Genomic DNA, 113,147 nt, shown 5'->3' with positions numbered 1-113,147 from the left:
ACCGGGCGGCATCGGGTTGGTGGACGCGGAAGATGTTCACCGGGACCAGCCCATCGGCATCGCCGATGCCCTGCGGCGCATACCCGGGGTCACCATCTCCCCGGACAGTCCCTGGGGCGCGGAGGTCAATATCCGCGGGTTGGGGCGGGGCCGGGTGGTATTTCTCATCGACGGCTGCCGGGTCAACACCGCCACCGATCTCAACGCCCAGTTCGGGCTGATCGATCCGGCGGAGATCGAGCGCATCGAGGTGCTCAAAGGGCCGGTCAGCGCGCTATACGGCTCCGGCGCCATCGGCGGCGTGGTCAATGTGATCACCCGCAAGGGGCGCTTCAGCGACACCACCGAGGCGGGCGGCACCGTCACTTCCGTTTACAAGAGCAACCCCGACGGGTTCGGCACCCATGCCGGATTGATGCTCAACAACCCGCGTTTCTGGGTGTACGGATCGGGCAACCTGCGCGATTACGACAGTTACAAGGACGGCACCGGCACGGTGATTCCCAACAGCCGGTTCAAGGATTACGGCGGGGCGCTGAAGGCCGGTTTCAAATGGAACCCCTTGAACCACACGCAGATCCAGTACCAGCACCATGAGGGCGCCGAAATCGGTATTCCCGGCACGGGGGAGGCGTCCCTGCCGGCGGTGGCCGATGTGACCTACCCGCGCACGAGCCGCAAACTGATCGACCTGACCCACAGCTTTACACCCGCGCGGGGGGCCTGGGAGGGTTCGGTCGTGAATCTTTTCCACCAGGAGATCGACCGCAACGTGCGCGTGGACCGACTTCCGGCGGCCGGGCCCATTACCAGCATCCACCCCTCGGCCCATCACCGCACCCGGGGCTTCAAATGGTTCAATTCGATACGCGGCGGCGACCACCGCCTCTCCATCGGCGCGGACATCTGGCAGTGGGCCATCACCTCCGAACGCACCCGGCGCTTCGCCAACGGCACCGTCGGCATCGACCAGCCCGTGGCCGACGCCAAGCAGTTGTCGGCGGGATTGTTTCTGGAAGACCACTGGCGTCTCGGCGACACGCTGGCGCTCAATGCCGGCGGCCGGATCGATCTGATCCGGGCCGAAAGCGAGGCGCATTATGTGTGGCTGCAGCCGCCCCAGGCGGGTGCCCCCAACCCCCTCAAGCGGCCCGCCGACGAATACGAAGACACCAGCTGGGACGCCCACCTGGGCCTCACCTGGCGCTTCCTGCCCGACTGGTCCATGACCTTCCTGGGTGCCTCCAGCTACCGGGCGCCCGATTTGATGGAGCGGTTCAAGTACATCCACCTGGGCAGCTACGAAGTGTACGGCTCGCCGGACCTGGACCCCGAGCGCTCCCTCTTTTTCGAGTACGGGCTCCACTACATCCGGCCGCGCCTGGTAATGGGCCTCGGCGCCTTCTGGAACCGGGTGGACGACCTGATCGTGGAGCTTCCGGTCGCCGCCGATCGGCGTGAAATGGCCAATGTGGCCGAGGCCCGCATTTACGGGGCCGAAGCGTCCGTCCAGTGGCGTTTCATGCCGCTCTGGAGCGCCTATGCCACCGCGGCCTACACCGTGGGCCGCAACCGCACCGAGGACCGGGATCTGGCCGACATTCCGCCCCTCAACGGCGTGGCCGGTATCCGCCGTGATGCCGCCATCGGTCTCAATGGGCACTTGGAAATGGCCTGGGCCTCCCGTCAATCCAAGGTGGGGCCCGCCGAGCACGAAACGCCCGGATGGCAAACCCTCAACGCCGGGCTCGCCTACCGTTTCCAGTGGGCCGGCACGGTGCAGGAGCTGGGTCTGGCGGCCCACAACCTGCTGGACGCCACCTATCGGGAGCACCTTTCCACCGGGCGCAAACCCGCCCTGTTGAACGCGCCGGGCCGCAGTGTCCTGGCAACCTGGAGAATGACCTTCTGATGGCCATGGGCCGCAACTTGCGACGATGGGTGGGGGCGGCCGGGGTGCTGGCGTTCGTCGGCCTGGCGCTCTTCGGCGCCAGGCACCTGCGGGACGAGAGCGACGGGCACACAATGGTGTACGGCCGCGATCCGGCGCTGCCCACCTTGACCTTTTACACCACCGGGTTCGCCACAACGCCCCAGTTGCCCTTCTGGGAGGCGCTGGGCAGCGGCGATATCCTCGAATACTGCAACATCCGTGTCGTTTTGTGGAAAAACCTGGATGACCTGCGGGGGGTGCTGCTGGCCGGCAAGGGCGACCTTTGGCTGGGACACACCGAAGGGTTCGCCCAGGCCCATGCCGCCGGCGCGCCGGTCACCTTGCTTTTGATCAGCGGGTGGCGCAAGTTTCACATCGTCACCCGGGATCCCGCCCTTCAGGACATCGATGATCTGGCCGGCCGGGACCTGCCCTTCGCACCGGCCGATTCTCCGGCGGTGTTCGTCTTGACCGCCCTGGGGGATGCCGGAGCCATGTCCATCCGCTTTCAACCCCACGAGCCCCGGCAACTGGCCTTGCTGCTGCACAGCGGGCGGGTCGATACGGCCCTGGTGCCCGAGCCCCTGGCCAGCACCCTGCTGTCCAGGGACGCAAGCCTGCGGGTGGCCGGCAGCGTTGAACAGTGGTACGGCCGCCGCACCGGCGGTCCCGCACGGATGCCCATCGCCGGCATGGCCGTCCACCGGGAAACCGCCCGACGCCACCCGGAGCTCATCGCCCACCTGGTGGCCGCCATGGCGGCTGCCGCGCAGCGGCTGCAGGCCGATCCGCAGGTGGGCGTCGCCGCGCTGCCGCCGGCTTTTGAAGCCTACATCCCCCGGGAGATCGTTACGCGTTCCCTGGAAAGGGACCCGGTGCTGCTCCAACCGGCCGCGGCCGTGGCCGACGAAATCGACGGCTACTTGCGCATGCTCATGCCGGAACTCATGGCCTCTGCGCGCAGTCCGATGGCGGATCCGGCTTTTTTGTGGAGTCCCCCGTGATCGCTTTCGGCTTCTCCGCCGCCGTGCTGGCAACGATCTGGACCCTGCTGACGCTGCTTTACGGCGCCCACCTGGTGCCTTCACCGTTGGCCACCTTGGGCTGTTTGGTCGGCATGGTCCGGGAGCCCGCCATGTGGGGGCATGTGGCCATCACCCTGTTCCGTGGGCTGTTCGCCGTGGCCTTGACCCTGGTGATGGCGCTGGTCACCGGCCTGGCGGCGGGGCTCTCCCACCGCACCATGTCTCTGATATCGCCGTTGGTGGCCGCCCTGCAGGCCACGCCCCCCATCCTGTGGGTCACCCTTTTGATGGTCTGGGTGGGCACCGGCAGCGCCGTGCCCGTGCTGGTAGTGATCGCTTCCCTTTATCCGCCGCTGTTCTTGAATGTGGCCCAGGGCACTGCCGCCTTGGACCACCGGCTGTTCGCAATGGCGCGGGTTTACCGCGTACCGCCCTTGCGTGTGCTAAAGGATCTTCTGCTGCCCGGCATCCATTCGCATCTGCTGGGCGGGCTTTCCCACGTGCTGGCCAGTTGCTGGAAAGTCACGGCGGTGGCGGAGTTCCTGGCCAGCGGCCAAGGCATTGGTGCGCGCATCTATTGGGCCTACCGCATGCTGGAAATGGAACAATTGTTTGCCTGGGCTGTCGTTCTGGTGAGCATCGGCATGTGCATCGAATTCGGCCTGATCCGCCCATTGCGGCGTGCCGCCGAAGCGGGGAGGGCGACCAGTGCTTGAGCTGCGCCGCGTATCCAAAAGCATCCGGGGCCGACCGGTGCTGCGGGACTTGACCCTGCGGCTGGCCAAGGGGGATATGGTCTGCCTGACCGGTCCTTCGGGCATCGGTAAGACCACGTTGCTGGAGATCGCAGCAGGCATTCGCGCTCCGGACATCGGCACCTGCGTTCGGGGACCGGGCCGCATCGGCTGCGCCTTGCAGGACGCTCCGCTGCTGCCCTGGCGCACCGCCCTGGAAAACATGGACTTCATGCTTGCCGCCGCCGTGCCGTCGGCAACGCGCAGCGAGTTGGCCCGGACCTGGCTGGAGAACCTGGGGCTGGCGGACGCCGCCGCATACAAGCCCCACGCGATGAGCGGCGGCATGCGGCGCCGGCTCGCCATCGCCGCCGCCCTGGCCGTCGGCCCCGACCTGCTGCTGCTGGACGAACCCTTTTCCTTCCTGGATGACCACTGGCAGCGCGTGGTGGCGCAACTGGTGCACCGCCTCAACCAATCCCGCGGCACCACGGTGCTAATGGTCAGCCACCAGTTCGAGCCGCTGCGTCACCTCGGCGCAGCCATGGTCGCCATGGACCCGTCGCCGGATGGCGTCACCCTGTATACGTAAAAGAACTGCCCCTCCTTTGCCCATTCCGTAGAGCAGGTTACCTGTTCGGAACAGCACTTACATTACCCGCTTGCACCAGCATCCATGCGCCGCAAGAATTGCAAGGCGGCGGCAGGCTTTACGGGGTTCTCATCGCCTTGGGAGACTTACGGACCAAGGCGCCGTGACGTATGATTTTTTGCTTGACGGGGGGTATGGTCCTTTGTTATTAATAATCATTATCTAAAAATAATAATAGTTCTATCGTAGCGATTGAATGATTTGAAGATGCCATTGGAAAGGATGATCGCGAGTGAATGTGCATTCCAACTCCCCGCGCGTCGAGGATATCCTGCAAAGATTGAGGCGGGCCGGGCACCGGATAACGCCCCAGCGGCTTGCCATTCTGCGTGCCTTTGCCGACAGTCACAGCCACCCCAGCGTGGATATGGTCTACGCGGCGGTCAAACCCAACTTTCCCACCACCAGCCTGGCCACGGTCTACAAGACCGTGGTATTGCTCAAGGAGCTGGGTGAGGTGATGGAGATCGGATTCGGCGAGGGTGGCAACCGCTACGACGTGCGGGTGCCGACGCCCCATCCCCATTTGGTGTGCACCCGATGCCGGCGCATCCTGGACGCGGAGTTGGACGCCCTCGATCACCTGACTGAAACCTTGGCGCAATCCACCGGCTTTCGCATTCTGAGCCACCGGGTGGACTTCTACGGCATCTGTCCGGAATGCCGCAGAAAGGCCGCCCACTGAAGCGTGTTTTAAGCCGGTGCAGCCCCCGCGGGGGGTTGCGTCGGCCTTGACCATAGGCGCCTGAATAACCGACAGGCGTCGTTGAAGCACCCCAACCAAAACAACACAAAGGAGCAATGCAATGAGTCAGACCGAGAAGTACCTGAAGGAAGCCTTTGCCGGCGAATCCCAAGCCAACCGCAAATACCTGGCCTTTGCCGAAAAAGCCGACCAGGAAGGCTACCGCCAGGTCGCCAAGCTGTTCCGGGCCGCCGCCGCCGCCGAAACCATTCATGCGCATGCCCACCTGCGGGCCCTCGATGGTATTAAATCCACGGCCGAGAACCTCAAGGAAGCCGTGGAAGGCGAAACCTACGAATTCAAGTCCATGTACCCCCCGATGATCGCCGCCGCCGAAGCGGAAGGCAACACCGCCGCGGTCAGGACCTTCACCTACGCCAACGAGGTGGAGAAGGTCCACGCCGCGCTCTACAACAAGGCGATGGAGAAGATGGGGGATCTGGCACAGACCGATATCCACGTCTGCCGCGTCTGCGGCTACACCGTGGAGGGCGAAGCCCCGGATGAATGCCCGGTCTGCAAATCGAAGAAGCAGGCCTTCTTCAAAGTGGACTAACGATTTATTCTGCTCAAAATTCCTGCGACATGCCCGGCGGGGTTCCGAACGCTATTCCCGCCGGGCCTTCTTACCGGATTTCGAAATCGCATCTTTGATCCCCGGCGCCCCCTGCCGGAGACATCGCAATTTTACAGCAGTGCGAAGGCCAGCAAAATTCCGCTGATCAGGCCGGCATTGGCCAGGTGGCTGTTCATCTCGTTGGATTGCGGGACCAATTCGTCGTTGACGATATAGACCATGGCGCCGGCGGCAAAGGCCATGGCGCCGCCCACCATCGCCGGTGCGGCCTGCATCACCAAAAGCCCGATGGCCGTGCCGATAGGGGTCACCAGGCCGGCCAATAGGGTGAAGAGCAGTACCTTGCCCATGGGCATGCCGCCGGCGCGCAGGGGACCGGACATGGCCAGGCCCTCCGGGATGTTGTGCAGGCCGATGGCCACCGCGATCAAAAGGCCCACATCCGGGCTGGCTTCCAGGCCCGCGCCGATGGCCAGCCCCTCGGGCAGGTTGTGCATGGCGATGCCGAACAGCACCAGGTAGCCGGTGCGCAGGATGGGCGATTGCTGCCGGCCCATCTTCTTCGGGTTCTCCACCACCAGGTCGTCACCCGTGGACATGTGAGAATGGGGCAGCACCCGGTCCAGGCCGTACATCATGGCGGCCCCCAGCACAAAGCCAGTGAGCGCCGTGCCAAGCGACCCGAACGCCACCGCTTCGGGTAGCAGTTCGAAAACCGAAATGCCCAGCATGATTCCACCCGCGAATCCGAGCAGTCCTGCCAGGGTCCTCTTGCCCGGTTCTCCTATCAAGAAGAGCAGCAAAGCGCCGACAACGGTGCTGGTTCCTGCCAGAAAACTGTACAACAGTGCTTCCATTCGGCATCCCTCTTCTGTTGAGACCAGTGGAAGGATACGCACCTGCGCCCTGGTGTTTCGTTCTCCGATGGCTTAGCGTCGATTACAGACATAAAAACTATAGTGTGGATGCAAAGGGGTTGGCAACCTGATAATTGAACCAAAACGGATTTATACAGCGTGAAGAGCATATCCGTGGCACCTCGCCACCAGGGTGGTGGTAAATTATAATAAAAATAGAAATGCAGAATAAAGAAAGACAATTCTTGCTAAAATTGAGAATTAAATGTATGTCCATATGCGGGCAGTCCAACCGGCAGAGGGAATCCTTTTACTAAAAAGGTTCGCTATTAATTCCATTATGACCGCATTGTGCGAGGAAAAGGCTGTTGATTTGGAAATGACTTGCCGGATCGCGGACAACCCGCGGCCGGTCAGCCCGCAATCCGGTGCCGATGACCTGGCGCGCCGGATCGACATCCGGCCGGGTCTGACACTGTTTCTGGTCAGCCTGCCGCCGCGCGCCCCCTTTCGGATCGATTTCGAGACCGACCGCGTACCGTTGGAGTTCTCGTACCATGTTTCCGGCCGTGCCCGGTACACGGTGCATCACCCTGCGGGTAAAAGCGTCTTGACCGCGCAACCGCGATTCGGCATGGTTTGCGCCTTTCCGCGTTCCCACGGGACCATGGAATTCTTCGACCGCGATCCCATCCGCATGGTGGCCATTTATATGTCGCCGCAGTTCTGCCACGCGCTGCTTGCGGACCAGCCGGAAATGGAAGATCCGGTACTCCAGGCCTTTGTCCAGGGGGCTGCCTCCCATTGCCTTTGCCGGCCCTCGGAAATGTCTCCCGCGATGCGTCTCGCGGCCGGACAATTGCTGGATTGCCCCTACCAGGGGGCCACCAGGCGCTTGTTTTACGAGAGCAAGACGCTGGAACTGATGGCCCTGCAACTGTCCGGCGCCTTCAAGGGGCCGGCCGCCCCGCGGCCGGTGGCGGACCACCGGGAACGGGAGCGCATCCGCATGGCCCGAACTCTATTGCTGCGCGATCTGAGCAATCCGCCCGGAGGAAGCGTCACCGGGCTTCTCCGGCCATGGCACCGATCCAACCTCCGTATGACTTTCAATGGTCTTCTTCCTTAAGATATTCCCCCTATCATCTTCCGATCCCTCGGCCCGGAGCCGTGCATGAATGCCTGGAAGGCGATTTCGCCGGCAGTCGGAGTTCATTGGAACGGGCGTGCGAAGCATAGTTCGGTAAATGACAGAAAACGTTCGCCAGGTGTTAGACAGCCGGCGGCGCTTCCGTCATGATGCCGGCCAAGGCCAAGGCAGGACGCGGTGGGCATCCTGCCTTTTCGCTGGAAACCGGTTAGCACCCGAAAGGAGCGTGAAATGAAGAGGCCCCCCGACGCCGAGATGAGCTACCGTCCCCTGCACGATATTGCCATGGGGCCGCTCAAGGCGGCCCTGTTGAATTGCGGCATCGATCTCAAGGTTTTCGACCTGCTGACCGCCGACGCCGCCCCCGATGAGGTCGCCGGGCGGCTGGGCACCCATGCGGAGAACACCCGCCGCCTGCTCGACGCCTTGACCACCAGCGATCTGCTGGAAAAGCGCGCCGGTCTGCACCAACGGTTTTTTCGGCCCAACCCGCTGAGCGGCACGCTGAGCAGCTTTGTCTGTTTACCGGGGCCTTTTACCGTTGACGTCATAACGTCCAAACGCTATAGTGTCATCATAACGATTTTGGGAGGTGACATCATGGCAACACAAGCCAAGCGCTCTACGGTATATTTCGACCCCATTATACATAAGGCATTAAAATTAAAATCTATTGAAACATCGAAATCAATATCTGATCTCGTTAACGACGCCGTTAAGGCAGCGCTTGCGGAGGATGCTGAGGATTTAACTGCATTTGAGGAAAGGGCAAATGAGCCGCTAATCAGTTTTTCTGAAATGTTGAAAAGGCTGAAAAAAGATGCCCGGATATGAGATCTTTTTCAAGGAATCGGTTTGGAAGGAGCTCAGGAAGATCCCGAAAAGCGACCTGAAAAAAGTTCTTGCACGGGTTGAGCAACTCGGAAACGATCCACGGCCCATGGGCTGCGAAAAACTCACTGCACTAGAATTATACCGCATCCGTCAAGGGAACTATCGTATCGTATACTCGATACAGGATAATGCGCTTACGATATGGGTGGTCAAAGTCGGCAATCGGAAAGATGTATATCGGTAGCGAACCGACGCCTGTAGGCGGATGCGCGGAAGATCGCCGTACTATCTGAACATCGGCCTGGAGACCCGCCATGTCGATCTGCTGCTGTGGACCCGGAATCTCCTCGACACGCACTACAACGCCGTCGCCTTCGAGTTCCCCGGTTCCGATCCGGTCGGGCAATCGGGGGACCCCATGACCATCGGGGTGACTTGTCGGGTGCGCTTCTAGACCCTGGAAGCCCATCATCCGGGCGGCTTACGGGGGATCTCCGGCATTGATTGCCCTGGGGACCAACGCCGTTGCCACCGCCCACATGATCAAGGCCGGGGCCGACAAGGGCGCCACCGGCGAAAATGCCGTTTGCCATACCGTGGCCCGGGCCGAATGGCTGCTTGGCCCGGTGGCCGTTACTTGGGTCCATGCACTGGAGGGGGAGGTCACGCCGAAAATGGCGGCCGCCATCATCTCCAGCCCGGCCGTCAAGGTGTTGTTGCCCATGGCCCAGGAGCGGATCGGCATTGTCGGTGTGTTGGATGCCGCGCTGCCCGATCTGGTTCGGCTGCTCATCGACGGGGAGCTGAAAGTCCTTCTCGGCGGTGGCGATCCGGAGAACCGTCGGGCGTATACTTTCTACGGGGAGCCGGCCCGCCACCCTGCACGTCGTGATCACTGGACGGGGGCCTCGCAGGTCCTGGTGGAAGCGGCCGACCTGGTGACCGAGATGCGCGTCGTCAAGCATCCCCTGAAAGCGGGGTGCAGCCCTTAATGCGCATTCTTGCATGGGGGCTTTTTATTTACCGGTTAATGCCGTACCCTTGGGATGGCGCGAAGATGAATTTCGAGGCAGGCGTATCCTCTTCGCGCCATCCACCTTCGCCGCTCCGCCTTGGAACCGCTTCAGGCAGATGGGGCCTGCTCCGCCGCCGGCGAGCCTTGCGCGGGTTGCGATCGGCCCTGCGATACGTCGCCGGCCGTCCTGCGACGGCCATTGGTCCGGCGGGGGCGTCCGGCGCGCGCATGCATATTCACTCACCGGCGGCGAGCTGTTCTGCGGGCCGAACGTGGTGACAAAGACCATATTTTATTGTTCCCCTCCTCCCAGCAGGAATAACGCCATCTCCTCCCGGGCTTCCTGCCCTTCGGGCAGATCCGGGATCAGATCAAAACCGTGGAACATGTTTTCCCAGACCAGAAGCTTCACCTGCGCGCCGGCCAGGCGCAATGCCCGGCTGAGCCTGACGCAACCGCTCAAAAACAGGTCCCGGGTTCCGGTCGTGATCAGGGTCGGCGGGAAGCCTGGCCAATAGTCGGCATACACGGGCGAAAGCAGCGGATCCCCGGGATTGTCGTCCCCGGTGTAGGCCAGGGCAAAGTATTCCATCAGCCCGTCCCATTGCAGCACGGGGTCCCGGCCTTGATTGGCGAAAGGGCTGTCTCCGGTTCGGGTCAGGTCGGCGGCCGGAGAGGACAATCCCAGGGCCGCGGGCATGGGAAGACCCGCCGTATTCGCCTTGATAAGCATGGCCAAAGCCAGGTTGCCGCCGGCCGAGCCCCCAAACACGACTACATTGTGCGGGTCGTGCGAGGCTACCAGCTTTGCGTACACGGTCAGGCAGTCGTCCAGGGCCGCGGGGAAGGGATGCTCCGGGGCCAGCCGGTATTGGACGCCATACACTGGAAATTGCAGGAGGGCCGCAAGGCGCATGGCGTAGGCGTCGTCAGGGATACCCAGGGTAAAACCGCCGCCATGTAGATACAAGGCCGCTCGGCCTTTGTTTTCCGCGGCAATGGTCTTGGGCGTCAGCACGGCGACGGGTACGCCGCCTATCGTTTCCCATCGCATGGAAGACATAAGCGTTTTGCGCAAATGCTCGCGTTCCGCCTCACTTGCGGCCCGTTGCCCTTCCCGGATCGGGGACACCGTGGCCGCAGTGAGCGGACTTTCAAAAACAGGAGGCGTGCTCTGCTTCAAAAACCGTTGGGCTTGAGGACTCATGGTTTCGGTCTGATGCAGCCGTGAAGGATCCGAGGCGCAGGAAAATATCGCTGCGCAGAGCAACAGCAGGCAAATAATACGCATGGCACTTTCTTTGTTACTGCTTTTACTGCACTTTATTACTGGGTATTTCTTAAAGTTCATACGCAGATGAGTGGCCGGCCGGCCGTCACGATAATCTATTGTGCGGGAATAGTCAGCTGCAGCACACTGGGAGCCCGGACATCCTCCAGCATGGTGAAGGCCAGCATGATAAAAGAAAAAACCCGCTTGGTTCCCAAATCGCTGTCGTCGACCCAGAACCAGTGGTCGCGATATCGGACCGAGACAAATGCCTGGTCAGGCCGGGTCGAAGACGACTTCACCGCAACGGCGCCCATCCCCGCCGTCTCCGGATGCTGCGACGCTCCGGGGATGGCCCGGCCTTTTACCAGGTCCGGTTCCGGGATTTGGATCCGGGCGGCCACTGCCGCCAGCATCTGCATCAGGGAGAAAGTTTGCAAGGCGATCACATTGTCCTTCCGGACCGGGTGCCCTGCGGTCAAAACATACTCGTTCAGGGCGGGATCCAGGCCGAGTAGATCTTGCAGTTCCCGAACCAGGGCATTGGTTTCGTACGAGGAATGCCATCCGCCCAAGGCAAGGACCAGGATGGGCGGTTCGTCGGACTGCAAGCTTCGGCTGGTCACACGCACCGCGTCCAGCATCTGCAGACGGGAGATGATCTGCACAACCCGCTGGAAAGCGGATTGGACCGGGAGATGGGCGCCAGGGAGATGGGCCTCGTTGCGCAGACCGTTGATGCCGCGGACACTCATCTCGAATAGGAATTCGGCCGAGATTCCCGAATTCAGACCCAGCAAGATGTTGCGCACGGGGATGGGCGAGACCACGCCCTTGCGGAACGCTGTCCCGGTCAGGGGCCTGTAAGTGATGGTCGGCCGGTCGGTATATTTGCCCGAGATTCCCAGCTCCAGCCGGCTGGTGTCGCCGGTGCCGGACAAACCGAACATGGACCCGGAAAAACCGACATTGGCCCCGGTCTCCAGGGAATAGGCGGCCACGATGTCCCCAACATCCACGAAAAACAGCGGCTCCACATAGCGGATCTTGACGATGTTCAGCAGGAGTTGCTGTTTCCAGGACTCGGTGATGGAGGCATTGTATCCGGTGCGGTCAGCGGTCATATTCCCCGGACCAATGGACGCGCATCCTGAAAGCAAAACCAGTACGCTCAACCACAGTCCCCAAATTGCTTTCGGCATGGCCTGCTTCATTTCAATTCCTGCCGGGCAAAGACCTCATCCAGCCAGTCGAAGAGAACTTGGCCGATGAGGCTGCTGTTTTCCATGACGCAATGGTTGCTCGCTCCTTCATCGCTCGGGGTGACAACCATTTTTTTAAGTGGGTTCGGAAAATTGTCTATAGCGATCTTCTGCTGGCGTTGCACTTCCTGGCTCTTGTACTCCCCCTGGCCGACAATAATCAGGGCCGGAACCGTTATCCGTGCCGGGTCGAAGGTATTGCCCTTGTTTGCGTCAATCAGCTTGGCGGGCCGGTCCATGGGCACACCGTAGCGCCAGCAGATGGATCTGACCACGCCGTCATGGAACGAAGACCAGGCTGAGCGCTGCTCCGGCGTTTCCAGGGCCGCGGGCATGGTAGCGAACAGGGCGTGGGCGTCCACCACGGCCGAATTCATGGCAATGGCTTTGATGCCCGAATGGTGCATGGCCGCCTGGGGCACGAAAAGCCCGCCGCCGCTGATGCCGTAAGCTGCCAGTTTTTGGTGATCTACGTCCGGCTTTGCGACAAGGAAGTCAACCACAGCCTTCATGGCGAAATGGGTGTCCGTACGGAATACCATGCCCTCCAGCGGAAGCATGCCCTGACCGGGTAAATCAACAGTCGCGAAGTTGTAGCCCCGGGCGTGGGCCTGGGGAGCGATGTAGAAAAAAAGATCCTCGGCAAAGGTTTCGCCCCCGCCGATCATCAGCAGGGTTTTGGTAGGCTCGGGGCCGGGCGCGGCTTTCCAAAAATACCCGGGGAGAACGGAACCCTCGAAGGGAACTTCGAAATATTCCACCGGCGGATCAAAAAAAGCACCGGCTTTCCGGAACAGCTCCCGCAGCTTGTTTCCCCGATCTATAAAGGCCGGGTTGTCCGGCAGCATGGAAATCAGGGAGAAGCGATAAGAATATGCGGCCCGCAGGAGCTGATCCCTGGCACTTACAGTGTGCCCCGCGGCCAGGGACTTCTCTCCCCGGGCCTGGACCCGCTTGGCCAGCTCGGACCATTCCCGCTGCCAACTCGCGGCGTCGCCGTCTTCAATGTGCGAGGCCGCGTAAAAGGCCTCGCCGATTTCCACGCCGCCGTTTACCGCCGAGCCCAGTACAATATTGCCGAAGTGGAAATCCATGTCCCCGTCCTGGAAAAAGTAGTTGAAGGCCGTGGCATGCATGTCCGAGACGTCAAGCGACTGATCGGAGGCGGCGGCAATTCCGGCCCACGCCTGAAAAACAGTTACCGCCAGAAGACTAATTAGCGCTTTGCCCATACGAAATCCCAAGGTTTTCATGACCGAATCTCCATTTAAAGGGTTGATTTGTATATGCTGATATTTCGTATGGCTGTCACGGCCTTGCCCGTTCATCCAGCCAGTTCAGAATGCGTTCGCTGGAAACCACGGGCGCACCGAGCTGGCAATGAAACTGTCCGCCCTGGGAGGCATCGAATTCCAGGTAGGTCTTTTGTCCCTCGAGGGCCTGGAAAACCTTCTTGGCCTGGGCATTGGACCCCGCCACCTGGTCTTGACTGGAATTGACCACCAGCATTTCGGTCTGGATCTCACCGATGACGTCTTCCAGGGTATAGGCTTGCAGCTTGGTAAATAGCTCGCAGGGGGTTTCCGCCTGGAACGTCCACAGCATCTGGGTGATGAACTGGCGCACATCCGGGCGGTTATCCATTTCCTGAAGCACCATAGCGTCTATTTCTGCCGAACACTTGCCGGATGCCACGGCCTGGCGCACCTCGTCGGGGAACTTGGTCATGGTTCCGTCAAACACGCTGTATACACCGCCGTCCACAATGCCCCAGTGAATCCGCTTTTCAAAGGCCAAAGCCCGCGGCACGAGATATCCGCCCATGGAATAGCCCAGCAGGGCGACGCGCTGGGGATCCACATCCGGCCGGCTCAGGGCATAGTCCACCACCGGCGTGACCACCTGTTCCCAGTCATGGCGGAAGGGCAGCCTCTGCGCGCTGATCATCTCCCCTTGGCCCGGGCCTTCGAAAATGAGGCAGTTGTATCCGCGTTGCACGCTCAAAGCGCCCAGGATGAAATAGAGATCCTCGGCCGTGGCGTCGAGACCGGTCTGGATCAGTAAAAGCGGCCTTCTCTTGGCGCTGTTGTCCGGGCTGAGGAAATACCCGGGCAGGGTTGTCCGTTCATAGGGAATGCGTACGGGTTCGATCAGCCCGCCCGAAAGCTCGGCAGCCTTGAGAAAAGTATCCCGGCCGTTTTGCCAGGCGAGTCGGCCGCGGGGGTCCTTGTCGTACATATAGATGGCCGCGGCGCGGAAATAGTTGGAGGCTCGGAAATAGGCCTGCCTGGCGGCGAGGTCGTGGCCGGTTGCGGCAAATTCATTCCCAGTGGCCCGCACCTTCACGGCCATGGCGTGCCAGGCCTGGTACCAGCTTTCCGGGTCATAATCCGTCACCTGGCCGGTGATGGTCAGCAGTTCGCCCAGATCGGCCCCGCCCGTTGCGATCAGGCCGAATCGCCACAGGCTTTGAAAGACGAAGGCGGTGTCGTTGAACAGGAACTTGCTCATGGCCCGCTGGGATATGTCACGTGGGCTGCTGCCGGTCTTTCCGCGGTAGTTGTCCCAATGTTCCACCTTACCGCTGATGTAGACATGCCCATCGAGGGGGAAATGGGTGTGGATGAAAACCCATTGCTTGTCCACGGCGGTCAGGTTTGCCAGGGCGTCGGCAATGGCCGTCATCATCCCGGCCACATCCTGATCCGTGAAAAATCCCGGAACATACAAATCCACGAAAAGGGGCTTGTCCGTGACCGGTTCGCCCATGCAGTGAATGGCGTCAAAGGTCTGCCAGTAGTAGGTGATGAACCGCTCTTCGATGCCCGTGGCAGCAGTCACCTCCCGGCTGAGCCGGGCCAGGACCTTTGGCACATCCAGGTCTGAACGGGCATAAGTGATCCGGACCATGGGGTCGGCCGGGTCAATGCCGCCGGCGGCCCATACCGTGCCTTGACCCGACAGCGACTGCAAAAACAGACACAGACCAAAAACCAAAAACCAAAACCGCAGTGCAGACGATCTTTCGATAATAAAGCGCATGCAACCTCCCCTGTTGTGAGCACGACCATTTCATGGATTGCCGCCATCATAAGGTCCCGGAGAGGTTGCCGATGTCAAGAAAATACCACGTGAATTCCCGTGATTTTTCCTGCAACACTTCGGAAAAACAAGGAATTCAAATTGGAAAACCGGAGCGGCCAGGGCAAGCGACAGGGACTGGATGGCGCTGAAAAGGGAAAGCTGTAAGGATGTTGATGAAGGGATTTACGGCCCTGCGTGCTCGCAAATTTTGTCCGTTGGACGCTATGCGAGGGTCTTCAACTCGCTAAGACATTGCACCAGTTCGGACCTCGCGGGCAGGTTCGCGTCGTCGCACGCGACCAGGACGAATTCCGCGGTGGCATGAATTTTCAGCCACCGCGGATGACGCGGCAGAGCATCCTCGCTGAGGTATTTATCCAGGGTCTGGGTCCGGCAATAGCCGTCCTTTTCCACATACACGTTCCACAAGCCGGACTGTTTGGCCAGCTCTGCTTTGCCGGTCTGTGTGCATACCATCCAGCAATCCACGGCCAGATTCATGACCCGCACGGCCAGCAGCCGTCTGTCCGGCGGCGGCATGGCCCCTTGGCGGGCAGGATCGAGCGATTCTTGCATTGCATGCATTTGCGAAAGGTGCCGGCTGGCGGTTTCCAGTTCGGCCGAAAGCCGCGCTATCCGCTCGCGGTCCCGTGAATACCGCGAAGACATGAATAACGAGTAGCAACAGATAAAGATAAACACACCCAGCGGGGCCAGATCCGTGGAACCGACCAGATCCAAATCGAACAAAATGTCGTCGAGCTCCGCCGCTCCCAGGGCCAGATAGCCGGGGATGAGTAGAAGCACGCCCCGCTGTCTGTTCACTACATCGAGGATAAAGGCGCCGATCAGATACACGAACACCGTTCTGGTGATGAGGAAATACAAGAAGGGTACGGTGTCGTAGGCATTCGGCGGCGAGGCCAAAATGTATGCCATGAAGGCCGTTCCCAAAGACAAGTACCCGATGTTGACCCATTGTCCATATCGCTTGGGGAACAGCTCGTGGTAGAATAGGGTCATCAGGGGGATGGTCAACCCAAAGGGCAGCAGCGAGAAGGTCACGCCCCAGTTCCAGGGCAACGCAAGAAAATGGGGCAACAAGAAGGCGTAGGACGGGCTGAAAGCGATGGCCCCGGTCCACATCAGGCAAAACAAGCCGAAAAACAAGTTGGCCCGTTCACGGCGGTGCAGAATGAACAATGTCAGGTGGTACACGGCCAGCGCCAGCAGGCACCCACAGATAAGGGCGCCAAGAATCCAGCGCGTGTGGATCAAATGCTTGATCTGCGCCTCCGTGCCCAAAAGGATGCTATTGTTCAGGCCGCCCTGCAGGTTATGATGGTTGGAAACCTGCAAAACGATCTCCACAACCTCCCCGGTGGGCACGAACCATGGTGTGGCCATATGGGCCATGGGCTGCTCCGATTCGGCGTCTTCCCCTGGCCTGCCGGTTTCATCGACCAAAAGGCCGTCCACCCAGATGCGGCAGGCCGACAGGGGGGCGGAAACCAACAGGGACATGCGATCCGGGTCCGAGTCCGGGTCAAGACGGATTCGCAATCGGTAGACCCCGTAGCCATAAGGCGAAAGGAGCACGCCGGCTTGCGTTTCTCCTTGCCACAGCCCGGGCAGGGTCAGGAAATCGCGGGCCGGGAATTGTTCGCCCCACCGGGGCGCTTTGGGATCATAAACCGCCATCCAGGCGAACTCCCACTGTCCGCGCAGGGCAACCGGGCCTTGCTCAACAAAATCCCATTCGGCAAGGTCCAGCCAACCATGGTGCGCATTTGGGGCATTTTGCCGCGAGGAGCAGCCAACGCCAAAAAGGACCATTACCAACACGACCAACAGTACCCACAGAGACGTCCAAGAATTCATCAGTTCCAGACCTCAAATGTACTATGCGCATCCATTATCAGCTAAATCGCCTCTCTTCTATTGCCAGAACATAAGCGACTTGGAAAGTTATAATTGGATGGACGTCTATTATTCTCCAGCGCGACAACGAAAATAATCGTTGACATGCCCTGCGGGTAATGGCAGTAAATGGCCGACGAGTTAGAATATCAAAATAAAAAAAGAATTCTCAAAGCGAAGTTAAAGCAGAACCTATAGAGATTCATCCATCAAGGAACCGCATGATGCGCGCCGATTCCATCGGCGTTGCGCTTCATGGCTTTTTTTCGGTCTTCCCGCCATGATGCAGGCGCCATGCAAATCGATCCGGACAACCGGCGGAGTGAGAGGATTATGGGACATGCGGCCCTTTGCTGCCGGAAAAGGGTGCACTCAAGGGTGCTGCCGCATAACGTTGAGTATCGTTTCGCGGCTTGACCGCTGAAACGGCTGTTGGCGAATAATCACTGTTTTTATTCAAAAAATCAACGACGCCCTTCACCGGCTTCGTGCCCTATCGGCCCACATCCTTTTCCCAACCTCGTTGCATTCTAAGCACCGAAGGATTTTGTCTGAAAAGCTACCCCAATCAATTGCATCTCCCGTCGCTACGGAGCTGAGTCTGGTATAGATTTGGCATGATGCATGCGCCTTTCTTTTTGGATTTGAAATTTTTCTTGACATGCTTGCGTAATTCTTTATGCTGCCAGGCATTGTTCAGGTGCTCGTCACAGAGCCGAAGAGGGAACTCCGTGTGAATCGGAGACGGGCCCGCCGCTGTGATCGGGGACGAAAGCCGCAGAATGCCACTGGCCGCGAGGCCGGGAAGGCGCGGCCGGTAGGACGATCCGAAAGTCAGAAGACCTCCCTGGACACATAGGGTGACGGCCGCGCGGACGGTGGCGTACCACGTTGAGCTTCCGAGGATTAAATCAGGGATATCCCGGATCGAATTTTTTCGATCCGGGTTTTTTTTGCTCTCCACTCCTCCCGCCGCCGGATCCATTTGTGTTGGACAGGGCTTTGCCGCTTATCGAGGAGATCTGCACGTGGGAATCTCAATGGATTGGCAATTGAAGTTCCGTTTGAAATAGGGCCACCGGCAGAATTCGATCGGCCTCGACCGAGCCTTGATGCCGGCTTTCCATCCGATTCTGCCCGTTTCGGATTTCGTTGCAGGAATGGCAACCCACTATGGTACCAGGAGGAGATCTAAATGAAACATCGTGTATTGAGTGCACAGATGGGTGAATGGATGCGGGTAAATGTGGCGGTGCTGGCAGTGTTCGCAGTGCTTTCGGGGGGCGCAGCGGCGGATTGGAACGAACATGGGCGGGTTCATGTGCTGGAGGAGGTCGTGGTCACCACCACCAGCAAAAGCAAGATGATCGACACGCCGGCCAGTATATCGGTGATCACGGCCGATGACCTGGAAAAAATGGGGGCCAAGAACATCATCGAGGCCTTGGAACGCATTCCCGGCGTCTACAATACCAGCGCCGGCAGTACTACTTTGTCCATTCGTGGCACGCGCAGCTCCATGGCCGGGGGGCCGGTAATCCTGGTGGACGGCGTGGCCCAGAAATATGGCAACTACCGTCGCGAGGAGTTGGACATCATTCCCGTGTCGCAGATCGAAAGGGTCGAGGTGCTGCGTTCGGCCGGGGTGGCGTACGGCCCGGGATCCGCGCGCGGTGTGATCAACATCATCACCAAAAAGGGCTTGAACCGCAAGCCGTTGAGCCTCCACCTGTCCGGCAGCTACGGTTCGTGGAACACCGTCAATGTGTCCGGCGGCCTTGGCGGCCGTCTCCAACAGTGGGACTACTACGCGGACATTGCTCACTATGCCACCGACGGCTATGAGGAAGAAAACGAGTCCCGCACGGCGGGGCTGACGAAGCTGGGCTACAACCTTTCCGCCCTGACCCGCATCGGGCTGAGCGGCAACTGGGTCCATCGCGATCAGGACAGAGCCTACGGGCTTGGAAAATATGCTTGGCACTTGCAAGAACACCGCCGCAGGATCCACTTTCCAAGATCCGAGGAGGACGACCGTCTGGTATGGCACAACCGCCAGGAGCAGGATTCGGGGACCTACGCCTTGGAATTCGCTCACAAAGGCCCTAAGCTGTTCGTGGACGGCAATGTGGCCTACACGCAATACAAGGAAATCTACCACGATACGAAAGATATTTATTACTCCACCGCCCGGACCCGGGGCGATGTGGATGATCGCTGGCAGGACACCGTTGCGGCGGCCCTTTCCGCCGGCTACCGGGTTACCACCGGGTCTCTCGGTTACACACCGACTTTCGGGATCAACTTTGACAAGGTCGATTTCAAGCAGCGCCGGTCCTACCCGTACGACACCGCCGGTACGGCCGACATATCGCCCTACGATCTGGATTTGGCGGAAGAGAGCTACGGCGCCTTCTGGGACAACGATTTCTCCTGGGGGGCGCATTGGGGGTTGAAGGTGGGGGGGCGGTTCGACACCGTCTCCCTTTCATTCGAGAACCGTACCCCCTGGCGGTTGGACAACCATGAGACCCGTTGGAGTTGGATCGTGGCGCCCTCCTACCATTTCAATCCCGATGCCAATGTCTATCTGAGCATCAGTCGCAACCACTGGTTCCCCAGTCCACAATATTACCACTGGGCCGCCGATTACGGCAGCGCGCACAACCGCCCGGAAGATTTAAAACCGGAAGAAACCACCACCTATGAATTGGGTTGTAAACACCGCCTGCACCGCTCGCTGAACATGGCCCTGACCGCCTATTTCGCCAAGACCACCGACAAATTCGCCGGCTATTACGAAGGCGACGCATACATGGGGCAGAAGAACACCGGTGACGCCGAAACCTACGGGCTGGAACTGGAGCTCGATGGCCGGTCGCTGCACTGGCTCGGCTACCGCCTGGCGGCGGCTTACATCCAGGCCGAATGGAAATCGGGTGCGGCCCGTATCTATGACCATCCGAGCAACGAACGCGTCGTGGTGGACCTGGACGGCTACCAGGTTTACGGCATCCCTGAATTCAACGGCCGCATCGGCCTCGATTTCTACCCGCTGCACGGGCTCAGGGCGAGCCTGGACGCCAATATCTGGGGTAAGTACTACCTGGATTACACCAACCGGCTGACCTATCCTTCCAAGACCACCGTCGATGCGTCGGTGGTCTATACCTGGCGCCGTTACAAGTTCTGGGTCCTTTGCAAGAACCTCTTCGACGAAAAGATCGAACGGGCCATCAACAGCACCGGTCAGTTGACGGCCGCCGGAGGAACCCCAGCCACGGCCTACTATGTCCAGGACGGCATCTACCTGGAAGCAGCGTTGGCCATCAACTTCTGATGATGGGGAGGGACGATGGGGGGGGACGCCCTTTATATTTTTACATTTCAGCCTTTTGGGCTGAAATGTAAAAATATAAAGGGCGTCCCCCCTATGGTCCGTAAAGGGCGTCCCCCCTATGGTCCGTCCCCCCTATGGTCCCAAAATATAAAGGGCGTCCCCCCTATGGTCCCGATCATTCCGGAACATAGACCATGTTGCCGTCTTCCAATTGATAGGCGGTGCCGAGGCGCCGGCCTCTTCCTTGAACGGTGTCCTTTGTCACCTTCACGGCCTTGATGGTTTTGCCCTGCTTGGTGATGATTTCCATTTCCTGGTTGTGTGCGTTCTGCTTGAGCAGGGTGAAGGAGGAGGTCTCGCTGAACAGGTCCTGAAGGTGATACACGCTGAAAAGGGCCATGATCAGACCCACGATGAAAACCAAACCGATGTCGAAGAGGTTGCCGACGCCGGTCAAGGGGTCGTCATCCCGGAAGGCATGATCCCTTGTATTGTTTCGTGTGCTTCTAATTCGCTGCCGGTTCATGTAGCGCATGCGGCGTCCTTTCCGAAGGGCTTGCGAGCAGTTCGGTGGCCAGCTCCATGTTCTTGATGTCCTCTTCGATCCACCGTCTTTGGATGGTAAAAAAGAAAAAGGCGGCGGTGCCGACGGCGAGTCCCGTGACCGTGGTGGTGAAGGCGATGACCAGATCGGCGGAAAGCCGCGTCATGTCGCCCTGTCCCAGCGCGGCCAAACCCGTACCCATGGGGATGAGGGTTCCGATCAGGCCCAGTGAAGGGCCGACGCGAAATAGAATGCGGAGGCGGTCCATGGATTTCCAGAGCGCCAGGGTGGACTCTTGGAGCAGGTTCTCAACGGCTGTCTCCAAAAATGGCGGTCGGTTTGTGACCTGCTTGAGTCTTTGCAGGTACAGGATCACCCGGTGGGACACGATGCCTTGCGGATCGCCGTGTTGCAGCACCTCGGGCAGGTCCTGGGGGCGGCATTTTTTGAGGCGGGTTCGCTCCAGCCACTCGGCGAAGAAGGTGCCGGCATGGACGATCACGAAAAGGGTGAGGACCACCAGCAGCAACAGCACCGGGTAGAGCAGGGAAGTGGAGATCAGATAGATGAATGCCTTGAGCAAGGCGCCGATGTCCGTCATGCCGACCTCCGGATCACTGCCGCCATCCGAGCGAACCCGTACAAGAAGGCGGCTGCGGTGACGGCGGCCACCGCCATCTGATGCGCGGTCGCTTGGCTTTTGCCCGGCAAGGCGGCGGCCATGCGGTGGATCGCTTCCAGATCGCTGAAGTTGGGCAGGATGGTGACGGACAGCAGGAAATAGACGGCGATGAAGAGCATTGCCCCGCCCAGCAGGGTTTCCGGCGAAGCGACCCGTTGCATCCAATGATTGCCCAACGCGAGTACTGTCGCCAGATTGACCAGCAGAAAGGCGCCGTACAGCATGCCGGTGGTCAGGATCGGCGTCTCCGGCCGGACGGCCAGCAGAAAGGCCAGGGAAAACAGCACCACGGTGGCACACAGCGGGCAGGGCAGGGCCAGCAGAATCCAGGACCGGCTCCGGGTATGCGGGGGTGCACTGTTGCGAAGCAGTCGGATGCCGTAAAGCATGAGCAAACCCGCCATCAGCAGGTGCATGAGCATGCCGGATTGCAGCCAGGTTTGCATCGCTGGCAGGTGTCGCATCAGATCCACGCTGCGCAGCAGCCAGAATGCCGCCGCGAACAAAAGGCCGTAAACAGCGGCGAAACCCGCCCAGGCCATGCGCCGCCGCATCGCGGTGGGCGCATGGGCCAGGCAGTAATGAAGCCCCGCGCCGCTTTTGACGGCGAACACGCCGATGCTGAAGACCATGCCCAGTATCAGACTTTTGATTTCCATAAACGCTCCTTACCTTGTTTTGCGCCGTATGCCCCACCCCACCAGCGCCAGGATCAGCAGCACGAACAGCGATGCTGCCCACTGGATGCCGGATGAAGCGACTTCGGTGGTGTCGTCCTTTTGGTTCATGTCTTCCATTTTGTACCCTTGCACGGCTTCCGCCGCGGGGGTATCCGACACGGCCTCGCCGGGCTCCCGGGCCGCCTTTTCCATCGGAGTATCGGACGGCGCCACCGTGTGCGACCGGGCCGCTGGATCCCGCAGCTTTTCCAGCAACGCCTCGCGCTGTGTCACCTGCTCGGCAAGCGGCATGCGGGCCGCTTGCGCGACGGCCAGCTTGAACTTTTCCACCATCTCCGGCGACAGCACGCCGGGCAGGGAAATGAGGTTCACCACCATCTGATGCAGCAGCGGGTTGTTGCAGGTGTGGTCGCAGCAGGCCACGCCCTTTCCCAGGACGCTCACGGCATATTCCGCGGCAAGCTTTTTCGTCGTCGGTTCGTCGGCGTTCCAATACTGCTTGCGGACCGCTTCCAACATGCGGGCGGTCATGGACTGATAGGCCCAGGGATTTTCGCGATCGAAAAAGGCACGGAGGTCCTGGCCGTACTTGTCTTCCACATACACTTCGTAGCTTTGCCGCCAAAGGCTGTTGTCCACCGCGGCGGGCGTTGTCACCTGCCATCCCCACATGTTTTCCAGGAAATCGGCCATCTCGCGGGCCCCGGCATAATTCTCCCGCTTCATGCCCTCGATCCAGCGGGGGTTGAGATAGCGGGTGCGCATTTCCCGTCCCAAGGTGGCGGCCAGGGGCTCCAGGCGGCCGCCACCGGTGCTGCGCTGCATGGAGACGAACACTTCGGGGTCTTTGCCCGATGCTTTGCGTACCGCCATGCTCAACCCGCCCAGGTATTGAAACATGTCGTCGTTGTCCATGACGCCGTAGAGGTTGGAGGAGATGGTATGCACCGTGGCGTCCACGGATTTGAGGTGTTCCCGGTAGGGTGCTTGCATGGCTTCGCCCCAAATCTCGGCGGAGTAGCCGAAGGACTGCACCTGCACGAAGCCCTGTTCCGCGACAATATCGTCTGTTTCCCACATGCCGCTGCTGCCGGCCATGTCGTCCACCTTGGTGCCGTAGGCGCCGGGCGGCGCACTGAACAGGCGTATCAGGGAAAGCTGCCTGGCCTCGGCCGGGGACGCGCCTTGTGCGATGAGGGTTTTCTCCAGCGCCGCTGAATGTTTGCGGATGAAGTTGTCCAGATCGGTGAGGGTCGCCGCCTCTTTCACGGCCTTGTCCAGCATAAGGGCCAACTGAGGAAAGGTGTCCCGGAACAGGCCGGACATCTGCAGCAGCACGTCGATGCGGGGCCGGTTCAACTGCGCCGCGGCAATGGGGGCGACATCGATCACTTTGTCCCGGTGGTCCCAGATCGGTGTCATGCCCATGAGGTGCAATGCCGTGGCGATATTGATGCCTTCGTCGCGGATGGTTTCCACCGACCAAAGCACCACGCCCACCTGCTCGGGGTAGGCGCCTGCGTGCTTTTCACGGTAGGCGGCGATAATGTCGCGGGACGCGCTGCTGCCGGCATGCCAGGCTTCCTTGGAGGGCACCTTATCCGGGTCGAAGGCATAGAAATTTTTCCCGGTGGGCAGGCTTTCCGGATTGCGCACGGGATCGTTGCCCGATCCCGGTTCAATGTATCCGCCGGAAAGCCCCCGGATCAGGGCATCCATCTCCGACGGCCCGCAGGCCCGGATCCGGTCCGCATAAACCGATTCGGTTTCGCTGCCCCTTTCCGCCATCGCTTGCGCGGTCTCCCTCAGGGTCTCGTCCGACGGTGACACGCCGAAGGTGTGCAGGCCGTAGGGAATCATTTCGGTTTTGAGGGCCAGCAGGTAATGTTCGATCTGCTCCAGCGCATCCTCGGTGACCGATGCAAGCCCAAGGTCTTTGTCCAGGCCCAGTCGCGTCGTCAATTGCGCGATCCGCGCCAGGCGGGCATCGCGGATCGGGTCGGAGGCAGCCGTCTCGAATTCGCCGATCAGTGCGGTGAGGGTTGCGTACTCTTCATACACACCGCCCCTTTTGAATGGCGGCACGGCATGGTCGATGATCACGCCCCGTCCTCGGCGCTTGGCCTGAATGCCTTCGCCCACGTCGTCCACGATGTACGGATAGAGGCTGGGGATGTCGCCGATGAGGACCTCCGGCGGGCATTGGGCGGATAGCCCGGCCTGTTTGCCCGGCAGCCATTCGTGGGTGCCGTGGGTGCCCAGGCTGATCATGGCGTCCGGTTGGATTTCGTGGTGCAACCAGAAGTAGAAGGCGTTGTACTGATGATGCGGGTAGAGCGTCGTGCTGTGGTAGAGTTTGTCCGGGTCGTCGCCCAATCCGCGCATCGGTTGGGGGGCCAGAATCAGATTGCCCAGGCGGATGTGGGGGATCACAAATCGGCCGTCCTTGACCATGATGCGCGCTTGGTCGGGCGCCCCCCATTCCTGGTTCACCGCTTGCTGAAACACCGGCGGCGTTCGGGCAAACCAGCGATGGTAGTCGGTCATGGGAATCAGGGCCGCATTGCCGGCCGCAAGCAGGTTGTCCAGTTCCGCCGGCGCCCACGAACCGATGTTGCGCCCGGCTTTAAGGAGCAGATCCTTGACCGCCGCCTCGCTGATTTCTCCTTCGATACGGTAGCCTTTCGCCTTGAGGCGCCGAATGATTTCATCGATGCTGCGAAACACATTGAGATAGCTGGCCCCGATGTTCTGTTTGCCGGCCCCGTGATTGTAGTAGAGCAGCACAATCTTCTTCTCATGATTCGGCTTGCGTTTGAGGGCATGCCAGCGCGCGGCCCGCCGGGCCAGCAGCTCCACCTGGTCTTGAACCGGGACGAAGCGCAGGGCGTCGCTGTCGCTTGAAACGTCCGGATCACGCTCTTTCACGCCCACCACCGTCGGCTCCACCAGGCCGCTGATTTCCGGGTTGGAGAACTGCAAGGTCAAACCCCGGGGCGGGATGCCGCTCACCGATGCCCGCCATTGCGGGCCGGTGGCGAAAAAAAGATTCTGGGCATTGAACACCGGCACGTTCGCCTTTTGCAGCACCGGCAGCAGATCCACCGTGAATATGGAGCTGAACTTGAACGCAAAACCGGTAATGGACCCCAGTTCGTCGGCAAGCGGCGGGCTGGATACCAGCCGGTCCAGTGTTGTTTCCCAATCCTTGGACGCTCGCATCCATGCTACGGTATTGATGCCCTTGGATTCATAGGCACGCATCAAGGCGTCCACCGGTGCTTTCTTGCCATCCAGGGTGGAGGTTGGAAAGATGACCGTCAGATTCCAAAGGGCCCCCTCCCGGAATCGACCGGAAGAGCGGTACCACTGCGCGTAGGCCGCCATGTCGGGGAAGATAACGGGCGCATCCGGATGATAGAGACCGTTCTCCGGCGGCGTCATCGGCGGGGCGTATGGGGTGTCGACGCTCAGGTCCCGATGGGCCAGAAACCGTATCATGTTGGCGATGTTGACCGCCGATGTGTAGTCGAAATAGGCCCGCACGGTGCGGTCCATTTTAAAACCCGCATCCAGGAAAGCTTCGGTGCGACTGGAGCGCCGCACCGCGTAGATCCGGGCATCCGGTTTCATGATGGCGCGCTGTTCCAGCAGCCATCCCGATGGCTGGGACTGCATGATATCCACCACGGCCACGTCCATGTTGCGCACGAACGCTTCAAAATCGGGGCGGCGGATATCTTCGTCCGTGAAGATCCGGATTTCCGTGTCCGTGATATCCAACTCGGCCAATGCGCGCACACAGGCCAATGTGTCCGAATCACCGACGAACAGCCCGATGGCGCCTGCGCCATGAACCGGTCCGGCGGCCACTGCCGAGATAAGCAAAACCAATAGGATGCCAACGGATAGGGGGGACGCCCTTAACTTATTAACTTTAGGCGATGTACATCTAGTGGCAGCTGCGTCTTTCTTTCCTGAAGTTAATAAGTTAAGGGCGTCCCCCCACGAATGGGGAGATTGCTGGCGGGGTGGGGTGCGGCGTGGCATGTCGTGGTCTTCCTCCTGAAATGACAGCCCGCCGGCCGGTCCACGGCGGCGCTACAGGCGCGCACATGCCGTTTTCCAACAAGGTATACAGCCTCCGGGAACGTCTTCTGGCTTCCCCTGCCGGCAGCCGCCTTCCCATTGTCCATCGACAACAGTGGCATGGTTGACTGACGGGGTCGGTCATGCGCTGCCGGTTTTACTGTCCGGCAAGTGCTGTGCATGGCCGAAGGGGTTACAGCGGCGGGCCCGCCCCTGACTTGAACAGGGTTCCGTGACCCCGGAGTGGTTCAACAGACGCGCAAGGGCGCCGTACGACCCTTGCACAACACTTCTCATAACCGACCTCATGGGTCATGTCAAACCAAAATGGATCGCAGCAGGGAACGTTTTTGACGAACGCGACGAACCGCGTTATCCCCATATCCCCTTCGACTTGCAGTCCTAAAAGAATGAATAGCGCACGCCCAGGGCCAACCCGAATCCGCGCAAGGCCGCTGACGTTTTGTCAATCTCGAGATCCTGGGGGATATGGTTCATATACATGCCGCCCCGGTCGGTTTCTACGCGGCCCAGATCTTCATAGCGGACCGAAATATCGATCATCCACTCCCGGGACAGCGCAACCCCGAGACCGCCGAAAAACGTGAAGGCCGGGTCGAAACGCTCACCAGAAGGTGTGATGCTGATTTTGTGCGTTGTCGCTTCCGGAAATAGATATTCGACTTCCTTCAGCCGGTTGTAGCTGACGCCCACGCCGGTGCCGATATAGGGATGCCATCGATCCGAAGAAATATTCAGGATCGGCCCAAGCTCAATAAACAGATTCGCCATGGCACTAAGGGAGCGGGCCGTGGACGAAACGGGCTGTGGGCCGGATACACCTCGGAAATTTGCTGTTCCCGAATAGTTCATATTCGGCCGATAATTAAACGCCAGATCTATACGAAGCCAGGGCGAAACATATCGGCCAGCCGCGATTTCCATGGCCAAATACTCTCCGAAATCTCCATAGGCACCCAAGGGTCGCCCGTCGTTTCCCGCTCCGCAACCGAATAGCGCGGGCGGAGACGTGCTGCTGCAATCCTTATCAGAGAAATCGGCACCGGTACTCTGCATTGCAGCCACCGCGCCGCGGAAATACACGGCGTTGTGCGAGGTGGCACTCGCAGAGGCGCCGTTTACCAAAATGAATAACACCGACACAAAAACAACCGAGAACCTTTGCATGAACGCCATCCTTACCGTGAAGATTTTCTAAAACATGAACGACGGCAGCCTTCGGATCGCAATAAGCCGGTATCCATCCGACGCAATCCAAACAGTACCCGTCAAGATTCACCTGCAGTGATATCGGCTTTATGAATAGGAAAATTAAGTCGTCCGGAGGCGTTCTTGAAAAGGCGCCTCCATAGGCCCTTTAAGCGGTTCGGTCGTAAACGCCGAGAGGCCGGTAAAAGGCTTGACAAGCGGCGGGCAAAGGTGAGAAATCTATTCATCGCAAAATGACACGGATGGATATGCATACCCGAAAACCAACCCTTCTCTGCTTTACCTTGCTCGCCACGCTCTTGCTGAGCATGGTCGCTCAGGCTTTTTCCGAACCGCCTGCATGCGCACCCATGGCGTGCTGCCGCACAGGGTCGACGGGCATGCAACATGGGGAGTGCCCGCCGGTACCCACACCGCAACCATGTACATCGAAGGCCCCTTGCTGTGATATCGACCCATTGGATTCGCACCAGGCGCCGCTGCCGGCCGCCGCGGCTCAAACCCACTCCCGGGCCATCCATGCCGCACTGCAACCATCCGCCCTTGCATCGGATCCGCTCATCGCCGTTGAAAGGGCACCCGACCATTACCGCTATTCGCCTCCCTGGGGAGGGACCATACCGGTCTATCTGCGGACCCTGACCCTGCTCTGTTAAGGGCCGCCTTCCCCCTCTGCGCAAAAACAACTGAATACCCGTTTCCGGACATCGACAGTGTCGCGGATCTTGGTGGAATGTACCTGATTGCTTCCCCTTCGGGAGCGATCCCGGCAATGCCGGCCGGTATCAAACCGGGCGGCCGTCGGAACTGTGCTCCATCGCGATTCCTTGCCGCCAGGTGGATGCAGTGTGCATTCCCCCATAGATCCCAGGCAATTTGTACGGTTGCCATCAGACCCCGTCGATATTCGGCCATCCATCGATCAAGGAGAATTCTGCAATGAAAACAAAGTTGCGTGCAACTTTTCTGTTTTTGTCGGCCATTACCCTGTCCCTGTCCCTCTATGCCTGCGGCGAAAAGTCCTATGGCAGCGGCTTGGACCCCAAGGCGGAAACCAAAACGGTGTCCGAGATATTCACCCAGGCGGACCTTCAGGGGCGGAAGGTCACGATTGAAGGCCGCATCCACGCCCAGTGCCCTACAAATGGCTGCTGGTTCGTGCTTCAGGACGGCACGGGACAGATCTACGTGGATCTGTCCCGCAACGGCTTCGAACTGCCGCCCATGCAAGGGCGGGCCATAGCGGCGACCGGCGTGGTGTCCACCTTCAGAGGCACCAAGATGATGGTCGCGGAAGGGGTTGTGCTGAAATGAGCGGATTGATGAAACTCGCGGTACAGAATCTGTTCCGGCACCGGACGCGCAGCCTGCTCACCATGCTGGGCATCGGCGCGGCAGTGGCGGTGCTCTTCTCCGTATTGTCCTTTAACCGGGGGTTCGAGGCGGGCCTTGAAAGGGAGTTGAAGGGCACCGGTTTGCATTTCATGGTGGTGCCCTCGGGCTGCGCCCATGAGGTGGCGGCCCTGGTGCTCCACGGCGCGGTGATCCCCAAGTTTCTTGAAGCCGGCGTGATAGATGATGTCAACCGCGCCGAGGGGGTCTCCCTGGCCACACCCATCCTGGTGGCCCAGATGCCCAATCCCCAAGGCGGACGCATTGACCTGATCTATGGCGTCGAAACCGCCATGTTGCCGGATATCAAGCCCGACTGGGAAATCACGGGCGCCTATCCGGCGGCGGCCAACGAGCTGCTGCTGGGCTATAATGTGGCCCTGCACAATGGCATCACACCCGGGGATGGGATCCGTTACCCCGGCGTCGAAGGGGTGTTCACCGTAACCGGCATCGTGGCGCAAACCGGCAGCCAGGACGATGCGTTCATCTACATGGACATCAGAGAAGCCCAGGCGATTTTGCAGCATCCCGGCGGCGCCACCGCCGTGGGCGTCAAATTGACGGACCCTGTTCGCATGCAGGAAGTGATCGAAGGCCTCGAAAGCCGGGTGCCGGGCATTCAGATCGTCACCATGGGGCAGGTCATGAATTCCGTCAGCACCGTAGCGGCTTCGGCGCGCTCCCTAAGCCTTGCCGTGGCCCTGGTGGCCCTGATCATCGGCACCGTGGGCGTGATGAATGCCATCCTCATGGCGGTTTTCGAGCGCACTCAGGAGATCGGCATGATGCGGGCCATTGGCGCCTCCCGCTGGGACATCTTTCGCATCATTCTGAAAGAGACGGCGCTGCTCACCATGGTCGGCGGCATCGCCGGCATTCTGATCGCGGCGGCCGGATCCACCCTCATCGAGGGCTTTGTGCGACGGGTGATGCCCTACATGCCGACGGGGGAGATGCTCCGCTTTGAGCCGCTGCTGGCCATGGGCTGTGTGCTGTTCGCCATGACCATCGGCCTGCTGGCGGGATTCTATCCGGCCTGGAAGGCGTCACGGATCAACCCCATTGAAGCCATCAAAGGATAGTGACCATGATTCGACTGCAAAAAGTGGAAAAAATATACCGCAGAGGCGCCGAAACAGTGCGGGCCCTGAGAGGTGTCGACCTTGAAATCCATTCCGGGGAATTCGCGGCGGTCACCGGCCCATCGGGAGCGGGCAAGACAACCTTGCTGCACATCGTCGGCTGTCTCGATACGCCGGGCAGGGGAGAGGTGTTGTTCGACGGGGTAAGCGTCGATGGCTGGACCGACAAGAAACTCACGCGGCTGCGCCGGGAAAAAATCGGATTCGTTTTTCAGCAGTTCTATCTGATACCCGGCCTGTCGGTGGCGGACAACATCGCGCTGCCCCTGCTTTTCAGAAAGCAGAAGCCGGACAAAGACCGCATCGCAACGCTTGCCAGGATGGTGGGGCTCGAGAACCGCACCCGCCATGTGCCCGCGGCGCTTTCGGGCGGAGAGATGCAGCGCACCGCCATCGCCAGGGCCCTTGTCAACCGGCCGGAGATTATATTGGCCGACGAACCTACCGGCAACCTGGATTCCAAAAACAGCGAAAAGATCTTCGACATTCTCAAAGGCCTCAACCGCAGCGGCCTCACGGTGCTGATGATCACCCACAATGCGAATCTGGCCGCGAGAGCCGATCGGATCATCCGGATCAAGGACGGCATGGTTGAAGCTTGAAGCGCGCGATGCGCCCTTTGATTTCCAAAAGGGCGCATCGCGATGCGTTCCGCCGTATAGCAATCACCGCTTCTTGTGTTTGATGAAGCTCCCCTTCTCATATTCTTCGAAAGCGATCTGCAACTCTTCCTGCGTGTTCATAACGACCGGACCGTACCAGGCGACAGGTTCGCCCCAGCAAGTATTTGTACAATCCCAGTAGCTATAGACATCAGAGATGCTCCCAACAAGAGTGCCATGTACACGGCGGTATGCAGAAAAGAAGCCTTCATCTTATGCCAGTTGTTGAGTCTCGCCTTGATATCATCCGCCCCTACCAACATAGATTGTCCATTCCGGCCAGTTACCGATAAAGATCCCCGTTTGATATGATCTTGAAGAAGTTCATCATTCAAATACAGCTCAACATAATTTCTCGTATCATCTATCGACAATGCCATCGTTTTCGGTGTCCACCACATTTCAGCGTTGCCCCATACTGCCCGATAATAATGAATGACGAATTGTGAACCAAACACAGATACCCCAATTATTCCAAAAATAAGCCAAGCGTTTATTTTCATTATTCCTCCTGTGCCTGCGAACGCTACAAATCAGCAGCGCGGCTTTTTGCGACGGCTGCATTCGCCTTGTTAGCCGATTTTATCTTTCTTTTGCATTCTCAAGCAATTCGTATAGCCGAAAGAAAAATGTATTTCGTATCTTTTCAATATGCAAAGCTTCCTTGAAATGAATTGGGTGCGGCTCTTTTAGAACGACCATAAAAAGCTATAGTAATAGAAAGTTACGCTGTTTTTACACTGAATCGCCAGCTGCATTGGCCGAGATAGCAATTGCGATAAAGCATATGCCTGCCTTTTGTACGGGTACTCGGGAGGTTTTGAAAATCCCGATGAAAAAATTTTCCGGTTGCGATCATTTTTCGCTGGACATGACACCATTGTTGCGCTATGTGATGATAAGGTTTCCAACTTCGATTTTCCCCATACAATGACATCAATTTTCCACGGCTCACGCATGCCTCAGCAGCCGCGGCGATCTATCGGCGGGCTGCCGGAGGCTGATCTTGGCCTTCCTGTATTTTGGAAAAATATTTTACTCTTGGCAAATTCTTAAAATGAGCATCTTGAGTCCAAATATCACATTGATGCTTTTTGGCAGTTGCGAATATTATACTATCTGCCATCGGAAGATTGAATTGCATACTTAGTTTAGCGGCACTTATGGACAGGTTCATGGTGAGATCGATAATATTCCCCTTTTGCATCGCAGCTACACACTGAAATGCTTCGTTTTCACCAGCTTCACGCAACACCACTTTAAACACTTCATATATGGTGATGACAGGCACCATAAGCGAAGAAGCGTCCTTTAAAAGGCAATGAAAAATTCGCTGAATTTGGTCCACCTGCAAAGTATTCCAACCACCCAGACGAGTCGACAATGTTCATAGACGATCATCCTCTCGCTCAAACTCTGTATCAATACCTTTCAGGAATCCTCGAAGCTCTGAGATATCTCTATCTGGGATTAATTCAATCCTTCCTTCGTATTCAATTACCCTTAATTTTTGCCCAGGCCGCAATTTCATTGTTTCTCGAATAAGCTTAGGGATTACCACCTGATATTTTGGAGAAACTGTAACCGTTTCCATAATTGCACCTCAATCGATGTGGTATTTGTAATACGATAACTCGATCGAAAAAATTTTGTCAATCATTAGAGAGGCCAACACGCTCAGCATAACCGGCTGGTAAAAGCTGCAAAGCGAAGCGGTGCAGCTTTTACCAGTCCGAGTTAATGCTGTTGTTGGGCCGCATGCTCAGCCCATGGTTTGATCTTATTAAGTAATGGACCAAGAACTTGCTCTGCGACTTCCGTATCGTAGGCAACTTGAGCACGTAGCCAATAGCCGTTGGATAGACCAAAAAAGCGGCATAATCGTAAATCAGTATCAGCGGTTATTGAACGTTTCCCTGAAACAATCTCACTGATGCGCTGTGCGGGAACGTCAATTTCTTTAGCCAAGCGATATTGGCTAATCCCCATAGGTTTCAGAAACTCCTCAAATAAAATTTCACCCGGAGTGATAGGTTCGAGTTTTTTCATGATGACCCCCTCAATGGTAATCAACGATTTCCACATCCTCTGCACCGGCGTCCGTCCAACGAAAACAGACCCGCCACTGATCGTTGATGCGAATACTGAATTGACCAGACCGATCGCCTTTAAGCGCTTCAAGATGGTTGCCGGGAGGAACCCTTAAATCATCAAGCCGATTAGAGATTTCGAGCTGTCTCAGTTTTCGCCTTGCGATTTTGGCTATATTCACAAATCGCTTGACACGATAGCCATCTGATAGCTTCTCGGTGTATGCACATTTGAACGATCTGATCATGTACCCAATACTAACGCATTGCGTGATTAACGTCAAGCGTGACTATAAGGAAGTGGGCCCAACATGGATTAGACGACCCAATAGCCGTTTTATTTTGCGACCGTTTGCAATACGAAATTTGTTTATACGGCCATTCAGTCGTCTAATATTCGAAAATCCCGATTTAGACAGCTAAACAGTTTGTTGCTGGGCTGTTCAATCGTTTGCCGTAGGGGCATAGCGCGTAGGTGGGAGGGCGTTTTTGCGCCGTGCTCAGGGTGATCCGGCCTATGCCGGGGTTTGGACGGTTTCCCCCTGGCTTATCTGAATATGGTGATCATTCCGGTGATGGCAGTTGATGTGAGGCGTGGCGATCAGGTGAATTGTCGGAAAGGGGCTGTTTTCTGCCGGCAATTCTGCATTAGATTCTTTCTATCGAAGGGCGCTGCCATCTTTGCCCATGGGGTGCCCGAATAGAAAGGAGAATCGTTATGGGAACCAATAGCCGTGTAAAATGGTTGAATGATTACGATGCCGGGCTGGAAGCTTGCCGGGAGCGGAAAAAGCCGATGTTTCTGGATTTTTTCAAGGATGGGTGAGGCGGTTGTGCCAAACTGGGTGCCGTGACGTACCCGGACGCAACCGTCAGCGAACTGTTGAATGGGCAGTTCGTCCCTGTGCAGCTGGACCTGACCCAAGTGCCCAAGTTGGCGGATCGGTTCCAGGTGATCTGGACGCCCAACCTCAATGTGGTGGACGCCCGTGAAAGGGTGGCTTTTCACCTGGAAGGTTGGCTGTCACCCGGCGAGTTCGCCGCCATGCTTCATCTTGGTTTGGGGCATCATGCTTTGAAAAGCAAACGCCATGAGGAAGCCGCGGCCCATTTCAAAACCGTCTACGAACGTTATCCGCAAAGCGAATTCGCCCCTGAGGCGCTCTACTACCTGGCGGTGGGGAACTACATGACCTCCCATGATGCCCAGGACTTGCTGCGCGGCTGGAGCGATCTGCGCCGGCGCTATTCGAGCAGTGCATGGGCCATGCGCACGCGGGTCGTGTGATTTCGACACAAGGGCCGTTGCAATGGGCGGGCCTGCGTCTCCGCCCATTGCGCGGCATGCTTGGGATTGCCGGGTTCCCCTTCGCCGGTGGGCGTCGCGGTGCCGCTGGTTTTCCGGTCAGATGAAGGTCAGCAGGCGTTGCACTTCCCAGGGGGTTACGGTGCGCATGAATTCGCTCCATTCGGCCTTCTTGAGTCGGATGTACTCTTGGGCGATGGGGCCGAGGCCCGCCTGGACAACCGGGTCCGCCTCCAGGGCCGCGATGGCTTCCGAGAGGTTCTGGGGCAGCAGGATCATGCCCCGCTCGCGGCGCTGCCGGTGGGAGAGGTTCCATACGTTTTCGCCGATGATGGCATCGCCGGGGTCGATGCGGTTGCGGATGCCATCCAGGCCCGCCGCCATATGGGCCGCCAGCAGCAGGTAGGGATTGACCATGGCCGACGGTGATCGGTCTTCGAAGCGGTTGGGGTCCGGGCAGCGGAAGAGTTGGGTGCGGTTGTTGTCGCCGTAGGAGGCGTAGGCCGGGGTCCAGGTGTAGCCGGAGGCCGATGAATAGACGAACTCGCCGCTCTGGATGCGGCGGTAGCAGTTGATGGTGGGCGAGGCGATGGCGGTGATGGCGCCGATATGCTTGAGCAGCCCACCGATGAAATGGATGGCCGTGGAAGACAATCCGAGACCTTTGAGGTCTTCGCCGTCGCCGTTGAGGGGAAAGAGGTTGCGCCCGCTGGCGCTGTCGGCCACATGGAAGTGCAGGTGGGCGCCGGAGCCGGTCTTGTCGTCGAAGGGCTTGGCCATGAAGGTGGCCACGGCGCCGTATTTGGGGGCGATCTGGCCGGCCATCATGCGGAAACGCACCAGCTGGTCGCCGGCGTGCAGGGCGTGGGTCCAGCCGAAGTTGATTTCGTACTGGCCGTTGGCATCTTCGTGATCGCTCTGGTAAATCCCCAGGCCCATCTGGTTGCCGCAGCGGATGATCTCCTGCAGGTAGTCCATGGTCTGGCACATGCCGCGGAAGTCGTAGCACGGCTTGGCCAGGGTGTCGACGCCCAGCGGGTCCCAGGGCCGGATGCCGCCGTCGGGGGTTTTCTCCACCAGGAAGTGCTCCGGCTCGAAGCCGCCGTTGAGGGTGTAGCCGGCCTCGGCGAACCGGCCCACCATGCGCCGCAGGTTGGTGCGCACGCAGAAGGGCCAGGGTTCGTTGTCGACGAAAATGTCGCAGTTGGCCACGGCCACGTTGGGGCGCCAGGGCAGGCGGACGAAGGTGTCCAGGTCGGCGCGGGCCATCAGATCGTGGTTGTGGGGCCCCTGACCCAATCCCCAAACCGCGCCGCCGGCGAACCCGGCACCGCCGTCCACCAGGTCGTCGAAGCAATCCACCGGCACCTGCTTGACTTTCGGGCACCCATGGATGTCCACGAACTGGGCAAGGATGAATTCGATTTTCTGCGATTCGAGTGTGTGGCGGACCTGTTCACGCTTCTCGTCGTCCACCGGCGAAACGGTTTCCATGGCGAGCACTTGTGTCATTTTGAATTCCCCCGGTTAGAAAAAATTTAATCCCATGATATTCTTCTCTGGCTTACTGCAGGGGTTGTGCCACTCTCACCTTGCTGCTTGACCCCGGCATGCGCGGGTCCCTGACCGGCGAGCGACCGGGTGCTGACAGATGAAAGAAGAGGCGAAGAACTTCTTATCGTATTGAAAAGATATGTAAAATTGGTCGGCTTGCGCCGGCGCCGTGGTTCGTGGACGGCGCCGGCGCGGTTCGATCAGCAGCTCGGCGCGGATAGGAGGAAATGGGAAGGGCGACATATATGTAAAAAGTGCAGATATGTCGCCCAAAGTTGTAATAAATCGAGATGACGTCGGCGTTCCGGTCGGTGCGAATCAGAACCACTCCCGTCGGCCTTGTCCGGAGGCCAGGGGCAGTCCCAGCGCTTCGGCGGTGGTCAGGGTGATGCAGCGCATGTCTTCGGGTTCCAGGTTATGCACATCGGTCTTACCGGTGCAGCGGGCGATGATGGCCGCTTCCTGGGAGGTGCCTTTGATCCAGTGCGCCACGGCCTGTCGCAGGGGCGCTTCGTCCGAGGAATCGAAGTGGATCCCGCGGCCGTCGATGCGGCCGTCCAGCGCCAGGGCCATGGCCACGCTGAAGACGGCGGCGTTGCAGTTGAGGGCCAGCACCTTGGCGGCGTCGGTGCCCGAGCGCATGCCGCCGAAGTAGAGCAGGGCGATTTCTTCTTCCATGTTCAACTGTCGCAAAATGCGGATGGCTTCCCGGATGACGGTGAGGTCCGGATGGCCGTTCAGCTCGGCCCATGGTTGGCCGATGTCCGGCGAGCCGTCCAGCAGGAGAAAATCCAGTTGTTGGTCGATGGCGAGGGGAATTGCCGCCGCCAGGGTGCGGGCCGTGACGCGGCGGCCCAGCAACTGGCCGGGGTGGCGGCGCTCCAGCGGCACCGGGGCGGCGGCCGTGTCCGACAGGTACACCAGGCCAGCGGCTGCGGCGCTGGGGGTATCTTGCGCCCCGAGCAGTTGCAGCCAAGGCATCGGCGGCTTGCCGTCCGCTGTGCCGGCCACTAACGGCGCGCGCCCGATGTAGCCGCAGCCGGCGGCGGCCAGGCCCTCGGCCAGGGCCGCGCGCACGGGCAGGGGGGCCTCGTCGAAGCCGGTGAACAGCAGCGGGTGGTCGAGATCCAGGGTGGGCAGGTCGTCCGGCGTGAAACCCACCTCCCGCCGCCGCGTGATGCGCGTGCGGGTGCTGCAAGCTTCCCGGTAGGGGTCGATCACCAGACGGGTCAGGGCGGCCGAGAGAAAGACCACGTCGTCGATGTGGGCCGGACGCCCGGGGGGAAAGGGGTTCTCCCGCGGCTGCAGCAGGGTGCGCAGCAGCGCGTTCTGGGCGCGGGTGTCTTCGGGGTCGGTGGCGGCCATGGCCTGGATCAGGTTGCGGGCGCGGCGCGAATAGTTGGCGGTACCGGTTTCGGTGTCGCAGCGCAGGCAGCGGGCGGCCTGGCGCCGGGCCATGCCGGGGTCGAAGGGCGCTTCGCATTCGGCGTCCATGCGGCAGGCCGCCGCCGCGTCCGCGGCCGGCGGTGCTTCCCGGGCCAGGGTCTCCCAGGCCGCCTCCGGGGCCGGGGCGATGCGGCGGGAGCGATAGGCGGGCCGATAGCTTTCCGGCGCCGTGCCCTCGAGAAAGCCGCGGATGGCGAAGGCCGCCTTGTGCCCTTCGTGCATGGCCTGAACGATGGCCGAGGGCCCGCGGGCACAGTCGCCGGCGGCGAACACCTTGGCGGCCGCCGTGCGGCCGAGGGCATCGTTTGTGGGTACACGCCCTTGGGCCAGCAACCCCCGGTCGGCCAGGGTGGCGTTGCGCGCTTCGAGTCCTATGGCCGAAAGCAGCCGGTCGGCCGCGAGGGTGCGGGTTTCCTTACCGAAAACCGGCGCGAAGCAGCCCTTGTCATCGAACACCGATGTGCAGCGCCGGAACACCACGCCGCTCACCGCACCGTCGCGGGTCAGGACCTCGGCGGGCCCCCAGCCGTTGTGCAGGGTCACCCCTTCGGTCACCGCCTGTTCGATTTCGTGGGGCCAGGCCGGCATCTCCTGCCGGGACTCCAGGCAGAACAGATCCACGCTTTCGGCCCCGTGGCGCAGTGCCGCCCGGGCCATGTCCATGGCCACGTTGCCGCCGCCGACCACCACCACGGCGCCGGCCAGCCGGGGCGCATCGCCCCGTGCGACCGCTTCCATCCAGCGGATGCCGTGGACGCCGGCCGTTTCGGGCGACAGGCCCGGCACGGTCAGGGGGCGGTCGATGCTCAAGCCGATGGTCAGCAGCACCGCGTCGTGCCGGGTTTCCAAGGTCGCCAGATCGATTTGCGCGCCCAGGGCGCTGTTGTAATGCACGGTGATGCCGGGGCAGTGCGCCAGGATGCGCCGGATATCCTGCTGCAGCAGGTTCGCCGGCAGCCGGAAGGGGGGGATGGCGTTCATCATGCCTCCCAGGCGGTCGCCGGCTTCATGCAGGTGCACGGCATAGCCGGCTTCGGCCAGGTCCTGGGCGGCGGTAAGGCCGGCGGGACCGCCGCCGACGATGGCGATGGTCCGGGTGCGGGTGACCGGCACCGGCGGCAGGTGGTAGTCGGCGCCCAATCGGTCCATGGCGAACCGCTTGAGCTGCCGGATGGTCACGGCGCCATCGCTTTCGGCCCGCTTGCAGCGGGACTCGCAGGGGGCGGGGCAGACCCGTCCGCAGATGGCGCTGAAGGGGTTGGTGGCTGAAATGGCCGCCACGGCGGCTTCCAGTTCCCCGTTCCAGATCAGGGCGGCATAGCCGGGAATGTCGGTGCCCACGGGGCAGGCGGTCTGGCAGGGCGGCAGGTCCATGGGGTCCGGGGTGTCGGCCGATGCCGTTGCGGTGCAGGCGGGGGACATCCTTTTCGTGTCGCAAGATGAATCGTACATGGTGCGCATCCTCTTTGGTTCACCGGCCTTGGCCGGCGGAAGGTTCATAGGGCAGGCGGGTCATGGCCGCCGCTTCGGGGGTCAGGGCCACCAGGTCGTTGCGGTTGAGCCCACGCACATCGTCGTAGCCCAGGGCCGCGGTGATGGCCGCCAGCTGCCGGCGGATCGACTCCAGGTAGCGATGCATGGAAAGGGCCCGGCGCTCGATGTCGAAGCGGGCCACGTGGTCCGCTTTCTGGGTCGCCAGCCCCGCCACGCAGTTGCCTACGCTGCACTGCATGCAGGCGATGCAGCCGGCGGCGATCAGCATGGCGGTGCCCAACCCCACCGCGTCGGCCCCCAGGGCCAGGGCTTTTGCGGCATCGACGCCGTTCTGGATGCCCCCCATCAGCACGATGGGCAGTTGGCCCTTGGCGTCGATCTCTTCCAGGCCCTCCAGCGCTTCCATCAAGGCGGCCAGGGTCGGGATGCCCACATACTCCGCCACCTCGTTGCCGGCGGCGCCCGTGCCGCCCTGCAGGCCGTCGAGTTCCACGAAATCGAGCCCGTCCTTGAGGGCGATCTTGATGTCGTCGCGGGTGCGGCCGGCCCCCAGCTTGAGACTCACCGGCAGGCGCCAGCCCACGGCTTCGCGCAGCTCCTCGATTTTCATGATCAGGTCGTCGCCGCCCAGTACGTCGGGGTGTCGGGAAGGGGAGCGCAGGTCCATGCCGGCGGGGATGCCGCGCATGGCAGCGATTTCCGGCGTCAGTTTGGAGGCCATCAACTGGCCGCCGAGACCCGGTTTGGCGCCCTGGGAGATATAGAGCTCCAGCCCGTCGGCCCGTTTCATGTCGTGGATGTTCCAGCCGAAGCGGCCTGAGAGGCACTGGGCGATCAACTGTCGCGCCTCGGCCCGTTCGTAGGCGTACATGCCGCCTTCCCCGGTGTTCTCGGAAATGCCCGAAAGCCGGGAAGCGATGCCCAGGGCGCGCTTCATGCGGCCGCTCAGGGCGCCATAGCTCATGGGCGCGATCATCACCGGCATGCTCAGGTCCAGGGCGCGTGCGCCGTGCTTGCCGCCGATGAAGGTGCGCAAATGGACGCCGGCAATGGCCGCGGGATCGGTGCCGGCGCCGGAGAGGTCCTTGCGGAAGGCCAGGTCGGTCAGGTGGGGCACCGGCCGCGCGGCGCCGTAGCCGCGGATGCGGTAGCGGCCGATGTGTGCCTTGACCCGGTTGTCCTCCACCACCTTTTCGTTCCAGTAATCGGCGCGGCTACCGGTGAAGCGGGGGTGGGGCAGGCTGCGCAGCCGGGGTTCGGGGGTGGGGTAGGTGAGCTGCCCGCCCGCGCAGACGATCTTCTTGAATCGATCCGGCATGGGCAGTCCGTGGCGCGCCAAAAAAGTCCGGATCTCTTCCAGTTCCTCCTCCGTGGGGGCTTCCAGGCGGGCGTCGCTGCCCAGGGAGGTGACCCGGCCGCCCACGAAAATCGCGCCGCCGGCCATGTCCTCGCCCACCTTTTCGCCCGAGTCGCCCAGGATGATCATGCGCCCGCCATACATCATGTACCCGGCCATGAAACTGGAATCCCCCGCGCAGCACAGCGTCCCCTTTTTCATCACCTGCCCGGCGCGGGAGCCCATGTTGCCCTTGATGACGATCTCGCCGCCGCGCATCGCCTCGCCGGCGATGGCGCCGGCGTTGCCCCCCACCACGATGCTGCCGGCCAGCATGTTGTCGCCCACGCCCCAGCTGACGTTGTTTTGCACTTCGATGCGCGGGCCGTCGGTGAGACCGCCGCAGAAGTAGCCTGCCGAACCGCGGATGCGCACCCGGATGGGATTGGTCAGTCCGACGCACAGGTAGTGCTTGGCATCGGGGTTGAAGATCTGCACGTCCTGGTGGGCGGCGCCGTGGCCGCGGATCACCTCGTTGGCGGTGCGGATGGTCATGGTGGCTAAATCGATGGATTCCATGGGTCACAACCTTTCTATACAGGAACAGTCCTTGACGGGCGCCGATGCGCGGATCAGGCCGCCCGGCGCCACAGTCCGTAGGTCAGGGGCGCCGGCTCGCTGGTGGCCAGGGCGCGGCCCGGAAAGAGCCGATTGAGCCCCACCTCCTCGGAGGAGATGGCGATCAGGTCTTCGTCCTCGTACTTGACCATGGGTTTGGCCGCCAGCTTGTCCTTGGCGTAGCCGATGGCGTCCCGGGTGGCCACGAGATAGGAGTAGGTGCCGTCCAGCTCCTCCAGGGAGGTGCGCAGGGCCTCTTCCAGGTCGGCCCCGCGGCTCATGCGGTAGGCCAGGTAGACGGCGATCAGTTCCGTGTCGTTCTCGGTCTGGAACACCATGCCCCGCCGCTCCAGGCGCCGGCGCATGATCCAGTAGTTGGTCAACTGGCCGTTGTGCACCGTGGCGACGTCGGCGAAGCCGCAGGCCCAGAAGGGGTGCGCCGTGTCGGGGTGCACCCCCGATTCGGTGGCCAGCCGGATGTGGGCGATGCCGTGGCCGCCGTCGAATTCGTGGATGGCGTAGCGCGGCGCCAGGGCATAGGGCTGCCCCACATCCTTGATGATGTCCAGGCTGGCGCCGATGGAAACCAGGCGCACCCGGCGCTCGATGGCCCGGGTCAGAGCCAGCACATCTCCCGCGAAGCCCACCCGGACGCCGTAGGTGCAGCCCAGCACTTCGCCGTCGAGGACGGTGGCGCCCTGTGCTTCCAAGGCCGTGTGGACTGCGGCGATCTCCTTTTGCGCGTCGCCGTTTGCGTCGATGAAGAACCGCATCCGCAGTTCGCCCTCCAGCGGGGGCCGATACAAGGCCCAGCCGGCGGAATCGGGGCCGCGGTGCAGCGTGGCGTCCAGTATTTCGGTCAGCGCGCTGCCGGTGGTCATGGGGAAATGGGCCGGGCGCGCTTTTTTAAACAGCAATCCTGCAATGGCACACATGAGCGTTACCTCCAGTGGTTGAGACCCGCCGCGGCCGGCGGTGGGCGCGAAAGGCGCCGGAACCGGCGAGCGGCTATCGTATTACGGTCGCGGGCGTTGAACGGCGCGCGACGCTACTCGGAAAAGCGGGGCGAGACGATGACGGACAGGAACCGGATGGGCAGCTGGAAAAGCTCTTCCGGCCCGTGGGTGGTGTCGGCATCGAAGAACAACGAGTCTCCGGGATTCAGCCGGTAGGACTTGTCCCCATGCAGGTAGAGCATGCTGCCTTCGAGCATGTGGATGAACTCCATGCCCGGGTGCTGAAACAGGGGAAAGATCTCCGATTTTTCGGTGAGCGTGATCAGGTACGGCTCCACCGAAATGCTTTTGCCGACGGTATGTCCCAACAGCTGGTACTGGTGCCCCGCCCGGGTGCCCCGGCGTTCGATGACCAGGCCTTCGCCGGATCGAACGAAACTGGCGTTGCGCTCTTCTTCGTACTTGCGGAAGAAGGCCGTCACCGGGATGTTCAGCGCCCGGGACAGCGACCGCAGCGTCGCCAGGGAAGGGGAGGTGTTGCCGTTTTCGATTTTGGACAACATTCCCGGGGAGAGGCCGGCCAGCTTGGCCAGCTCGGCGATGGTCAGGTTCATCCGCAGGCGGAAATTGCGAATTTCCCGCCCGATGGCCAACTCCAGGGCGTTTTCCGCCGCCGCGCCGTTGGGTGTGGATGGATCCCGTTTCATCGCCGTTGCCATGGTGTCATGGGTTGCAGGGCAACCGTCGGCCCCGTTGGGTGCCGACCACATTGGTGTGTGCGTCTCGCCTATCACCATTCCCATCTTCCGTCAATGCGCCGCCCGCCGCATCATGCGGCCGCTGATTGTTCCATTGCGGCCACCCATCCGTTCCAAGCCTGCTCGCCGGCCGGCCGCAGGCCGAATTCGTCGCCCGCCGCCAACAAGGCATGGGCCATGTCGCGGGCATAGCCGCGGGCGCAATTGATCAGCAGGGCGTTGGTGCCGTCCGCGCCCGGGCCGAGATGGACCACGCGGCAGGGCACATGGGCCACCGGCCCTTGCAATACGAAGGGCCAGGGCCTTTGCGGGCGCTGGAAATCCAGGGCGGTCACCTTTTCCAGGATGCCCGTCGGATCCACGGCCACCAGGGCCAGCAGCATCGTCGCGTCGCTGACATCGGTGACGGCCTCCCCGCCGGGCGCGGGCGGCGGCGCACCGGCGATGTGCCAGGCAATCGCCTGGGTCCGGTTCAACCGGCTGCACAGCATGCCGCCGGCGAAGCGGCACTGTCCCGGCTTTTCCGGAATGGCCATGCCCCAGGGGGTGAGTGTTTCCAGGGCGGCCGATTGAAAATCCCACTTGGCGCCGTGGCTCAAGTCCACCAGCCAGGGGCCGGCGCCTTCCCCGCCATAGCGCAGCGCCACCGTCCAGTCGCCGCGCCGGGTCACCTGTTCCGGCGCCGTTGGCATCGCCACGGGTGATTTGCGTTCCATGATACGGTTTTCCATTTGCAACTCCTTCTGGCCTGCTTCCAATCAACGGGTCCGCGCAACGCTCGGCACATTCAGATCCGCATGCGCGTCCCTTCGGGATCGTAAAAGGGCATGGGCGCCACGGTGCCGTAGCGCAGCCGGCCGCCGCACCCGTCTTCGTAGATGCCCAGGCGGGTGCCGCCGCGGGCCAATTCCTCCTCCACCAGGGCCATGCCCACCGGCTCGCCCAGGGCGTGGCTGTGCCGCGCCGTGCAGACGTAGCCGCGAATGCGGCCGTTGACGACGGGGCTGCCGTCCCGCGGGGGGCCGTCGCCGGGGGTCTCCATTTTGAAGCCCACCAGTTTCAGGCGTCCCGGCTGATCCGCCGTGTCGCGCAAGGCCAGGGCGCCCACGGTTTTCGCTTCCGGTTTGGTGCGGCACCACAGAAAACCCAGGCCCAGATCGTGCAGCACGGTACGCTGCTCGGACTCCGATCCCAGGATCACGTGGCCCTTTTCCATGCGCAGGGTGTTCTGGGCCTCCAGGCCGAAAGGGGCGATCCCGAAAGGTGCGCCCGCCGCCTCGGCCATGCGCCAGGCCGTTTCCATGCAGGAGGCCGGCACATGCAGTTCGTAGGAAAGCTCGCCCACGAACCCCAGGCGCATGGCCCTGGCCGGTATGCCGCCGGCCAGGGTGAGGTCGCGGCAGGCGGCGAAGGGAAAGGCCGTGTTGGCGACATCGTCGGCGGTCATTGCTTCGAGCACCTTGCGGGCGTTGGGGCCGGCGATGTTGATGACGCCATGGGCATCGGTCAGGTTGACGATGTGGTAGTCCCAACCGTCGTAGCGGGTGTGGTAGCGGAACCACTCCACGGTTTGAGCGGCACGCCCGGTGGAGGTGGTGATGTAGAAGTCGTTGTCGCCGGTGCGGATCACCACGCCGTCGTCGATCACGCACCCGTCCTCGTTGCACATGGCCGCGTAGGTGGTCCGGAAGGGCCGGGTGCGGGCCATGTCGCCCACGTACACCCGTTGCAGCGCCTTGAGCGCGTCGGGGCCGAAAACGCGGAATTTGCCCAGGGTGGAGGCATCCAGCAGGCCCACGTTGGTGCGCACGGCCATGATTTCCGCCGCGGCGCCGGGATCGGTACCGAACCGTCGGGCCCGGAACCACTCGCCCACCCGCTCCATGCGGCCGCCGGCGGCCACCTGGGCGTCATGCATGGGGGTGCGTTTGGCCATGTCGTGGCGGCCGCCCGCATAGGCCGCGATGGGGGCCGCCACCAGGGGCGGGCGCACCGTGGTGGGCATGGGGTCGCTTGCCGGCGACGCCTGGCCGGCCGCCACCAGCAGCGGCAGGTTGTGGCCGGGAATCCCCCCCTGGCCCGGTCCGGTGCCGATGGCGGTGAAGCGCTTGATCAGTTCGGGCACGTCGAAGCCCTGGGCCATGGCCTGATGAAGATGCTTGAGGGTGCCATCCTCGTCGAAGCAAATGAAGGTCTTGGCCCCTTTGCCCGGCGCGGCCAGCCATTTGCTGCCGCGGGGCGCTCCGGGCGCGGCGGCCAGAGCCGCCTCGGCCGCGGCGATCTTGCGCTGCGGCCGGCAGCCGAGGCCCTCGGCGGCCCGCAGCCCCGCCAGGGTGCCGTCGGCGGCCAGGGCGGCGGGGTCGTGCAGCCCCCGCAAGCGACCGCAGGCCTGCATGTTGGGCGGCAGCCGGACGGGCAGGAAGAAGCCCGTCCGAGGGTCGTATTTCACCTGGCCCCCGGCCATGGTGACCAGGCCGGTCAAGGGCGTCAACCCGGCGGAGGCCACCAGCAACTCGCAGGCGATGCGTTGGCGGAAGGTGCCCGCCGGGGTTCCGAGGGTGACCGCCCGCAACCGTGACCGGCCGTGGGCTGTGTGGGCCACCCACCCCCGCCGCAGCGGGATGCCGCGCTGCTCCAGCGCCGCGATCAACAAAGGATCCTGGCCGTCCGTGCGCGCATCGGCCACGCAATGGACCGTCACGCCCTGGTCATGCAGGTCGATGGCCGCCTCCAGGCCCAGGTCGTGGGCCACGCTGAACACCGCATCGGCGGCCGGCCGGATACCGTAGGTGTGCAGCAGGCGGTGGGCGCAGCCCATCTGCATCACACCCGGCCGGTCGTTGTGGGCGAACAGCAGCGGCCGTTCGATACAACCGGTGGCGACCACCGCGCCGGCCGCGGTGATTTCGATATAGCGCAGGTCGAAAGCATCTTCGGGGCCGCCCCGCTGAAAGGCCGCCACCCGTCCGTCGGGGTAGGCACCCACCACCGGCGCGTCCGTGAACACCCGGATGTTGTCCCGCGCGCGCACTTGATCGGCCAACGCCGCCGCCCATTGATGCAGGGGCTTGCCTTGCGCGTCGGCGCGCACCCGGTAGTCGCAAAAGCCGCCCAGGCGCGGCCGGGCCTCCAGCAGGGCGACCCGCAGGCCCTCCTCAGCGGCGGCCAGGGCCGCGCTCAGGCCCGCCGGGCCCCCGCCCACCACGCACACATCGACATTGGGATAGATCGCATCGCAGCGCTGATCGAAGCGCGCCTCGGGGTGCAGGACGCCCAGGCCGGCCGCCCGGCGGATTCCCTTGACGGCCCGAGGCCACAACCACGACGGCTTGTGCAGGGTCTTATAGAAAAAGCCGGCCGGCATGGCGAAGGCCAGGTGATCCAGCCCCCCCAGCAGGTCCCATTTGAGGGAGCCCATCACATTTTGGGGTTCCACCCGCATGCCTTCGCGCGCCGGGGTCAGTTCCGCGTTGAGATTGGGCATGCCGTCGATGGTCATCATGGCGTTGCTGCATTCGCCGTCCAGGCTGTACAGGCCCCGGGGGCGGTGGTATTTGAGGCTGCGGCCGAAAATGCGTTCGCCGCTGCCGTAGAGCAGGGTCGCCACTGTGTCCCCGGCGCAACCGGCCAGGGTGCGTCCATTGAATCGCAGCGTGATGGGTTGACGCGCTGCGATGCGCAGTGTCGGTAGATGTTTCAGCCGTTCCATCGTTGGTTTCCTTTTTTTAGAGCGTGTCCACCGTGGGCACTTCACAGTTGGTGACGGTATCGCGGCAGACGCGGAACCAGGTGCCGCAGCCATCCTTGTGGCACCACCACTCCCGCTGCACGCCGGCCACGTTGCGGTTCAGGTGGGCGTAGGCCAGCCACAACGCCGTCGTCGCCCCTTCTTCCGCCGGCCGCGGTCCCTTGTCCTCGCCCCCGAAACGGAACTCGTATCCGCTGCGGGGTCCGCAGATCGGGCAATTCAAGTTGAGCGCCATTGCATGTCCCTTTCCATTGGTTGCCATCGCCCGGCCATCACGGTCCGGGTCAGTTGTCCGCGCTGTAGTTGACCAGCGCCGCCGTTTCGCCCATCAGGCGATGGGCGGCGAAGCGCCCCGGATCGAAGGGCGCCAGGATTTCGGGGCAGGTGCCAGTGGTCATGTATTGGGCCATGTACTTGCCGGCCGCCGCACAGGATTTGAAGCCGAAGTAGCCCCAGCCGCAATCCTGGTAGTAGCCCTGCACGGGGTCGTTACCGCTCATGATGGGCGCCATGTCCGGCGTCATGTCCGCCAGGCCCGCCCAGGTGCGCATGAACTTGACCCCCTGCAGGCAGGGCAGCAGATCGGTCAACGCTTCGGCCTGGTGCTTGATGTAGTAGGCCGAGGTGCCTGTGGTGTAGTTGGGCCAGCGGTCCATGTGGGCGCCGGTGGCGATCTCGCCCTTGAGGGTCTGATTGGCGTAGATGTGATAGCCGCCGGAGGAGATCACGTGGTCCAGCAGCGGTTTGAGCGGCTGGGTGACCATGGCCTGGATGGTCAGCACGCTGATGGGCAGCCGGATGTCCAGCAAGTGATCGGCCAGGGCGGCGGCATAGGCGCCGGCGGCATTGAGCACCCGCGGGGTGGCGATGCGGCCCCGGCTGGTTTGCACGGCGGCGACCTTGCCCCGTTGCACTTCGATGCCGGTCACCGCCGTGTCCTGGTGGATGTGCACGCCCCGCGCCGAGGCGCCCTTGGCCAGACCCCAGACCACCGCGTCGTGGCGCACGATGCCCCCCGGCGGATGAAACATGCCGCCGAAGATGGGATATTTGGGGCGATCGGTGATGTCCAGGGCCGGAATCAGCGCCTTGCACTCCGCCGGCGTCAACAGCCGGCTGTCCACGCCGTGAAACTGGGCCGTGGCCGTTTGCAGGCGCATCGCCTTGAGGGCCGCTTCACTGTGGGCCAGGTTGAGGTTGCCGCAGTTGTAGAACATCAGGTTGAAATCCAGTTCGCGGGTCAACCGGGGCCACATGTCCAGGGCCTCCTTGTACAGCGGAACGTTTTCCGATGTCCGCTGGTTGGCCCGCACGATGGCCGTGTTGCGACCGGCGCCGCCGTAGCCGATGTAGCGTTTCTCGATGACGGCCACATCCTGCATGCCGTGGCGGCTGGCCAGGAAATAGGCGGCCGCCAGGCCGTGCAGTCCGCCGCCGATCACCACGGCGTCGTAGGCCGGTTTCAGCGGCGCGCTGCGCCATAGCCGTTTGGGTTGTGTGCTTCGTTTCAACATGGGTGCCTCACCCCGGGAGCCATTAAAGTCGATAAAAGTGCATACTGGGAAACTAAATTTCATTAAAAGAAACACAAGTCAACAGAAATCTGCCACCCCCGGCAAAAAAACAAGGCCGGGTGCCGGGCGCCCTGCGGCGCCCGGCATGTCGCATGGATCAGGCCTTAAGCGTGGGGATCGATCTGGAATCCGCTGTAGGCCTCGTTGCCGTGCTCCAGGATGTCCAGGCCGGCGACCTCTTCTTCCGCGGAGACCCGCAGGCCGATGGTGTACTTGATGCCCAGGAACAGTGCCATGCCGGTGCCGAAGGCCCAGGCAAAGCCCGTTGCCACGCCGATGGCCTGGGCGGCCAGAACGGTGAGGCTGAAGGACTCCACGCCGAAGAAGGCGTAGGCCATGGTGCCCCAGGCCCCGCAAACGCCGTGCACGCTGATGGCGCCCACCGGGTCGTCGATTTTGAACACCCGCTCCAGGAAGAGGACGCTCAACACCACCAGGATGCCGCCGCCCAGACCGATGCAGAACGCCCCGGTGGGGCCCACGACATCCACGGAGGTGCAGATGGCCACCAGTCCGGCCAGAAAGCCATTGACCGTCATGCCCACGTCGGGTTTGCGGGCCACCAGCCAGATGGTGGCCACGGCGCCCAACGCGCCGGCGGCGGCGGCGATGTTGGTCATCACGGCGATGCGCGCCAACATACCGTCGAAGGTGGTGGTGCTGCCCGGGTTGAACCCGAACCAGCCCAGCCAGAGAATGAACCCGCCGAGCACCGCGAAGGGCAGGCTGTGGCCCGGAATGGCGCGGGGGCGGCCCTTGGCGTCGAATTTGCCGATGCGCGGGCCGAGCACCAGGGTGCCGGCCAGAGCCAGCCAACCGCCGATGGAGTGCACCACCGTGGAGCCGGCGAAATCGTAGAAGCCGACCCCCAGAACGCTTTCCAGCCAACCCTCGCCATCGAGCAGGCTACCCCAGGCCCAACCGCCGAAGGTCGGATAGATAAAGGCGCAAATGACGACGGAGTAGATGATGTAGCTGTGAAACTTGGTGCGTTCGGCCATGCCGCCGGAGACGATGGTGGCGGTGGTGGCGGCGAAGACGCACTGGAACAGCCAGAACGGGAAACCCCACTGGGTCGCCGTGGTCTCGCCCAACCAGAACAGGTTCACCTCCGGCCCGGCGAACATCAGGTGAAAGCCCACGGCCAGGAAGGCCATGGTACCGATGGAAAAATCCATGATGTTCTTCATGCAGATGTTCACTGCGTTTTTGGCTCGGGTGAAACCGGCCTCCAGCAGCGCGAACCCCGCCTGCATGAAGAAGACCAGGAAGGCGGCGATGCATGTCCAGAGCACATCGCCGCGATACTGCATGATTTCCAGGTCCGACAGGTAGCGCACGATGGAGACGGCGCGCACCTCGCCGTCCACCAGCACTTCGATCTCCTCTTCCAGGGGCGAAGTCTCGTCCCGGTAGGCGGCCGAAAGCGGCAATTCGGCGCGGATCTGCGCCTGGGTCTTGCCGCGCAACAGCGACGGGTCCATGGATTCAAGGGCTTTTTCCAGGGCCGGATCGGCGGCCATGGCCGGCCCGGCCAGGGCGAGGATCACGCAAAACAGTAAAAGACAAGGGGCGCCGAACCCGTGTAACGATTCATGCAAGGCTTTCCAACGCATCTTCACAGCTCATCTCCTTTGTGCGACCAGTGGTCATCAGCATGGTGTCCATGGGCGAACACCGTCGGTTAGAGGGCGCTCGGCCCGGATTCCCCTGTGCGGACACGCACGGCGTTTTCGATGGGCAGGACGAACAGCTTGCCGTCGCCCACCTTGCCGGTGCGGGCCACCTCGGTGATCGTCTCCAGCGTCCGCTCCAGCATGGCGTCTTCAACAACGAGGTCGATTTTGACTTTGGGGATGAATTCCACATTGTATTCCGTCCCGCGGTAGATTTCCTTATGGCCTCTCTGGCGGCCATAACCTCTGACCTCATTGATGGTCATGCCCTTGACGCCGATGGCGTCGAGGGCGTTCTTGATCTCCTCGATCTTGAAGGGTTTGATAATGGCTTCGATTTTTTTCATCTCCCACGCTCCTTAAATATGTTTGTTCATTAGGCAATAAAGTTTCCTGCCAAGAAAGCAACGGCTGTGCCAACGGTCTGTACCCCGGCGTAGCTCTTTGGAAAGCAACTGAAATTGCAATGTATAGTGAAAAATCGCACCCTGTTTGACGACCGGCGGGACCGGCGCCGGTGACATCCACTCCGGACAAATTTGTGGCGTCGCAACCGACGGATCAGGGCCGGGGGCTCGGCGGGGTATCGGTGACCTTGTCCGAAAAGCAAAAACTTGAGCCCCATACCGGGTGGCAGCGGCAGTGTTCCAGGGGTGTGCAGGCGCGGAAAAGAAGGCGCGAAGGAAAAAATCACGGAAATGGAACACGATCTATTAAAAATTACATATATGTATTATCGTATGCTGCGGTTTTGCACAGTGGTTGCCATCGCAGGGAGGCCGGGTCGACGTCCCCTTTGGCGCCGGGGATACAGGAGGGCGCGCTTAATAAACGGCTTCACCACCGATGCATCGGCGGTGTCGGAAATCAAATGTGGGCGACAGAGCGATTGTCGGACCGAATTGATGTTGACAGACGGCCCGTCACGCTCTAAATTAGCGCAGCTGTAAGCGCCAACTTATTGATCTATTTCAGGAGTATCCGATCATGCCGGTATATGAATTCGAGTGCAAATGCGGTCACGTTTTCGAAGATTTGGTGCCCATGGGCACCGAAAACCATCCATGCCCTGTCTGCAAGGGCAAAAAGGCGAAAAAAATCATGAGTACCTGCACCTTCGAGCTCAAAGGGGGTGGATGGTACGCCGATGGTTATGCGTCCACCAGGAAATAGGGGGCTCGCCCATTCCTCGGCCGCTTTTGCCGTTTATGAACACCCATGAAAGCCCACGGGCGCATGCTCGTTCCCATTCGCGCCCATGGGCTATCCGTGTATACGCCGCCCCATTTTTGCCTTTGTTTGCTGCCCGTCCTTTTTTGTTGTTCCCGTCCCCATCACCCACATAACAGGGAGGATTCATGGCACCTTCAGCCCCCGTGCCGGACATCGAGGAATTGAACACCTTTGCACTGAATACGATCAAGGCCATGGGCGACCAGGCTTTGCGGTTTTACGGCAAGGGACGCAAACGGCCCCCCTTCGACCAGGATTTGGTCACGCAGGCCGAATTGCAACTTGCCGGGGCCTTTCAGGATTGCGTTGTGGATCGTTTCGCGGGTCACCAAATCTTCGGTCAGGACATCGTGGACGAAGGCTACAGCCACGAGGGCAAACGCTATCTGTGGATTTTCGATCCGTTGGACGGGGTGGACAATTTCCAGACCGGCATCCCCATCTGGGGCATGTCCCTTGCCTTGTACGAAAACCACTGGCCGGTGCTGGGGATGTTTTACATGCCGGCCACCGGGGATCTGTTCCGGGGGGTGGCGGGGCAGCAGGCCTTCTGGAACGACAGCCCCATTCGAATTGCCGATCGGGGCGATTTGGACCAGGAGAGTCTGGTGCTCACCTATTCCCGCTTTCACCAGAATTACCAGGTTCGCTTTCCAGGCAAAATCAGAGGGATGGGAAGTACCGGGGCCCATGCCTGTTACGTGGCCATGGGCAGGGCGGATGTGGCCTTCATGGCCCATGAGTCGTTTCAGGATTTGGCGGCCGTGCGCGTCATCGTGGAGTCGGCCGGTGGCAAGTTGTTCAAGATCGACGGGTCACCGTTTTTCCTGGGGGACTATATCGACGGGCAGAAGATCGATGAGCCGGTGATGATGACTGCCCCAGCCAATACGGCATCGGTGCTGGAGTGTTTGCGGCGCGTTTAGGAGGAAGGGTTCGCGGGGGTCACTTTTTTTTCTTTTTGGCCGTGGCCACCTTGTTCTCCCGCCGGTAAAACAGCGCGCAGACCGCCAGGATGGCGCTGTAGATCATGCAGATAAGCCACAGTTCATCCGCCGTACGGCGTTCGGCCAGATAGAAGATCCACGTTAAAAATGCAAACAGTTTGGGGCTCATGCCGCACGCGTCCGTCGCCGTCGATTGAAGACCTTGTCGGGGGCGCACCTGTTGCACCCCACACTCTTATCGGACGCGCGGGCCGAATCTTTAATCCGCAATGGTGTGCCAGGGGCTATTGCTCGCGGAAACGCCAGTAGGGGTAATCGAGCACATAATCGGTTATCCGGCCGGGACTGGCTTCGCGACTGGCCACCACCCACAAGGTGCTTTTGCGTTGGTTGTCGGCCACGGGGGCCAGCGGATCCCAATCGGGCATGAGGACCATGGCGTTGTCGGCACTGTATTCGATGTCCCCCGACTCCTTGAAAGAGCTCAGGTCGGGGGTTTCGCCGTAGCCGCCGCCCTTGCCGCGGGACAGTTCGCTGATCACCAGAAAGCAGACCTGCTGCTCGTCGCGGATGGCCTCCAGCTGGCGCAGCCAGGAGTCGATCCCGGTGCGCCGTTCGGTCAAATCCTTGAAGGGCAGTTTGTGCAGGCTGTCTACAACCACCAGTATGTCGTCCGCGCGGGTTTCGTGCTTGATGAAGTCGATGTGGCGGCGCATGGTGTCCGGGGTCAGGCGGCGATCATTGACCACCCGGAAACGGGTCAGCAGGGATGCGAACTGCTCCCGTGCCTGCCGCAGCCGCTCCTGCTCCGGTGGATCCATGGCGCCGCTGCGGATCTGCTTTTCGCTGACATCGCTGAGGCGGACCAGGGTGCGCAGGTAGATCTTCTGGCGGCCGTTTTCAAAGTCGTAGTAAATCACCGGCACCTTGCGTCGCGCCACCTCGGAAGAGATCTGCATGAAAAAGCAGGATTTGCCTGCTTTGGGCGGTCCCCCCAGGATGTTGATGCCCCGCAATCCTTCCAAATGACGGTCCATCTTTTCGAATCCGGTCTGAATGCCCATCAACGCTTTGCCCTTTTCCTTTTCCAGGAACTCAATGAATTGGCGCTGCTCTTTTTCGGGTGAGCTGAAGGGCGAAAAGGCTTTGGATTGCTGGATCATGCGTTGAACGGTCTTGGCGGTGTCCATGGCCGGATAGGCGGCCACCTTGGACAGATGGGCGCCTCGCTTGAAGGTGGGCGGCCAGGCGAGGATGCGCGCCTTGAATCCCAGGCGCACGGCCAGTTCCCGGGCGGACTGACGGGCTTCGGGGGTGTTGGAAACCAGCAGAAAAATGTGTTCGATGCGGGCCAGGCGTTCGGCTTTCAGGATGTCCAGGTCAGCGCCGTCGGGCACCGCAATGGCCGGATAACCCAACGATTTGAGAATCAGCAGATTCACTTCGCCGTCGGTGATGAACAAAGCGCCGTGTTCCGCGCGCTCGATTTCGCCGGCGTTGTATACGGCCGCCTCCCCTTTGAAAAAAAGTTCGTTGCCGTGCCAGAAATGGTCCTGCTCCCGGCCGGGCAGCAGGCAGTGGGCCGCGTAGGCGAAACCGTTCTCCTGGATATAGGGAAACACCATATAGCGGCCGTTGAACCCGATGCGCATCTGCTGGAGGACTTCGGCGGAGATGCCCAGGCGGGTAAAGTACTCTTTTTGGGCATCGCCCAGGAGAGAAGTGAATTGATCCAGTTCGGCGCCCAAGTGCCGGGCCGGGAACTGCATCCCCAGGGCGTAGGTGTCGGCATCCGGGTCGAATCCCGGCACCTGCGCGCCGTCGATGCCCATGAGGCGCGCGAAGTGGGCATGGAAACCGCCGGGAACGCAATGGGCGCTGCAACGAAAGTAGCCCCGCAAATAACTTTCAGGATTCAGCAGGACCGTCATCTGGCCGGGTTTGGCTTGTTGGGATCGCCGGCAGAGGGGGCAGGGGGCGACCAGGTGGTGGCCTTTGCGGCGTGCTTCGGGCAGCCATGTTTCATAGAAGGTTTCAATCGCTTTGAAAGGGATCATGATGCCGTTGTGCCTCCTTGGCGGGGTCGGGCGTTGAATGTCCCGTTCACTATGGGCCGGAATGGGATTGAAATCAAGAGCTGTCGGCGCGCCGCGCGCTTTGCGGCGGCAAACGACGACGGTGCTGCGCAGCGGCCATGGTAGGGCGTCACAGCGGACGGGCGGCCGAGACGGTGAGGGTGGCCGCGCCCCAGTTGTCTTCCACCAGACCTTGCAGCAGGTAGGGGCGGCCGTGGTCGAGCAGGTGGCAGAAGCGCTCGTAGGCCCGTGGAAAGAAGGTGGTTTCCACGATGCCGGTGTCGTCCTCGAAGGTGAGGAACTCCATGGGGTCGCCCCGCTTGGTGTGCACCACTTTGCCGGTGATCAACCACCCGGCGAAGGCCACCCGGCGCCCCACCTGTTGCGGCAGATCCCGGGCGGAGACGGCGCCGGCCCGGCGGGCCGCGTCGGCGTAAAGGGTCATGGGGTGACAATCGCGCAGAAAACCGAGCACCTTGAATTCCCGGCGCAGGCGTTCCAGGGGCGGATCGGGGGGCAGGTCGGGGGGCGCGAGGGTCGTGGGCGCCTCGGCGAACAGGGGCAGGGTGCCGCCGGCCGTGCGGCGGCCGGCCTGCCATCGGGCCAGGGCCCAGATCAGTTGGGGGCGTGTCCAGCCCGGTGCCAGGGCGTCCAGGGCGCCGCAGAGGATCAAGGCGCGGGCCTCGGCTTCGTCGGGGCGCACCCGTTCGAGAAAGTCGGCGGGATCGCGAAACGGTCGCCGCTCCCGCTGGGCCACGATGCGGCGGGCCGTCTCGCGGGCCAGACCTTTGACGGCCATCAGGCCCACTTGCAGGCAGTCGCGGCCGCCGGTCCAGCGGATACGGCTGCGGGCGGCATCGGGTCCTTGGAGGGTGACGCCCAGGCGCCGGGCCTCGGAGACATAGGCGAAGGTGCTGTAGAAGCCGCCCTGGTTGCTGATCACCGCCGCCATGAAGGCGGCGGGAAAGTGGGCCTTGAGATAGGCGGCCTGGAAGGAGACCCGGGCGTAGGAGGCGCTGTGGGGCTTGCAGAAAGAGTAGCCCGAGAAGCTCATCATCATCTGCCACACCTGTTCGACACATTCCGGCGGCACGCCGCGGCGCCGGGCGCCTTCGGCGAATTGCTGCCGGTAGTCTTCCAGGCGGCGGTGGCGGTCTTTTTTGGCCATCACCTTGCGCAGGCCGTCGGCATCCACATCGCTGAAACCGGCCAGGGCCACGGCGGCTCGGGACACATCCTCCTGGTAGACCATGATGCCCAGGGTTTCGTTGAGCACATCGTCCAGCAAGGGGTGAAGCGGTTCCCAACCGCCGCCGTGCAGGCGCCGGATGTACTCCTGGATGCAGTCGTTGGCCGCCGGGCGGATGATGCTGGAGTGGATCACCAGGTGTTCGAAATCGCCCTTGCCCGCTTTTTGCTGCAACAGCCGCATGGCGGGGCTTTCGATGTAAAAACAACCCATGGTGCGGCCGTGGGCCACCAGCGCCCGGGTGGCCGGATCCGCTTCGGGTTCCCAGCGGGTCTCATCGAAGGGGGTGCCGTCACGGTGCAGGTTGTGGATGGCGTCGCGGATCACGGCGAGGCTGCGGTTGCCCAAAAGGTCGATCTTCACCAGGCCGGCGGTTTCCGTATCGTCCTTGTCCCACTGGATCATGGGCACCCCCTTGGGGGCGGTCTCCACCGGCACGTAGTCGTGGATCGGTCGGGGCGTGATCACGATGCCGCCGGGGTGGACGGCCAAATGGCGCGGTGTGCCGATCAAGCGTTGAGCCAGGGACAAAATTTGCGGCCAGGGCGGATCGAACTCCAGGGCCTTGGCCTCGGGGCGCCGGCGCAGGTCGGCCAGCAGGTCGCCCGTGCCGTCCTGCAGGCGCCAGAACCATGGCAGGCGGCGGGTGACCCGGCCGATTTCGGCCTCGGTCAGGCCGAACACCTTGGCGGTTTCCCGCACTGCCATGCGCGGCTGGAACAGGATGTGGCTGGAGACCATGGCGGCCCGCGTGCCGAATTGGTCCAGAACGCCCTGGATCACGCCGTCCCGTTCGTCCCAGGCGAAGTCCACGTCGATGTCGGGCGGGTCTTTGCGGCCGGGATTGAGAAAACGGCCGAAATAGAGGTTGTGCTTGACCGGGCACACGTTGGTGATGCCCAGACTGTAGGCCACCAGGGAGGCGGCCCCCGATCCCCGGCCGCAGGTGCGCGGGCTGCGGCGCACGATGTCGCGGACCACCAGGAAGTAGGCGGCGAAGCGCATGCGGCCGATGATGGCCAATTCATGCTCCAGGCGGTCCACCACCGGTTCGGTCAAATCGCGGCCGTAACGCCGGCGGGCGCCGGCGTAGGCGGCCCGGCGCAGGGCCTGTTCGGCCGCCTGATCGTCGGCGTCCGCCCAGGGGGGCATCACCAGCCCGAAATCAGGACCGCTGAAAGCGATGCGTTCGGCGATGGTATGGGTGTTGGCGATGGCTTCGGTGCAGGCGGCAAAACGCGCCGCATAACCTTGGGGACTGTCCAGCCAGGCGTTGGGCGGCGCCACCTGGTCCGGGGGCAGCCTTTCCAGGGTGGTGTTGAGGGCGATGGCCCGCAGCAGGCGGTGGTCGGCATGGCCCTCCGGATCCAGGAAAAAGGTGCCCGGCGTGGCCACCAGGGGCGTCCCCGACTCACGGGCGGTCCGGCGCAGGGGATGGGTGGGGGCCAGGGGTGCGCGGGGCATGGCGGCGGCCACCGTGACGCCGGCGGCGTGCCAGCGCAGCAGCAGTTGCGGATCGCTGGTGAGCACCACCAATCCGTCGGCATGGGCGGGCAATTCGGCGGCCAAATCGAAGTCGACGGCGGTGTGGCGCCGGGTGAGCAGGCGGCACAGCCGGGGGTAGCCTTGGGCGTCGGCCACCAGGCAGACGGCCCGGTGGGGACGGCGGGGGTCGGTGAGTTCGGCGCCCACGATGGGGGTCAGCCCCTCCTGGCGGCAAGCGGCCAAAAAGGGCCACAGCCCATACAGGTTGTCCGTATCCGTGAGGGCCAGGCGGGTGTATCCCAGGCGGCGGGCCCGGCGGCACAACTGCGTTACCGGGGTGGTGCCCCATCCAAGGGAGTGGTGCGATCGGAGGGTCAGGGGGATCATGGGCGGTCGTGGGGTGGCGGTCGGTCGGTGATGGCCGTTTGCGACGCCGGGGGCGCGGTCGCCGCATAGCGTTCCAGCATCTGTTGCGCTTCGCGGCGCACGGCGGCCCGCAGGGTCTCGGGTGCGAGCACTGTGGCCGCGGCGCCCCAGCGCAGCACCCAGAATTTGATTTCGTCCAGGCCCGCCACCTCGGCGTCGAAGATCAGCCCGCCGTCCGGCGCGGGCGTCAAGGTTTGGGTGGGGTGCCAGATTCTTTCGCGGATATAGCCTGCCACGGACGGCTCGAAACGGATGCGCACCCGCACCGGGTCGCCTTGGAACACGCCGAAGCTGCCCTGCATGAAGGCTTGGGCGTCGAAATCGGCGGGCGGTTCGAAGCGGCTTTGCAACACCTCCAACCGTTCGATGCGGTCCACGGCGAAGAGCCGCACCGTTCGGCGCAGGTCGCAATGGCCGATCAGATAGAAAGTGTCGTCGTGGAACCACACCGTGTAGGGCGCCACCCGCCGCTGGGTCATGCTTTGGCGGTGCATGCTCCAGTAGGACAGCTGCAGATGGTGCTGGGACTGGACCGCCGCCTGCACCTGCTCCAGGGTCTCCTTGAACCGGCGATAGGGCTTGTGGGCCCGCGGTCCCACCGCCAGGCGTCGTGAGAGGGCCTCCAGATAGTCGATATAGGCCGGCGGCAGGGTGGCCTTGACCTTGTCGAAGAGGGAGGAGAGGGCGTCGAACAGGGCGGTGCCTTCGAGCACCTTGAGCATGTTGCGGCTGAAATAGAGGGCCATCAGCTCCGTCAAATCCAGGGGCAGGGGCATCTGGTGCCGCTGGGCATCGATCAGGGACCAGCGGGTCTTGCCGCCTTCCTGCTCGGTGTAGAGCGGAAAGCCGGCCATTTGCAGCGCCTCCAGGTCGCGATAGACCGTGCGCGAGTGACAGTCCAGGGCGTCGGAAAGTTCGGCGGCCGATTTGCCGTGGGGGGATGCAATCAAGGCATGGATGATGCGCCACTGGCGGGTGAGTTGATCTCCTCGGGCCATGAACACCTCTGTTGGATGATGGATGCGGCCTACCTGAATATATGGCGTTATATAAGCCGTCGTTGGGTGCGTTGTCAAAAATGGCCGCCTTATCAGCATTTGTTGCTGGAAGCGGTTGGTTTGGAAGTGGTTGTTTGAAAGCATCTGTTTGAAAGCATCTGTTTGAAAAAGGTTTTCTGAAAGCACTGGTTATGGAGCGATAGCTGTGGTGCATTGAACGACCGCCGGCGGGTGGGTCGGGGGAGCGCTGGGTGCTGCGCGTTTTGGCGCCAAGGGGCCGTAATGGGGTGGGCTCCGGGCGGCCCGCAAACTCGCTGCGCTCAAACAAGTGCGGGCCGAACGCCCTGCGCCCACCCCATAACGGCCCCTACACGCCTGCACGCATTGCAGCACCCAGCGCTCCCCCGACCCACCCGCCTCCGTGCGAGAACGGGCGATGTCGCTATTGCGGATACACGCATTCGATTACAGGGTGCCGGACGAACCAGGGACCGGTGACCGATGGTTAATGCTCCTGTAGGGGCACGGCATGCCGTGCCCTTGCGAGATGCTGGGGGGCTTCCAGGGCACGGCATGCCGTGCCCCTATCGGGGGGTGGAAGGCACGATGCGCGCAAGGACCCATCCGCTCGTTTATTCCCAACTACATATAATCGATAGAATACATTAACTTAAAACTTAACACATAAAACTTAAAACTGCCCGCCAGGGCTTAAACTCAACCAACCCTGCCAAACGGTGACACGGCGTCATTGGAGAAATGGGAGATTTTTTTTTCGGCGGCCCGTTTTTTTCCATACCTTGTGACCGGATCTGTCACACCCGCCTGTTAGGTTGGATATCAAGAACGATCATTGATAACCCCGACCAAGGAGGCGAATATGTCCCGTTATGCTATTTTGTCAGCCGGTTGTGAAGATCTGGAATATCACGGCAGCACCGCCATCGAGCGGGTGCGGCGCCGCAACGGGGTCGTACGACGTGATTGGCTCTTTTTCGATTCGGCCGAGGAGGCGGCCGACTATTTTTATGAGTATCGCGCCTGCATGGAGGCCGCCTGATGGGTGCGCGGTTGATCAACGGCGCCGTCGATTGCGTGGCCATGGCGATCTGGGTGGCCTTGAGCGCGGCGACGGTCTGCCTGCTCTGGTGGTAGTGCGCTGGTGCGATGCGGGCTGCGGTCAACGCCGTTGGGCGGCAATTGCGGTTCCACCGTATTCACTGTTGACAAGCGGCGGTGGTTGGAAGGATGCTGCCTGTATAACCTTAACCCGTACCGTCGACGGAAGGAGGTCTCATGAAACGCTGGTTGATCATTGGTGTGTGTGGTGTGTGTCTGGTGGGGATGTTGGGCGTCGCCACGGCGCAGTTCGCCCGCCCCGAGGATGCCGTGCGCTATCGGCAATCCATCATGTTTCTGATCGGTCAACATTTCGGCCGCATCGCCGCGGTGGTGCAGGGGCGGGAGACCTATGAGCCGCAAGCGGTGGCCCGCAATGCGGAGCTGGTGGCCACCTTCGCCCAATTGCCCTGGGAAGCCTTCATGGTGCCGGGCACCGACAGCGGCACAGGGTTGCGTGCCACGGCATTCAGCGACCACGAGGGGTTCAAAGCCGCCGCCGAAAATTCCGGCGCCGAGATCGCCAAGCTGGCGCAGGTGGCAGCGGCCGGCGAGCTGGATCCCATCCGGGCCCAATTCGGGGTGGTGGGGCAGAGCTGCAAGGCGTGCCACGACAAGTACCGCGGCCGATGATCGGCCAACGGTGATTTTTTCCCATGTTGCCTATCACGTCCAACCTGGCCATACCGCTGGCTGAAATCGACATCAGTGCCGTGCGTTCCCAGGGCGCCGGCGGCCAGAATGTGAACAAGGTCGCCAGCGCCGTGCATCTGCGCTTCGACATTCAGGCCTCGTCCCTGCCGCCCCACCTCAAGGAGCGGCTGCTCGGGATGTCCGATCAGCGCATCACCAAGGACGGCGTCGTCATCATCAAGGCCCAGCGGCACCGCACCCAGGAGCAGAACCGGGCCGATGCCCTGGAGCGGTTGCGGGCCTTGATTCGCGGCGTCACCGTCACCGCCCGTCGTCGCACCCCCACCCGGCCCACCCGCAGTGCCCGTCGTAAACGGACGGACAGCAAGACCCGTCGTGGTCGTATCAAAAATCTGCGGCAGAAGGTGAACCTAAATGACCATTGACTTGTGGCCGTCGATGGCATAGAGTGCGCTTCAACGTGGTCGGTCCTGATGGCCGATCCGTTCCATTTTTCAGCGAAAATCCAGGACCTACCAATAAAGCCCGCCGGGATTTTTTCAGTAAAATCCCAACGGGCTTTTTCATTTACGTTCAGAGGAGCATTAATGTCATTCGCACAATTACAACTCAACCCCCAACTGCTCACCGCGGTATCCCGCATGGGCTTTACCGAACCGACCCCCATTCAGCGGGAAACCATTCCGCATCTGCTGGCGGGCCGCGATGTGATGGGCCTGGCCCAGACCGGCACCGGCAAGACCGCCGCCTTCGTGCTGCCCCTGCTGCACCACTTGGCGGCGGACACCGGCCGCGGGATCCGTGCCCTGATTCTTTCCCCGACCCGGGAGCTGTCCGAGCAGACCCACGAGGCCATCGGAGATTTGGCCGGCCGCACCGGCCTTAGCAGCACCACGATTTACGGGGGTGTCAACATCAACACCCAGATCAAAACCCTGCGTCGCGGCGTGGACATCGTGGTGGCCTGTCCGGGGCGGCTGCTGGACCATGTTCGGCAGCGCACCATCGATCTGTCCACGGTCCGGTACCTGGTGCTGGACGAAGCGGACCAGATGTTCGACATGGGTTTTCTGCCGGATATTCGCAAAATTCTCAGTCAATTGACGCAGCTGCGGCAGCGCATGCTATTTTCCGCCACCATGCCGCCCGATATCCTGTCCTTGACCCGGCAATTGCTCAAGAATCCCGAAAAAATCCAGGTGGACCGGATTGCTCCGGCCGCGACGGTTTCCCACACCTTCTTTCGCGTGGGACCCCACAGCAAAAACGCCATGCTCAACCACCTGCTGTCCCGCACCGAGGGCGAATCGGTGCTGGTTTTTACCCGCACCAAGCATCGTTCCAAGAACTTGGCGCGCAGTCTGGCCGCGTGGGGTTTTTCGGCCACGGCGCTGCACGGCAACCTGAGCCAGAACCGGCGACAGCAGGCCATGGACGGTTTTCGCAGTGGTGCCTTCAGGGTGTTGGTGGCCACCGATGTGGCGGCCCGGGGCATCGACGTGCAGAAGATCGCCCATGTGATCAATTACGATATGCCCGGCACCACCGATGCTTATACCCATCGCACCGGCCGCACCGGCCGCGCCCTGCGCAGCGGTGACGCCTACACCTTCGTGGACAGTGACGACGCCGGTACGATGCAGGCCATCCGCCGCTTGCTGGGGTCTCGCTGTGTCAATGGCGAGATGCAGAACGTCGCGGCCCTCGCGCCGGAAGCGCGGCCGCGCCCCGCGACCATGCCCGATCCGGCGTCCCGTAACAGCCGCCCGCGGAGAGGTGCCGGGACCGCCCAGGCAAAAGGCGGCCGCACCGGCGCCCGGCATCCGCGCTCCCGGCCCAAGCATTCTTCTTCATCGGATCACTTTGTCGGTCGTCGCCTGGCGGCGGTCTGAAAACCATTCGCCGCGGGGGTTCAGCCGCCTGCTTGCACCAGCATATAGACCGCCAGGGCGGCCAGGGCGGCCAGGATGCCCGCCAGCCAGACAGGGGCCATGGGCACGGTTCGCGGCAGCGGACCGTGCCACTGCTTTATGCCGGTGATCATTGGGGTGATCAGGTTCTCCCTTTTGACCACCAGGTAGAAGAGCACCGCCAGCAGGTGCAGCGCCACCAGGCCGACGATCAGGTACTTGTTGAGCAGGTGCACGATGGTCAGCGCGCTGCTGGTATCGCTGCCGACCCACAAGGCGAGCGGTCCCCGTGTGAGAATGGCGTCATCGGCGAACATGCCGGTGCCCGCCTGGAGCAGCAGCGCCAGCAGCATGGCCAGGATCGACCAACCGCCCAAAGGGTTGTGGCCCAGATGCCGCTTTCCGTTTTTGCTGAACAAACCTTTGGCATAACGCCAGGCGGATACCGGGCCGTGGATGAAATCACTGAAGCGTGCGGTGCGGCTGCCCACCAGCCCCCAGATGATGCGAAACAGCAGCAAGGCCAGGATGGCATAGCCGCTGCGCATGTGGTTCTGCATGGCATTGCCGCCCATGTTGCCGGTCACGAAGGAAGTGACCACCAGGGCGACCAACAGCCAGTGAAAGAGCCGCACGGGCAAATCCCACACCTTGACCGGTTGCACGGAAGCGCTATCAGTTGCCGACGTCGAATCCTTCTTGCGCATGCTTTTCTCCCCGATCTATTGCTGAACCGATCTTGTTTCAGTACCGGAAGGCAGGGCCTCCTTATTCAATTCGCGTTGCGGCGCTCAGCCTTCCACGTGACGCTCCACTAGCGCTGCCACCAGCAAGCGGCAGAAGTCGGGGATATCGGCCACCACGCGACCCCACACCAGATGACCGTCGCGGAAGGCGGGTTCGTTCACCCAAATGGCGCCGGCGTTGACCAGGTCATCCTTGATGCCCTTGGAGCCGGTGGCGCGCCGGCCCCGGACAATGTCGGCCGATACCGCCACCGACCCGCCGTGGCAGATGATGCCGATGGGCTTTTCCTCGCTGTCCAGGTCCTTGACCAGATCGATGACCACCGGGTCGCGGCGCAGTTTGTCCGGCGCCCAGCCGCCCGGTATCACCAGGCCCAGCAGCTTGGCGGGATCCAGGGTGTCGATGGTGGCGGTGGGGGTGATGACCAACCCGTTTTTACCGCGAACGGGGGTCAGGGCGAGGCCGGCGCCGATCACCCGGGCGCCTTCTTCCTGCAGTCGCATGAACGGTACATAGAATTCCAGGTCCTCCACCCCTTCGGCCAATAGTACGGCGACGGTGCTTCCTGATAAACGCATGGTCGGACCTCCTTTACGCCTCGATTGTTGGGTTGTTTGATGGCCCGTTCCAGGGCCCTTGCGAATGATTCTGTCCGTGGGACCGAATCGCATGGCGACGGTGCATCCCGGGGCAAGGGCACGTCGTGCCGTGCCCCTACGGGGGAGACGCGTCCATATTGTGTTTGGTGCCACTGCGGGTGTCACCCCCGACACCTCCAAAACACATTATATCTCCACTCTTTGCTCGGGGGCGTGGGACAATGGCGACCTTTTCAAAATCCTTTCCACTTGATTTCTACATTCGATTGCTCTGCATCCCTTCCGTGTCACTTTGCAAGCAGGACGATAGGGCGCCCCGCCTCTGAGATAACCTAAAGCAGCCGATGGAGCTGCTCCAGCAGTTGGTCGGTCGCGTCGTCGTCGAAACAGAACCGCATCCGCAGGAAGCCTTCCCGCAGACGGCGGACCGGGTCCTTGACGGTTTTGGCGTGCAGGATGACGTCCGCCATGAGCTGGGCCAAGGTTTGGAAATCCTCGGGTTGCATGCCGAAGCGGGTCATTTCGGCGACGCCCAGGCGCAGGGCGCCCGATGCGGTGAACCCTTCCTCATCGGGACCCGCCTGGTAGTTGCAGATGATGTGGTTCTCTTCCAGCTGGCGGGCGATGTCAGGTCCTTGGCCGTAGCCCACCTGCACGATCACCTGGTGGGTCTCGGTGAAGTCCATGTTCGGGTCGCCGGCCACCTTCAGGCCGCATGCGTGCAGGGAGCGGGCGAAGGCCTTGGCATTGGCGATCACCTGCGGCTGGTAGCGCTCTTTGAAGGCGTTCATTTCGATGGCGGCCGCAAGCAGCCCCAGCAGGGTGCCCAGATGGTGGTTGCTGACCGCCCCGGGGAAGGCGCGTCGCTGCACGGCCTCCCACAGCGCCGCCTCTTCCGGCCGGTCCGGATGGCCGTTGCCGGCCACAATGCCGCGCTGGGTGCCGAAAAAGGTCTTGTGGGTCGAGCCGGTCAACAGGTCGGCCCCTTCGGCGAAGGGGGCCTGGAAGTGGGGACCGTACAGGCCCAGTACGTGGGCCATGTCCACCATCAACACCGTGTCGAGCTGCAGTTTGTCGATCATGCGGCGCAGGTCGGCAACGGGTTCCCGGTGCAGGGTCATGCTTTTGCCCAGAATCACCAGCTCGGGTTGGTAGCGTTCCAGCAGCGGGCGGCAGGCGGCCACATCGATGGTGTAGGGGTTGTTGGGCAGCACGGGAAAGTTGATCACCGCCGGGCGCTCGGTGACCGGATCGCGCATGATGTAGTCGCGCAAGGCCCCCATGGGCTGGGCGCTCAAATGACCGCCCTTGATGATGTGGTGGTTCATCACATGGCGCAGGCGGCGTTGTTCGCTCTTGCGATCGGCGCGATTGATGTGGTCCACCATGGCGCTGAAAACGACCATGTTGGCCATCTGGCCGGAAACGGGGCGGGTTTCCACTTGGCGGCAGCCGAGAAAAAGGGCCATCTCCCGGGCCAGGGCGGCTTCCACCGCCGCGATGAAGTCGGTGCCCTGGTAGTAGAACACCTCGGCGTCGGCAAAGGCCTTCACCTTTTTGTGTTCCGCGTAGCGGCCCGCCGGGTCGGTGATGGAGAGCAGGCGCACCAGGCGCGAGGGGGTCTGTTCCGACGGAATCAGGTTGATGCACTGCTCCTGGCGCCAGCGGTGGTTTTCGACGGCTCGCTGTACCCAGTGGCGCACCCGGTTGGCGGCCTCCTCGCGGTTGCGTTCTATCGCAGCGGCCTGTTGCTGCCGACGATAAAGGGCCCATGTGATGGGTCGGGCGAAGGGGGGCGCTTCGCTGCGCAGCAGGTAGGGCATGACGCCGGCCCGCAGGGGTTTGCCGCGTACGTCGATGGTGACGATCTCTCCTTCCGCCACTTGGCTGTCGATCAGCACCAAGGCGATGGCGCGGCGCTCGGTGCGCTCGGTCATTACCGCCGAGAGCCCTTGCCCTTCGAACACCCAGTGGGGCACCATGGTACCGCTGGTGACCCATCCGATTTGTTGCTTCCCTTGGAAGACCGCCGCACCGGCGCGGGCGATCCCTTTGTCGATCACTTCCACGGTGCGCAGCATGCGGGGCAGATCGGGCAACCGGTGGAAGTTGCCCTCCAGGAAAGCCCGCTGGGCCATGAATTGGCGATGGAGCGGGTTCTGGCCGATGAAATCGCCCTTCAACGGAGAGAAGCTCACGGCATGCCGCGCCAGTGGCGAAGCAAAGACGGGGATGGTGTCGCCCGCCGGATCGGCGCCCAGTTCGTGGCCGTACAAAGGGAGCCCCGCTTCCAGGCGCAACGTGTCCCGCGCGCCGAGACCCACGGGATGGGCGCCCTGGTCCAGCAGGCGATTCCAGAGATCGGTGACGGCGGTGGCCGGCAGAAACAGCTCGAAGCAGAGGGGCTCGCCGGTGTAACCGGTGCGTCCGATCCATACTTCAACGCCGGCGCAACGGGCGATGCTCAAGGCGTTGCGCCGGGGCTCGGGCAAGGCGCCGTCTTCCAGCAATGCCGCAAGCATCTTTTTGGAACGCGGCCCCTGGAGGCTGAGCATGGCCATGTCCATGGTGACGTCTGTTAGACGCACATCCTGGAAATGTGCCCGCACCTGTTGTAAGTGATCCCAGTCGGCCGGGCGATTGGCGGCGTTGACCACCAGCAGGTAACGGTCTTCGAAGAAGCGGTAGAGATAGGCATCGTCCAGGGCGCCGCCGTCGGGGGTGGCCAGCAGGGTGTACTGGCTTTCGTTGAGCTCCAGGGCGCCGGCGTTGTTGGTCAGCACATGCTGCAGGAAAGGCAGTGCTTCCTTGCCCGTGATGGTGAAACGGCCCATGTGGGAGACATCGAACAAACCGGCGGCGCGCCGGGTGGCCAGATGCTCCTGGAGGATGCCGGCGCTGTAGTGCAGCGGCATTTCCCAGCCGCCGAAGGGCACCATTTGGCCGTTCAGCGCCTGATGCCGGGCGAATAGCGGCGTGCGCAGCAAGGATGCCATGGGCGGGAATCCTTTCTTCTATGGTTTGCTTATGAAAACCAGTACATCACGCCCCGGAAGAGCGCCCACAGAAGCGCCAGGGCGGTCGCCAGCATGCAGCCGGCGGCCAGCAGCCGGTGAGCCAGCTTTTCGCGGATTCTCTCGTGATACCCCAGGGCCAAGGCCATCAGGGCGCCGGTGGCCATGCCGCCGATGTGGGCCCAATTGTTGATGCCCTGCACCAGGAGGCCGAACACCAGGATGAACAGGGCCCAAATGCCGACCTGCTTGTAGATGGTCTGTCCGAAAATGCCGCCGCGGCTGCGGCCGTAGTACAGGGCCGCGCCGATCAGGCCGCAAAGGGCCGCCGAGGCGCCGATGGTCAGGGGGATGCCGGCCATGTAGGAGATCCAGAAACCGCCCATGCCGCTGAGGGTGTAGATGGCGAAATATCGGTAGGGGCCGAAGAGCTGGGTGATCAGGGGACTGATGTGGTACAGCGCCATCATGTTGAAGAAGATGTGCAGCACGGAGCCGTGCAGATAGTTGGCCGTCAGCAGGGTCCACCAGCCGGCCGATTGGTTCATTAAAAGGGTGCCGGTGGCGCCCAGGACCGCCAGGCTGCGGTGGTCCGGCGCTAGCAGGCCGAAGGGGTTGAGGCCCATGCCCATCATGCGCGGATTGAGCAGCAGGCTTATCAAGTACATGCCGATGTTGACGTAGATGACGATGAGCACCAACGACTCTCCCGATCCCCACCCCCGGGTCAGGGCGTTGTTCTTCAGGCGCGAGCCGGGCGAAGGAATGCCGCAATGGGGACAACGGGCTTCATCGCTGCTGACCAGCTTGCGGCAGTTGGGGCACAGAATCGAGTTGCGCACGGGACGGTTGTTCATAACGACTTTCGGTTGCGGTGTTCATGGTTTATGCAGGCAAACCCCGCCGCCGGCGTTGCAGCCGGCCCCTTGCCGTGGTTGCAAAGGAAGCGCACGCGCTCAACCCCACAGCACCGGATTGTCGTCCAAATGGTCGGTGACGGTACGGCCGATCCGGTCCATGGCGGCCAGGTCCTCCGGGGATAGGCGGACATCGCCCGCGGCGGCATTCTGGACGGCCTGTTCAGGATTGCGTGCGCCGGCGATGGCACATGTGTCGGGCTGGGCGATCACCCAGGCCAGGGCCAGTTGCCCCAAGGTGATTTCATGTTTGGCGGCGATGGGGCGCAATTGTTCCAGGGCCGCCTGCACACGTTGGAAATGGTCGGGTTGGAACAGGCGGTTGCCCGATCGGTGGTCCCCTTTTTCGAATTGATGGTCGGGACCGAATTTTCCCGTGAGCAGCCCCTGGGCCATGGGAGAGTAGGCCAGCACCGTCATGCCCTGCGCCTGGCAATAGGGCGCCGCTTCCTTTTCCATGCCGCGCCAGAAGAGGGAGTAGGGCGGTTGGAGGCTTTCGATGGGGCCGTAGCTTGCCGCTTCGGTCATCTGCTCCCGATTGAAATTGGAAACCCCGATGGCGCGGATTTTACCCTGTTTTTTCAGATCCACCATGGCCCGCATGGTCTCTTCCAGCGGCACCTTGGGGTGACCGAAGGAACCCGGCGGCCAGTGGATTTGGTAAAGATCGATGTGGTCGGTGGCCAGGTTTTTCAGCGAGCGCTCGCAGGCGGCGATCACCTGGTCGTATTTGAGGTGGTTGGAAAACACCTTGGTGGCCAGCACCACCTGGTCGCGCACGTCGGAAAGCGCCTGGGCGACGATTCTCTCGGAATGGCCGTTGCCATATACTTCGGCCGTATCGAAGGTGGTGATGCCGGCATCCAGTGCCGCGCGCATGGCCCGTCGCGTCTGGTTGTCGTCGATGCCGGTCCACATCGCCTTGCCGGCTTGCCAAGTGCCCATGATGATGGTCGAAAGTTGAATGTCGGTGCTTCCCAACCGTCTGTGCTGCATCCTCGCCTCCCGATGATGATTGACATTCTTTTTAACACAATTGTATATCAAAAGCATCCTAAACTGTGCATTTCCCCATGGGAGTCAACCCGGTATGCGCACCCGTGAAAGACTGACCTTCCTGTTGTTCATCATCGCCTTGCTGCTGCCGGCGGGCTGTGCCGCCGTCCGCGGAACGGGACTGGTCGACAGTTCCCCCGCCATGGTGGCCGAGTGCCGCTTTCTGGGGATGGTGACGGAAACCGCCGATGCCGGGCAAGTGTCGGTTTTCTGGGCGCGCCGGTCCATGCTGCGGGCCGTGACCAACCGCGCCGCGCAACTGGGCGCCACCCACCTGGTGTGGCTGCATCGAACCGACAACTCCGCGGCCGCCCAAGCCTATCATTGCTCCCCTTGACCCGTTCCGCCGCCAAAGCGCGACAACCGGTCACGGCCGGCGACAAGCCGACCTTTCAAGTGGCCGTGCGCACCCTGGTTGATTTCCTGCTGCGCTGCGGCGACCTGCGCTTGAACGACATGGCCGGCGCCGGCGCCCTCGAGGGCATTCGGGCCCACCAGCGCGTCCAGCAACGGCGCCCGGACCATTACCAAGCGGAGGTGCCGGTCCAGCACACCATCCACCACCCATCGTTCGATCTGAGCATCGGCGGGCGCATCGATGGTGTGCTGCAGCATGATAACGGAGCGGTGGTCGAGGAGATCAAAACCACCCGGCGCCCCCTGAAGGAGGTGGCGGCGGCGCCGTCGCCCGTGCATTGGGGACAAGCCCAGTGCTATGCCTATTTATGGGGAATGCAGGAAGGATTGGCGACGGTGGAGGTGCACCTGACCTATGTGCATGCCGAAAGCGGCAAGGAGCGGGTGCTGGCGCGGTCCATGGCCATGGCCGATTTGACCCTCTTTTTCGAGGGATTGATGGCGCGTTACCTGCCCTGGTTGGAGCGGCACGCCCAATGGTTGCGGACGCGGGACCAGAGCCTCAAAGGGCTTGCGTTTCCCTTCGGCGCTTATCGCACCGGGCAGCGGGAGATGGCCGTGGCGGTATATCGCGCCGTGCGGGATGCGGGACACGCGATGATCCAGGCGGCCACCGGCATCGGCAAGACCATGGCCGCCCTGTTTCCCGCCATCAAAGCCCTGGGTGAAGGCCATGCCAGCAAGGTGGCTTTCCTCACGGCCCGCACGACGGGCTGCATGGCGGCCCGTGACGCCCTGCGCACCTTGGCCGAGGGCGGCATGCGGCTCAAGTGGGTGGTGCTGACCGCCAAGGAGAAGATCTGTCTGTCGGAGACCTTCAATTGCGATCCGGAGGCCTGCCCCTTCGCCCAAGGGTATTATGATCGGCTCAACGACGCCTTGGCCGCCGCCCTGGCGCAGGACGCACTGCACCGCGAAGCCATCGAAACCCTCGCGCGGGAGCATCGCGTGTGCCCCTTCGCCTTCTCCCTGGAACTGCTCGATTGGGTCGATTGCATGGTGGGGGACTACAACTATGCCTTCGATCCCCACGTCGTCCTGCGGCGCCTTTTCGGGGACGAAGGGGTGCGGCCGGCGGTTTTGGTGGATGAAGCGCACAATCTGGTGGATCGCGCCCGGGAGATGTTTTCGGCCCGCCTGGACCTGGCGGCGCCGATGGCCTTGCGGCGCCGCGTGAAGGATGGGGCGCCCGGTCTCCATCGGGCCCTGGGCCCCATCCAATCCTGGATGCGGGCGCGGCGCGACGATTGCCGGGCCGCCGGCGGTACATGCGTCGAGCGCTGCATGCCCGGTACCCTGGTGGACAGGCTTTGGACCTTCATGGGCAAGGCCGATCGCTGGTTGCGGCGCAATCCGGCCGATCCGCTGCGAATGGAGGTGCTGGACTTTTTCTTCCAATGCCACCGGTTCGTGAGCGCCGCCGCCCAGGATGCCGATGCCTACGCCGCCATCGCTCGGTGCGAGGGCCGCGACTTCGAGATCAAGCTGTACTGTCTGGATCCTTCCTTCGCCCTGCAAGCGTGCTGGCGGCGCTGCGGCGGCGCGGCGCTCTTTTCCGCGACCTTGACGCCCGCCGACTATTTTTGCACCACCCTGGGGCTGCAAAGCGAGACGGTGCGGCTCGCCCTGGCGTCCCCTTTTCCGCGGGACAACCTGGCGGTCTTCGTGACGCCGCGAATCTCCACCCTTTACCGGCAGCGGGCCGATTCCTGCGCCGCCGTGACCCGGACCATCGGGGCCATGGTGTGCGCCCGGCCGGGCAACTATCTGCTGTTCTTTCCTTCCTACGACTACCTGGCCATGGTGCACCATTGCTTCTGCGAGTGCTTTCCCCAAATGGCCACATTGGTGCAGACCAGCGGCATGGCTGAAGTGCAACGGGAGGATTTCCTGTCCCGATTCGACGATTCGGGGGAGGCGACCCTGGTGGGTTTTGCCGTCATGGGCGGGATTTTCGGCGAAGGGATCGATTTGAAGGGCGAGCGGCTCTCCGGGGCGGCCATCGTCGGTGTCGGGCTGCCCGGCATCGGCACCGAGCGGGAGCTGATCCGGGAACACTTCGACCGCACCCGGGGCAGCGGTTTCGCCTTTGCCTACCAATACCCCGGGATCAACCGCGTGTTGCAGGCCGCGGGACGGGTGATCCGTTCGGAAAGCGACCGCGGCGCGGTGCTGTTGGTGGACCAGCGTTTTTTGACGCCGCGCTACCGGTCCTTGTTGCCGTCCACCTGGCACGTCCAGCAGGTGGCGGATGCTGCCGCCCTGGGCGGTGCCTTGGCCGATTTCTGGCGCGGATGAGGATTGTGCAGGCGATTTTCGGGCACAGGACGGACGGGACCCAAGTGCCTGGTTTTCCGGGCATCGGCGCGCCTGCGCAAAAAACGGCCGGGGCGGGCGCAATCCGCCTCACATTCCGATTCAATTGTCCGATATACTAAAGAAGCCTTGTCCTGCGGGAGGAGGGCCTTCCGCTACGCATTGGTGTCCATCAAGACATCCTTTGCATTGCCCAGGCAATATTGCCGCCAGGCGCACTCCGTTTGATCGCAATCTGCATTGCCGCGCCGAAAGCAGTCGGTGAGCCCTTCGGTGCGTTGCAAGCTGCGGATCATGGCGGTGATGTCCACATAGCGGCGGTTGTGGTTGCAGGTTTCCGTCATGCCGGCCATGCATGGCGCGGCCGGCGAAGATCCGGTTTTGTCCCCCTGGGTTCCCGAGTCCATTTTGAATTGGTCGGTCATGTCAGAGATCCAATCTGTCGTGCTGAATGTCAATTGCAATGGCAAGCCGATGGGGTGTCCTTTCTTTTGATCGCTGGCTCGCGGGTTCATGTTGATGGGGCCTGCCACGGTATCCGGGAATAAATCCCGAGCAGATCGGGAATTACCCCCAGACACTTTAGCAGGCCGGTAGCCAAATTTTTACGAATACCCCCAAAATCCGTCAGGGAGCCCCGTGCCGCTGACCGCTCAGCATACATTCAAAGCGCTGGCAAAGGGGGATGCAATCTGAAAACGACTCTCCTCGGAAAAATCCACCGCCATGTAGACGTTGCTCTCTCTGCGGGACAGTTGCATGCTTTGAATGTTCTGCAGCATAGTGCAGGTTTTGAGGCACTCATCTTTGGGCATGTAGCGATTCGGGCAGTCTTTGCACGGAGACGAGATCATACGGGGCTCCTTTCGTCGAAATGAGGTTCTAACTTCTCGAAACCATGATGTATTAATATCTCAACCATGGATTCTGGAACGACTATACAGAGCGCCGCAGGGGGTGTCCATGAGGCGGGGGATTCATTTTTATGGGGTGTTCATCCCAGGTCGGGGAATCGGCCTAGTGTCCATCCGGAAACGGCATCTTGCGGTTCATCACTGCTGAAGCCGGGGCCGGGCGGTTATTCTTTCCACAGGTCGACATCGATCAGGCCCAGGCGGGCGGCATAACGCACCAGCTCCATGGCGCTGTGGATGTCCAGCTTGCGCATGATGTTGGCGCGGTGGTTTTCCACCGTCTTGATGCTGATGTGCAATTGATCGGCGATGTCCCCTTTGGAAGCGCCTTCGGCCAGCATGCGCATGATCTCCTGCTCCCGCGGCGTCAACTTGCCGTAACCGGCGTCGCTGACCTTGGCCTCTTTGACCGGTGACTGCATCAGCTTGGCCACCACCTCGTGGGAGATGGAGCTGTCGAGGAAATATTCCCCCGAGGCCACCGCGTCCAGGGCTTGGGCCAGGCGTTCCGAAGCGGACTCCTTGACCACGTAGCCCGTGGCGCCCGATTGAAAGGCCTCCACGATGTAGTCGATCTTGGCGTGCATGCTCAGGATCATGATGCGGGTGCGCGGGAGCTGGTGGCGGATCTGGCGGGCCAGCGACATGCCGGACGCGTCGGGCAGCGAAATATCGAGCAGCACCACATCGGGTTTTAGCTTTTCGGCCTTTTCCAGTCCCTCGCGGCCGGTGCCGGCTTCATCCACCACCTCGAAGCGGTTGTGACGCGCGATGATGGTTTTGATGCCCTCCCGGAACAGGGGGTGGTCGTCAATGATCAGAATGCGCCGTTTCGCCGCCACTGAGCTGCTCCTTGATCGGAATGGTGATGAAAATGCCGGCCCCTTTGCCGGGCCGCGAACGGATATCGATGGTGCCATCCAGCAACCCCACGCGCTCGACCATGCTTTGCAGGCCCATGCGTTTTTCCTGGTAGGCGTGGTCGCGCCAATGGTCGATATCGAAACCCTTGCCGTCATCGACGATGCGCAGGATCAGATTGGGCGAGGAGGCCACCAGGCGGATGGTGACGCCTTTGGCGGCGGCGTGCTTTTTGACATTGTGCAACGCTTCCTGAATCAGACGGTAGATGTTGATCTGGATATCTTCTCCCAGCGCAAGGTCATCCAGCCCGGCGGCGATGAAATCGATCTTCAAGCCGTTTTGCTGGGCGAAATCCTCGCAATAGAGAAAGAGGGTGCGCACCAGGCCGAACTGATCCAGACCGGGCGGGCGCAAGTCGTAGGCCAGATTGCGCACTTCGGAGATGGACCGTTGCAGGATCTGCAGCGTCTCCTCCGTCTGGCGCTGAGCGTCATTGCCGGCGGCCGATTCGTTGGCGAACAATGTTTGCAGTCGGATTTTGAGCGAGGAGAGGTCCTGGGCGATGTGGTCGTGCAGGTCCCTTGCGATCCGTGCCCGTTCGTTTTCCTGGGCCTTGAGCAGGGCATAGGTCAAGGTGCGGATCCGGCGGCGGTTCTGCCGCCGTTCGGTGACGTCCACCCCGACACATAGAAATTCGGCGATTTTACCGTCGGCGTCCAGGATGGGCCGATTGGTCCAGGCCACCCAGACCCGTTCACCGTTGCGGCGCCGGTTTTCCAGCTCGTCGGTCTTGAACTGCTCGGGGCGGGTGAGGAAGGCGTCGACCATGGAAGTGATGCGGCGTCCCGTGCTGTCCACTGTGGGCAGAATGGTCTCCCACAGGGTGCGTCCCAGGATCTCCTGCTCCGTGTAACCGAAGAACTGCTGAGCATACTCGTTGAAAAAACGGATGACCCCGCGGGTGTCGAACCGGATGATGATGCTGTTGGCGTTCTGCACCAGCTCGCGATACTTGGCCTCGCTGCGGCGCATGGCCTCTTCGGCCTGTTTGCGCTCCTCGATCTCTTGTCGCAACTGCTCATTGGCTTCGGTCAGCTCGGCCGTGCGGGCCTTGATCCGCTCCTCCAGGCGGCCGCGGTGGTTGCGCAACTCCTCTTCGTTCTTTTTGCGCTCGTGAATGTCCATCATCATCGCATACTTGGACACCGTGCCGTCCAGGTGACGGATCGGCGCGTTGAGCACATAGTACCAGCGCATATCACGGGGGCTGATCAGCTCCCAGGTGACCGTTTCGCCCTTGGTAATGCGATGGTTGATACACCAGGGGCACACGCTGCGGCGACCGAAGGCCTCGTAGCACAGTTCGCCGGTGGCATCATGGCCCAGGTGCCGAATCATGCGGTCGTTGAGGAATTCGATGCGATAGTCGGCCGAACAGATGTAAATCAGGCCCTCGAAGGCGTCCACCATGGCCTTGAACAGACGGTCGTTTTCTTCGAGAATGGCGCCCAATTGTTCCGGGTCGATTTCAAGCAGGTCGTCGGCGGGGCCATGACGCAGTAACGTCTGCAAACGCTCCCAGGGACTGGATGGCGGCATATCGGTGTCAACCTGCATAAACACTCTCTGCATCCGGCCTTGCGCTCCGAGCACCGGCCGGTGCACAACGAACAAGTTCAGATACTTGCGGGAAAAAAACGCCCCCTAATGTGCCACGAACAGGGCTGAAAGAAAAGGAAAAAATCGCTTGCCGCTGCGGCTTTACTTAACCGATGATTTGTGCCAATTTGTGATCCGCCGGAAATCACCGCTCCGAAATGATCGATTGCGGGCAAGCCGTGGCGGCCGGCTCACTTTTCGACCCGACATTGCAAAGGAGCCTTTGCTATGAAAACCCGAGAGGCCATCATCTCCTTTTCCCAAGGCGAAAAGGTCAAGAGTGGATTGATCTGGTGCTCCCACTGCGTTCAGATCATGCAGAACCTGCCCATGCCGGAGCAGCAGGGCGCGCAACGGGTGTTGCAGGGCCTGATCGCCATGATCGCCAACGAGGCCCAGGTGGCGCGCCAAGTGTCCGGTGATGCGGTTTGGTTGGAAGTGGACAAGCACCTCAACAACGCGCGGGTCATGGTCGATTCGGGGATCGGCCAGGAGGCCGACTTTCACTTCACCCAGGCCCTTTCCCAGGTCAATCGCATCAGTCAGCGGGCCATGACCCATTTGATGGATGAGGGGTTGATGTCCTAAGGCGGCCTCGTTTTTACGGCCCTGTGCTTTGACGCCGGGCTACAGACCCCGAGGGAGGTGTGCAATGGGAACCGTTCTGCTCTATGTGACCACCAAGGACAAGGCCGAGGCGCGGGCCATCGGTCGCGCGCTGGTGCAGGCCCGTTTGGTGGCTTGCGTCAATATTTTCGATGGCATGAACAGCCTCTATCTGTGGGAGGACCAGGTGCAGGACGACCAGGAGGCGGTGCTCATCGCCAAGACCACCGAGGCACGCGTGCCCGATGTGGTGGCGGCGATTCAGGAACGCCACAGCTACGAGTGCCCCTGTATCGTGACGCTGCCTGTGACCGGCGGCAACCCCGCCTTTCTCCAGTGGATCGCCGACACCACTCAAGTTCAATAAGGATTGCGACAGCGATGAAAGACGACCGCGGGTTGTACTACTACCCCTTTCCGCAGAACAAACGGGTGCGCATGTATGTGCGCGAGAACGCCGAGGGCGTCGCCTTCCGCATGTGGAACCAGGACGATCCCGAGTTGTGGGAAAAACACGGTTGGGTTCCCTGGGATGCCATTGTCCAGGCCCAAGCCATGTACAAAGGGGGCGCCTTCGATCCCCGCAAGGCCTACGACCTGAATCTGGCCAAGGCGTTGCTGCGGGATGAAGGATGACCCCCCTGCGAGGCCCGCGGCGTCTCCTCGTTACGTCAGCAGAGCCTTGATTTCCAGAAATTCCTGCAGGCCGTAAGGGCCGAACTCACGGCCGTGACCGGACTGTTTGTAGCCGCCGAAGGGGGCCTGCGGGTGAAAGGCGCCGCCGTTGATCGCCACCTGGCCCGTGCGCAGGCGGCGGGCCACCCGCAGGGCGCGTTCCGGGTCGCCTGACCAGACGGCACCGGCCAAACCGTAGATGGAGTCGTTGGCGATCTTAACCGCCTCCGTTTCGTCCTTGTATGGCATGATGGAGAGCACCGGCCCGAAGATCTCCTCGCGGGCAATGGTCATTTCCGGGGTGACATCGGCGAAGATGGTCGGCGCCACGAAATAGCCTTGCGCCAGTCCCTCCGGCGGCGTTTCGCCGCCGCACACCAGGGTGGCGCCCTCGGCCAACCCCTTGCGAATATAGGCGCGCACCTTGTCCCGCTGCCTGTCACTGATCAGAGGCCCCATATAGTTGGCCGTATCGGATGGATCACCCACCTTCACCCGGGCGGCCGATGCGCGGGCCAGGGCGATGATCTCCTGTTGCCGATTGGCGGGCACCAGCATGCGCGAAAGGGCGCTGCACGTCTGGCCGGAATTCAAAAAGATGTCCTTGATGCCGTGGGGAACGGCTTTTTCCAGATCGGCGTCGTCCAGAAGGAGGTTGGCCGATTTGCCGCCAAGCTCCAGCGTGACACGTTTGATCGAACGGGCGGCCAACTCACCGATGCGCCGCCCCGCGGCGGTTGAGCCGGTAAAAGAGATCAGGTCCACTTCGGGATGGCGGCACAAGGCCTCGCCCACCACCTGCCCGGCACCGGTCACCAGGTTGAAGACCCCCGGTGGCAACCCCGCATCGGCCATGATTTCGGCCAGTAGGAAAGCATTCAAGGGGGCTTCGCTGCTCGGTTTCACCACCATGGTGCAGCCGGCCGCCAAAGCCGGTGCCACCTTGCCGGCGATCTGGTGCAAGGGATAGTTCCAGGGGGTGATGAACGCGCAGACCCCCACCGGTTCACGCACCACCCGCACATTGTCGAAGTGGTCCTCCTGCGGTGGTCGGGCGCCGATTTCGGCGTAGGCGGCCATGGTCATGGCCGGTACGGTGGCTTGGATGCGGGTGGCCCACTTGATCGGCATGCCCAGTTCGCGGCTGATGGTTTGCCCGATCTCGTCCCGGCGGGCCGTCACCGCCTCCGCGATCCGGCCGATCACCGCCGCCCGTTCCACCGGCGGCACGGCGGACCAGACCGCAAAGGCCCGGCGCGCGGCCGTCACCGCACGGTCCACATCCGCATCCGTTCCGGCCGGCACCCGTCCACAGGCTATTTCGCTGAACGGATCGATCACGTCTATGGTTGCCTTAGCCGTCGGGGTTTCCCACCGGCCATCGATGAACAGTTTGTCGTAGATTTTCATCGCGCAATCTCCTTGTTCTTCATGCTCCCACGCGACGGGGCATGGAGTGTTGCAGTTTCACCGCCCCGGCCGGACCGTCAGCGCTCCACCGCAACATGGACAGGGGGTGCGTCCAGTGGTGTGGTATCGGATTGTTCGCGGTCCGCCTCGCCTTGCGCTCGGTTAGGGCCGCCGATCAGGGCTGTAGAAGGATCGTCACGCGCACCAGTTCGATGCGGTCCGACCATGCTCCCGAACGGGACCGGGCCGTGCCGACCAGTCTTTGCCCATCTTCGGACAGCTGCAAATCCATGCGGCCCCGGGGTTCCCATCCGAAGGGCGTGGCATCGGCGGAGTAGCGATAGTGCAATTGGAGCGCGCCGTTCTCAACGGTGCCTTCCCCATGCCAATTGGCGGGCCTGTCGGCCACGGCTTCATAGCCGATCGCCTTGACGCTATTGGATTCGCTGAAGATGAGAATGACGTTGTGCGGGTCGGGATGGGTCGTTTTGGTCCAAGCCCCGGCGATCTCCATGGCGTGTCCCGGGTGACCGAATATCAACAGAATGGCGGTGATCGCCATGATAAATGCGAGTTGTTTCATTGGCTGCCTCCCGCGTTTCTTGCCTGATGACTGCTGCCATGGGCAGCGCCGAACGGCAAAGAGTGCAATAGTGATAAAACCATAAGGCGGCTTTTTCGCAGGTGCAACCTCGGCGGCCTACTTCTTCGCGAATGAAATGAAATGATTTATAATCCGATGGTTGTTGTATGGTGCGAATGCCGTGAATGGTAATGCCGCGAATTGCACGAATGCTGCGAATGCCCCGAATTGTACGAGTGGTGAGTATGGAGCGAATAGATGGCAGGGAGCGTTGAGCGACCGCCGGCGGGTGGGCCGGGGGAGAACCGGCGACGTCCCTTTTACGGTTGGAAGAATCCCTCTCTTCAATTGAAACCGATCCAATCGATAAGCATTCACCCTATAACAGGGAGCAGGTCGAAATGGATACCGATGGCCATTGTAGGTGCTGTAGGGGCACGGCATGCCGTGCCCTTGATGGATGTTGGGGGGAACCGGGCACGGCATCATAGAGGATCGGGTCTTATTGGGCACGGCGTGCCGTGCCCCTACGGGTTGGATGTGGGGCGGGTGGCACTGACAACTGGTTGCCAGTGTTGCGCAGCAACAAGAGGTCATGAGCATCTCACCCGCCACCGGCAAGGCTGATAGCGGTCACTCCAGATGCACAAACAATAAAATTAAGACTGCCCGCCAACGGCGGGCTCCGCGGGACAATGGCTACCTGATCCAAATCCTTTCCACTTGATATCTACATGCGATTGTCCTGCAATTGTAATTGCTGCATATTGACAACCTGCGGCAAACCGTCTACAAAAACGCGCACAAGTTGCGTGCCCGGCTTCGCTCCCTTCTTCTGTCCTCTCTGTTGATACGACCCGCCGCCCGATCCGTTCAAAACGCCTGAAGCGGTCGCCCGGTTCACGCGCCATTCGGCCGGCCCCACTGAACATCCCGCAAGCGACAGCGCCGTTCCATCCCCCGTCCCTGCATGCGCGCTTACGGCGTTCACCCTCCGATGCGACCATGGCAGGCGCGATTACATCCTCAATGTCCTCACGGACGGTCCGAACATGGACGGTCGAAAGGTGCTACCTGAAACCTCGGTCAATCTTTGATCGAAGGTTTACCGTTAAGGCGGTTAAAAAATGCGGTTTTAAGCGCTTCTGAAAACATTATCCAAATAATCATTGACAAATTGCCGCTGTAGCAGCAAATTTGGATCGAATATTTTTAATTCGACAAATCCGAAACTTAAACTTGTTGAAGTTGCTGCCATGGCGGTAAAAATAAGCAAAGACAAAATCCTGCAAATTGGGCCTATCGTTCATTTCCACCGCAAACTGGCAAAGCTGTCGCGGGTGGATCTATCCAACATTGCCGGTGTGGGCAAAACGGTTGTCTATGACATCGAAAACGGCAAGGAGACGGTTCGCTTGAATACCTTGTGCAAGGTTCTGGAAGCCCTCAATATCTCCATATCCCTGGAAAGTCCTTTAATGGATCGTTACAAGGCGGAGGACGATGCGCAAAGCTGATGTGTTCATGCATGAGGTTCACGCCGGCATCCTGGAGGAGCTTTCGCCGGGAACGCGCTATCGGTTCACCTATGATCCGGTCTATGAAGGGTCACCGGTTTCTTTGACGGCTCCGGTCAGACCCGAGCCCTACGAGTTCGAGGTTTTTCCTCCGTTCCTGGAGGGTTTGCTGCCCGAAGGGTACAACCTGGAGGCCCTGCTGCGTGCTTTGAAAATCGACCGGCGGGATCTTTTCAGTCAGCTGCTGGCAGTGGGGAAAGATATGGTTGGTGCGGTAACGGTGCGGGAGGCGGAATGAGCATCTGCCCCATTACCTATGAGGCGTGCGAGGGAAAATATTCGCTGCGGGGCCTGCAGAAACTGTCCCGAAGCCTCAAACAGCTCCAGGATCTACCCTATTCTGCTGCAGATCAGGTTTTTGAGGCCGCAGCCCGTGCACCTAGAATGTCCATCCAGGGTGTGCAGCCCAAGCTCAGTGCCGTCTTGAATACACGCAAGAACGGGTTCAGGTTTGTGGATAAAGGTGGCCGTTATATTTTAAAGCCTCAAAACCCCCAGTACAGACATCTGCCGGAAAACGAGGACTTGTCCATGCGCCTGGCAGCCACATCCGGCATTTCTGTACCGCTTCACGGGTTGGTCTATTCAAAAGACGGCTCCATGACCTATTTCATCAGGCGATTTGACCGGGCCGGCACGAAAAAGTTTGCCGTGGAGGACTTCGCGCAGCTATTGGGGCTGAGCCGGGACACCAAATACGACGCTTCGATGGAAAAAGTAGCACAGGTGATTGACCGGTATTGCACCTTTCCTTCAGTCGAAAAAATAAAACTGTTCAAGCTGACGCTGGTGAATTATCTGATCGGCAACGAAGACATGCACGTGAAAAACTTTTCACTGATAACCCGGGAGGGCAGGGTGGAACTGACACCCGCCTATGATATTTTGAACACCTCCATCGTGCTGTCGGAAGTACAAGAGGAGATCGCCCTGCCGATTAAAGGCAAAAAGCGCAAGCTGACGCCGGAAATTTTGATTGATTATTTCGGCCGGTTTCGGCTGGGGTTGAACCGGAAAATCATTTCCTTGGTGTTGGACGATCTTAAAGGATCGGCGTCTGGATGGGATCACCTTATCGGCGTGAGTTTTTTGCCGGATGAATTGAAAAGCGAATATCGATTGCTGGTGGAAACGCGACGAAAACGGTTGTTGGGTTGAGTCGCAAATCCGCATTGGCCATCCGCGGCCAATCTCAACAGGCAAAAGACGGGATCGCCGGCGTGGCGATTCGCCGGATAGGGTCGGAAGGAATCGTTGTGCGGCAAGGGGAAGAAAAAACGGGGTTGCGGCTGATGTGCTGCCGCAACCCCGTTTTGTTGTCTACTGTTTCAGGCGCTGTTCGATACCGGACACGCCCTTAGAACGGCAGCACCTGGGCGAGCTCTTCGTCGGTGAAATCGAACTTGGCGCCTGTCATGGGTGACGCTTCGTCGTAGAAGAACTGGGGCAAGCGGTCGTCCTTGGCCGTGAAGCCGGCGGTGCGGTTGAAAGCCTTTTCCAGCATGAGGGTTTCCAGACCCAGGCCGAAGACGCGGTCGCTGTTCCATTCGCCGCCCAATTTTCCGGCCATGGCCTCGGCAATGTGCGCCACGGCGTACTTGTGGGTCGAGGTGAGCGGGAAGGAAGCGAAGTGGCACATGAAGTTGTCCACGGCGGCGTAGGCCACCTGCACTTTCTGGGACATCTGTACGCGGCCGGTCTTGTTCATGTCGCCGGCCGAACCGCTGGTGGTGCCGACGGTGTGGTCCGCGCCCATGGGCGAGGTGGCGTAACCCAGGCCGGTGCCTTTGCTGTTGCGCGGGTCGTAGCCGGGCATGCCCTGCTTTTTCACGGTGGGAATGCGCTTGACGCCAAGGTGCTTGCCGACGGCTTCGGTGCCCTGGCCCATGAGCTTGCCGAACTCGGTGCCGTCGATCATCTCCTGGACCAGCGCCTTGGCCTTTTCGCCGTCGCCGAAAGCCAGTTTGCCGCCTTCCATGCACACGCCCAGGGTGGTACCCAGCTCGATGGTGTCGATGCCGAAATCGTCGCACATGCGCTCGATGCGGGCGATGATGTCCAGATCGGCGATCATGCAGTTGGAGCCGATCATGGCCACGGTTTCGTATTCAAAGCCCGAGGTGAGGTAGTTGCCGTCTTTGTCGTTGTAAAGGTTGGAGCAGCGGATGGGGCATCCCGGCTGGCAGGCCAGACCGGTCTTACCGCCGCGCTGGTAGACGTTCTGATGGAACTTGTGGGCGCCGATATCGTTGAGGATGGGGGAACGTTCACCGCTGAAGTTCTTGACCGGCAGGGCGCCGGACTTGCCGGTGACGGCCATGCCCACCATGGTGCCGAAAAAGCGCAGGGCCCGGGAGGTGACCGCGTTGCGGTTGAGCACATCCGCATAGGCCTTCAGGGCGTTGGAGAATCGCGCCTTGTCGGCGTACTCGATTTCGGCCCGCTTGGCCGCCGGATGGACCACGATGGCCTTGAGTCCCTTGCTGCCCATCACCGCGCCGATGCCGCCCCGCGCCAGGGCGCGGCAGGGATGGCCGGTGGAGTGGTCGGTGGTCTGGATGGTGCTGTTCAAATACTGCCGTTCGCCGGCGGCCCCGATGCAGGCCACGGCGATTTTCTCCCCATGGGTCTCTTTGAGCCGGGTCACCAGATCGTAGGTGCCCATGCCGGCGAAGCCGTCTTCCTTGGTCAATGAGGGTTGACCCTCGGCATCGATGGTCAGCACGTAGGCCCCTTTGTCCATGGGCTGTTTTTCGACGATGATCATCTTGATGGCGTGACGGGCCAGCACGGAGCCGATGTTACCGCCCGAGTTGGCCTCTTTGATGCCGCCGGTCAGGGGGCTTTTGGCGCCCACCGAAAGCCGGTTGCCCGTGGGGAAACCGGTGCCGGCCAGCAATCCCAGGGTGAACACCAGTTTGTTTTCCGGCCCCAGGGGATCACAGGTGGGATCGACCTCTTCGTTCAACACTTTGGCCACCAGCCCCCGATTGCCCAGGGTGCGATAATTTTCGGGCAGGGGTTCGACGGTGACCGTGCCGCGTTCCATATCGATACGAATGATATTTTCCATGAACAACTCTCCTTTGGCTAAACAATCAAACCGGTTGTATCAGCTCAGGCTCTTGTGGGCCGATTGCAGCATTTGGGTCAGTTCCTGGCGCGAGGGCCGCTTGGCGGCCGTCATGTAGGTGTATTCGCCCAGGGACAGGGTGATGATTGGGTCGATGTCGGCCGGATTGGGAATCACTTTGTCCGATCGCGGACCGCCGATCTTCAGGTAGAAGTCCCGCAGCGCATCCTTGAATTCCCGACCCACTTCCGCGATGGGGCGGCCGTTGTTGCTTTCCACGCCCAGCATGGCGGCCATTTTGCGCGTCTCGTCGGGAATCAGGTCGGCGTAGAATTCGCACACTTCGGGCATGGCGAAGGCGCAGGCCGTGCCATGGGGGCAGTGGGTGACCGCTTCGATGGAGTGGCCCAGGGCGTGGGGCAGATGGAAGGCGCCGTAGCAGCCCACCAGGATGCCGAAGGTGGCCGCCAGGGCCATCTTTTCACGGGCTTCCAAATCGTTGCCGTTGGCGATGGCCTTGGGCAGGTAGTTGAAAATCATGTCGACAATGGTCAAGCCCCAGGCGGTCAGCATGGGGTTGCGCGCCGCGCCGCCCATGCCTTCGATGGCGTGGGCCAGGGCATCCATGCCGGTGGAAGCCGTCAGTGAGGGGGGCATCTTCACGTGCAGCAAGGGGTCCACGATAGCCACCTTGGGCACGTTCTCATGCTGCGGCAGCACCTTTTTGACGCCCGCCTGTTCGTCATAGACCACTGCGACGGGAGACACTTCGCTGCCGGTGCCGGCGGTGGTGGGAATGCACACATAGGGTTTGAGCAGCGGCCCGATCACCAGGCCCGCATCCAGGGTGCCCACATATTGGTCCAGGTCGCCCGGTTGGGTCAGGCACACGTTGACCGCCTTGCCGGTGTCCATGGCGCTGCCGCCGCCGATGGCCAAAATACCGTCGATGCCGGCATCCTTGGCCATGGCCGTGGCTTCGCGCACGCTGGACAAGGGCACCGACACCTGGGCGTTGCCGTATTCAATCACCTGAATGCCGGCGGTTTGCATGTTTTCGATGATGGGGTCCACAAGGCCTGCATCCTTGACGCCGGGGTCATAGATGCACAGCACCTTTTTGCATCCCAGGCTCAGCATCACCTGGCCGGTTTGGGTGGACGTGCCGTCGCCGAAAATGATTTTGGTGAGGGTGAATACAAAGTTCATAAGCGCCTCCGAAAAAGGATGGGTATAGTGAAGTTGATGGGTTGCAGTGTGGCAGCAGGCGAATGCCTCCGTCGATCCTTGATGAACAAGCTGTGGAAATTGATTGCATGCAAATGGAACACCTACTGTAAGTGTGTCGTCAGCATGTCAATAACCGAAAATGACCCAAGTAGACCGTATAGCGGATTGAACGATATAACGCAAGGAAAATACAACAAAATAGCCTTCTTGTCGCTGAACAAAATTCACAAAACGATGCCCATCCAAGGGGTCGAAAATTATGGCTCATCCGACGGAAACGGACGGAACTTACCCGGGCGCCACAGCGATGTGCGATTTGGCATTTATCCGGATAGGAGGGCAGGTGGGAGCGCTATTGTTGATACCGTTGCCAAAGGTAAGGGCGTTATTACGCCCCTCATTGCTTCGGAGCATCGATCAGACGTTCGCCGAGGGAGGTCACATCGTAACCGGACGGATATTGAAACACCCGCAGATCAAACTCCGGCAGGATGGCCAGCAGGTGATCGAAGATATCGGACTGCACGGCTTCGTAGTTGGCCCACACCTTGTCGCGGCAAAAGACGTATATCTCCAAGGGCAAACCGTGTTCCGTGGGGGGCAACTGGCGGACCAGGAAGGTCATGTCGGTGTTGATCATCGGGTGGTGGCGCAGATAGGCGTCCACGTAAGCGCGAAACGTACCGATGTTGGTTAAACGCCGGCAATTGGCCGTATCTCGGGCATCCGGTCCCAATGCGGCGTTGTGGGTCGCGATCTCTTGATTCTTTCTATTTATGTAGTCGGAGATGTGCCTGATTTTGGCGAACCGCTGCAACATGGAAGGCGTGCAGAAACGAATGGTGCGCATATCGATGTTGATCGACCGCTTGATACGTCGACCGCCCGATTCCTGCATGCCGCGCCAATTCTTGAAGGAGTCGCTGATCAGGGCATAGGTCGGGATGGTGGTGATGGTGCGGTCGAAGTTGCGAACCTTGACCGTGGTGAGCGTGATGTCCATCACGTCGCCGTCGGCGCCGTATTTGGGCATTTCGATCCAGTCGCCTTGCTTGAGCATGCGGTTGGAGATCAGCTGGATACCGGCCACGAAGCCCAGAATGGGGTCTTTGAAGACCAGCATGAGCACGGCGGTCATGGCCCCCAGGCCGCTGAACAAATAGAAGGGGGTACGGTCGAGCAATGTGGCCAGCAACAGCAGGATGGCCAGGAAATAGAGGATGATCTTAACCACCTGGGTGAAGCCGGTCAGCGGGATGTCCCGCGACACCTTGAGTCGCTGATAAATGGCGTGCAGCGCATTGACCAGCGCGTCGACCACCATGACGGCCGCCAGGATCAGATAGATGTTGATGATGCGCGTGATGACCGCTGCAAAGGCGGGATAGGCGTCCAGCGCGACGGGAATGAACAACTGGGCCGTCAAAGCCGGTACCAGCAGGGCACAGTGGCGAAAGACATTCTTTTCCGCCAGCACATCGTCCCAGGTGTTGCTGGTGCGTTGTACGATGCGCGGGATGGTGCGGTTGGCTATACGCCGACTGATTAGGTAGGCGACGATACTCAGCAGTATCACCACCGTGGTGGCGATTACGGCAGTAATGGCGGAGGCGCTGGCGGCTTCGATGGGCAGCTGCTCGATCCAGGATTGCAGTGTTTCAAAGGGGGTCATGAGATTTCACTTATCTTCCGTCGACTTATGCTTCGCCGAATTTTTAAACCTGTTCATGGGGTTTTTAACGGCGGCAATATACACATGTGGGGCGAATTCGTCAAAGCATTGTGATTCGCTATCGAAATCGATTTCTTCAAGTCCATCCAATGTCTCGTTATCTGTGTATTCCAATCTCGATCCCGATCCCGCTCTCGATTCCGATTTCGATTTTGCAAATCGCTGATGGTGCCCTGTGTTCTATCAGGAATGGTGTCGTAGAATTGGGGGTTGCCATCTTTTGGGCGGAGCGCTATGCTGCAATTATAATTACATTCTCGGCGCTGGCGGTTCAACGGTTACTGTCTACACCGTGATTCAGCGTATCCATTCTGTGTACCATCCTGTCTCCAATGGAACCGGCAGCCATTGCGCCTCCCGGCAGGTGCGATCCTTTCATGGTCAGGTGTGACCGGTGGGTCCCTCCGGCCTTGCCTGTCGGTCAATGCAACGGTGGGTCCAAAGGCCAAAGGGGGAGCCCTCCATGATCGAATATGATTCCGTCACCAAAATCTTCGGCATCGGCAAGAAGGCGGTGACCGCCACCGACAATGTCACCTTTACCATCGCGGACGGCGAAACAGCGGTTTTCCTGGGTCCTTCGGGATGCGGTAAAACCACTTTGCTGCGTATGACCAATCGCTTGGAGGCGGTCACTCGGGGGACCATTCGGGTCATGGGGCGGGACACCATGGAGATGGACGCTCAGAAGCTGCGGCTCAGCATGGGATATGTGATTCAGCAGATCGGCCTGTTCCCCAACAAGACCATCGCCGGCAACATCGCCGTCGTGCCGCGCATGCTCGGCTGGGACAGGGGCGAGATCAGGTCCCGGGTGGATGAGCTGTTGGGCATGGTCAACCTCGATCCGGAAATCTACCGCGACCGTTATCCGGCCGAGCTGTCCGGCGGGCAGCAACAACGCGTCGGGGTGGCCCGCGGCCTGGCGGCCAATCCGGACATCCTGCTGATGGACGAGCCTTTCGGCGCCATCGATCCCATCAACCGGGATCAGATCCAGGATGAATTTCTGCGGCTGCAGGGCAAGCTGAAAAAAACCATCGCCTTTGTTTCCCACGACATCCACGAGGCGATCAAGATGGCAGACAAGATCGCCATTTTCAAGGATGGCCGTCTGGTGCAGTTCGACACCCCCGAAGCCATCCTGATGCGACCGGCCAACAAGTTCGTGTCCGACTTCGTGGGCGCGGACCGGGCCTTGAAGGTGCTGGGGCTGCTGCGCATCCGGGATGCCATGAATCCTGAACCCCGCAACCTGGTCCAAGCCGGTGAGGATGCGCCCGGGGTGCTTAAAATGATGGAAGCGCAAAACTTGCCCTTGGCCTTTGTGATCAAAGACAATCGGCCGGTGGGTTACGTGCATCCGAAATTGCTCAAATATGAGCAGGGCCGGGTGGGGGAGCTGGCCGAGAAGTTCCCGGAAACCCTGGGTGCCCGGGAACCGGTGCGCGATGCACTGTCGGCTATGTTGATGCATGACATCACCGCTTTTCCGGTGGTGGACGACAACGGCAATCTGGCCGGCACCATCAGCTACCGGCAGATCCAGAAATCGATCCTGGATCTGTATGCCGATGATCACGAGGAGTCCAAAATCGAATAAAGGACGGTTGCCATGACGCTGTTTGCCTTTTTACAGGACAATCTGGCCCGCACGTTGTTTCTGGCTTGGGAGCATGTCTGGTTGGTGGGCCTTTCCTTGCTGATCGCCATGTGCACCGGCATTCCCATCGGCATCGCCATCACCCGCAGCAAGGATTTGGCGCAGAAGGTGCTCGCCGGTGCCAATGTGATCATGACCGTTCCCTCCATCGCCCTGTTCGGCCTGATGCTGCCCATTCTAGCGATAGTGGGTCACGGCCTGGGCAAGGTGCCGGCGGTGATCGCCCTGGTGCTCTACTCCCTTTTGCCGATCATCCGCAACACCTTCATCGCCATCAAGAATGTGGATCCGGCCCTGGTCGATGCGGGACGCGGCATGGGCATGGGCAAGTGGCGCCTGTTGCGGGAGGTGGAAATTCCCCTGGCGGTGCCGGTGATTCTGGCAGGGCTCAAAACCGCGGCGGTGATGAACATCGGCATCGCCGCCATCGCCGCCTACGTCGGCGCCGGCGGTCTGGGGGTGTTCATCCAGCAGGGGATCGCGCGCTCCCATGAAACCATGATCTTGACCGGCGCGTTGGCAGTGTCCTTGCTGGCGATCGTTGTGGATCTGGCCATGAGTCTGCTGGAGCGGTGGGTCACGCCCAAAGGACTCAAGATATGAAACAGGAGGTCCTGCCATGCAGGCGACCGTGACCAAAGGCTATCGCTTTGTACTCCTGGCCCTGCTTTTCGTGATGGGCATCGGCGCCGAGCGCATCGGGCTGGTGGCCTACATGTCGGACCCGTGGGAACAGGAGTACATCCTGTTCTTGGTGCGCCAGCATCTGTTTCTGGTGTCCATCAGCATGGCCCTGGCCCTGGCGGCCGGCCTGACCGCCGGCATTCTGGTATCGCGCAAGCGTTTTCGCAAGTACGCCGGCGTGGTCATGTACGTGATCGGGCTGGGCCAAACCATCCCTTCCCTGGCGGTGCTGGCCCTGGTGATGAGTTTTTTGGGCATCGGGTCCCGACCGGCCATCTTCGCCCTGTTCATCTATTCCACGCTGCCCATTGCCCGCAATACCCTGGCAGGCATATTGGCCGTTTCGCCGGCCATCATCGATGCGGCCCGGGGGATCGGCATGAACCCGATGCGCATCCTCTGGCAGGTGGAGTTGCCCAATGCGCTGCATGTCATTCTGGCCGGTGTTCGGGTGGCCCTGGTGATCAACATCGGCACCGCCGCCCTGGGATACCTCATCGGGGCCGGCGGGTTGGGCGATTTGATCTTCACCGGCATCAATTTGATGCAGACGGACAAGCTGCTGGCCGGGGCCTTGCCGGTGATCGTGATGGCGCTGGTCGGTGATTTCCTGGTGGAGCTTTTCGGCATCATCGTTATTCCCAAAGGCATTCGCTTGGCTGAGTGAAAGTGCCTGCAAAGAAAAAATAAAGGAGTATCGTATGAAAAGACATTTGCTCATGGCCCTGGCGACAGTGATGGTTTTGGTCTTCTTCACGATATGGGCGGGCGGCGCCCTGGCGCAGGAGAAAGCCATCACCATCGGCGGCAAGAATTTCACCGAACAGTATCTTTTGGTCGAGCTGGCCAAACGACTGCTCGAAAAAGAGGGCTTCAAGGTCACCGCCCGCACCGGCGTGGGCACGGCCATCGCCCGCCAATCGTTGGAGGCGGACCAGATCGACATGTATTACGAATACACCGGCACCGCCTATACGGTTTTCTACCAGGAAGAAGATCCGGCGGTGATGACCGACCCCGTTAAGGTGTACGATTGGGTCCGCCGGCGGGATGCGCAAAAGGGGCTGGTGTGGCTGGAAGCGGTGCGGTTCAACAACACCTACACCATCATGATGCGCCGGGAGGATGCCGCAAAGATGGGCATCAAAACCATCAGTGATTTCGGCAACTATGTGGATCAGAACCCCAAGGAGGTCACCTTTGCCTTGGAAGCCGAGTTCTGGGAGCGGCCCGACGGATTCCGGGCCTTGATGGCGCTTTACCAATTTCGGATGCCGGTGCGCGGCGTCAAGCGCATGGACATGGGGCTGACCTATCTGGCGTTGCGCAACGGTCAGGTGACCGCCGCCACGGGTTTCGCCACCGACGGTCGCATTTCCGGCTTCGACCTGGTGAACCTGGAAGACGATAAAAACTTCTTTCCGGTGTACAATCCCGCGCCGGTGATTCGCAAGGCGGTGTTGGATCAGTATCCGGAGATCCGTGAAGTGCTCAAACCATTGGCCGAGAAGTTGGACACCGACACCATGCAGCGGCTGAACGCGGAAGTGGATGTGGAACACAAGGACGTGAGTCGCGCGGTCGAAGAATGGCTGAAAGAAGTCGGCTTGTTGTAATCCGCCTTACCTTCTTCGCTTTGGCGCCGGCCGGCTGTATTTTTTTTCGGCTGTAGCAAAGAAAAATCTCCCGCAGTGCCGGCGGCTCGGGCATTATCGCCGTCGTACTGCGGGAGTTCTTTTTACGCTTCAGAATCGAACGCGGTCGAAATTAGTAGCGGTAGTGCTCGGACTTGAACGGACCGGTAACCGGAACGCTGATGTAGTCGGCCTGCTCCTTGCTCAATTGGGTCAGGGTGGCGCCCAGTTTTGCCAGGTGCAGCCGGGCCACCTCTTCGTCCAGCGCCTTGGACAATAGGTACACCCCCACCGGCCGATCCTGTTTTTGCCACAAGTCGATTTGCGCCAGGGTCTGGTTGGTGAAGGAGTTGGACATCACGAAGCTGGGATGGCCCGTGGCACAACCCAGGTTCACCAGCCGGCCTTCGGCCAGCATGTAGATGGAGTGGCCGTCGGGGAAGGTGTAGCGATCCACCTGGTCTTTGATGGTGACCCTCTCCACGCCTTCCATTTCATTCAAGGGGTCGACCTGAATTTCGTTATCGAAGTGGCCGATGTTGCAGACGATGGCCTGGTCTTTCATGCGGGCCATGTGGTCGGCGGTGATCACATCCTTGTTTCCGGTGCAGGTGACATAGATATCGCCGATGGGCAGTGCCTGCTCCACGGTCATCACCTTGTAGCCGGCCATCAGGGCCTGCAGGGCGCAGATGGGGTCGATTTCCGTGACCACCACGTTGGCCTTGTGGGCCGACAGGGCCTCGGCCGATCCCTTGCCCACGTCGCCGAAGCCGCACACCACGGCGGTCTTGCCGGCGATCATGACGTCGGTGGCCCGCTTGATGCCGTCCACCAGGGATTCGCGACAGCCGTACACATTGTCGAACTTGCTCTTGGTAACCGAGTCGTTGACATTGATGGCCGACACCAGGAGCTCCCCCTTTTCCGCCATCTGGTAAAGCCGATTGACGCCGGTGGTGGTCTCTTCGGAGACCCCGCGCCATTCCGCGACCACCTTGTGCCAGAAATCGGGCGTCTCTTTGAGGGTCCGCTTGAGCAGGTCGTTGACGAGGCGCAGTTCCTTGTTGTCGGTCAACACATCCAGGATGGACGGATCGTCCTCGGCCTGGTACCCCCGGTGGATCAGCAGGGTGGCATCGCCGCCGTCATCCACCACCAGGTTGGGGCCGCTGCCGTCGGGCCATGTCAAGGCCATTTTCGTGCACCACCAGTACTCTTCCAGGGTTTCGCCCTTCCAGGCGAACACCGGAACACCGGCGGCGGCAATGGCCGCGGCGGCGTGGTCCTGGGTGGAGAAGATGTTGCAGGAGGCCCAGCGTACGTCGGCGCCCAGTTCCCGCAGGGTTTCGATCAACACGGCGGTTTGCACGGTCATGTGCAGGCTGCCGCTGATGCGGGCGCCGGCCAGGGGTTTGTCGGGGCCGTATTTTTCGCGGGTGGCCATCAAGCCGGGCATTTCGTGTTCGGCGATTTCGATTTCGCGCCGGCCCCACTCGGCCAGTCCGATGTCCTTGACTTTATAGTCCTTCTGTCCGTTGTCCATTTTTTTTGCGGCGTTTGCCATATCCATATTGTTCTTGCTTACCTTTCTTCCAAGTAACGGTTGAATGCTTCGGTGATCCGTTCCCATGCGGCAGGCGGCAGATTGGCGCCCAAGTGGCGCACCACCTCCGCTGCAAGGATCGATCCCAGGTGACCACTTGTATCCGGTTCGCAACTGTTCAAGTGACCGTACAAGAAGCCGGCGGCCCAAAAATCGCCGGCCCCGGTGGTGTCTTTGACCGTGTCCACATTGCGGGCGGGTATTTCATGGATGTTGCCGTTGGCCCGGATCAAGGCACCTTCGGCACCGCACTTGACCACGGCGGTTTCACAATGCGCGTGCAGTGCATCGAGCCCTGTCCGCGGGTCCCGCCGCCCGCAAAAGGCGGCTGCTTCATCCTCGTTGGCCAGTACCACGTCCACATAGCGGTCCAGAAGGGACGGCAGGGTTTCGGCGGCACCGTTGACCACTTCGAAGGCCCCCAGGTCGAGGCTGATGGTGCAACCGGCGGTTTTGGCCGCTTCCAGCACTGTCCGGGCCAGGTCCGGGTTGAAGAGCAGGTAGCCCTCGACATGGGCATGGCGGCAGCCCCGGAAGTCATCGACACTGACTTCTTCGGGGGCGAAGGATGCGGCGGCCCCCAAATCGGTGCGCATGGTCCGCTCCGAATCGGGGGTGACCAGGCTGAGGCACCGGGCGGTGGCCGATACGCCGCAGGTTTTAAGGCGGGAGCCGTCGCCACCGAGCTGCTCGAAGGTGCGGCGATAATATCGGCCCTCCGCGTCGTCACCGATTTTGCCCAGCAGGGCGGCCTGCATGTTGAGGCGTGCCAAGGCGAAAACGGTGTTGGCGGCCGATCCGCCGGGCGCCACCAGGGTTTCTCCAGGCACTTCGGCCAACAGTGCCTCCATGGCGGGTGTATCCACCAGCTGCATGCCGCCTTTGTGGCCGCCCACGCCGGCCACGAAGGCCTCTTCCACCAGCGCCAGGCGATCTACAATGGGTGAGCCGACACCGATGATGCGCGCTGCTGTGTTCATGCGGCCTCCCGGGCCAGGCGTTTGGCTGCGCGTTGCAGCGCTTCGACCTTGTTGGCTTTTTCCCAGGGGAAGATATCACGGCCGAAATGGCCATAAGCCGCCGATGCCTGGTAGGACCAGCCGGCGGGGTGAAGCAGATCGAGCTGGTCGATAATCGCCGCCGGCCGGAAATCGAACAGGTGTTTGTCTTCCAGCAGGGATTGCAGCAGCGCTTCATCGAGCTTGGCGGTGCCGTAGGTGTCCACATTGATGCTCAAGGGGTGGGCCACGCCGATGGCATAGGAGACCTGGATTTCACACTTGTCGGCCAGCCCCGCGGCGACGATGTTCTTGGCCGCGTAACGGGCGTAATAGGCGGCACTGCGGTCCACCTTGGACGGGTCCTTGCCGGAGAAAGCGCCCCCGCCATGACTGCCCACACCGCCGTACGTATCGACGATGATTTTGCGGCCTGTCAAGCCCGCATCGGCATAGGGACCGCCCAGCACGAAAGCCCCGGTGGGGTTGATGTAGAACCGGGTGTCGGCGGTCAACAGGCCGGTGGGCTCCAGCACTGTTTTCGCTGCGTCCACGAGGTCCTCGCGGATCTTTTCCAACGGCACATCGTCGGTCTGGTGGCTGATCACCACGCCGGTGATGGCATGGGGGCGTCCTTTTTTATAGCGCACGGACACCTGGCTTTTGGCATCGGGGCGCAGATATGGGATTGCATTGCTTTTGCGCAACTGCTCCAGTTCCAAAAGCAGGCGGTGACTGTAGGCCACCGGGCAGGGCATCCGTTCCGGGGTTTCATTGGTGGCGTAGCCGAACATCATCCCCTGGTCTCCGGCGCCCTGTTCCTCGTAAAGCCCTTCACCCTCGGTCACGCCCTGGCTGATGTCCGGGGATTGGCCGTGGATGCGGTTGAAATATTCAAAACCATCGTGCCAGAACTTCAGTTCCGCGCGATCATATCCGATGTCCTTGACCACTTGGCGGGCGATTTTTTCGGCGTCGATGCTTTGCCAACCCTTGCAGGTCACCTCGCCCACGTTGGCCACCAGGTTGTGTCCGACCACCGTTTCGCAGGCCACGCGGCTCTTGGGATCGGCCTGTAGGCAGGCGTCCAGGACAGCGTCCGAAATTTGGTCGCACACCTTATCGGGATGGCCCCGACCGACGGATTCGGAAGTAAAAACATGTTCAGCGTTGATTTTGCTCATCTGGTCACTCCTTTGTTGTGATTTCAATGTTTTAAACATAATGGACCACCGACGGACGCCGATGTCCTTTAAGGCGGAAGGTCGAGGCGATAACGCATAAGGTTTGAATATATATGCAGAGTACGTGCCAATGAGGCGGTGATGTTTGAAAGCTGTTGATATTGAAGATAATATCAGATTCAGACCTGACATCGTGTACCGGCAGGGGATGGTCATGACGGGGACATGTGTACGATTATTGAACACTCTTTGTCGTTCGGCTGGAAAAGTGTACAGATTTTTCCGGATGCGCTATGGATCTTGAATTTGCGCAAAGGCTATCGAGTGCCGCCCCTTTTTTGCAATAATATTCTGTAATCCATTAGTATTAATGGAATTTGCCATGGTCGATGAGAGCAAGGCGTGTTCGATGAGGTGGAACATCTTGGTGTCGTCCAATGTTTAATAATTGCACAATAACCCTTTGCAGAAGCCGTCATCGATGGTATGTTCTCTCTTTTTTACCGGCTTTGCCTGAAAAAGGTGGGCCATGTTTCGGATTGAGGCCGCAGCGCCGCATCAAGCGCACCCGCCGGCGCTGCATAATGCCTTTTCCGAATAGGTTCACCGGATTTCGATCCGCATGGAGCGCGCACGATGACTACCCCTTCCGTTAAACGTTCGCGAAACGAAACCCCTCCCATCCGAATTGTTTGCCTCGACGGCCGAAGCGGCCTGTGCGCGCAGGTCGATGCGATTTTTAGCGGGCAACGCAAGGTGGCGGTAGCCTTTGAAATGAGCCTTGAAAAGGTGCTCGATCGGGTGGAGCAGGAGGTGTGCGATGTGTTGTTGGCCTCCAGCGCCGCGGTGCGCGACGGACGGATGGATTGGCTGGAGTTTGTGGAACTGCTGACCGCCAAGAGTCCGTGGACCCAGATTCTGTTTCTGATCAAACCGCGGGAGGTGGCCCTGGCCTCCAAGGCCTTGAAAGCCGGCTCCTACCACTATGCCAAATTGCCGGTCGGCAACGAAGAGCTCAAATTGCTCATCGAGGCGGCCCTGGCCAACCGACCCAACGTGGATCCGGCTTCCCGGGCGCTGCTGGGCGGCCAGAAGGGGCGCTTCGAAGATATGGTGGGCGGTACGGCCGTCATGAAAAGCGTTTTCCGCACCATCCGGCAGGCCGCCGCCACCGACATCCCGGTTTTGCTGACCGGTGAAACCGGAGTGGGCAAGGATCTGGTGGCCCACGCCATCCATCAGCTCAGCAGCCGCTCCGAAAAGCGGTTTTTGCCGGTGCATTTGGGCGCCCTGCCGCGGGATCTGGCTCCCGGTGAGCTGTTCGGGCACGTCAAGGGCGCTTTCACAGGTGCCAACAGCGCATCGGCAGGCGCCTTTGAACAGGCCTACGGCGGCACCGTCTTTCTGGACGAAATCGGCACCATCGATGATCGGGTTCAGATCAGTTTGTTGCGTCTGATCGAGACCCACTCCTTTCACCGTATCGGCGGCAACCGCACGATCAAGGTAGATGTGCGCCTGATTGCGGCCACCAACGAAGCATTGGAAGAGGCGGTGGAGGAGGGGCGGTTCAGGGAGGATCTATACTACCGTTTGGAAGTATTCCACATCCACATTCCCCCGTTGCGCGAGCGGCCCGGCGACATCTCCTTGCTGATCCAGGAGTTTTTGCGCCGCTACAATCGGGACTACGACAAGGAGATCCAGGGATTGTCGCCCGAGGCCATGTCCATGCTGGAAACCTATGAATGGCCCGGCAATGTGCGCGAACTGAAAAATGTGATTCATCGGGCCGTTGTCGTCTGCACCGGAGAGGTGATCACGCCGCGAGACATTTCCGCCCGCATCAAGCCGGGCAGCGGCACCCGGCGCAAGGTGTTTCTGCCGGTGGGCACCTCATTCGAAGAAGCCGAACGCTTGTTGCTGGAGAAGACGCTCCAATCAACAGGCAACAACCGTAGTCACGCCGCCGCCATATTGGGGGTCAGCCGCGGTACCCTATACAACAAGATCAAGAAGCACGGTTTGAGTTGAACTTATAAAGAAAGGAACACAGATCATGGGACTCAATGTACTGGTGGTGGGGGCCGTGGCCCTCGGACCCAAGGTGGCCTGCCGCGTGAAGCGCCTGCTGCCTTCGGCGCAAATCACGATGATTGAAAAGGATTGCCGTTTCAGTTACGGCGGTTGCGGCATTCCTTATTTTGTCAGCGGTGACGTGCAGAACATCGAGGGGCTCTGCTCCACCAGCGCCCACACCCTGCGCGACGAGCTGTTTTTCGAGACGGCCAAGGGGGTCGCCATCCGGCCCCGGACCGAGGCGGTGGCCATCAACCGCAAAGCCAAGACGGTGACGGTGCGCGACCTGCGCAACGGCAGCGACACCACCGAACTGCCCTATGACAAACTGGTCCTGGCCACCGGCGCCGAACCCATGGTGCCGCCCATTCCGGGCGCCGACCTGCCGGGGGTCAGCGTGGTGTCCAATCTGGAACATGCCGCCTACATCAAGGAAAAGATCGCCCGCGGCGATGTGAATCGCGCCGTGGTCATCGGCGCCGGCGCCATCGGATTGGAGATGGCCGAGGCACTGGCCGACATGTGGGAGGTGGAAACCACCCTGGTGGAGATGGCTGATCAACTGCTGCCCCAGGCCATCGGTCCCGACATGTCCCTGATCGTGCAACACCACATGACGGCCAAGGGGATCGCTGTGCGGTTGTCCGACGTGGTCACGCGCATTATCGGCGACCCGGAAACCGGCGTCACCGCCGTGGAAACCCGAACCACCCGAATTCCCTGCGACATGGTGATCCTGGCCGTGGGGGTGCGCCCCAACGGCCGCCTGGCCGCCGAGGCGGGCCTGGCCGTTGGTCGCCATGGCGGGGTGATCGTCGACCAACGTTTGCGCACTTCGGACCCCGATATCTACGCCGGGGGCGACTGCATCGAGATGCCCCATTTGGTCAGTGGCGAGCGGGTGCCCATGCCCCTTGGCTCTCTGGCCAACCGTCAGGGGCGGGTGATCGGCACCAATATCGCCGGCGGCCAGGCCCGCTTCGACGGTACGGTGGGCAGCTTCTGCATCAAGGTGTTCGACATGGGGATCGCCAAGGCCGGTCTGACGGCCCGGCAGGCGGCCGAGGCCGGTTTCGACCCGGTTTATTCGGTGGTCGCTCAAGCCGACCGCGCTCATTTCTATCCCTCCCACGCCATCATGTACGTTAAGTTGATCGCCGACCGCGCCACCCGCCGTGTGCTGGGGATCGAAGCGCTGGGCCCCAACGGCGATGCGGTCAAAGCCCGCGTGGATGCCGTGGCGGCCCTGCTGCCGTATCGGGCCGATGTGGCCGCCGTCTGCAACCTCGAGGTGGCCTACGCACCGCCCTTTGCCTCGGCCATGGATATCGTCAACAACGCCGCCAATGTCCTGGACAACATCCTGATGGGCTACAACGACCCCATCGATGTGACGGAGTTCGTGGAACGTTTCAAAGAGGGGCAAACCAAGGTCGTGGATGTTCGCGGCGCGCCGGAATCCAAAAAGTTCCGCGAGAAGTACGGCGAGGATCGCTGGATCAACATTCCCCAGAACGAACTGGCCGGCCGCATCGCCGAGGTGCCCAAGGATCAGCCGGTCTGCCTGATTTGCGACACCGGCCCCCGTTCCTACGAAGCCCAGCGGATCCTGCAGGCCAACGGCATCGCGACCACCAAAAACATCCAGGGCGGCTACGGCATGCTCAGCCGCACCAATCCGGATTTCTGATCCGGATCGATTGTCCCGCCACAACCGGGGGCTGGCGTATTGCGAGCCCCCGAATTCGACCTCTTGTCATCGATAATTTCTATGGTATAACACGCCATCCATCGATAATAACATTTTGACTTCTCTGCAACACCTTCCTATAGTCGCTCCTTCTTGCGGTTGATGTGCAACACAGAACAAAAACGATTACACAGTCAGAAAATCGAAATGCCCTTGCCCCACCACCGATTCCGAAGATTCCGAGGTTTCACCTGAGTGAGCCGCTGCTCGCAGCCCGGGTTGGCTTGCGCAGGTATGGACGACGGATCGGTATTTCCTATCCTATTCCCGTAAGCATCCATACGCACGCTTCACCTGTGCCGACCCACCGAACGACCGGACGCTTGTTGAACGCATCCTGTCGCAAGGCGCGGTTCCGGGCGTCACGGCGATAACAATTTCATTACAGGACAGCCAACTGCGGATAAGGAGCTTGCGCATGACCACCGCCCAACCCGTTGCCCGATGTGATACCGATTGTTTTCTCGACAAGGTCAAATCCCTGCTGCCCAACGGCGGCAACCTGAGCCTTTGCCTCACCTGCGGCGCCTGCGCCTCCGGGTGTCCCGCCACCGGCCTGGAAAACATGGATCCTCGAAAATTCCTGCGCATGGTGGTCCTGGGCATGGACAAGGAGATCACCAAGCACCCCTGGGTGTGGATGTGTTCCATGTGCACCCGTTGCACGTATGTGTGTCCCATGGAGATCAACATCGCCGGCCTGGTGTTCGAGGCGCGCAAGCTGTGGCCGCGGGAGGAGCGCCCCAAGGGCATTCTCGGTTCCTGCGACATGGCCTTGCGCAACGAAAGTTGCAGCGCCATGGGCACCCCGCCGGAGGATTTCCGCTTCGTGGTGGAGGACGTGCTCGAGGAGGTTCGCGAAACCCAGCCGGGGTGGGAGAACCTGCAAGCGCCCCTGGAGAAGCAGGGGGCCCATTTCTTTCTCAGCCAGAACTCCCGCGAGCCGGTCACCGAGCCCGATGAAATGGTGCCGCTGTGGAAAATCCTCCACCTGGCAGGCGCCGACTGGACATATAGCTGCACCGGTTGGGGCGGCGAAAATTACTGCATGTTTTTGGCCGATGACGAAAATTGGAAAAAGATCGCCGAAAGCTCCCTGCGGCGGGCCGAAGAATTGGGATGCAAAGTATATCTGAATACGGAATGTGGTCATTCCACTTACTCGGTGTGGGCGGCCGACAAAAAATTCGGCATCAACTCCCCGCTGGAGATCGCCCCCATGGTGGCCTATTACTATGAGTGGATCCGGTCGGGCAAACTCAAGGTCAGCAGTGACTGGAACAAAGATCTGAAGATCAAGTTCACCGTCCAGGACCCCTGCAACCAGATCCGCAAGAGCTACGGCGATGTCCAGGCGGACAAGATGCGCTATGTGGTCAAGGCTTGCGTGGGCGAAGAAAACTTCATCGACATGGTGCCCAACAAATCCAACAACTTCTGTTGCGGCGGCGGGGGCGGCTACTTGCAATCCGGTTACACCGAGGCCCGTTTCAAATACGGCAAAATCAAGTTCGATCAGATCATCGCCACCGGCGCCGACTACTGCCTGACCCCTTGCCACAACTGCCACGCCCAGATCCATGAATTGGCCGAACACTACGAAGGGGTCTATCACGTCACCCACCTGTGGAGCATCATCGCATTGTCCCTGGGCATCCTGGCCGAGAACGAACGCGAGTATCTCGGCGACAACCTGAAAGAGGTCTGGCTGCCGGGCGAGCCGGGCACCCCGGATCCTTTTGCAGGCCGCTGAAACCGAAATGAATCATACAGGAGACGACCACATGACGGATGACCTTTTCGAACCCCGAATCCTGGCCTTCTGCTGCAAATATTGCGCATACGCCGCCGGAGACCTGGCGGGCAGCATGCGCCTGAACTACCCGGCCAACGTAAAAATCATCCAGATACCCTGCACCGGTCGCGTGGATATGCTGCACCTGCTCAGGGCTATCGAGGACGGCGCCGACGGCGTGTATGTGGCCGGCTGCCTAGAAGGCGAGTGCCACTTCCTGGAGGGTAACCTCAAAGCCAAAAGGCGGGTCATGGCCGTGCGCAAACAGTTGGCCGAGATGGGCATGGAAGAAGATCGGGTGCGCATGTTCAACCTCAGTTCGGCCATGGGCCCGCGCTTTGCCGAAATCGCCACCGAGATGACCGAAACGATCCGGCGGTTGGGCCCCAGTCCCCTGCGTGCCGCAAATGTCTGCGAGACAGACCTGCAGGCGGAAGGGAGCAATTGATCCCATGGAATGGCAGCCCACAATTATCGCCTTTTTCTGCAACTGGTGTACCTATGGTGCCGCGGACCTGGCCGGTGTGAGCCGGCTGCAATATCCGCCCAACATCCGCGTGATCCGTGTTCCCTGCAGCGGCCGCATCAGCCCCAAGTTCATCCTGGCCGCCCTGCGGGAAGGCGCTGACGGCATCTGGGTGTCGGGGTGTCATCCGGGCGATTGCCACTATATCGAAGGCAACTTCTACGCCCGGCGCAAGTTCGCTTTGCTGGCCAATTTCCTGGAGTACACGTGGGTTGAGCCCGCTCGGCTTCACTTTTCGTGGATCTCATCGGCCGAATCCACCAAGTTTGCCGCCACCGCCATTCGGGTCACCGAGGCGGTCCAAGCGTTGGGTCCGGCCAGACGAATGGTCAAGGCACCGCCGGCGGATCTTGCGGCCGCCGGCGGCTAGCCCGGTGGCGTCGCCGGGGAATGCGATCGCCGCCGAGCGCAAAGAATCAGCGCAAGGAGGCGCTCAGAGGTGAAGGAAAGAGAGGGAGAAAAGGATGGAGATAAAAACAACGGGTGCCGTCATGATCGTGGGCGGTGGTGTCGCCGGCATACAGGCCGCCTTGGATTTGGCCGATTCCGGTTTTCTCGTTTACTTGGTCGAGAAGACACCGGCCATCGGCGGTGCCATGGGGCAGTTGGACAAAACTTTTCCCACCATCGACTGCTCCATGTGCATCCTCTCCCCGCAGCTGGTGGCCACCGGGCGGCATCCCAATATCGAATTGGTGACCTGCGCCGATGTGGAGCGCGTTGCCGGTCGGGCAGGGCGTTTTCGCGTGCAGGTGCGCAAGCGCGCCCGTTCCATAGATATGGATCGGTGCACCGGTTGCCGGGCCTGCGTGGATGCCTGCCCGGTCATCAGCGCACAGGACGAAATTGCGGAATCGATTACGACCATGTAACGGTACGCCGGAATTTCCGGCATGGAAGGGGACCATGATTGAAAAGGTATACCTCGATCGAAAGTTTTTCAAAGGGTTGCAGCAACTGCAGCGTTCAGGCAAAAAAGCGGCCCTTGCCGCGGCCCGGGCCGAGGATATTGTAGCGCGCATGCGATCGGGCGAAATCGTGCCGGATCGCGTCGGCACCACCACCAAGCACGGCGAGCTGCGCATCAAGGGGGTGATGAAGTACGACCTGGGCAGCGGCTACCGCCTGGTGACCTACAAGCACCGCCGACAGCTCTATTTGCTCTACGTGGGAAGTCATGACGATTGCCACCGCTGGATCGAAAACAACCGGGAATTGAGCGCGGCGCAAGTCAAAGAGCGCTGCACCGCACTGGCCTTGGAAGGCAAGGCGCTCAATGCAGCCATGGCGGATGTCGCACCGGATTTCAAGGAAGATGATTACGACCCCTTGTCATCTGTAAGAGAAAGGGATTTGCGAGTGATCTTCAGCGGGTTGGTTGGCGAACAGGCATAGGTATCGAACCGATACCGCCATTTCATTTCATGCACCTCTGATTGAAGCCATTATCAACGACGCGGCTTCGAATCCAATTGCCTGAGATGCGGGGCTTGTTGTGCCCTGGGTGCAGACCCCGCTGTTCTGTATCAGTGAAGTATCAATGTTGATTAATCCCCACTGCATTCGGGGAGTACTGCAAGGAGTAGCAATCATGCTGAATGTGACGGATGCGGCCCAGGAGCGGATCGCGCGCTTTTTCGATGACAATGAAATCAAACCCATTCGCGTGTTCATGGCCAGCCGCTGCGGCGGATCCCAAATGGCGCTGGCGCTGGATTCGATTCACCCCGACGATGCCACCTTCGAGTTCGCTGGCATCCAATATGTGGTGGACAAAGTGTTCCTCGAGCTGGCGCAGCCCATCGAGATTGATTTTGCCGGGGAAGGCTTCAAGGTTACCACGGCGCTGCCTTCCAATGGCGGCTGCGGCGGCTGTGGTTCTTCGGAGAGCTGCTGTTCTTGACATGAAAGGAGACTGAAATGAGTGACGATTACCGTTCCATGTGGACAGATTTGGGTCTTGACCTGGAAGCGCACGATGCCCTGTTGGGGGTGTTGGGCAATGCCTACCGGGAAATTTATCTGGCCCAGCAGGACCGGCCCGAAGGGATGGGCTATTTCGATTTCGTCATGAGCGAAGTGCACGGCCTGCGCATCAAGGAGTTGCTCGACGAGAAGGCCGCCGGCCGCAAGATCGTCGGTTCCTACTGCGTTTTCGTGCCCGAAGAGATCGTGCTGGCCGCCAACGCCACCCTGGTGGGGTTGTGCTCCGGCGCCGACTTCGCCATGGAAGAGGTGGAAATGCTGCTGCCGCGCAACACCTGCGCCCTGATCAAATCGGCTTTCGGCTTCAAGATCGGAAAAGTGTGTCCCTACTTGGAGAGCGCCGACATGGTCGTGGGCGAAAACACCTGCGACGGCAAGAAGAAGGCTTATGAATCCTTGGGTCACATGATCGAGAATCTCTATGTGATGGACCTGCCGCAGATGAAGTCCGATCAGGGGCGCGCCCTGCTCAAGGCCGAGTATGATCGCTTCAAGGCGGCCATGGAAGTACTGACCGGCGTGACCATCACCGCAGATGCGCTCAAGGAGGCCATCCGCACGGTCAACGCCAAGCGCGCCGCCCTGCATCGCCTGCTTTCCCTGCGCGCCGCCGATCCGACGCCCATCTCCGGCCTGGATGCGCTTTTGGCAAACCAGGTGTTCTTTTATGACAACCCGGCGCGCTTCACGGCATCGGTGAACGCCATCTGCGACGAGTTGGAAAAACGGGTGGCGCAACAGCAAGGGGTGTTTGCGGCCGGAACGCCGCGTATTCTGATTTCAGGCTGTCCCCAGGCCGTTCCCAACTGGAAGCTGCCCTGGATCATCGAGAGCGCCGGCGCGGTGATCGTCGGCGAGGAGTCGTGCGTAGGCGAGCGGGGCACCCGCCATCTGACCGACGACACGGGCCGCACCGTGGATGAGCTGATGGCGGCCATAGTGGATCGCTACTTTCAGGTGGATTGCGCCATCTTCACCCCCAATCCGGATCGCTTGATGCACATCAAGGAAATGGTGGGCGCTTATCACGCCGACGGCGTGATTCACTACGGCCTGCAGTTCTGCCAGCCCTACCTGATGGAAGCCATTCCGGTGGAAAAGGCCCTTGAGGACGAAAACATTCCCTGCCTGCGCATCGAGACCGATTACGGCATGGAAGACGCCGGTCAGCTCAAGACGCGCGTGGAGGCCTTCGTCGAGCTGCTCAAACCATGACGGCCATGGCCGCGGTGCGGCGCTTGTTGGACCAATTCAGCGCCATGGCCGAAAAGAGTTTGCTGGAACTGGAAGAGGCGCGCGAAAGAGGGCGCAAGATCATCGGGGTGTACTGCGTGTTCGCGCCGGCGGAGGTCATTCGCGCCGCCGGCGCCCTGCCGGTGGGGCTCTGCGGTAAGCGGGACGATCCCATTGCCGCCGCCGAGGCCGACTTGCCGGCCAACCTTTGCCCGCTGATCAAGTCCAGTTACGGCTATGCCATCACAGGCACCTGCCCGTTTTTCGCCGTTTCCCACGCAGTGGTCGGAGAGACTACCTGCGACGGCAAGAAAAAGATGTACGAATTGATGCGGCGGCTCAAACCGTTGCATGTGATGCAGCTGCCCTATGCGCCGAATCTGCAGGGGGCGCAGGATTACTGGGACACCGAGGTTGTGCGGCTGGCAGCCTTTGTGGAGGAGATGACAGGCAACCGTATTACCCGGGAAGCCCTGGCCGTCGAGATCCGGGTGCAGAATCACATCCGCCGCCTTTTGCGGCAACTGCACAAGGTCAATGTCGCAGATGACGCTGTGCGGGTCTCCGGCTGGGATCTGCTGCCGGTACTGGAGCTGCGCAACTTTTGGCCCGATGCCGACGCCTATGCCGAACGTCTGGCGGCATTGGTGCAAGCCCTGCGCGAAGTGCCTCGGACAGCCGCCTCTTATAACGGCCGTCCGCGCATTCTATTGACCGGCACACCTCTGGGGAAAGGTTCGGACAAGGTGCTGCGCCTCATTGAAGCGGTTGGCGGTGTGGTCGTGGGCATGGAAAATTGCACCAGCTTGAAATCCGCCTGGTCCCTGGTGGATGAAGAGGATCCTGAACCGCTGCAGGCCATCGCAAGGCGCTATCGGGCATTGCCCTGCAGCTGCATGACACCCAATGAGGGGCGCATGGCGCTGCTGAGCGAATTGGTGACCGAGTACCGGGTCGACGGGATCGTCGACCTGACGTGGCACGCCTGCCACACCTATATGGTCGAGGACGCCGCTGTCGCGAAGCACTTGGAACGGACCGGCCCGATCCCCTTGCTGCACCTGTGCACCGATTACGGGCAGAACGATCTGGGGGCGCTGCGCACGCGTATCGAGGCCTTTCTGGAAATGTTGCAACCCGATTTTCATGATGGAAAAGAGGAATGATCAAGGAGCCAAGATGAAAAAGATCAGTCGACGTACGTTCTTTAAAACCACTGGTAAGTTCGCATTGGGGGCTGCGGCCTGCGGCGCCGCCGGATTTATGATGCCCCCGGTGGCCCGCGGGTCGGTGCCGACCATCCGTATGGCCTATATCCTATCCGACCATCACGCCCCCCTGATCGTAGCGGCCAAGCATGGTGATCTGTTTCAGGAGCGGTTCAATATTTTTCTAAAACCCGTCATCGAGGGAAGGCGCTATGAACTCCATGTCGATGGCGCTCGCGCTGCCGCAGTGCAGTTGATACCGACCAAAAAGGGGCCCGACGTGGAGAAATTGATGGCCCAGGGCAGCATCGACATGGGCATCAGCGGTACCCAGGCCATCCTGATGTCGGTGGACCGGGGTATCGATGTGCGATTGGTAAGCCCGGTGCAAACCGCCGGCAATGTTTTTGTGGTGCACAAGGATCAGCCCATCGACTCCTGGGAAGGTTTCGTCGATACGGTCAAACAGAAGGATCGCCCGTTCACCATTGGAATTCCCGGACCGGATACGGTGGCGTCCATCATTTTCAGCGGGGCCTTGGCCCATGAAGGACTCTCTTTCACCGAAGATCTCTCCAACAGGGACGCCGACATACGCTTCATCAACATGAAGGGCCACGGCAACTTGGTGGCGGCGTTGAACAACCGCATCGCCGACGGCATCATCGGCGCTCAGCCTTTCCCGGCCGTCACCATCGATCAGGGCGTGGGGCGCTTTATCCTCAACTTGCAGGACATGCCGCCCGGACGCTGGCACGACCACGCCTGCTGCTCCGTTGAAGCCGGCGCGGCCTTCATTCAACAGGAACCCGAACTGGTCACCCAGATGTTGATGCTGCTGACCCTGGGGGCCGAGGTGTGTCAAAAGCGCAAGGATTTGGCCGCCCGGGCCTGTTCGGAATGGCTGGGCATTCCGATCGGCGTGGAAGAAGTGGCCATGCAGAGCCTGCGCTACACGACGGTGGCTGGCGACTCGTGGCGCAAAAGCGTGGCGGCCTATGCCTGTGTGATGGAAAATATGGGACTGTTTGACGGTGCCTTGAACGGCATTCAGGAATCGGAGTTGGGGGATCGCGTATTCGATTTTCAGCATTCGAAAAAGGCGCAACAGCGGTTGCAGGCCAGGGGTCTTGTCGCATGAGCCGTGGTTTCCCTATCTTGAAGGGATGGCTGGATCGGCTGACGCTGCCGCTTCTGCTGCTCGCTGGGTGGCAGGCAACGGCCTTGTGGCTGGACAAACCCACCATCCTGCCGCGTCTGGATGCCGTGGCAAGCGTGTTGATGCAACCGACCGCCAAGATCCTGATCACCGGCAGCTTGATCGAAAACATGGCCGTGAGCTTGATCCGGGTTGTACTCGGCTTCCTTCTGGCTGCCGGTACGGCCATCCCGCTGGGGCTGGCCATGGGCTATTTCCAACGGGTGGAGCGATGGGTGGATTCATCCGTTGAAATCCTGCGGCCCATACCGCCCCTTGCCTGGGTGCCGCTGATCCTGGCTTGGCTCGGCATCCGCAGCCTGGCGGATTGGTTCCCCTTTCTACAGACCAGCCTCATCGGCGCCAGTATTCAGTTCACAACCGTTGTGATCATTTTCATCGGCGCCTTTTTCCCGGTATTGCTCAATACGATTCAAGGCGTGCGGCGTATTCCGCGGGAGTATATCGAGTCGGCCCGTACCTTGGGCGCGCGCGGTTGGGCGCTGTTGCACAAGGTGCTCATTCCGGCCAGCCTGCCCATGGTGGTCACTGGATTGCGGATCGGGCTGGGTATCGGTTGGATGTGCCTGGTGGCTGCCGAGATGATGCCGGGCAGCACTGCCGGGCTGGGGTATCTGATCTGGTATGCTTATGAACTGCTGCGCGCCGACATTATCGTTGCCGGCATGATCGCCATCGGCCTCATCGGATTTGGTATGGACAAAGGGTTCCGGCGCCTGGAAGCCCGCCTGGTTTGGGAAAGCAGCGGATAACGGCTCAAGCAACCCTGATCTGCGGCCTGATGCGTATCGTAAAACGGAATGAGATATGCTCGAACTGGATCGCGTAACGAAACGTTTCAACGGCGCCGACGGCCGGGCAGTCACCGCCTTGTCCGATGTGTCGTTGACCATCGCGCGTCACGAAATGGTCTGCCTGGTGGGCCGCTCGGGGTGCGGTAAGACCACCACCTTGCGCCTGATCGCCGGTCTGGAGCGCGCCACCCACGGCCGGATTCTGCTCAACGGCGTACCGGTCGAAGGGCCATCGGCTCAGCGCTGCGTGGTGTTTCAGCGCTACACCCTCTTCCCGTGGCGCTCGGTGTTGCGCAACGTGGCCTTCGGCCTGGAAATCCAGGGGGTTCCCAAATCCAAACGGCACGCCATCGCCCGGCACTACCTGGCCTTGGTCGGTCTTGCCGAGCAGGTCCATGCTTTTCCCGCCCAGTTGTCCGGCGGCATGCAACAGCGGGTGGCCGTGGCGCGCGCCTTGGCCACCGATCCCCAAGTGTTACTGATGGATGAGCCCTTCGGCGCCCTGGACGCCCAAACCCGCACGGTGCTGCAGCAGGAATTGATCCGCATCTGGCAGGAGGATCGCAAAACCATCGTTTTCGTAACCCACGATATCCAGGAGGCCGCCCTGCTCGCCGACCGGGTGGTGGTGATGCAAGGCCCGCCGGGACGCATCCAGGCCATCCTGAACTGCGACCTGCCACGTCCCAGGGACAAGGGGGCGCCTGCCTTTCTGGCGCTTTGCGATCGGATTCATACAATGCTCGAAGTGGTGAATGGATGGAACTGATCGTGGTGGCGGGAGCCCTTGTGCTCGCCAGCCTGCTGATGGGCCTGACAGGGTTCGGCTTCGCCATCGTGGCCGTTTCCTTGATCTCCTTTGTGTGGCCGGTGCGGCAGATCGTGCCCTTCTTGTTCGTCTACAATGTGGTGATCAACCTGGTGTTGCTGGCGCAGTTGCGCAATCATGTGCATCCACGCCGCATCGCGGTGCAAATGGCCGGTTTCGTGCCCGGTGCCCTGTTGGGGCTTTATGCGCTCATCCAACTGCCGGACACGCTTCTGAAATTGGTGATCGGCATCACCCTCATGGGGTTCGCTCTCTGGTCTCTGGCACGTACCGACGGCGTGCGCGGCGAATTGCACTGGGCGTGGAACGGATCGGCCGGCGTGGTGTCAGGGCTGCTCGGCGGCGCGATTTACATGGCAGGGCCGCCGATCATCGTACTCAACGCCTTGACCCACATGGATCGGTTCGCATTCAAGGCCGACCTGCAAGCGTTTTTTCTGTTGTCCAACCTCTATCTGGCCGTTGCCTATGGGTCAATGGGGCTTTTCTCCTGGTCTTTGTTCCGCCTGAATATATATCTCGCGCCCCTGATGCTGGCCGGCGTTGCCGCCGGGAGCTTGATCTGCAGGCGCATATCCAACCAACGCTTCCAGGGCTTGGCCCATCTTCTGTTAATGGTCATGGGCATCATTCTGGTTTGGCGGGAGCTGGCAACCTGAGGGAGTTGAAAGGCCTCTGAGGGTTCGCCGCGAGCCCTGAAGGACGGCGAGCATGCTTTTTACCGAAGAAGATGTAACCCACCGGCTTGCCGGTATTCATGTGTTTCCGATAAATGCCCTGCCCGCCGCCGGACTGGTGCCGGAGGGCATCGACACACTGTGTCACGAGGAGGCGGTTAAGTTCGAGGCGATGCGCCGCTATTACGATATGGTGGATGCCGATCTGCTCTTTTGTTTCAGCGACATTGCCCTACAAGCCGAAGCCATGGGCGCCCCGGTGCGTTATGCAAGCGATGAAATGCCCGCCGTTTGTGCACCCGCTGGTATAGTGCGTGTCCCGCGCGCCTGTAAGGCGCCCCGCATGGCCCTCAACGGCCAAGTGGTGCGGCGAATGCGTACCGCTTATCCCCGCCGACGCATAGCAGCGCTGGTGTATGGGCCTTTCACGGTGGTCGGCCAATTGACAGGCGAGCAGAATGCGTTGCGCCGGGTGCGCGAAGCCCCTGCGGCCCTTTCGGCACTGCTGGTGGAGGCGACGGCCATGGCCGAAGACTACGCTCGGTTACTGCTGGACGCCGGCGCCGATTTGCTTTGGATATCCGATCCGTTGGCGGCTCTATTGCCGCCTCCGGATTTCGACGGGTTTGCCGGGCGCTATTTGCGCCAATTGTTCGGGTTGATGTCCGATGGACAGACCATCTTGCACATTTGCGGCGAAACTTCGGATCTGCTCGCGCCCATGGTGGCGACCGGCGCCGGCGGTATCAGTTTCGATCAGTGCATGGCGTTGCCGACCGTCGAAGCGCAAGTTCCCCGGCAGGTGGCTATGATCGGCAACCTGGACCCCGTTGAGGTCGTCACCATGGCCCCATTGCACACTGTTTGCGCGGCCACGCGGGAGCTGGCCGCCACCATGGGCATTCGTTCCAATTTCATTCTGAGCACCGGTTGCGCCTTGCCCCCCGGCACGCCAATAGAGAATGTAAGGGCCTTTATCCACAGCGGCCGCGAGGCAGTGGCGGATATTCGTCGCCACGCCGCCTACCTTGCTCCGCTGGTCGATGCGGTCACGCGGGGCGACGCGACGGCGACTGTGCAAACGGTTGGCCGGGCCCTTGCAGGCGGCCGGGATTCCCTGCGGCTGCTCGATGGCGGTTTGGTGCGCGCGATGCGGCAGGCCGGTGCCCGTTACGAAGCCAAACAGTGCCATCTGCCTGAGCTCCTGATGAGCGTGGATGCATTTTATGAGGGGTTCGCCCGGCTGAAAACAAGGCTGCCGGGTAGTGCCGATGCCGGCCCGCGGGTGTTGCTCGGCACCGTACAGGGCGACTTGCACGCGATCGGCAAAGATCTAGTGCGGATCCTGCTGGAGGCCAACGGTGTCGGGGTGATCGATTTGGGAGTGGATGTGTCCAAGGACCGGTTCGTTGCGGCGATGGCCCGGTACCGACCCGCGATCATCGGGTTGTCGGCCTTTTTGACCGCCGCCCGCCGGCAGTTGCCCGCCTTGATCGGCTCGCTGCGAAGCAGCGGCAACGAAAATCTGAAGGTGGTGGTGGGCGGCGCTGCGGTCAACGCCGTTATCGCCACCGAGGTGGGAGCAGATGGCTATGCCCGCGATGCCGTGGCCGCGGTGAAACTGATTCGTGGCCTCATTACCGACCTACGGGCCGGGGAGGGCGCAAGCAGATGACCTTCACGACCGAAAACGGCGGCGGATTGCGTCGCTATTTGAAACTCGGCACCCATCCGATTTTGCTCACGCGCGCCGAAGAGATCCGGGTGGAGGCCGAAGGCCTTGCCGGATTGCTGAGCTGGCAGTCGGAGGTGACCCGGGCGTTCTTCGAGACCCGCTTCGCACCCTGCAGCGGTAACAGTCATGCGCTGCAGGCGCTCTTGGCCGATTGTCCGCGGGTACTGCTGCTGGCCGTTACCCTGGGGCAGCCATTGAGTGATCGGGTCCGGCAATACATGGCCGCCAACCGTTGTCTGGAAGGCTACCTGATGGATCGCATGGGCAGTTTCTGGGCCGAAACCGCCATGCGCAGCCTGGATCGCCAAGCGAGCGGATCCCACCGCGCCGCCGGTGGCCGGACGACCCGGCGCTTCAGTCCCGGGTATCACGATTTCAGCTTGGAGGCCCAAAAACCCTTCGTGGAACTGATCGGGGGGCGATGGCCCGGGTTGCACATCACCTCCGGCGGCCTTCTGCTGCCGGAGAAAACCATCACCGCTGTAGTGGGGGTGTGGCCGGGGGCTGGAAGTTGCTGATTTGGATTTGCGCATTTTACCAAAGTAAATACAAGGTGCAGAAAGGATGCAAGGATGCGATTTGCAGGCATCGATATCGGTTCCCGCTCCATTGAAGTAGTGGTGGTGGACGCCGCGGGCGCCATTGTGAACCGGGCCCAGACCGACACCGGATTCGATCCCATGGCCGAAGCCAAACGTTTGCTGGCCGCCATGCGCTTCGATCGGATCATGGCCACCGGTTATGGTCGCAGTCTTTTTGAGCTTTCCTTTGAAGCGCCCACGGTTACGGAAATCAAGGCCCACGCCCGGGGAGTGCGGCAGGCGTTTCCCGAGGCGCGCACCGTGCTGGACATCGGGGGGCAGGACAGCAAGGCCATCGCCTTGCAAGCGGACGGCAGGGTGAAGAAATTCGAAATGAACGACCGCTGCGCGGCCGGCACCGGCAAATTCCTGGAGATCATGGCGCGCACCCTCGGGTTCGGGGTCGCGGCCTTCGGTCGCGAGGCGCTGGCGACCGAGCGGGACCTGACCATCTCCAGCATGTGCACGGTCTTCGCCGAATCGGAAGTCACTTCCCTGATCGCCAAGGGTCGGGATCGGCGCGAGATCGCCCGCGGGCTTCACCTGAGCGTTGTTCGCAGGGCCGCCGGCATGTTGCAAAGGGTGTCGGCCGATGGCGCCGTTGTGTTCACCGGCGGGGTGGCCTGCAACCCGTGCATGCGGGTGCTGCTGGAAAGGCAGTTGGGACGCGAGATCTTGGTTCCGGAAGCACCCCAATTCACCGGCGCCCTGGGTGCGGCACTGCTGGCCGTTGAAGCGGCGCCATAAGAAAGGGGACTTTCAATGGAACTGGTGTTCGTTTGCCCGGAAACCAATGCGGTTTTCAACAGTGCCGATTATGCGATCATGGACAACAATGGAATCCGAACCGACCCCCAGGGACGCAAGTACATGGATGCCGCGGTGCTGCTGACAACACCTTGCCCGTCTTGCGGCCGGATACACCGTTATGATGTCGGCGAACTGTCCTGCCCCTTCGGGAGTTGACCTTGTGCAGCGGATCCGGCCTGGTCGGTCTTGTCATGGATTTCGTAAATCGTGCCGCCGCTGCCGTCGGGGACCTCTTTGATTTCCCAGATCTTGTCGCGCACCACCGCCATGGGACTGACGATTTTGCGGTAGGCCTCTTCCATTTCATCCAGATACTGCAACAGCGTGGCTTTTTCATCACTATCCGTGCCGGTGCGCAGGGTGTCGCGCATCATCTGCATGTTGATGGAGAGGGTCATCAGCGGCGTGTTGATCTTGTCGCTCAAGCCGCCGGCCATCTTTTTGATGGTATCCACCTTCTGCATTTCGAGGGTGCGGGTGACATTGTGGACGATGCCCTGGTAGGTGCGGATCTCCTTTTGATCGATTCTTTCGGGTACGGCATTGATCACCACGTCGATCACCGCGCCGTCGGCCACCTTCCACTTCACCAGTTGCTGCGCCTGACCTTTCTCTTCCAACTGGCGTAGCAGCAGGTCGCGCTGCCGGTGATCCACGTAAAGGTCCAGGATGTTGCGGTGCAGCCAATCCTTCTCGGCGCCGATCAGTTGCTGACCGGCCGGGTTGAGGTCCAGGAAGCGGCCCGCTTTATTGACGCGGTAGATCATTTCGCTGCTGTTGCGGATGATGCTGGACAGCTTGCGGCGCTCTTCCTGCAACTCGAGCTCTTTGTTTTTTTGCTCGGTGATATCCACGATGGTGTGATCGATGCGCCGCGGCATGCCGCGGCCGCCTTCGACATACAATGTGTGGCCCATGTCACGTACCCAGCGGATATTATGGTCGTCCCGGATGATCCGGTACTCCATCTCGGCGCTTTCGTGGGTGTCGGGGAAGCCCTGGTAGAAGGCGATCACCTTGGTCAGGTGGTCCCGATGGACAAAATCGAACAGATGGCGTCGACCGCTGACAATATCCTTGGTCGAACAACCCAGCAAGGCTTCGACATACCGATTGACCATCAGGATGTCATTGCTGTCATAAGGCGCAAAGGACATCATTACGCTTTCGGTGTCATCCAGGTGGCTGCGCAGGCGGCGGTTTTCACGCCGCAATTCAACAAGCTGATCCTGAAATTCGGTCACGTCGGTGATACAACAGCAAATGCCCGGTGTGTTGGCGTAGATGCCGCGCACCTGCAAGGGGAAAGCTTTCAGGTGCACTTGGCGTCCGGCGCTGGTCGAGCGTTGCAATTGAAAGCTGATGGTGTCGGTGGCGGCCACTTCCAGATGACGGAGATATTCCGCCACCCTGGCCTGGTCGGCCGGGCCCACCAGGTCCATGAAGGAGCAGCCGACGATTTCGCCGCGGTTTTTGCCCGACATTTCGCACAGCGCGCCGTTGGCATAGATCACTCGCCCCATGGTGAGCACCGCCACCCCCTCGGTGAGTTGGGACAGGATGTGGCGGAAGGGGATCGGATTGGCTGTTGATGCGGCCTGGTCGTGTGTGTTGTGCATACCGTTTCCTGCAGTGGTCGATGGGTCGATAATGTCCTGATCAGTATAGCCGATTCGGCCCATTGGGTCCACAAATTCAGGCGGGCGGCAGCACGCCTGGCTGTACAGCTGCGGATGGGGTTGCCAGGAGAGGGGCAAATGTGCGATACGGCTCCCGGAGGATGATTCCCATGGATTTGACGACATTGCTTCCGCCCTGGCTGATTTGGTTCCTGGTGGGCATCGGCCTGGCCTTTCTGGAGCTTTTTTTGCCCGGCTTCATTATTCTCTTCTTCGGAATGGGTTGCGTGGTTGTGGCCGGCGCACTGCTCGCATGGGACTTGAGTCTTGCCCAGCAGGTGCTGTTGTTCATTGTCAGTTCAGTTGTCGCCCTGTTGTTGCTGCGCAAATGGTTGCAAAAGGTTTTTTTGGGCGTATCGGCGGATCGGCAGACAACGGCCTTCGATGACTTTCCCCGTGGGCAGTTCGTGCCCGTGGTGAAAACCATTACGCCCGTCGCGCACGGTCGCATTCAATACCGCGGCACCACCTGGTATGCGGCGGCCGATGAGACCATCGAGGCCGGCCGGACGGTGGAAATCCTGCGCTTTGCCGACCAATCCCGCCAGATCTTCTTCGTTCGTAAAACCCATCCGTCATAAAAGGCTTAACCTTCAATAAAGGAGTGTTTGATGAATGCAACCCTGATTGCAGTCGTTGTATTGGCGATTTTCATCATCGTCGTTCTGGTCAAAACCGCGGTGATCGTACCGCAGCGGAGCGAATATGTGGTCGAGCGGCTCGGCAAATACAGCCGGACCCTGGGCGCCGGGTTTCATATCCTGGTGCCTTTTCTCGATCGCGTGGCCTACCGTTACGTGCTCAAGGAGGAGGTGTTCGACATCCCGAGCCAGACCTGCATCACCAAGGACAACGTAACCGTGGAGGTGGACGGACTGATCTACCTGCAAGTGGTGGACAGCAAGCTGGCGGCCTACGGCATCAACGATTATCGCATGGCCTCCTCCCAATTGGCCCAGACCACACTGCGTTCGTGCATCGGCCGGATCGATCTGGACAAGACGTTTGAAGAGCGCGAAACCATCAACGGCCAGGTGGTGGAATCCATCGATCAGGCGGCCCAGGCCTGGGGCATCAAGGTGCTGCGCTATGAGGTCAAGGACATTTTGCCGCCGGAGTCGGTCAAAAAAGCAATGGAAGCCCAGATGACCGCCGAGCGGGAAAAGCGCGCCGCCATCGCCCGGTCCGAGGGGGATCGCCAGTCGACGATCAACCGGGCCGAGGGCGAGCGCCAGGATGCCATCCTGCGCTCCGAAGGCGAGAAACAGCGGCGGATCAATGAAGCGGAAGGGCAGGCCCAGGAGATTCTGGCCGTTGCCCGGGCCACGGCCGAGGGGTTGAGCACCATCGCCAAACAGTTCCAGATGCCCGGCGGGCCTCAGGCGGCCAACCTGCGGGTGGCCGAGCAGTACGTTCAGGAGTTCGGCAAACTGGCCAAAACGTCCAACACGCTGATCATTCCCGGCAACGTGGCGGACCTCAGTGCCATGGTGACCACGGCCATGACCGCCCTGCAGAAAGTGGCCCCTCAGACAGAGGTGTCGGATTGATTCCGGCTGAACGCATTTCAGGCCAACCCTTTCGGATCAGGGCGCCTGAAATGCGAATTCATTT

The 113,147-nt window shown here is 61.0% G+C and carries 106 protein-coding genes and 2 riboswitches (1 of these 108 running past the window's edge); of the genes, 56 read left to right on the top strand and 50 right to left on the bottom strand.

Translation table 11 applies throughout. The features are described from left to right. The 6 genes from MRX98_RS04150 to MRX98_RS04125 all read left to right on the top strand — a co-directional run. Positions 1-1,912 carry the 3' portion of a TonB-dependent receptor gene (locus tag MRX98_RS04150; protein WP_246903244.1) on the top strand. The gene continues 149 nt to the left of window position 1, outside the view, so the window shows 1,912 of its 2,061 coding nt (coding positions 150-2,061); its start codon lies off the left edge, out of view; its stop codon occupies positions 1,910-1,912. Then, positions 1,912-2,937: a substrate-binding domain-containing protein gene (locus tag MRX98_RS04145; RefSeq protein ID WP_246903242.1), complete on the top strand. Its 1,026-nt coding sequence runs from the start codon at positions 1,912-1,914 to the stop codon at positions 2,935-2,937. Before MRX98_RS04150 ends, MRX98_RS04145 begins: the two co-directional genes overlap by 1 nt. Beyond that, complete coding sequence (locus tag MRX98_RS04140; protein ID WP_246903240.1) at positions 2,934-3,674, top strand: ABC transporter permease; 741 nt, start codon at positions 2,934-2,936, stop codon at positions 3,672-3,674. Before MRX98_RS04145 ends, MRX98_RS04140 begins: the two co-directional genes overlap by 4 nt. After that, complete coding sequence (locus MRX98_RS04135; protein ID WP_246903238.1) at positions 3,667-4,284, top strand: ATP-binding cassette domain-containing protein; 618 nt, start codon at positions 3,667-3,669, stop codon at positions 4,282-4,284. Before MRX98_RS04140 ends, MRX98_RS04135 begins: the two co-directional genes overlap by 8 nt. Positions 4,285-4,576: 292 nt before the next feature. Further along, entirely contained in the window at positions 4,577-5,029 is a 453-nt protein-coding gene (locus MRX98_RS04130) for a Fur family transcriptional regulator (protein ID WP_246903237.1), read from the top strand. A gap of 121 nt (positions 5,030-5,150) precedes the next feature. After that, a complete protein-coding gene (locus tag MRX98_RS04125; RefSeq protein ID WP_246903236.1) occupies positions 5,151-5,645 on the top strand; it encodes a rubrerythrin family protein in 495 nt (164 codons plus the stop codon). A 131-nt stretch (positions 5,646-5,776) separates the two neighbouring features. Here the strand turns inward: MRX98_RS04125 and MRX98_RS04120 are convergent, their stop codons facing one another. Continuing rightward, entirely contained in the window at positions 5,777-6,523 is a 747-nt protein-coding gene (locus MRX98_RS04120) for a ZIP family metal transporter (protein ID WP_246903235.1), read from the bottom strand. Positions 6,524-6,902: 379 nt separating this feature from the next. Here MRX98_RS04120 and MRX98_RS04115 point away from each other — a divergent pair, with 379 nt between their 5' ends. The 5 genes from MRX98_RS04115 (at position 6,903) to MRX98_RS04095 (ending at position 9,499) form a co-directional block, all read left to right on the top strand. After that, positions 6,903-7,652 carry a hypothetical protein gene (locus MRX98_RS04115; RefSeq protein ID WP_246903234.1) on the top strand — a complete coding sequence of 250 codons (750 nt, stop codon included), beginning with the start codon at positions 6,903-6,905 and terminating at the stop codon, positions 7,650-7,652. 252 nt (positions 7,653-7,904) lie between these two features. Continuing rightward, positions 7,905-8,507, top strand: a complete 603-nt coding sequence (locus MRX98_RS04110) for a methyltransferase family protein (RefSeq protein ID WP_246903233.1) — start codon at positions 7,905-7,907, stop codon at positions 8,505-8,507. Continuing rightward, complete coding sequence (locus tag MRX98_RS04105; protein ID WP_246903231.1) at positions 8,494-8,751, top strand: type II toxin-antitoxin system RelE family toxin; 258 nt, start codon at positions 8,494-8,496, stop codon at positions 8,749-8,751. Before MRX98_RS04110 ends, MRX98_RS04105 begins: the two co-directional genes overlap by 14 nt. A 21-nt stretch (positions 8,752-8,772) precedes the next feature. After that, positions 8,773-8,961: a hypothetical protein gene (locus tag MRX98_RS04100; RefSeq protein ID WP_246903230.1), complete on the top strand. Its 189-nt coding sequence runs from the start codon at positions 8,773-8,775 to the stop codon at positions 8,959-8,961. A 13-nt stretch (positions 8,962-8,974) separates the two neighbouring features. Continuing rightward, positions 8,975-9,499 carry a DUF3842 family protein gene (locus MRX98_RS04095; RefSeq protein ID WP_343217727.1) on the top strand — a complete coding sequence of 175 codons (525 nt, stop codon included), beginning with the start codon at positions 8,975-8,977 and terminating at the stop codon, positions 9,497-9,499. 315 nt (positions 9,500-9,814) lie between these two features. Here MRX98_RS04095 and MRX98_RS04090 read toward each other — a convergent pair whose 3' ends face one another. The 5 genes from MRX98_RS04090 to MRX98_RS04070 form a co-directional block, all read right to left on the bottom strand. After that, on the bottom strand, positions 9,815-10,813 hold the full coding sequence (locus tag MRX98_RS04090; RefSeq protein WP_246903226.1) for an alpha/beta hydrolase: 999 nt from the start codon (positions 10,811-10,813) through the stop codon (positions 9,815-9,817). A gap of 95 nt (positions 10,814-10,908) precedes the next feature. Then, positions 10,909-11,916 carry a hypothetical protein gene (locus MRX98_RS04085; protein ID WP_246903224.1) on the bottom strand — a complete coding sequence of 336 codons (1,008 nt, stop codon included), beginning with the start codon at positions 11,914-11,916 and terminating at the stop codon, positions 10,909-10,911. Between the two features lie 86 nt (positions 11,917-12,002). Beyond that, positions 12,003-13,382: an alpha/beta hydrolase family protein gene (locus MRX98_RS04080; protein ID WP_246903222.1), complete on the bottom strand. Its 1,380-nt coding sequence runs from the start codon at positions 13,380-13,382 to the stop codon at positions 12,003-12,005. Next, positions 13,363-15,096 (bottom strand): alpha/beta hydrolase family protein, encoded by a 1,734-nt coding sequence (locus MRX98_RS04075; RefSeq protein WP_246903220.1) that lies wholly within the window; start codon positions 15,094-15,096, stop codon positions 13,363-13,365. Before MRX98_RS04075 ends, MRX98_RS04080 begins: the two co-directional genes overlap by 20 nt. A gap of 264 nt (positions 15,097-15,360) precedes the next feature. Continuing rightward, the gene (locus MRX98_RS04070; protein ID WP_246903218.1) at positions 15,361-16,839 is read right to left on the bottom strand and encodes a 7TM-DISM domain-containing protein; all 1,479 of its coding nucleotides are present in this window, start codon (positions 16,837-16,839) and stop codon (positions 15,361-15,363) included. 889 nt (positions 16,840-17,728) lie between these two features. Continuing rightward, a riboswitch (cobalamin riboswitch) is annotated at positions 17,729-17,923 on the top strand. A gap of 330 nt (positions 17,924-18,253) precedes the next feature. On the opposite strand from MRX98_RS04070, the gene MRX98_RS04065 reads away from it, so the two are divergent. Then, positions 18,254-20,398: a TonB-dependent receptor gene (locus MRX98_RS04065; RefSeq protein WP_246903216.1), complete on the top strand. Its 2,145-nt coding sequence runs from the start codon at positions 18,254-18,256 to the stop codon at positions 20,396-20,398. 175 nt (positions 20,399-20,573) lie between these two features. Here MRX98_RS04065 and MRX98_RS04060 read toward each other — a convergent pair whose 3' ends face one another. The 5 genes from MRX98_RS04060 to MRX98_RS04040 all read right to left on the bottom strand — a co-directional run bounded on the left by MRX98_RS04060 (position 20,574) and on the right by MRX98_RS04040 (position 27,581). After that, on the bottom strand, positions 20,574-20,933 hold the full coding sequence (locus MRX98_RS04060; RefSeq protein WP_246903214.1) for a DUF2149 domain-containing protein: 360 nt from the start codon (positions 20,931-20,933) through the stop codon (positions 20,574-20,576). Continuing rightward, positions 20,905-21,543 carry a MotA/TolQ/ExbB proton channel family protein gene (locus MRX98_RS04055; protein WP_246903213.1) on the bottom strand — a complete coding sequence of 213 codons (639 nt, stop codon included), beginning with the start codon at positions 21,541-21,543 and terminating at the stop codon, positions 20,905-20,907. The genes MRX98_RS04060 and MRX98_RS04055 overlap by 29 nt, the downstream gene beginning before the upstream one ends. Beyond that, on the bottom strand, positions 21,540-22,283 hold the full coding sequence (locus MRX98_RS04050) for a DUF2162 domain-containing protein (RefSeq protein ID WP_246903211.1): 744 nt from the start codon (positions 22,281-22,283) through the stop codon (positions 21,540-21,542). Before MRX98_RS04050 ends, MRX98_RS04055 begins: the two co-directional genes overlap by 4 nt. A 9-nt stretch (positions 22,284-22,292) precedes the next feature. Further along, entirely contained in the window at positions 22,293-26,198 is a 3,906-nt protein-coding gene (locus MRX98_RS04045; protein ID WP_246903209.1) for a cobaltochelatase subunit CobN, read from the bottom strand. Between the two features lie 236 nt (positions 26,199-26,434). Beyond that, a riboswitch (cobalamin riboswitch) is annotated at positions 26,435-26,650 on the bottom strand. Between the two features lie 145 nt (positions 26,651-26,795). After that, positions 26,796-27,581 carry an outer membrane protein gene (locus tag MRX98_RS04040; protein ID WP_246903207.1) on the bottom strand — a complete coding sequence of 262 codons (786 nt, stop codon included), beginning with the start codon at positions 27,579-27,581 and terminating at the stop codon, positions 26,796-26,798. 500 nt (positions 27,582-28,081) lie between these two features. Between MRX98_RS04040 and MRX98_RS04035 the strand changes: the two genes are divergently transcribed. From MRX98_RS04035 to MRX98_RS04020, 4 genes are all read left to right on the top strand, one after another. Beyond that, the gene (locus tag MRX98_RS04035) at positions 28,082-28,279 is read left to right on the top strand and encodes a hypothetical protein (RefSeq protein ID WP_246903205.1); all 198 of its coding nucleotides are present in this window, start codon (positions 28,082-28,084) and stop codon (positions 28,277-28,279) included. 283 nt (positions 28,280-28,562) lie between these two features. Then, on the top strand, positions 28,563-28,937 hold the full coding sequence (locus MRX98_RS04030) for a DNA-binding protein (protein ID WP_246903203.1): 375 nt from the start codon (positions 28,563-28,565) through the stop codon (positions 28,935-28,937). A gap of 8 nt (positions 28,938-28,945) precedes the next feature. Further along, entirely contained in the window at positions 28,946-30,100 is a 1,155-nt protein-coding gene (locus MRX98_RS04025) for an ABC transporter permease (protein ID WP_246903200.1), read from the top strand. 5 nt (positions 30,101-30,105) lie between these two features. After that, a complete protein-coding gene (locus MRX98_RS04020; protein ID WP_246903198.1) occupies positions 30,106-30,762 on the top strand; it encodes an ABC transporter ATP-binding protein in 657 nt (218 codons plus the stop codon). Between the two features lie 63 nt (positions 30,763-30,825). On the opposite strand, the gene MRX98_RS04015 is transcribed toward MRX98_RS04020, so the two are convergent. The 6 genes from MRX98_RS04015 to MRX98_RS03990 form a co-directional block, all read right to left on the bottom strand. Next, positions 30,826-30,903: a hypothetical protein gene (locus tag MRX98_RS04015; RefSeq protein WP_246903592.1), complete on the bottom strand. Its 78-nt coding sequence runs from the start codon at positions 30,901-30,903 to the stop codon at positions 30,826-30,828. Further along, complete coding sequence (locus MRX98_RS04010; protein ID WP_246903196.1) at positions 30,900-31,325, bottom strand: hypothetical protein; 426 nt, start codon at positions 31,323-31,325, stop codon at positions 30,900-30,902. Before MRX98_RS04010 ends, MRX98_RS04015 begins: the two co-directional genes overlap by 4 nt. A 476-nt stretch (positions 31,326-31,801) precedes the next feature. Then, a complete protein-coding gene (locus MRX98_RS04005; RefSeq protein ID WP_246903194.1) occupies positions 31,802-32,116 on the bottom strand; it encodes a type II toxin-antitoxin system VapC family toxin in 315 nt (104 codons plus the stop codon). Between the two features lie 93 nt (positions 32,117-32,209). Then, positions 32,210-32,416 (bottom strand): AbrB/MazE/SpoVT family DNA-binding domain-containing protein, encoded by a 207-nt coding sequence (locus tag MRX98_RS04000; RefSeq protein WP_246903192.1) that lies wholly within the window; start codon positions 32,414-32,416, stop codon positions 32,210-32,212. Positions 32,417-32,559: 143 nt separating this feature from the next. Then, positions 32,560-32,871, bottom strand: a complete 312-nt coding sequence (locus MRX98_RS03995; RefSeq protein WP_246903189.1) for a HigA family addiction module antitoxin — start codon at positions 32,869-32,871, stop codon at positions 32,560-32,562. Positions 32,872-32,881: 10 nt separating this feature from the next. Then, positions 32,882-33,160 (bottom strand): type II toxin-antitoxin system RelE/ParE family toxin, encoded by a 279-nt coding sequence (locus tag MRX98_RS03990; RefSeq protein ID WP_246903188.1) that lies wholly within the window; start codon positions 33,158-33,160, stop codon positions 32,882-32,884. 470 nt (positions 33,161-33,630) lie between these two features. Here MRX98_RS03990 and MRX98_RS03985 point away from each other — a divergent pair, with 470 nt between their 5' ends. Together MRX98_RS03985 and MRX98_RS03980 are read left to right on the top strand one after the other, a co-directional pair. Then, positions 33,631-33,738 (top strand): thioredoxin family protein, encoded by a 108-nt coding sequence (locus MRX98_RS03985; RefSeq protein ID WP_246903187.1) that lies wholly within the window; start codon positions 33,631-33,633, stop codon positions 33,736-33,738. Between the two features lie 24 nt (positions 33,739-33,762). Beyond that, the gene (locus tag MRX98_RS03980; RefSeq protein ID WP_246903186.1) at positions 33,763-34,200 is read left to right on the top strand and encodes a tetratricopeptide repeat protein; all 438 of its coding nucleotides are present in this window, start codon (positions 33,763-33,765) and stop codon (positions 34,198-34,200) included. Positions 34,201-34,317: 117 nt separating this feature from the next. Here the strand turns inward: MRX98_RS03980 and glnT are convergent, their stop codons facing one another. From glnT to MRX98_RS03915, 11 genes are all read right to left on the bottom strand, one after another. After that, complete coding sequence (glnT, locus tag MRX98_RS03975) at positions 34,318-35,730, bottom strand: type III glutamate--ammonia ligase (RefSeq protein WP_246903185.1); 1,413 nt, start codon at positions 35,728-35,730, stop codon at positions 34,318-34,320. A gap of 360 nt (positions 35,731-36,090) precedes the next feature. After that, a complete protein-coding gene (locus MRX98_RS03970) occupies positions 36,091-38,670 on the bottom strand; it encodes an FAD-dependent oxidoreductase (RefSeq protein ID WP_246903184.1) in 2,580 nt (859 codons plus the stop codon). A 19-nt stretch (positions 38,671-38,689) separates the two neighbouring features. Then, on the bottom strand, positions 38,690-40,627 hold the full coding sequence (locus tag MRX98_RS03965; RefSeq protein ID WP_246903183.1) for a glutamate synthase-related protein: 1,938 nt from the start codon (positions 40,625-40,627) through the stop codon (positions 38,690-38,692). Between the two features lie 53 nt (positions 40,628-40,680). Continuing rightward, the gene (locus MRX98_RS03960) at positions 40,681-41,601 is read right to left on the bottom strand and encodes a class II glutamine amidotransferase domain-containing protein (protein WP_246903182.1); all 921 of its coding nucleotides are present in this window, start codon (positions 41,599-41,601) and stop codon (positions 40,681-40,683) included. 113 nt (positions 41,602-41,714) lie between these two features. After that, complete coding sequence (locus MRX98_RS03955; protein ID WP_246903180.1) at positions 41,715-42,329, bottom strand: helix-turn-helix domain-containing protein; 615 nt, start codon at positions 42,327-42,329, stop codon at positions 41,715-41,717. Between the two features lie 122 nt (positions 42,330-42,451). Next, positions 42,452-43,111 (bottom strand): sarcosine oxidase subunit gamma SoxG, encoded by a 660-nt coding sequence (locus MRX98_RS03950; protein WP_246903178.1) that lies wholly within the window; start codon positions 43,109-43,111, stop codon positions 42,452-42,454. 56 nt (positions 43,112-43,167) lie between these two features. Further along, on the bottom strand, positions 43,168-46,089 hold the full coding sequence (locus MRX98_RS21960) for an FAD-dependent oxidoreductase (RefSeq protein WP_281432188.1): 2,922 nt from the start codon (positions 46,087-46,089) through the stop codon (positions 43,168-43,170). Positions 46,090-46,105: 16 nt separating this feature from the next. Beyond that, positions 46,106-46,363, bottom strand: a complete 258-nt coding sequence (locus MRX98_RS03930; RefSeq protein WP_246903177.1) for a sarcosine oxidase subunit delta — start codon at positions 46,361-46,363, stop codon at positions 46,106-46,108. Between the two features lie 49 nt (positions 46,364-46,412). Then, positions 46,413-47,642 carry an FAD-dependent oxidoreductase gene (locus tag MRX98_RS03925; protein WP_246903176.1) on the bottom strand — a complete coding sequence of 410 codons (1,230 nt, stop codon included), beginning with the start codon at positions 47,640-47,642 and terminating at the stop codon, positions 46,413-46,415. A 164-nt stretch (positions 47,643-47,806) separates the two neighbouring features. Beyond that, complete coding sequence (locus MRX98_RS03920) at positions 47,807-49,318, bottom strand: ammonium transporter (protein WP_246903587.1); 1,512 nt, start codon at positions 49,316-49,318, stop codon at positions 47,807-47,809. 68 nt (positions 49,319-49,386) lie between these two features. Beyond that, positions 49,387-49,725, bottom strand: coding sequence for a P-II family nitrogen regulator (locus tag MRX98_RS03915; protein ID WP_246903175.1), 339 nt, complete (start codon positions 49,723-49,725; stop codon positions 49,387-49,389). A gap of 640 nt (positions 49,726-50,365) precedes the next feature. On the opposite strand from MRX98_RS03915, the gene MRX98_RS03910 reads away from it, so the two are divergent. Both MRX98_RS03910 and MRX98_RS03905 read left to right on the top strand, forming a co-directional pair. After that, complete coding sequence (locus MRX98_RS03910; RefSeq protein ID WP_246903174.1) at positions 50,366-50,551, top strand: FmdB family zinc ribbon protein; 186 nt, start codon at positions 50,366-50,368, stop codon at positions 50,549-50,551. A gap of 185 nt (positions 50,552-50,736) precedes the next feature. Continuing rightward, positions 50,737-51,537, top strand: coding sequence for an inositol monophosphatase family protein (locus MRX98_RS03905; RefSeq protein ID WP_246903173.1), 801 nt, complete (start codon positions 50,737-50,739; stop codon positions 51,535-51,537). Positions 51,538-51,556: 19 nt separating this feature from the next. On the opposite strand, the gene MRX98_RS03900 is transcribed toward MRX98_RS03905, so the two are convergent. The 4 genes from MRX98_RS03900 to MRX98_RS03885 all read right to left on the bottom strand — a co-directional run bounded on the left by MRX98_RS03900 (position 51,557) and on the right by MRX98_RS03885 (position 57,791). Next, positions 51,557-51,727: a hypothetical protein gene (locus tag MRX98_RS03900; protein WP_246903172.1), complete on the bottom strand. Its 171-nt coding sequence runs from the start codon at positions 51,725-51,727 to the stop codon at positions 51,557-51,559. A gap of 115 nt (positions 51,728-51,842) precedes the next feature. After that, positions 51,843-53,615 (bottom strand): DnaB-like helicase C-terminal domain-containing protein, encoded by a 1,773-nt coding sequence (locus MRX98_RS03895; protein WP_246903171.1) that lies wholly within the window; start codon positions 53,613-53,615, stop codon positions 51,843-51,845. Positions 53,616-53,763: 148 nt separating this feature from the next. Continuing rightward, on the bottom strand, positions 53,764-56,754 hold the full coding sequence (locus MRX98_RS03890) for a DNA polymerase III subunit alpha (protein WP_246903170.1): 2,991 nt from the start codon (positions 56,752-56,754) through the stop codon (positions 53,764-53,766). Then, entirely contained in the window at positions 56,751-57,791 is a 1,041-nt protein-coding gene (locus MRX98_RS03885; protein WP_246903168.1) for a helix-turn-helix transcriptional regulator, read from the bottom strand. Before MRX98_RS03885 ends, MRX98_RS03890 begins: the two co-directional genes overlap by 4 nt. Positions 57,792-58,671: 880 nt before the next feature. Between MRX98_RS03885 and MRX98_RS03880 the strand changes: the two genes are divergently transcribed. The 4 genes from MRX98_RS03880 to MRX98_RS03865 all read left to right on the top strand — a co-directional run bounded on the left by MRX98_RS03880 (position 58,672) and on the right by MRX98_RS03865 (position 61,456). Continuing rightward, complete coding sequence (locus MRX98_RS03880; protein WP_246903166.1) at positions 58,672-58,851, top strand: hypothetical protein; 180 nt, start codon at positions 58,672-58,674, stop codon at positions 58,849-58,851. 236 nt (positions 58,852-59,087) lie between these two features. Next, on the top strand, positions 59,088-59,543 hold the full coding sequence (locus tag MRX98_RS03875; RefSeq protein ID WP_246903164.1) for a c-type cytochrome: 456 nt from the start codon (positions 59,088-59,090) through the stop codon (positions 59,541-59,543). Between the two features lie 23 nt (positions 59,544-59,566). After that, complete coding sequence (gene arfB, locus MRX98_RS03870; RefSeq protein WP_246903162.1) at positions 59,567-59,989, top strand: alternative ribosome rescue aminoacyl-tRNA hydrolase ArfB; 423 nt, start codon at positions 59,567-59,569, stop codon at positions 59,987-59,989. A gap of 162 nt (positions 59,990-60,151) precedes the next feature. Next, positions 60,152-61,456, top strand: a complete 1,305-nt coding sequence (locus tag MRX98_RS03865) for a DEAD/DEAH box helicase (protein ID WP_246903160.1) — start codon at positions 60,152-60,154, stop codon at positions 61,454-61,456. 20 nt (positions 61,457-61,476) lie between these two features. Here the strand turns inward: MRX98_RS03865 and MRX98_RS03860 are convergent, their stop codons facing one another. The 5 genes from MRX98_RS03860 to MRX98_RS03840 all read right to left on the bottom strand — a co-directional run bounded on the left by MRX98_RS03860 (position 61,477) and on the right by MRX98_RS03840 (position 67,747). Further along, positions 61,477-62,181: a cytochrome b/b6 domain-containing protein gene (locus MRX98_RS03860; protein ID WP_246903158.1), complete on the bottom strand. Its 705-nt coding sequence runs from the start codon at positions 62,179-62,181 to the stop codon at positions 61,477-61,479. A gap of 84 nt (positions 62,182-62,265) precedes the next feature. Then, positions 62,266-62,799, bottom strand: a complete 534-nt coding sequence (locus MRX98_RS03855; protein WP_246903156.1) for a type 1 glutamine amidotransferase domain-containing protein — start codon at positions 62,797-62,799, stop codon at positions 62,266-62,268. A 353-nt stretch (positions 62,800-63,152) separates the two neighbouring features. Beyond that, a complete protein-coding gene (gcvT, locus tag MRX98_RS03850; protein WP_246903154.1) occupies positions 63,153-65,816 on the bottom strand; it encodes a glycine cleavage system aminomethyltransferase GcvT in 2,664 nt (887 codons plus the stop codon). A 29-nt stretch (positions 65,817-65,845) separates the two neighbouring features. Further along, positions 65,846-66,691 carry a rhomboid family intramembrane serine protease gene (locus MRX98_RS03845; RefSeq protein WP_246903151.1) on the bottom strand — a complete coding sequence of 282 codons (846 nt, stop codon included), beginning with the start codon at positions 66,689-66,691 and terminating at the stop codon, positions 65,846-65,848. Between the two features lie 99 nt (positions 66,692-66,790). Further along, the gene (locus MRX98_RS03840) at positions 66,791-67,747 is read right to left on the bottom strand and encodes an aldo/keto reductase (protein WP_246903149.1); all 957 of its coding nucleotides are present in this window, start codon (positions 67,745-67,747) and stop codon (positions 66,791-66,793) included. Positions 67,748-67,841: 94 nt separating this feature from the next. On the opposite strand from MRX98_RS03840, the gene MRX98_RS03835 reads away from it, so the two are divergent. Both MRX98_RS03835 and MRX98_RS03830 read left to right on the top strand, forming a co-directional pair. Then, entirely contained in the window at positions 67,842-68,144 is a 303-nt protein-coding gene (locus MRX98_RS03835; protein ID WP_246903148.1) for a DUF4156 domain-containing protein, read from the top strand. Beyond that, positions 68,141-70,522: a helicase C-terminal domain-containing protein gene (locus MRX98_RS03830; protein ID WP_246903146.1), complete on the top strand. Its 2,382-nt coding sequence runs from the start codon at positions 68,141-68,143 to the stop codon at positions 70,520-70,522. The genes MRX98_RS03835 and MRX98_RS03830 overlap by 4 nt, the downstream gene beginning before the upstream one ends. 173 nt (positions 70,523-70,695) lie before the next feature. On the opposite strand, the gene MRX98_RS03825 is transcribed toward MRX98_RS03830, so the two are convergent. The 4 genes from MRX98_RS03825 to MRX98_RS03810 form a co-directional block, all read right to left on the bottom strand. After that, positions 70,696-70,965, bottom strand: coding sequence for a hypothetical protein (locus tag MRX98_RS03825; RefSeq protein ID WP_246903144.1), 270 nt, complete (start codon positions 70,963-70,965; stop codon positions 70,696-70,698). A gap of 228 nt (positions 70,966-71,193) precedes the next feature. Continuing rightward, positions 71,194-71,394, bottom strand: a complete 201-nt coding sequence (locus tag MRX98_RS03820) for a hypothetical protein (protein WP_246903142.1) — start codon at positions 71,392-71,394, stop codon at positions 71,194-71,196. Between the two features lie 224 nt (positions 71,395-71,618). Then, positions 71,619-72,296: a response regulator gene (locus MRX98_RS03815; RefSeq protein WP_246903141.1), complete on the bottom strand. Its 678-nt coding sequence runs from the start codon at positions 72,294-72,296 to the stop codon at positions 71,619-71,621. After that, complete coding sequence (locus tag MRX98_RS03810; protein ID WP_246903139.1) at positions 72,265-73,935, bottom strand: PAS domain-containing sensor histidine kinase; 1,671 nt, start codon at positions 73,933-73,935, stop codon at positions 72,265-72,267. The genes MRX98_RS03815 and MRX98_RS03810 overlap by 32 nt, the downstream gene beginning before the upstream one ends. A 270-nt stretch (positions 73,936-74,205) precedes the next feature. Between MRX98_RS03810 and MRX98_RS03805 the strand changes: the two genes are divergently transcribed. The 3 genes from MRX98_RS03805 to MRX98_RS03795 all read left to right on the top strand — a co-directional run bounded on the left by MRX98_RS03805 (position 74,206) and on the right by MRX98_RS03795 (position 75,219). Further along, complete coding sequence (locus MRX98_RS03805) at positions 74,206-74,565, top strand: hypothetical protein (protein WP_246903137.1); 360 nt, start codon at positions 74,206-74,208, stop codon at positions 74,563-74,565. 64 nt (positions 74,566-74,629) lie between these two features. After that, positions 74,630-74,950 carry a divalent-cation tolerance protein CutA gene (gene cutA / locus MRX98_RS03800; protein ID WP_246903135.1) on the top strand — a complete coding sequence of 107 codons (321 nt, stop codon included), beginning with the start codon at positions 74,630-74,632 and terminating at the stop codon, positions 74,948-74,950. A 14-nt stretch (positions 74,951-74,964) separates the two neighbouring features. Continuing rightward, the gene (locus tag MRX98_RS03795; RefSeq protein WP_246903133.1) at positions 74,965-75,219 is read left to right on the top strand and encodes a hypothetical protein; all 255 of its coding nucleotides are present in this window, start codon (positions 74,965-74,967) and stop codon (positions 75,217-75,219) included. A 30-nt stretch (positions 75,220-75,249) separates the two neighbouring features. Here MRX98_RS03795 and MRX98_RS03790 read toward each other — a convergent pair whose 3' ends face one another. Together MRX98_RS03790 and MRX98_RS03785 are read right to left on the bottom strand one after the other, a co-directional pair. Then, complete coding sequence (locus MRX98_RS03790) at positions 75,250-76,668, bottom strand: aldehyde dehydrogenase family protein (RefSeq protein WP_246903131.1); 1,419 nt, start codon at positions 76,666-76,668, stop codon at positions 75,250-75,252. Between the two features lie 175 nt (positions 76,669-76,843). Next, a complete protein-coding gene (locus tag MRX98_RS03785) occupies positions 76,844-77,251 on the bottom strand; it encodes a hypothetical protein (protein ID WP_246903129.1) in 408 nt (135 codons plus the stop codon). A gap of 1,256 nt (positions 77,252-78,507) precedes the next feature. Here MRX98_RS03785 and MRX98_RS03780 point away from each other — a divergent pair. The 3 genes from MRX98_RS03780 to MRX98_RS03770 are packed head-to-tail and all read left to right on the top strand — an operon-like array spanning position 78,508 to position 79,986. Next, positions 78,508-78,768: a helix-turn-helix domain-containing protein gene (locus MRX98_RS03780; protein WP_246903128.1), complete on the top strand. Its 261-nt coding sequence runs from the start codon at positions 78,508-78,510 to the stop codon at positions 78,766-78,768. Then, positions 78,755-79,066 (top strand): HipA N-terminal domain-containing protein, encoded by a 312-nt coding sequence (locus tag MRX98_RS03775; protein ID WP_246903126.1) that lies wholly within the window; start codon positions 78,755-78,757, stop codon positions 79,064-79,066. Before MRX98_RS03780 ends, MRX98_RS03775 begins: the two co-directional genes overlap by 14 nt. Next, positions 79,063-79,986 carry a HipA domain-containing protein gene (locus tag MRX98_RS03770; RefSeq protein ID WP_246903124.1) on the top strand — a complete coding sequence of 308 codons (924 nt, stop codon included), beginning with the start codon at positions 79,063-79,065 and terminating at the stop codon, positions 79,984-79,986. The genes MRX98_RS03775 and MRX98_RS03770 overlap by 4 nt, the downstream gene beginning before the upstream one ends. A gap of 199 nt (positions 79,987-80,185) precedes the next feature. Here the strand turns inward: MRX98_RS03770 and MRX98_RS03765 are convergent, their stop codons facing one another. From MRX98_RS03765 to MRX98_RS03755, 3 genes are all read right to left on the bottom strand, one after another. Then, positions 80,186-81,901 (bottom strand): aldehyde ferredoxin oxidoreductase C-terminal domain-containing protein, encoded by a 1,716-nt coding sequence (locus tag MRX98_RS03765; RefSeq protein WP_246903122.1) that lies wholly within the window; start codon positions 81,899-81,901, stop codon positions 80,186-80,188. Positions 81,902-81,940: 39 nt separating this feature from the next. Further along, positions 81,941-83,110, bottom strand: a complete 1,170-nt coding sequence (locus MRX98_RS03760) for an iron-containing alcohol dehydrogenase (RefSeq protein WP_246903120.1) — start codon at positions 83,108-83,110, stop codon at positions 81,941-81,943. 418 nt (positions 83,111-83,528) lie between these two features. Then, the gene (locus tag MRX98_RS03755; RefSeq protein ID WP_246903118.1) at positions 83,529-84,803 is read right to left on the bottom strand and encodes a mechanosensitive ion channel family protein; all 1,275 of its coding nucleotides are present in this window, start codon (positions 84,801-84,803) and stop codon (positions 83,529-83,531) included. A 523-nt stretch (positions 84,804-85,326) separates the two neighbouring features. On the opposite strand from MRX98_RS03755, the gene MRX98_RS03750 reads away from it, so the two are divergent. Genes MRX98_RS03750 through MRX98_RS03735 form a run of 4 tightly spaced genes read left to right on the top strand, consistent with a single transcriptional unit; the run spans position 85,327 to position 88,826 of the window. Further along, positions 85,327-86,466: an ABC transporter ATP-binding protein gene (locus MRX98_RS03750; protein WP_246903116.1), complete on the top strand. Its 1,140-nt coding sequence runs from the start codon at positions 85,327-85,329 to the stop codon at positions 86,464-86,466. Positions 86,467-86,478: 12 nt separating this feature from the next. After that, positions 86,479-87,129, top strand: coding sequence for an ABC transporter permease (locus tag MRX98_RS03745; RefSeq protein WP_246903114.1), 651 nt, complete (start codon positions 86,479-86,481; stop codon positions 87,127-87,129). Between the two features lie 16 nt (positions 87,130-87,145). After that, positions 87,146-87,877: an ABC transporter permease gene (locus MRX98_RS03740; protein WP_246903112.1), complete on the top strand. Its 732-nt coding sequence runs from the start codon at positions 87,146-87,148 to the stop codon at positions 87,875-87,877. Positions 87,878-87,911: 34 nt separating this feature from the next. Further along, positions 87,912-88,826, top strand: a complete 915-nt coding sequence (locus MRX98_RS03735) for an ABC transporter substrate-binding protein (RefSeq protein ID WP_246903110.1) — start codon at positions 87,912-87,914, stop codon at positions 88,824-88,826. A gap of 151 nt (positions 88,827-88,977) precedes the next feature. Here MRX98_RS03735 and ahcY read toward each other — a convergent pair whose 3' ends face one another. Genes ahcY through metK form a run of 3 tightly spaced genes read right to left on the bottom strand, consistent with a single transcriptional unit; the run spans position 88,978 to position 92,632 of the window. After that, positions 88,978-90,417 (bottom strand): adenosylhomocysteinase, encoded by a 1,440-nt coding sequence (gene ahcY / locus MRX98_RS03730; RefSeq protein WP_281432187.1) that lies wholly within the window; start codon positions 90,415-90,417, stop codon positions 88,978-88,980. Positions 90,418-90,428: 11 nt separating this feature from the next. Then, complete coding sequence (locus MRX98_RS03725; protein WP_246903108.1) at positions 90,429-91,430, bottom strand: adenosine kinase; 1,002 nt, start codon at positions 91,428-91,430, stop codon at positions 90,429-90,431. Continuing rightward, the gene (gene metK, locus MRX98_RS03720) at positions 91,427-92,632 is read right to left on the bottom strand and encodes a methionine adenosyltransferase (RefSeq protein ID WP_246903106.1); all 1,206 of its coding nucleotides are present in this window, start codon (positions 92,630-92,632) and stop codon (positions 91,427-91,429) included. The genes MRX98_RS03725 and metK overlap by 4 nt, the downstream gene beginning before the upstream one ends. 774 nt (positions 92,633-93,406) lie before the next feature. Here metK and MRX98_RS03715 point away from each other — a divergent pair. The 18 genes from MRX98_RS03715 (at position 93,407) to MRX98_RS03630 (ending at position 110,010) form a co-directional block, all read left to right on the top strand. Continuing rightward, positions 93,407-94,666: a sigma-54 interaction domain-containing protein gene (locus tag MRX98_RS03715; RefSeq protein ID WP_246903104.1), complete on the top strand. Its 1,260-nt coding sequence runs from the start codon at positions 93,407-93,409 to the stop codon at positions 94,664-94,666. A gap of 25 nt (positions 94,667-94,691) precedes the next feature. After that, the gene (locus MRX98_RS03710; RefSeq protein ID WP_246903102.1) at positions 94,692-96,401 is read left to right on the top strand and encodes an FAD-dependent oxidoreductase; all 1,710 of its coding nucleotides are present in this window, start codon (positions 94,692-94,694) and stop codon (positions 96,399-96,401) included. 478 nt (positions 96,402-96,879) lie between these two features. Then, positions 96,880-98,214: a (Fe-S)-binding protein gene (locus tag MRX98_RS03705; RefSeq protein WP_246903100.1), complete on the top strand. Its 1,335-nt coding sequence runs from the start codon at positions 96,880-96,882 to the stop codon at positions 98,212-98,214. 31 nt (positions 98,215-98,245) lie between these two features. After that, entirely contained in the window at positions 98,246-98,704 is a 459-nt protein-coding gene (locus MRX98_RS03700) for a hydrogenase iron-sulfur subunit (protein WP_246903098.1), read from the top strand. Positions 98,705-98,708: 4 nt separating this feature from the next. Next, entirely contained in the window at positions 98,709-99,152 is a 444-nt protein-coding gene (locus MRX98_RS03695; RefSeq protein ID WP_246903096.1) for a hydrogenase iron-sulfur subunit, read from the top strand. 94 nt (positions 99,153-99,246) lie between these two features. Continuing rightward, the gene (locus MRX98_RS03690; protein WP_246903093.1) at positions 99,247-99,654 is read left to right on the top strand and encodes an FAD-dependent oxidoreductase; all 408 of its coding nucleotides are present in this window, start codon (positions 99,247-99,249) and stop codon (positions 99,652-99,654) included. A gap of 34 nt (positions 99,655-99,688) precedes the next feature. Continuing rightward, on the top strand, positions 99,689-100,177 hold the full coding sequence (locus MRX98_RS03685) for a hypothetical protein (protein WP_246903091.1): 489 nt from the start codon (positions 99,689-99,691) through the stop codon (positions 100,175-100,177). A gap of 196 nt (positions 100,178-100,373) precedes the next feature. Continuing rightward, positions 100,374-100,685 carry an IscA/HesB family protein gene (locus MRX98_RS03680; protein WP_246903090.1) on the top strand — a complete coding sequence of 104 codons (312 nt, stop codon included), beginning with the start codon at positions 100,374-100,376 and terminating at the stop codon, positions 100,683-100,685. A 17-nt stretch (positions 100,686-100,702) separates the two neighbouring features. Further along, complete coding sequence (locus MRX98_RS03675) at positions 100,703-101,983, top strand: double-cubane-cluster-containing anaerobic reductase (protein WP_246903089.1); 1,281 nt, start codon at positions 100,703-100,705, stop codon at positions 101,981-101,983. Beyond that, positions 101,980-103,167, top strand: coding sequence for a double-cubane-cluster-containing anaerobic reductase (locus MRX98_RS03670; RefSeq protein WP_246903088.1), 1,188 nt, complete (start codon positions 101,980-101,982; stop codon positions 103,165-103,167). Before MRX98_RS03675 ends, MRX98_RS03670 begins: the two co-directional genes overlap by 4 nt. 13 nt (positions 103,168-103,180) lie before the next feature. Continuing rightward, the gene (locus MRX98_RS03665; protein WP_246903087.1) at positions 103,181-104,350 is read left to right on the top strand and encodes an ABC transporter substrate-binding protein; all 1,170 of its coding nucleotides are present in this window, start codon (positions 103,181-103,183) and stop codon (positions 104,348-104,350) included. Next, positions 104,347-105,180: an ABC transporter permease gene (locus tag MRX98_RS03660; RefSeq protein WP_246903086.1), complete on the top strand. Its 834-nt coding sequence runs from the start codon at positions 104,347-104,349 to the stop codon at positions 105,178-105,180. Before MRX98_RS03665 ends, MRX98_RS03660 begins: the two co-directional genes overlap by 4 nt. A gap of 55 nt (positions 105,181-105,235) precedes the next feature. Next, positions 105,236-105,991: an ABC transporter ATP-binding protein gene (locus tag MRX98_RS03655; protein WP_246903085.1), complete on the top strand. Its 756-nt coding sequence runs from the start codon at positions 105,236-105,238 to the stop codon at positions 105,989-105,991. Then, complete coding sequence (locus MRX98_RS03650; RefSeq protein ID WP_246903084.1) at positions 105,982-106,710, top strand: sulfite exporter TauE/SafE family protein; 729 nt, start codon at positions 105,982-105,984, stop codon at positions 106,708-106,710. The genes MRX98_RS03655 and MRX98_RS03650 overlap by 10 nt, the downstream gene beginning before the upstream one ends. A gap of 52 nt (positions 106,711-106,762) precedes the next feature. Then, complete coding sequence (locus MRX98_RS03645; RefSeq protein ID WP_246903083.1) at positions 106,763-108,403, top strand: uroporphyrinogen decarboxylase family protein; 1,641 nt, start codon at positions 106,763-106,765, stop codon at positions 108,401-108,403. Next, entirely contained in the window at positions 108,400-108,981 is a 582-nt protein-coding gene (locus MRX98_RS03640; protein WP_246903081.1) for a hypothetical protein, read from the top strand. Before MRX98_RS03645 ends, MRX98_RS03640 begins: the two co-directional genes overlap by 4 nt. Positions 108,982-109,035: 54 nt before the next feature. Beyond that, positions 109,036-109,791 (top strand): acyl-CoA dehydratase activase, encoded by a 756-nt coding sequence (locus MRX98_RS03635; RefSeq protein WP_246903080.1) that lies wholly within the window; start codon positions 109,036-109,038, stop codon positions 109,789-109,791. Positions 109,792-109,806: 15 nt separating this feature from the next. After that, complete coding sequence (locus MRX98_RS03630; RefSeq protein WP_246903078.1) at positions 109,807-110,010, top strand: hypothetical protein; 204 nt, start codon at positions 109,807-109,809, stop codon at positions 110,008-110,010. Here the strand turns inward: MRX98_RS03630 and MRX98_RS03625 are convergent. Continuing rightward, positions 109,971-111,473, bottom strand: a complete 1,503-nt coding sequence (locus MRX98_RS03625; protein ID WP_246903076.1) for a PAS domain-containing protein — start codon at positions 111,471-111,473, stop codon at positions 109,971-109,973. The genes MRX98_RS03630 and MRX98_RS03625 overlap by 40 nt on opposite strands. Positions 111,474-111,643: 170 nt before the next feature. Here MRX98_RS03625 and MRX98_RS03620 point away from each other — a divergent pair, with 170 nt between their 5' ends. Next, positions 111,644-112,114 carry an NfeD family protein gene (locus MRX98_RS03620; RefSeq protein ID WP_246903074.1) on the top strand — a complete coding sequence of 157 codons (471 nt, stop codon included), beginning with the start codon at positions 111,644-111,646 and terminating at the stop codon, positions 112,112-112,114. A 30-nt stretch (positions 112,115-112,144) separates the two neighbouring features. Further along, positions 112,145-113,083 (top strand): SPFH domain-containing protein, encoded by a 939-nt coding sequence (locus tag MRX98_RS03615; RefSeq protein ID WP_246903072.1) that lies wholly within the window; start codon positions 112,145-112,147, stop codon positions 113,081-113,083. Positions 113,084-113,147 lie beyond the last annotated feature (64 nt).

It is taken from the genome of Desulfatitalea alkaliphila, assembly GCF_022968795.1.
GTDB lineage: Bacteria > Desulfobacterota > Desulfobacteria > Desulfobacterales > Desulfosarcinaceae > Desulfatitalea > Desulfatitalea alkaliphila.
This window is presented reverse-complemented; position numbering and strand designations above follow the sequence as displayed.

Excerpts from the sequence above, each read along its gene's own strand:
- MRX98_RS03715 (WP_246903104.1), top strand. The coding sequence starts at position 93,407 with ATGAGCCTTGAAAAGGTGCTCGATCGGGTGGAGCAGGAGGTGTGCGAT.
- MRX98_RS03735 (WP_246903110.1), top strand. The coding sequence starts at position 87,912 with ATGAAAAGACATTTGCTCATGGCCCTGGCGACAGTGATGGTTTTGGTC.
- MRX98_RS04065 (WP_246903216.1), top strand. The coding sequence starts at position 18,254 with ATGAAACATCGTGTATTGAGTGCACAGATGGGTGAATGGATGCGGGTA.
- MRX98_RS03985 (WP_246903187.1), top strand. The coding sequence starts at position 33,631 with ATGGGAACCAATAGCCGTGTAAAATGGTTGAATGATTACGATGCCGGG.
- MRX98_RS03655 (WP_246903085.1), top strand. The coding sequence starts at position 105,236 with ATGCTCGAACTGGATCGCGTAACGAAACGTTTCAACGGCGCCGACGGC.
- MRX98_RS03620 (WP_246903074.1), top strand. The coding sequence starts at position 111,644 with ATGGATTTGACGACATTGCTTCCGCCCTGGCTGATTTGGTTCCTGGTG.
- glnT (WP_246903185.1), bottom strand. The coding sequence starts at position 35,730 with ATGACACAAGTGCTCGCCATGGAAACCGTTTCGCCGGTGGACGACGAG.
- MRX98_RS04055 (WP_246903213.1), bottom strand. The coding sequence starts at position 21,543 with ATGACGGACATCGGCGCCTTGCTCAAGGCATTCATCTATCTGATCTCC.
- MRX98_RS03790 (WP_246903131.1), bottom strand. The coding sequence starts at position 76,668 with ATGAAAATCTACGACAAACTGTTCATCGATGGCCGGTGGGAAACCCCG.
- MRX98_RS03670 (WP_246903088.1), top strand. The coding sequence starts at position 101,980 with ATGACGGCCATGGCCGCGGTGCGGCGCTTGTTGGACCAATTCAGCGCC.
- MRX98_RS03990 (WP_246903188.1), bottom strand. The coding sequence starts at position 33,160 with ATGATCAGATCGTTCAAATGTGCATACACCGAGAAGCTATCAGATGGC.
- MRX98_RS04015 (WP_246903592.1), bottom strand. The coding sequence starts at position 30,903 with ATGAACACGCAGGAAGAGTTGCAGATCGCTTTCGAAGAATATGAGAAG.
- MRX98_RS04075 (WP_246903220.1), bottom strand. The coding sequence starts at position 15,096 with ATGCGCTTTATTATCGAAAGATCGTCTGCACTGCGGTTTTGGTTTTTG.
- MRX98_RS04145 (WP_246903242.1), top strand. The coding sequence starts at position 1,912 with ATGGCCATGGGCCGCAACTTGCGACGATGGGTGGGGGCGGCCGGGGTG.
- MRX98_RS04105 (WP_246903231.1), top strand. The coding sequence starts at position 8,494 with ATGCCCGGATATGAGATCTTTTTCAAGGAATCGGTTTGGAAGGAGCTC.
- MRX98_RS03855 (WP_246903156.1), bottom strand. The coding sequence starts at position 62,799 with ATGCGTTTATCAGGAAGCACCGTCGCCGTACTATTGGCCGAAGGGGTG.
- MRX98_RS03780 (WP_246903128.1), top strand. The coding sequence starts at position 78,508 with ATGGCGGTAAAAATAAGCAAAGACAAAATCCTGCAAATTGGGCCTATC.
- MRX98_RS04085 (WP_246903224.1), bottom strand. The coding sequence starts at position 11,916 with ATGACCGCTGACCGCACCGGATACAATGCCTCCATCACCGAGTCCTGG.
- MRX98_RS03690 (WP_246903093.1), top strand. The coding sequence starts at position 99,247 with ATGGAGATAAAAACAACGGGTGCCGTCATGATCGTGGGCGGTGGTGTC.
- MRX98_RS03885 (WP_246903168.1), bottom strand. The coding sequence starts at position 57,791 with ATGGCCCGAGGAGATCAACTCACCCGCCAGTGGCGCATCATCCATGCC.
- MRX98_RS03625 (WP_246903076.1), bottom strand. The coding sequence starts at position 111,473 with ATGCACAACACACACGACCAGGCCGCATCAACAGCCAATCCGATCCCC.
- MRX98_RS04005 (WP_246903194.1), bottom strand. The coding sequence starts at position 32,116 with ATGGTGCCTGTCATCACCATATATGAAGTGTTTAAAGTGGTGTTGCGT.
- MRX98_RS04060 (WP_246903214.1), bottom strand. The coding sequence starts at position 20,933 with ATGCGCTACATGAACCGGCAGCGAATTAGAAGCACACGAAACAATACA.
- MRX98_RS03615 (WP_246903072.1), top strand. The coding sequence starts at position 112,145 with ATGAATGCAACCCTGATTGCAGTCGTTGTATTGGCGATTTTCATCATC.
- MRX98_RS03760 (WP_246903120.1), bottom strand. The coding sequence starts at position 83,110 with ATGAACTTTGTATTCACCCTCACCAAAATCATTTTCGGCGACGGCACG.
- MRX98_RS03970 (WP_246903184.1), bottom strand. The coding sequence starts at position 38,670 with ATGTACGATTCATCTTGCGACACGAAAAGGATGTCCCCCGCCTGCACC.
- MRX98_RS03810 (WP_246903139.1), bottom strand. The coding sequence starts at position 73,935 with ATGCAGGTTGACACCGATATGCCGCCATCCAGTCCCTGGGAGCGTTTG.
- MRX98_RS03640 (WP_246903081.1), top strand. The coding sequence starts at position 108,400 with ATGACCTTCACGACCGAAAACGGCGGCGGATTGCGTCGCTATTTGAAA.
- MRX98_RS03750 (WP_246903116.1), top strand. The coding sequence starts at position 85,327 with ATGATCGAATATGATTCCGTCACCAAAATCTTCGGCATCGGCAAGAAG.
- MRX98_RS03755 (WP_246903118.1), bottom strand. The coding sequence starts at position 84,803 with ATGACCCCCTTTGAAACACTGCAATCCTGGATCGAGCAGCTGCCCATC.
- MRX98_RS03840 (WP_246903149.1), bottom strand. The coding sequence starts at position 67,747 with ATGCAGCACAGACGGTTGGGAAGCACCGACATTCAACTTTCGACCATC.
- MRX98_RS03905 (WP_246903173.1), top strand. The coding sequence starts at position 50,737 with ATGGCACCTTCAGCCCCCGTGCCGGACATCGAGGAATTGAACACCTTT.
- MRX98_RS03900 (WP_246903172.1), bottom strand. The coding sequence starts at position 51,727 with ATGAGCCCCAAACTGTTTGCATTTTTAACGTGGATCTTCTATCTGGCC.
- MRX98_RS03995 (WP_246903189.1), bottom strand. The coding sequence starts at position 32,871 with ATGAAAAAACTCGAACCTATCACTCCGGGTGAAATTTTATTTGAGGAG.
- MRX98_RS03930 (WP_246903177.1), bottom strand. The coding sequence starts at position 46,363 with ATGGCGCTCAACTTGAATTGCCCGATCTGCGGACCCCGCAGCGGATAC.
- MRX98_RS03710 (WP_246903102.1), top strand. The coding sequence starts at position 94,692 with ATGGGACTCAATGTACTGGTGGTGGGGGCCGTGGCCCTCGGACCCAAG.
- MRX98_RS04070 (WP_246903218.1), bottom strand. The coding sequence starts at position 16,839 with ATGGCGGTTTATGATCCCAAAGCGCCCCGGTGGGGCGAACAATTCCCG.
- ahcY (WP_281432187.1), bottom strand. The coding sequence starts at position 90,417 with ATGGATATGGCAAACGCCGCAAAAAAAATGGACAACGGACAGAAGGAC.
- MRX98_RS04010 (WP_246903196.1), bottom strand. The coding sequence starts at position 31,325 with ATGAAAATAAACGCTTGGCTTATTTTTGGAATAATTGGGGTATCTGTG.
- MRX98_RS03845 (WP_246903151.1), bottom strand. The coding sequence starts at position 66,691 with ATGAACAACCGTCCCGTGCGCAACTCGATTCTGTGCCCCAACTGCCGC.
- MRX98_RS04080 (WP_246903222.1), bottom strand. The coding sequence starts at position 13,382 with ATGAACGGGCAAGGCCGTGACAGCCATACGAAATATCAGCATATACAA.
- MRX98_RS03835 (WP_246903148.1), top strand. The coding sequence starts at position 67,842 with ATGCGCACCCGTGAAAGACTGACCTTCCTGTTGTTCATCATCGCCTTG.
- MRX98_RS03880 (WP_246903166.1), top strand. The coding sequence starts at position 58,672 with ATGTCCCGTTATGCTATTTTGTCAGCCGGTTGTGAAGATCTGGAATAT.
- MRX98_RS04020 (WP_246903198.1), top strand. The coding sequence starts at position 30,106 with ATGATTCGACTGCAAAAAGTGGAAAAAATATACCGCAGAGGCGCCGAA.
- MRX98_RS03795 (WP_246903133.1), top strand. The coding sequence starts at position 74,965 with ATGAAAGACGACCGCGGGTTGTACTACTACCCCTTTCCGCAGAACAAA.
- MRX98_RS04000 (WP_246903192.1), bottom strand. The coding sequence starts at position 32,416 with ATGGAAACGGTTACAGTTTCTCCAAAATATCAGGTGGTAATCCCTAAG.
- MRX98_RS03955 (WP_246903180.1), bottom strand. The coding sequence starts at position 42,329 with ATGAAACGGGATCCATCCACACCCAACGGCGCGGCGGCGGAAAACGCC.
- MRX98_RS04025 (WP_246903200.1), top strand. The coding sequence starts at position 28,946 with ATGAAACTCGCGGTACAGAATCTGTTCCGGCACCGGACGCGCAGCCTG.
- MRX98_RS03915 (WP_246903175.1), bottom strand. The coding sequence starts at position 49,725 with ATGAAAAAAATCGAAGCCATTATCAAACCCTTCAAGATCGAGGAGATC.
- MRX98_RS03920 (WP_246903587.1), bottom strand. The coding sequence starts at position 49,318 with ATGCGTTGGAAAGCCTTGCATGAATCGTTACACGGGTTCGGCGCCCCT.
- gcvT (WP_246903154.1), bottom strand. The coding sequence starts at position 65,816 with ATGGCATCCTTGCTGCGCACGCCGCTATTCGCCCGGCATCAGGCGCTG.
- MRX98_RS03725 (WP_246903108.1), bottom strand. The coding sequence starts at position 91,430 with ATGAACACAGCAGCGCGCATCATCGGTGTCGGCTCACCCATTGTAGAT.
- MRX98_RS04120 (WP_246903235.1), bottom strand. The coding sequence starts at position 6,523 with ATGGAAGCACTGTTGTACAGTTTTCTGGCAGGAACCAGCACCGTTGTC.
- MRX98_RS03875 (WP_246903164.1), top strand. The coding sequence starts at position 59,088 with ATGAAACGCTGGTTGATCATTGGTGTGTGTGGTGTGTGTCTGGTGGGG.
- MRX98_RS03960 (WP_246903182.1), bottom strand. The coding sequence starts at position 41,601 with ATGTGTGCCATTGCAGGATTGCTGTTTAAAAAAGCGCGCCCGGCCCAT.
- MRX98_RS03925 (WP_246903176.1), bottom strand. The coding sequence starts at position 47,642 with ATGTTGAAACGAAGCACACAACCCAAACGGCTATGGCGCAGCGCGCCG.
- MRX98_RS04030 (WP_246903203.1), top strand. The coding sequence starts at position 28,563 with ATGAAAACAAAGTTGCGTGCAACTTTTCTGTTTTTGTCGGCCATTACC.
- MRX98_RS03635 (WP_246903080.1), top strand. The coding sequence starts at position 109,036 with ATGCGATTTGCAGGCATCGATATCGGTTCCCGCTCCATTGAAGTAGTG.
- MRX98_RS04090 (WP_246903226.1), bottom strand. The coding sequence starts at position 10,813 with ATGCGTATTATTTGCCTGCTGTTGCTCTGCGCAGCGATATTTTCCTGC.
- MRX98_RS04110 (WP_246903233.1), top strand. The coding sequence starts at position 7,905 with ATGAAGAGGCCCCCCGACGCCGAGATGAGCTACCGTCCCCTGCACGAT.
- MRX98_RS04115 (WP_246903234.1), top strand. The coding sequence starts at position 6,903 with ATGACTTGCCGGATCGCGGACAACCCGCGGCCGGTCAGCCCGCAATCC.
- MRX98_RS03950 (WP_246903178.1), bottom strand. The coding sequence starts at position 43,111 with ATGGAAAACCGTATCATGGAACGCAAATCACCCGTGGCGATGCCAACG.
- MRX98_RS03740 (WP_246903112.1), top strand. The coding sequence starts at position 87,146 with ATGCAGGCGACCGTGACCAAAGGCTATCGCTTTGTACTCCTGGCCCTG.
- MRX98_RS04100 (WP_246903230.1), top strand. The coding sequence starts at position 8,773 with ATGCGCGGAAGATCGCCGTACTATCTGAACATCGGCCTGGAGACCCGC.
- MRX98_RS03645 (WP_246903083.1), top strand. The coding sequence starts at position 106,763 with ATGCTTTTTACCGAAGAAGATGTAACCCACCGGCTTGCCGGTATTCAT.
- MRX98_RS03675 (WP_246903089.1), top strand. The coding sequence starts at position 100,703 with ATGAGTGACGATTACCGTTCCATGTGGACAGATTTGGGTCTTGACCTG.
- MRX98_RS03910 (WP_246903174.1), top strand. The coding sequence starts at position 50,366 with ATGCCGGTATATGAATTCGAGTGCAAATGCGGTCACGTTTTCGAAGAT.
- metK (WP_246903106.1), bottom strand. The coding sequence starts at position 92,632 with ATGAGCAAAATCAACGCTGAACATGTTTTTACTTCCGAATCCGTCGGT.
- MRX98_RS03865 (WP_246903160.1), top strand. The coding sequence starts at position 60,152 with ATGTCATTCGCACAATTACAACTCAACCCCCAACTGCTCACCGCGGTA.
- MRX98_RS03700 (WP_246903098.1), top strand. The coding sequence starts at position 98,246 with ATGACGGATGACCTTTTCGAACCCCGAATCCTGGCCTTCTGCTGCAAA.
- MRX98_RS03685 (WP_246903091.1), top strand. The coding sequence starts at position 99,689 with ATGATTGAAAAGGTATACCTCGATCGAAAGTTTTTCAAAGGGTTGCAG.
- MRX98_RS03680 (WP_246903090.1), top strand. The coding sequence starts at position 100,374 with ATGCTGAATGTGACGGATGCGGCCCAGGAGCGGATCGCGCGCTTTTTC.
- MRX98_RS03775 (WP_246903126.1), top strand. The coding sequence starts at position 78,755 with ATGCGCAAAGCTGATGTGTTCATGCATGAGGTTCACGCCGGCATCCTG.
- MRX98_RS03630 (WP_246903078.1), top strand. The coding sequence starts at position 109,807 with ATGGAACTGGTGTTCGTTTGCCCGGAAACCAATGCGGTTTTCAACAGT.
- MRX98_RS03890 (WP_246903170.1), bottom strand. The coding sequence starts at position 56,754 with ATGATCCCCCTGACCCTCCGATCGCACCACTCCCTTGGATGGGGCACC.
- MRX98_RS03825 (WP_246903144.1), bottom strand. The coding sequence starts at position 70,965 with ATGACCGACCAATTCAAAATGGACTCGGGAACCCAGGGGGACAAAACC.
- MRX98_RS03805 (WP_246903137.1), top strand. The coding sequence starts at position 74,206 with ATGAAAACCCGAGAGGCCATCATCTCCTTTTCCCAAGGCGAAAAGGTC.
- MRX98_RS03695 (WP_246903096.1), top strand. The coding sequence starts at position 98,709 with ATGGAATGGCAGCCCACAATTATCGCCTTTTTCTGCAACTGGTGTACC.
- MRX98_RS04040 (WP_246903207.1), bottom strand. The coding sequence starts at position 27,581 with ATGCAAAGGTTCTCGGTTGTTTTTGTGTCGGTGTTATTCATTTTGGTA.
- MRX98_RS03665 (WP_246903087.1), top strand. The coding sequence starts at position 103,181 with ATGAAAAAGATCAGTCGACGTACGTTCTTTAAAACCACTGGTAAGTTC.
- MRX98_RS04050 (WP_246903211.1), bottom strand. The coding sequence starts at position 22,283 with ATGGAAATCAAAAGTCTGATACTGGGCATGGTCTTCAGCATCGGCGTG.
- MRX98_RS03820 (WP_246903142.1), bottom strand. The coding sequence starts at position 71,394 with ATGATCTCGTCTCCGTGCAAAGACTGCCCGAATCGCTACATGCCCAAA.
- MRX98_RS03895 (WP_246903171.1), bottom strand. The coding sequence starts at position 53,615 with ATGATCCCTTTCAAAGCGATTGAAACCTTCTATGAAACATGGCTGCCC.
- MRX98_RS03650 (WP_246903084.1), top strand. The coding sequence starts at position 105,982 with ATGGAACTGATCGTGGTGGCGGGAGCCCTTGTGCTCGCCAGCCTGCTG.
- MRX98_RS03765 (WP_246903122.1), bottom strand. The coding sequence starts at position 81,901 with ATGGAAAATATCATTCGTATCGATATGGAACGCGGCACGGTCACCGTC.
- cutA (WP_246903135.1), top strand. The coding sequence starts at position 74,630 with ATGGGAACCGTTCTGCTCTATGTGACCACCAAGGACAAGGCCGAGGCG.
- MRX98_RS21960 (WP_281432188.1), bottom strand. The coding sequence starts at position 46,089 with ATGGAACGGCTGAAACATCTACCGACACTGCGCATCGCAGCGCGTCAA.
- MRX98_RS03785 (WP_246903129.1), bottom strand. The coding sequence starts at position 77,251 with ATGAAACAACTCGCATTTATCATGGCGATCACCGCCATTCTGTTGATA.
- MRX98_RS03705 (WP_246903100.1), top strand. The coding sequence starts at position 96,880 with ATGACCACCGCCCAACCCGTTGCCCGATGTGATACCGATTGTTTTCTC.
- MRX98_RS03660 (WP_246903086.1), top strand. The coding sequence starts at position 104,347 with ATGAGCCGTGGTTTCCCTATCTTGAAGGGATGGCTGGATCGGCTGACG.
- MRX98_RS03860 (WP_246903158.1), bottom strand. The coding sequence starts at position 62,181 with ATGCGCAAGAAGGATTCGACGTCGGCAACTGATAGCGCTTCCGTGCAA.
- MRX98_RS03965 (WP_246903183.1), bottom strand. The coding sequence starts at position 40,627 with ATGGAATCCATCGATTTAGCCACCATGACCATCCGCACCGCCAACGAG.
- MRX98_RS03770 (WP_246903124.1), top strand. The coding sequence starts at position 79,063 with ATGAGCATCTGCCCCATTACCTATGAGGCGTGCGAGGGAAAATATTCG.
- MRX98_RS03745 (WP_246903114.1), top strand. The coding sequence starts at position 86,479 with ATGACGCTGTTTGCCTTTTTACAGGACAATCTGGCCCGCACGTTGTTT.
- MRX98_RS04125 (WP_246903236.1), top strand. The coding sequence starts at position 5,151 with ATGAGTCAGACCGAGAAGTACCTGAAGGAAGCCTTTGCCGGCGAATCC.
- arfB (WP_246903162.1), top strand. The coding sequence starts at position 59,567 with ATGTTGCCTATCACGTCCAACCTGGCCATACCGCTGGCTGAAATCGAC.